Source organism: Companilactobacillus paralimentarius (assembly GCF_963227125.1).
GTDB lineage: Bacteria > Bacillota > Bacilli > Lactobacillales > Lactobacillaceae > Companilactobacillus > Companilactobacillus paralimentarius.
On the sequence record NZ_OY724131.1, the window covers coordinates 1441789 to 1557131 of the forward strand.

The 115343-nt window shown below is 35.2% G+C and carries 121 protein-coding genes and 2 riboswitches (2 of these 123 only partly in view); of the genes, 29 read left to right on the forward strand and 92 right to left on the reverse strand.

Going from position 1 to position 115343, the window contains the following annotated elements:
* The 16 genes from ACI6PB_RS06930 to ACI6PB_RS07005 form a co-directional block, all read right to left on the reverse strand.
* On the reverse strand, window positions 1-1596 hold the 5' portion of the coding sequence (locus tag ACI6PB_RS06930) for an ATP-binding cassette domain-containing protein (RefSeq protein WP_025084936.1). The gene continues 309 nt to the left of window position 1, outside the view; 1596 of the gene's 1905 nt are visible here — the first part of the coding sequence; it begins with the start codon at window positions 1594-1596; its stop codon lies off the left edge, out of view.
* Between the two features lie 105 nt (window positions 1597-1701).
* Complete coding sequence (locus ACI6PB_RS06935) at window positions 1702-1872, reverse strand: hypothetical protein (RefSeq protein WP_156407817.1); 171 nt, start codon at window positions 1870-1872, stop codon at window positions 1702-1704.
* 67 nt (window positions 1873-1939) lie between these two features.
* Entirely contained in the window at window positions 1940-2404 is a 465-nt protein-coding gene (locus ACI6PB_RS06940) for a hypothetical protein (protein ID WP_025086352.1), read from the reverse strand.
* A gap of 52 nt (window positions 2405-2456) precedes the next feature.
* On the reverse strand, window positions 2457-3656 hold the full coding sequence (locus ACI6PB_RS06945) for a CCA tRNA nucleotidyltransferase (RefSeq protein WP_404327210.1): 1200 nt from the start codon (window positions 3654-3656) through the stop codon (window positions 2457-2459).
* A gap of 146 nt (window positions 3657-3802) precedes the next feature.
* Entirely contained in the window at window positions 3803-5047 is a 1245-nt protein-coding gene (locus ACI6PB_RS06950) for a tetratricopeptide repeat protein (protein ID WP_025086350.1), read from the reverse strand.
* 66 nt (window positions 5048-5113) lie between these two features.
* Window positions 5114-5389 (reverse strand): HU family DNA-binding protein, encoded by a 276-nt coding sequence (locus ACI6PB_RS06955; RefSeq protein ID WP_010019909.1) that lies wholly within the window; start codon window positions 5387-5389, stop codon window positions 5114-5116.
* A gap of 188 nt (window positions 5390-5577) precedes the next feature.
* Window positions 5578-6891, reverse strand: coding sequence for a ribosome biogenesis GTPase Der (der, locus tag ACI6PB_RS06960; RefSeq protein WP_404277571.1), 1314 nt, complete (start codon window positions 6889-6891; stop codon window positions 5578-5580).
* 11 nt (window positions 6892-6902) lie between these two features.
* Window positions 6903-7562, reverse strand: a complete 660-nt coding sequence (gene cmk, locus ACI6PB_RS06965; protein WP_025085499.1) for a (d)CMP kinase — start codon at window positions 7560-7562, stop codon at window positions 6903-6905.
* A gap of 62 nt (window positions 7563-7624) precedes the next feature.
* The gene (locus ACI6PB_RS06970; protein ID WP_404327211.1) at window positions 7625-8791 is read right to left on the reverse strand and encodes a LysM peptidoglycan-binding domain-containing protein; all 1167 of its coding nucleotides are present in this window, start codon (window positions 8789-8791) and stop codon (window positions 7625-7627) included.
* A gap of 90 nt (window positions 8792-8881) precedes the next feature.
* Complete coding sequence (locus ACI6PB_RS06975) at window positions 8882-9433, reverse strand: ECF transporter S component (protein ID WP_404327212.1); 552 nt, start codon at window positions 9431-9433, stop codon at window positions 8882-8884.
* 72 nt (window positions 9434-9505) lie between these two features.
* A riboswitch (FMN riboswitch) is annotated at window positions 9506-9624 on the reverse strand.
* Window positions 9625-9709: 85 nt separating this feature from the next.
* Window positions 9710-10435, reverse strand: a complete 726-nt coding sequence (locus ACI6PB_RS06980) for a pseudouridine synthase (protein ID WP_056952310.1) — start codon at window positions 10433-10435, stop codon at window positions 9710-9712.
* Window positions 10422-10967: an SMC-Scp complex subunit ScpB gene (gene scpB, locus ACI6PB_RS06985; protein WP_025085496.1), complete on the reverse strand. Its 546-nt coding sequence runs from the start codon at window positions 10965-10967 to the stop codon at window positions 10422-10424. The genes ACI6PB_RS06980 and scpB overlap by 14 nt, the downstream gene beginning before the upstream one ends.
* A gap of 1 nt (window position 10968) precedes the next feature.
* Entirely contained in the window at window positions 10969-11691 is a 723-nt protein-coding gene (locus ACI6PB_RS06990; protein WP_404277575.1) for a segregation and condensation protein A, read from the reverse strand.
* Complete coding sequence (locus ACI6PB_RS06995) at window positions 11691-12083, reverse strand: hypothetical protein (protein WP_025085494.1); 393 nt, start codon at window positions 12081-12083, stop codon at window positions 11691-11693. Before ACI6PB_RS06995 ends, ACI6PB_RS06990 begins: the two co-directional genes overlap by 1 nt.
* A 14-nt stretch (window positions 12084-12097) precedes the next feature.
* A complete protein-coding gene (xerD, locus tag ACI6PB_RS07000) occupies window positions 12098-13018 on the reverse strand; it encodes a site-specific tyrosine recombinase XerD (RefSeq protein ID WP_193322477.1) in 921 nt (306 codons plus the stop codon).
* 10 nt (window positions 13019-13028) lie between these two features.
* Window positions 13029-13889 (reverse strand): S1 RNA-binding domain-containing protein, encoded by an 861-nt coding sequence (locus ACI6PB_RS07005; protein WP_404277579.1) that lies wholly within the window; start codon window positions 13887-13889, stop codon window positions 13029-13031.
* Window positions 13890-14177: 288 nt separating this feature from the next.
* On the opposite strand from ACI6PB_RS07005, the gene ACI6PB_RS07010 reads away from it, so the two are divergent.
* From ACI6PB_RS07010 to ACI6PB_RS07030, 5 genes are all read left to right on the forward strand, one after another.
* Window positions 14178-15299, forward strand: coding sequence for an NAD(P)-dependent alcohol dehydrogenase (locus ACI6PB_RS07010; RefSeq protein ID WP_404327214.1), 1122 nt, complete (start codon window positions 14178-14180; stop codon window positions 15297-15299).
* 188 nt (window positions 15300-15487) lie between these two features.
* The gene (locus tag ACI6PB_RS07015) at window positions 15488-16360 is read left to right on the forward strand and encodes an ABC transporter ATP-binding protein (RefSeq protein WP_404327215.1); all 873 of its coding nucleotides are present in this window, start codon (window positions 15488-15490) and stop codon (window positions 16358-16360) included.
* Window positions 16353-17114, forward strand: coding sequence for an ABC transporter permease (locus ACI6PB_RS07020; protein WP_025085490.1), 762 nt, complete (start codon window positions 16353-16355; stop codon window positions 17112-17114). The genes ACI6PB_RS07015 and ACI6PB_RS07020 overlap by 8 nt, the downstream gene beginning before the upstream one ends.
* Complete coding sequence (locus tag ACI6PB_RS07025; RefSeq protein WP_025085489.1) at window positions 17111-18229, forward strand: sensor histidine kinase; 1119 nt, start codon at window positions 17111-17113, stop codon at window positions 18227-18229. Before ACI6PB_RS07020 ends, ACI6PB_RS07025 begins: the two co-directional genes overlap by 4 nt.
* Window positions 18230-18231: 2 nt before the next feature.
* Complete coding sequence (locus ACI6PB_RS07030) at window positions 18232-18840, forward strand: DNA-binding response regulator (protein ID WP_025085488.1); 609 nt, start codon at window positions 18232-18234, stop codon at window positions 18838-18840.
* Window positions 18841-19237: 397 nt separating this feature from the next.
* Here the strand turns inward: ACI6PB_RS07030 and ACI6PB_RS07035 are convergent, their stop codons facing one another.
* From ACI6PB_RS07035 to dnaE, 4 genes are all read right to left on the reverse strand, one after another.
* The gene (locus tag ACI6PB_RS07035; RefSeq protein ID WP_025085487.1) at window positions 19238-20044 is read right to left on the reverse strand and encodes a DUF4931 domain-containing protein; all 807 of its coding nucleotides are present in this window, start codon (window positions 20042-20044) and stop codon (window positions 19238-19240) included.
* A gap of 119 nt (window positions 20045-20163) precedes the next feature.
* The gene (gene pyk, locus ACI6PB_RS07040) at window positions 20164-21933 is read right to left on the reverse strand and encodes a pyruvate kinase (protein ID WP_025085486.1); all 1770 of its coding nucleotides are present in this window, start codon (window positions 21931-21933) and stop codon (window positions 20164-20166) included.
* Between the two features lie 63 nt (window positions 21934-21996).
* Window positions 21997-22956, reverse strand: coding sequence for a 6-phosphofructokinase (gene pfkA, locus ACI6PB_RS07045; RefSeq protein WP_054642294.1), 960 nt, complete (start codon window positions 22954-22956; stop codon window positions 21997-21999).
* A gap of 104 nt (window positions 22957-23060) precedes the next feature.
* Window positions 23061-26384, reverse strand: a complete 3324-nt coding sequence (gene dnaE, locus ACI6PB_RS07050) for a DNA polymerase III subunit alpha (RefSeq protein ID WP_309510902.1) — start codon at window positions 26382-26384, stop codon at window positions 23061-23063.
* A 93-nt stretch (window positions 26385-26477) separates the two neighbouring features.
* Between dnaE and ACI6PB_RS07055 the strand changes: the two genes are divergently transcribed.
* A complete protein-coding gene (locus ACI6PB_RS07055; RefSeq protein WP_082397480.1) occupies window positions 26478-26684 on the forward strand; it encodes a YjzD family protein in 207 nt (68 codons plus the stop codon).
* A gap of 99 nt (window positions 26685-26783) precedes the next feature.
* Here ACI6PB_RS07055 and ACI6PB_RS07060 read toward each other — a convergent pair whose 3' ends face one another.
* The 7 genes from ACI6PB_RS07060 to obgE form a co-directional block, all read right to left on the reverse strand.
* Entirely contained in the window at window positions 26784-27527 is a 744-nt protein-coding gene (locus ACI6PB_RS07060; protein ID WP_056955710.1) for a hypothetical protein, read from the reverse strand.
* Between the two features lie 64 nt (window positions 27528-27591).
* Complete coding sequence (rpmF, locus tag ACI6PB_RS07065; protein WP_025085314.1) at window positions 27592-27774, reverse strand: 50S ribosomal protein L32; 183 nt, start codon at window positions 27772-27774, stop codon at window positions 27592-27594.
* An 87-nt stretch (window positions 27775-27861) separates the two neighbouring features.
* Window positions 27862-28182: a lipopolysaccharide assembly protein LapA domain-containing protein gene (locus tag ACI6PB_RS07070; RefSeq protein WP_025085313.1), complete on the reverse strand. Its 321-nt coding sequence runs from the start codon at window positions 28180-28182 to the stop codon at window positions 27862-27864.
* An 11-nt stretch (window positions 28183-28193) separates the two neighbouring features.
* Window positions 28194-28991 carry an SDR family NAD(P)-dependent oxidoreductase gene (locus tag ACI6PB_RS07075; RefSeq protein WP_404327217.1) on the reverse strand — a complete coding sequence of 266 codons (798 nt, stop codon included), beginning with the start codon at window positions 28989-28991 and terminating at the stop codon, window positions 28194-28196.
* A gap of 14 nt (window positions 28992-29005) precedes the next feature.
* Complete coding sequence (gene rnz, locus ACI6PB_RS07080) at window positions 29006-29932, reverse strand: ribonuclease Z (protein ID WP_025085311.1); 927 nt, start codon at window positions 29930-29932, stop codon at window positions 29006-29008.
* A gap of 20 nt (window positions 29933-29952) precedes the next feature.
* Window positions 29953-31878, reverse strand: a complete 1926-nt coding sequence (locus ACI6PB_RS07085; RefSeq protein ID WP_025085310.1) for an acyltransferase family protein — start codon at window positions 31876-31878, stop codon at window positions 29953-29955.
* A gap of 12 nt (window positions 31879-31890) precedes the next feature.
* The gene (gene obgE, locus ACI6PB_RS07090; protein WP_193322537.1) at window positions 31891-33171 is read right to left on the reverse strand and encodes a GTPase ObgE; all 1281 of its coding nucleotides are present in this window, start codon (window positions 33169-33171) and stop codon (window positions 31891-31893) included.
* A gap of 194 nt (window positions 33172-33365) precedes the next feature.
* Between obgE and ACI6PB_RS07095 the strand changes: the two genes are divergently transcribed.
* Genes ACI6PB_RS07095 through ACI6PB_RS07105 form a run of 3 tightly spaced genes read left to right on the forward strand, consistent with a single transcriptional unit; the run spans window position 33366 to window position 36999 of the window.
* A complete protein-coding gene (locus ACI6PB_RS07095; protein WP_025085308.1) occupies window positions 33366-34118 on the forward strand; it encodes a DeoR/GlpR family DNA-binding transcription regulator in 753 nt (250 codons plus the stop codon).
* On the forward strand, window positions 34119-35039 hold the full coding sequence (gene pfkB / locus ACI6PB_RS07100; protein WP_025085307.1) for a 1-phosphofructokinase: 921 nt from the start codon (window positions 34119-34121) through the stop codon (window positions 35037-35039).
* 19 nt (window positions 35040-35058) lie between these two features.
* Window positions 35059-36999 carry a fructose-specific PTS transporter subunit EIIC gene (locus tag ACI6PB_RS07105; RefSeq protein WP_025085306.1) on the forward strand — a complete coding sequence of 647 codons (1941 nt, stop codon included), beginning with the start codon at window positions 35059-35061 and terminating at the stop codon, window positions 36997-36999.
* A 291-nt stretch (window positions 37000-37290) separates the two neighbouring features.
* Here ACI6PB_RS07105 and ACI6PB_RS07110 read toward each other — a convergent pair whose 3' ends face one another.
* From ACI6PB_RS07110 to ACI6PB_RS07150, 9 genes are all read right to left on the reverse strand, one after another.
* On the reverse strand, window positions 37291-37809 hold the full coding sequence (locus ACI6PB_RS07110; protein WP_264372455.1) for an NAD(P)H-binding protein: 519 nt from the start codon (window positions 37807-37809) through the stop codon (window positions 37291-37293).
* 12 nt (window positions 37810-37821) lie between these two features.
* On the reverse strand, window positions 37822-37950 hold the full coding sequence (locus tag ACI6PB_RS07115; protein WP_264372390.1) for a hypothetical protein: 129 nt from the start codon (window positions 37948-37950) through the stop codon (window positions 37822-37824).
* A gap of 12 nt (window positions 37951-37962) precedes the next feature.
* Window positions 37963-38718 (reverse strand): SDR family NAD(P)-dependent oxidoreductase, encoded by a 756-nt coding sequence (locus ACI6PB_RS07120; RefSeq protein ID WP_025085305.1) that lies wholly within the window; start codon window positions 38716-38718, stop codon window positions 37963-37965.
* Window positions 38719-38730: 12 nt separating this feature from the next.
* Window positions 38731-39084, reverse strand: a complete 354-nt coding sequence (locus ACI6PB_RS07125) for a cyclophilin-like fold protein (protein ID WP_025085304.1) — start codon at window positions 39082-39084, stop codon at window positions 38731-38733.
* Window positions 39077-39508: a cupin domain-containing protein gene (locus ACI6PB_RS07130; RefSeq protein ID WP_025085303.1), complete on the reverse strand. Its 432-nt coding sequence runs from the start codon at window positions 39506-39508 to the stop codon at window positions 39077-39079. Before ACI6PB_RS07130 ends, ACI6PB_RS07125 begins: the two co-directional genes overlap by 8 nt.
* A gap of 31 nt (window positions 39509-39539) precedes the next feature.
* A complete protein-coding gene (locus tag ACI6PB_RS07135) occupies window positions 39540-39635 on the reverse strand; it encodes a hypothetical protein (RefSeq protein WP_234031756.1) in 96 nt (31 codons plus the stop codon).
* 89 nt (window positions 39636-39724) lie between these two features.
* Window positions 39725-39916, reverse strand: coding sequence for a hypothetical protein (locus ACI6PB_RS07140; RefSeq protein ID WP_051564185.1), 192 nt, complete (start codon window positions 39914-39916; stop codon window positions 39725-39727).
* Between the two features lie 15 nt (window positions 39917-39931).
* Entirely contained in the window at window positions 39932-40570 is a 639-nt protein-coding gene (locus ACI6PB_RS07145) for an NAD(P)H-binding protein (RefSeq protein ID WP_056955711.1), read from the reverse strand.
* 9 nt (window positions 40571-40579) lie between these two features.
* On the reverse strand, window positions 40580-41323 hold the full coding sequence (locus ACI6PB_RS07150; RefSeq protein WP_025085302.1) for an SDR family oxidoreductase: 744 nt from the start codon (window positions 41321-41323) through the stop codon (window positions 40580-40582).
* Between the two features lie 355 nt (window positions 41324-41678).
* Between ACI6PB_RS07150 and ACI6PB_RS07155 the strand changes: the two genes are divergently transcribed.
* Entirely contained in the window at window positions 41679-42572 is an 894-nt protein-coding gene (locus ACI6PB_RS07155; RefSeq protein ID WP_025085301.1) for a LysR family transcriptional regulator, read from the forward strand.
* A 20-nt stretch (window positions 42573-42592) separates the two neighbouring features.
* Here the strand turns inward: ACI6PB_RS07155 and ACI6PB_RS07160 are convergent, their stop codons facing one another.
* The gene (locus ACI6PB_RS07160; protein WP_034544156.1) at window positions 42593-43135 is read right to left on the reverse strand and encodes a GNAT family N-acetyltransferase; all 543 of its coding nucleotides are present in this window, start codon (window positions 43133-43135) and stop codon (window positions 42593-42595) included.
* A 393-nt stretch (window positions 43136-43528) separates the two neighbouring features.
* Between ACI6PB_RS07160 and ACI6PB_RS07165 the strand changes: the two genes are divergently transcribed.
* Window positions 43529-45451, forward strand: coding sequence for a hypothetical protein (locus ACI6PB_RS07165; RefSeq protein WP_309510895.1), 1923 nt, complete (start codon window positions 43529-43531; stop codon window positions 45449-45451).
* A gap of 38 nt (window positions 45452-45489) precedes the next feature.
* Here the strand turns inward: ACI6PB_RS07165 and map are convergent, their stop codons facing one another.
* Together map and uvrC are read right to left on the reverse strand one after the other, a co-directional pair.
* Complete coding sequence (map, locus tag ACI6PB_RS07170) at window positions 45490-46329, reverse strand: type I methionyl aminopeptidase (RefSeq protein WP_056955713.1); 840 nt, start codon at window positions 46327-46329, stop codon at window positions 45490-45492.
* Between the two features lie 14 nt (window positions 46330-46343).
* Window positions 46344-48161: an excinuclease ABC subunit UvrC gene (uvrC, locus tag ACI6PB_RS07175; RefSeq protein ID WP_025085297.1), complete on the reverse strand. Its 1818-nt coding sequence runs from the start codon at window positions 48159-48161 to the stop codon at window positions 46344-46346.
* Between the two features lie 202 nt (window positions 48162-48363).
* Here uvrC and ACI6PB_RS07180 point away from each other — a divergent pair, with 202 nt between their 5' ends.
* Window positions 48364-48510 carry an SPJ_0845 family protein gene (locus tag ACI6PB_RS07180; protein ID WP_167593944.1) on the forward strand — a complete coding sequence of 49 codons (147 nt, stop codon included), beginning with the start codon at window positions 48364-48366 and terminating at the stop codon, window positions 48508-48510.
* A 358-nt stretch (window positions 48511-48868) separates the two neighbouring features.
* Here ACI6PB_RS07180 and ACI6PB_RS07185 read toward each other — a convergent pair whose 3' ends face one another.
* The 6 genes from ACI6PB_RS07185 to ACI6PB_RS07210 form a co-directional block, all read right to left on the reverse strand.
* Window positions 48869-49378 carry a hypothetical protein gene (locus ACI6PB_RS07185; RefSeq protein ID WP_025085296.1) on the reverse strand — a complete coding sequence of 170 codons (510 nt, stop codon included), beginning with the start codon at window positions 49376-49378 and terminating at the stop codon, window positions 48869-48871.
* A gap of 138 nt (window positions 49379-49516) precedes the next feature.
* Entirely contained in the window at window positions 49517-50218 is a 702-nt protein-coding gene (locus ACI6PB_RS07190; RefSeq protein ID WP_025085295.1) for an MgtC/SapB family protein, read from the reverse strand.
* A 62-nt stretch (window positions 50219-50280) separates the two neighbouring features.
* A complete protein-coding gene (locus ACI6PB_RS07195) occupies window positions 50281-50856 on the reverse strand; it encodes a PTS sugar transporter subunit IIA (protein WP_309510894.1) in 576 nt (191 codons plus the stop codon).
* Between the two features lie 53 nt (window positions 50857-50909).
* On the reverse strand, window positions 50910-51362 hold the full coding sequence (locus ACI6PB_RS07200; protein ID WP_025085293.1) for a low molecular weight protein-tyrosine-phosphatase: 453 nt from the start codon (window positions 51360-51362) through the stop codon (window positions 50910-50912).
* A gap of 2 nt (window positions 51363-51364) precedes the next feature.
* Complete coding sequence (locus ACI6PB_RS07205; protein WP_025085292.1) at window positions 51365-51646, reverse strand: helix-turn-helix domain-containing protein; 282 nt, start codon at window positions 51644-51646, stop codon at window positions 51365-51367.
* A gap of 549 nt (window positions 51647-52195) precedes the next feature.
* Window positions 52196-53065, reverse strand: a complete 870-nt coding sequence (locus tag ACI6PB_RS07210; protein ID WP_404327218.1) for a LysR substrate-binding domain-containing protein — start codon at window positions 53063-53065, stop codon at window positions 52196-52198.
* Between the two features lie 232 nt (window positions 53066-53297).
* Between ACI6PB_RS07210 and ACI6PB_RS07215 the strand changes: the two genes are divergently transcribed.
* Window positions 53298-54920, forward strand: a complete 1623-nt coding sequence (locus ACI6PB_RS07215; protein ID WP_404277635.1) for a malolactic enzyme — start codon at window positions 53298-53300, stop codon at window positions 54918-54920.
* Between the two features lie 34 nt (window positions 54921-54954).
* The gene (locus ACI6PB_RS07220) at window positions 54955-55920 is read left to right on the forward strand and encodes an AEC family transporter (RefSeq protein ID WP_025086321.1); all 966 of its coding nucleotides are present in this window, start codon (window positions 54955-54957) and stop codon (window positions 55918-55920) included.
* Between the two features lie 165 nt (window positions 55921-56085).
* On the opposite strand, the gene ACI6PB_RS07225 is transcribed toward ACI6PB_RS07220, so the two are convergent.
* The 6 genes from ACI6PB_RS07225 to ACI6PB_RS07250 form a co-directional block, all read right to left on the reverse strand.
* Window positions 56086-56415: a PTS lactose/cellobiose transporter subunit IIA gene (locus ACI6PB_RS07225; RefSeq protein WP_404280682.1), complete on the reverse strand. Its 330-nt coding sequence runs from the start codon at window positions 56413-56415 to the stop codon at window positions 56086-56088.
* A gap of 1 nt (window position 56416) precedes the next feature.
* The gene (locus ACI6PB_RS07230; protein WP_034544521.1) at window positions 56417-57634 is read right to left on the reverse strand and encodes a PTS sugar transporter subunit IIC; all 1218 of its coding nucleotides are present in this window, start codon (window positions 57632-57634) and stop codon (window positions 56417-56419) included.
* 27 nt (window positions 57635-57661) lie between these two features.
* Window positions 57662-57970 (reverse strand): PTS sugar transporter subunit IIB, encoded by a 309-nt coding sequence (locus ACI6PB_RS07235; protein WP_025086336.1) that lies wholly within the window; start codon window positions 57968-57970, stop codon window positions 57662-57664.
* A gap of 180 nt (window positions 57971-58150) precedes the next feature.
* Window positions 58151-58483, reverse strand: a complete 333-nt coding sequence (locus ACI6PB_RS07240) for a hypothetical protein (RefSeq protein ID WP_025086337.1) — start codon at window positions 58481-58483, stop codon at window positions 58151-58153.
* 82 nt (window positions 58484-58565) lie between these two features.
* On the reverse strand, window positions 58566-59417 hold the full coding sequence (locus ACI6PB_RS07245; protein ID WP_056955859.1) for a fructosamine kinase family protein: 852 nt from the start codon (window positions 59415-59417) through the stop codon (window positions 58566-58568).
* Between the two features lie 183 nt (window positions 59418-59600).
* Entirely contained in the window at window positions 59601-60635 is a 1035-nt protein-coding gene (locus ACI6PB_RS07250; protein ID WP_059075255.1) for an IS30 family transposase, read from the reverse strand.
* 159 nt (window positions 60636-60794) lie between these two features.
* Between ACI6PB_RS07250 and ACI6PB_RS07255 the strand changes: the two genes are divergently transcribed.
* A complete protein-coding gene (locus ACI6PB_RS07255) occupies window positions 60795-61190 on the forward strand; it encodes a GNAT family N-acetyltransferase (RefSeq protein ID WP_404327219.1) in 396 nt (131 codons plus the stop codon).
* 51 nt (window positions 61191-61241) lie between these two features.
* Here ACI6PB_RS07255 and ACI6PB_RS07260 read toward each other — a convergent pair whose 3' ends face one another.
* Together ACI6PB_RS07260 and ACI6PB_RS07265 are read right to left on the reverse strand one after the other, a co-directional pair.
* Complete coding sequence (locus ACI6PB_RS07260) at window positions 61242-62381, reverse strand: glycerate kinase (protein WP_404327968.1); 1140 nt, start codon at window positions 62379-62381, stop codon at window positions 61242-61244.
* 12 nt (window positions 62382-62393) lie between these two features.
* Window positions 62394-63677 carry a GntP family permease gene (locus tag ACI6PB_RS07265; protein ID WP_404327220.1) on the reverse strand — a complete coding sequence of 428 codons (1284 nt, stop codon included), beginning with the start codon at window positions 63675-63677 and terminating at the stop codon, window positions 62394-62396.
* A 253-nt stretch (window positions 63678-63930) separates the two neighbouring features.
* Between ACI6PB_RS07265 and ACI6PB_RS07270 the strand changes: the two genes are divergently transcribed.
* From ACI6PB_RS07270 to ACI6PB_RS07285, 4 genes are all read left to right on the forward strand, one after another.
* Complete coding sequence (locus tag ACI6PB_RS07270; RefSeq protein ID WP_404277649.1) at window positions 63931-64971, forward strand: CdaR family transcriptional regulator; 1041 nt, start codon at window positions 63931-63933, stop codon at window positions 64969-64971.
* A 64-nt stretch (window positions 64972-65035) separates the two neighbouring features.
* Window positions 65036-65761 carry an alpha/beta hydrolase family protein gene (locus tag ACI6PB_RS07275; RefSeq protein WP_025085996.1) on the forward strand — a complete coding sequence of 242 codons (726 nt, stop codon included), beginning with the start codon at window positions 65036-65038 and terminating at the stop codon, window positions 65759-65761.
* 24 nt (window positions 65762-65785) lie between these two features.
* Entirely contained in the window at window positions 65786-66445 is a 660-nt protein-coding gene (locus tag ACI6PB_RS07280; RefSeq protein ID WP_404327221.1) for an HAD-IA family hydrolase, read from the forward strand.
* 114 nt (window positions 66446-66559) lie between these two features.
* Window positions 66560-67405: an aldo/keto reductase gene (locus tag ACI6PB_RS07285; protein ID WP_025085997.1), complete on the forward strand. Its 846-nt coding sequence runs from the start codon at window positions 66560-66562 to the stop codon at window positions 67403-67405.
* 18 nt (window positions 67406-67423) lie between these two features.
* Here the strand turns inward: ACI6PB_RS07285 and ribH are convergent, their stop codons facing one another.
* The 16 genes from ribH to ACI6PB_RS07365 all read right to left on the reverse strand — a co-directional run bounded on the left by ribH (window position 67424) and on the right by ACI6PB_RS07365 (window position 82247).
* Window positions 67424-67903 carry a 6,7-dimethyl-8-ribityllumazine synthase gene (ribH, locus tag ACI6PB_RS07290; protein ID WP_025085998.1) on the reverse strand — a complete coding sequence of 160 codons (480 nt, stop codon included), beginning with the start codon at window positions 67901-67903 and terminating at the stop codon, window positions 67424-67426.
* A 1-nt stretch (window position 67904) separates the two neighbouring features.
* Window positions 67905-69107: a GTP cyclohydrolase II gene (gene ribA, locus ACI6PB_RS07295; RefSeq protein WP_404327222.1), complete on the reverse strand. Its 1203-nt coding sequence runs from the start codon at window positions 69105-69107 to the stop codon at window positions 67905-67907.
* Entirely contained in the window at window positions 69097-69696 is a 600-nt protein-coding gene (ribE, locus tag ACI6PB_RS07300; RefSeq protein ID WP_025086000.1) for a riboflavin synthase, read from the reverse strand. Before ribE ends, ribA begins: the two co-directional genes overlap by 11 nt.
* Complete coding sequence (gene ribD / locus ACI6PB_RS07305; protein ID WP_404327223.1) at window positions 69696-70727, reverse strand: bifunctional diaminohydroxyphosphoribosylaminopyrimidine deaminase/5-amino-6-(5-phosphoribosylamino)uracil reductase RibD; 1032 nt, start codon at window positions 70725-70727, stop codon at window positions 69696-69698. Before ribD ends, ribE begins: the two co-directional genes overlap by 1 nt.
* A gap of 117 nt (window positions 70728-70844) precedes the next feature.
* Window positions 70845-70979, reverse strand: a riboswitch (FMN riboswitch).
* Window positions 70980-71135: 156 nt separating this feature from the next.
* Entirely contained in the window at window positions 71136-71882 is a 747-nt protein-coding gene (locus tag ACI6PB_RS07310; RefSeq protein WP_404277665.1) for a gamma-glutamyl-gamma-aminobutyrate hydrolase family protein, read from the reverse strand.
* 318 nt (window positions 71883-72200) lie between these two features.
* Window positions 72201-73235 (reverse strand): IS30 family transposase, encoded by a 1035-nt coding sequence (locus ACI6PB_RS07315; protein WP_059075255.1) that lies wholly within the window; start codon window positions 73233-73235, stop codon window positions 72201-72203.
* Window positions 73236-73403: 168 nt separating this feature from the next.
* The gene (gene dhaM / locus ACI6PB_RS07320; protein WP_025086021.1) at window positions 73404-73772 is read right to left on the reverse strand and encodes a dihydroxyacetone kinase phosphoryl donor subunit DhaM; all 369 of its coding nucleotides are present in this window, start codon (window positions 73770-73772) and stop codon (window positions 73404-73406) included.
* Window positions 73773-73774: 2 nt separating this feature from the next.
* On the reverse strand, window positions 73775-74359 hold the full coding sequence (gene dhaL / locus ACI6PB_RS07325; protein WP_025086022.1) for a dihydroxyacetone kinase subunit DhaL: 585 nt from the start codon (window positions 74357-74359) through the stop codon (window positions 73775-73777).
* A 15-nt stretch (window positions 74360-74374) separates the two neighbouring features.
* Window positions 74375-75367 carry a dihydroxyacetone kinase subunit DhaK gene (gene dhaK / locus ACI6PB_RS07330; protein ID WP_025086023.1) on the reverse strand — a complete coding sequence of 331 codons (993 nt, stop codon included), beginning with the start codon at window positions 75365-75367 and terminating at the stop codon, window positions 74375-74377.
* A gap of 292 nt (window positions 75368-75659) precedes the next feature.
* Window positions 75660-76472 carry a Cof-type HAD-IIB family hydrolase gene (locus ACI6PB_RS07335; RefSeq protein ID WP_025086024.1) on the reverse strand — a complete coding sequence of 271 codons (813 nt, stop codon included), beginning with the start codon at window positions 76470-76472 and terminating at the stop codon, window positions 75660-75662.
* Window positions 76473-76483: 11 nt separating this feature from the next.
* A complete protein-coding gene (locus tag ACI6PB_RS07340; protein WP_025086025.1) occupies window positions 76484-77245 on the reverse strand; it encodes a Cof-type HAD-IIB family hydrolase in 762 nt (253 codons plus the stop codon).
* 121 nt (window positions 77246-77366) lie between these two features.
* Entirely contained in the window at window positions 77367-78680 is a 1314-nt protein-coding gene (locus ACI6PB_RS07345; RefSeq protein ID WP_025086026.1) for a Sapep family Mn(2+)-dependent dipeptidase, read from the reverse strand.
* An 11-nt stretch (window positions 78681-78691) separates the two neighbouring features.
* Window positions 78692-80008 (reverse strand): PTS sugar transporter subunit IIC, encoded by a 1317-nt coding sequence (locus ACI6PB_RS07350; protein WP_025086027.1) that lies wholly within the window; start codon window positions 80006-80008, stop codon window positions 78692-78694.
* A gap of 15 nt (window positions 80009-80023) precedes the next feature.
* Window positions 80024-80548 carry a GrdB-related putative oxidoreductase gene (locus tag ACI6PB_RS07355; RefSeq protein WP_025086028.1) on the reverse strand — a complete coding sequence of 175 codons (525 nt, stop codon included), beginning with the start codon at window positions 80546-80548 and terminating at the stop codon, window positions 80024-80026.
* Between the two features lie 16 nt (window positions 80549-80564).
* Window positions 80565-81281: a GntR family transcriptional regulator, LSA1692 subfamily gene (locus tag ACI6PB_RS07360; RefSeq protein ID WP_309510886.1), complete on the reverse strand. Its 717-nt coding sequence runs from the start codon at window positions 81279-81281 to the stop codon at window positions 80565-80567.
* 12 nt (window positions 81282-81293) lie between these two features.
* Window positions 81294-82247 carry a N(4)-(beta-N-acetylglucosaminyl)-L-asparaginase gene (locus tag ACI6PB_RS07365; RefSeq protein WP_025086029.1) on the reverse strand — a complete coding sequence of 318 codons (954 nt, stop codon included), beginning with the start codon at window positions 82245-82247 and terminating at the stop codon, window positions 81294-81296.
* Window positions 82248-82626: 379 nt separating this feature from the next.
* Between ACI6PB_RS07365 and guaD the strand changes: the two genes are divergently transcribed.
* Both guaD and ACI6PB_RS07375 read left to right on the forward strand, forming a co-directional pair.
* Window positions 82627-83964, forward strand: a complete 1338-nt coding sequence (gene guaD, locus ACI6PB_RS07370; RefSeq protein WP_373887550.1) for a guanine deaminase — start codon at window positions 82627-82629, stop codon at window positions 83962-83964.
* Window positions 83954-85303 (forward strand): uracil-xanthine permease family protein, encoded by a 1350-nt coding sequence (locus ACI6PB_RS07375; RefSeq protein WP_025086311.1) that lies wholly within the window; start codon window positions 83954-83956, stop codon window positions 85301-85303. The genes guaD and ACI6PB_RS07375 overlap by 11 nt, the downstream gene beginning before the upstream one ends.
* A gap of 114 nt (window positions 85304-85417) precedes the next feature.
* Here the strand turns inward: ACI6PB_RS07375 and ACI6PB_RS07380 are convergent, their stop codons facing one another.
* The 3 genes from ACI6PB_RS07380 to ACI6PB_RS07390 all read right to left on the reverse strand — a co-directional run bounded on the left by ACI6PB_RS07380 (window position 85418) and on the right by ACI6PB_RS07390 (window position 87718).
* Window positions 85418-86668 carry an ISL3 family transposase gene (locus ACI6PB_RS07380; RefSeq protein ID WP_404351034.1) on the reverse strand — a complete coding sequence of 417 codons (1251 nt, stop codon included), beginning with the start codon at window positions 86666-86668 and terminating at the stop codon, window positions 85418-85420.
* Window positions 86669-86822: 154 nt separating this feature from the next.
* On the reverse strand, window positions 86823-87056 hold the full coding sequence (locus ACI6PB_RS07385; protein ID WP_404327225.1) for a GGDEF domain-containing protein: 234 nt from the start codon (window positions 87054-87056) through the stop codon (window positions 86823-86825).
* Window positions 87053-87718 carry a GGDEF domain-containing protein gene (locus tag ACI6PB_RS07390; RefSeq protein WP_404351037.1) on the reverse strand — a complete coding sequence of 222 codons (666 nt, stop codon included), beginning with the start codon at window positions 87716-87718 and terminating at the stop codon, window positions 87053-87055. Before ACI6PB_RS07390 ends, ACI6PB_RS07385 begins: the two co-directional genes overlap by 4 nt.
* Window positions 87719-88122: 404 nt before the next feature.
* On the opposite strand from ACI6PB_RS07390, the gene ACI6PB_RS07395 reads away from it, so the two are divergent.
* The 4 genes from ACI6PB_RS07395 (at window position 88123) to ACI6PB_RS07410 (ending at window position 90528) form a co-directional block, all read left to right on the forward strand.
* Entirely contained in the window at window positions 88123-88656 is a 534-nt protein-coding gene (locus ACI6PB_RS07395) for a helix-turn-helix domain-containing protein (RefSeq protein ID WP_025086434.1), read from the forward strand.
* A 26-nt stretch (window positions 88657-88682) separates the two neighbouring features.
* The gene (locus ACI6PB_RS07400; protein ID WP_404399110.1) at window positions 88683-89180 is read left to right on the forward strand and encodes an IS3 family transposase; all 498 of its coding nucleotides are present in this window, start codon (window positions 88683-88685) and stop codon (window positions 89178-89180) included.
* A 92-nt stretch (window positions 89181-89272) separates the two neighbouring features.
* Complete coding sequence (locus ACI6PB_RS07405) at window positions 89273-89506, forward strand: IS3 family transposase (protein ID WP_082603718.1); 234 nt, start codon at window positions 89273-89275, stop codon at window positions 89504-89506.
* A gap of 89 nt (window positions 89507-89595) precedes the next feature.
* Window positions 89596-90528, forward strand: coding sequence for an IS30 family transposase (locus ACI6PB_RS07410; RefSeq protein WP_404327227.1), 933 nt, complete (start codon window positions 89596-89598; stop codon window positions 90526-90528).
* Between the two features lie 101 nt (window positions 90529-90629).
* Here the strand turns inward: ACI6PB_RS07410 and ACI6PB_RS07415 are convergent, their stop codons facing one another.
* Window positions 90630-90764, reverse strand: coding sequence for a diguanylate cyclase domain-containing protein (locus ACI6PB_RS07415; protein WP_404327969.1), 135 nt, complete (start codon window positions 90762-90764; stop codon window positions 90630-90632).
* A 120-nt stretch (window positions 90765-90884) separates the two neighbouring features.
* Between ACI6PB_RS07415 and ACI6PB_RS07420 the strand changes: the two genes are divergently transcribed.
* The gene (locus tag ACI6PB_RS07420) at window positions 90885-91919 is read left to right on the forward strand and encodes an IS30 family transposase (protein WP_059075255.1); all 1035 of its coding nucleotides are present in this window, start codon (window positions 90885-90887) and stop codon (window positions 91917-91919) included.
* A 141-nt stretch (window positions 91920-92060) separates the two neighbouring features.
* Here ACI6PB_RS07420 and eis read toward each other — a convergent pair whose 3' ends face one another.
* The 12 genes from eis to ACI6PB_RS07480 form a co-directional block, all read right to left on the reverse strand.
* A complete protein-coding gene (gene eis, locus ACI6PB_RS07425; RefSeq protein ID WP_056955728.1) occupies window positions 92061-93221 on the reverse strand; it encodes an enhanced intracellular survival protein Eis in 1161 nt (386 codons plus the stop codon).
* 52 nt (window positions 93222-93273) lie between these two features.
* Window positions 93274-94359, reverse strand: a complete 1086-nt coding sequence (locus tag ACI6PB_RS07430) for a DUF871 domain-containing protein (protein WP_404327228.1) — start codon at window positions 94357-94359, stop codon at window positions 93274-93276.
* 23 nt (window positions 94360-94382) lie between these two features.
* The gene (celB, locus tag ACI6PB_RS07435) at window positions 94383-95684 is read right to left on the reverse strand and encodes a PTS cellobiose transporter subunit IIC (protein ID WP_404327229.1); all 1302 of its coding nucleotides are present in this window, start codon (window positions 95682-95684) and stop codon (window positions 94383-94385) included.
* 141 nt (window positions 95685-95825) lie between these two features.
* Window positions 95826-96599, reverse strand: coding sequence for a MurR/RpiR family transcriptional regulator (locus tag ACI6PB_RS07440; protein WP_309510880.1), 774 nt, complete (start codon window positions 96597-96599; stop codon window positions 95826-95828).
* Window positions 96600-96738: 139 nt separating this feature from the next.
* Complete coding sequence (locus ACI6PB_RS07445) at window positions 96739-98196, reverse strand: 6-phospho-beta-glucosidase (RefSeq protein WP_025085505.1); 1458 nt, start codon at window positions 98194-98196, stop codon at window positions 96739-96741.
* A gap of 17 nt (window positions 98197-98213) precedes the next feature.
* On the reverse strand, window positions 98214-99659 hold the full coding sequence (locus tag ACI6PB_RS07450; RefSeq protein ID WP_404327230.1) for a 6-phospho-beta-glucosidase: 1446 nt from the start codon (window positions 99657-99659) through the stop codon (window positions 98214-98216).
* A gap of 6 nt (window positions 99660-99665) precedes the next feature.
* A complete protein-coding gene (locus ACI6PB_RS07455) occupies window positions 99666-100001 on the reverse strand; it encodes a PTS lactose/cellobiose transporter subunit IIA (protein WP_025085507.1) in 336 nt (111 codons plus the stop codon).
* Between the two features lie 114 nt (window positions 100002-100115).
* Window positions 100116-100424, reverse strand: a complete 309-nt coding sequence (locus ACI6PB_RS07460; RefSeq protein WP_025085508.1) for a PTS sugar transporter subunit IIB — start codon at window positions 100422-100424, stop codon at window positions 100116-100118.
* Between the two features lie 504 nt (window positions 100425-100928).
* Window positions 100929-101750: a Cof-type HAD-IIB family hydrolase gene (locus ACI6PB_RS07465; RefSeq protein ID WP_081784523.1), complete on the reverse strand. Its 822-nt coding sequence runs from the start codon at window positions 101748-101750 to the stop codon at window positions 100929-100931.
* An 84-nt stretch (window positions 101751-101834) separates the two neighbouring features.
* Window positions 101835-103142, reverse strand: a complete 1308-nt coding sequence (gene aroA / locus ACI6PB_RS07470; protein WP_025085510.1) for a 3-phosphoshikimate 1-carboxyvinyltransferase — start codon at window positions 103140-103142, stop codon at window positions 101835-101837.
* 189 nt (window positions 103143-103331) lie between these two features.
* A complete protein-coding gene (locus ACI6PB_RS07475; protein ID WP_025085511.1) occupies window positions 103332-104669 on the reverse strand; it encodes a M20 family metallopeptidase in 1338 nt (445 codons plus the stop codon).
* A 22-nt stretch (window positions 104670-104691) separates the two neighbouring features.
* Window positions 104692-106194 (reverse strand): YfcC family protein, encoded by a 1503-nt coding sequence (locus ACI6PB_RS07480; RefSeq protein ID WP_404327231.1) that lies wholly within the window; start codon window positions 106192-106194, stop codon window positions 104692-104694.
* A 169-nt stretch (window positions 106195-106363) separates the two neighbouring features.
* On the opposite strand from ACI6PB_RS07480, the gene ACI6PB_RS07485 reads away from it, so the two are divergent.
* Entirely contained in the window at window positions 106364-106906 is a 543-nt protein-coding gene (locus ACI6PB_RS07485) for a hypothetical protein (RefSeq protein WP_056955729.1), read from the forward strand.
* Window positions 106907-107022: 116 nt separating this feature from the next.
* On the opposite strand, the gene ACI6PB_RS07490 is transcribed toward ACI6PB_RS07485, so the two are convergent.
* The 3 genes from ACI6PB_RS07490 to ACI6PB_RS07500 all read right to left on the reverse strand — a co-directional run bounded on the left by ACI6PB_RS07490 (window position 107023) and on the right by ACI6PB_RS07500 (window position 109623).
* Complete coding sequence (locus tag ACI6PB_RS07490) at window positions 107023-107793, reverse strand: DUF4097 family beta strand repeat-containing protein (RefSeq protein ID WP_025085514.1); 771 nt, start codon at window positions 107791-107793, stop codon at window positions 107023-107025.
* 110 nt (window positions 107794-107903) lie between these two features.
* Window positions 107904-109280 carry a DUF4097 family beta strand repeat-containing protein gene (locus tag ACI6PB_RS07495; RefSeq protein ID WP_309510877.1) on the reverse strand — a complete coding sequence of 459 codons (1377 nt, stop codon included), beginning with the start codon at window positions 109278-109280 and terminating at the stop codon, window positions 107904-107906.
* Entirely contained in the window at window positions 109273-109623 is a 351-nt protein-coding gene (locus ACI6PB_RS07500; RefSeq protein ID WP_056955730.1) for a PadR family transcriptional regulator, read from the reverse strand. Before ACI6PB_RS07500 ends, ACI6PB_RS07495 begins: the two co-directional genes overlap by 8 nt.
* Before the next feature lie 254 nt (window positions 109624-109877).
* Between ACI6PB_RS07500 and ACI6PB_RS07505 the strand changes: the two genes are divergently transcribed.
* Together ACI6PB_RS07505 and ACI6PB_RS07510 are read left to right on the forward strand one after the other, a co-directional pair.
* Window positions 109878-111464, forward strand: a complete 1587-nt coding sequence (locus ACI6PB_RS07505; protein WP_025085516.1) for an L-lactate permease — start codon at window positions 109878-109880, stop codon at window positions 111462-111464.
* 292 nt (window positions 111465-111756) lie between these two features.
* Window positions 111757-112128 carry a hypothetical protein gene (locus tag ACI6PB_RS07510; protein WP_056955731.1) on the forward strand — a complete coding sequence of 124 codons (372 nt, stop codon included), beginning with the start codon at window positions 111757-111759 and terminating at the stop codon, window positions 112126-112128.
* Window positions 112129-112131: 3 nt separating this feature from the next.
* Here ACI6PB_RS07510 and ACI6PB_RS07515 read toward each other — a convergent pair whose 3' ends face one another.
* The 4 genes from ACI6PB_RS07515 to pyrF all read right to left on the reverse strand — a co-directional run.
* A complete protein-coding gene (locus ACI6PB_RS07515; protein WP_309510875.1) occupies window positions 112132-112944 on the reverse strand; it encodes a Cof-type HAD-IIB family hydrolase in 813 nt (270 codons plus the stop codon).
* 136 nt (window positions 112945-113080) lie between these two features.
* Complete coding sequence (locus ACI6PB_RS07520; RefSeq protein WP_025086150.1) at window positions 113081-114229, reverse strand: quinone-dependent dihydroorotate dehydrogenase; 1149 nt, start codon at window positions 114227-114229, stop codon at window positions 113081-113083.
* On the reverse strand, window positions 114229-114864 hold the full coding sequence (gene pyrE / locus ACI6PB_RS07525; RefSeq protein WP_404327232.1) for an orotate phosphoribosyltransferase: 636 nt from the start codon (window positions 114862-114864) through the stop codon (window positions 114229-114231). The genes ACI6PB_RS07520 and pyrE overlap by 1 nt, the downstream gene beginning before the upstream one ends.
* Window positions 114864-115343: the 3' portion of an orotidine-5'-phosphate decarboxylase gene (gene pyrF / locus ACI6PB_RS07530; RefSeq protein WP_025086152.1), read on the reverse strand. 213 nt of this gene lie beyond the right edge of the window; 480 of the gene's 693 nt are visible here — the last part of the coding sequence; its start codon lies beyond the right edge, outside the window — the gene reads right to left on this strand; it ends in the stop codon at window positions 114864-114866. The genes pyrE and pyrF overlap by 1 nt, the downstream gene beginning before the upstream one ends.

Genomic DNA, 115343 nt, shown 5'->3' on the forward strand with positions numbered 1-115343 from the left:
CGCTCTTTGTAAGTAAGCCGAATAAGAATCATAACTTTCTTCAATTTGACCTTGACCTTCAAAAATCAACAGTTTGTCTGCAATTTTGTCCAAGAAATAGCGGTCATGAGATACTGCCAGAACAGTCCCTTTAAAACTACTTAAATAATCTTCCAGAATTGTTAAAGTCTCAATATCTAGATTATTAGTTGGCTCATCAAGTAAAAGTACATTTGGTTGATCCATCAAAATAGCTAGTAAGTATAAACGACGCTTTTCACCACCAGACAGTTCACGCACAAAAGCCCCCTGCATTTGATGATCAAATTTAAAAGTATCTAGCATTTGTGAAGCTGACATATGTTCTCCATCAGTATTCTTCACTCCTTGACCGATACTTTCCAAATATCTGATCACACGTTTATCAGGATCCATATCTCGAGTATGTTGCGTATAGTAACCAATCTTTACGGTTTGGCCAGTTTTAATTTCACCTGCATCAAGTGGAATTTGTTTAGCAATGGCATTTAAAAAAGTTGTTTTACCGGAACCATTCGAACCGGTTATTCCAATACGATCACCACGTGAAACTAAATAACTGAAATCGTTTAGAATAATGTGCTTAGCAAATTTTAAATTGGCATTTTTAATATCAAAAACATCATTACCTAAACGCTGTTGCGCAATATCAATCGACATTTCTTTTTGAACATCAGGTTTGTCTTGTAGATCTTCCTTCAAATTAGTAAAGCGATCTTTTCTAGCTTGTTGCTTTGTTCCACGGGCCTTAACACCAGCACGCATCCACTTCAATTCTTGTTTGTAAAGTTGTGTCTTGTGATGTTGTTCTGAAGCATAGATATCTTCATTATCGGCTTTTTGTTGAAGATATTTCTCATAGTTACCGTCGTACTCAGTTATATTACGATTTTCAATTTCAAAGATTCTTGTAGCAACCTCATTTAAGAAATAACGATCATGAGTTACAAACAAAACAGATCCTTTATACTTACTCAAATACGTCTGTAACCAGTCGATGGCTTCATAATCCAAATGGTTAGTCGGCTCATCAAGGATTAAAAGATCAGCTTCAGAAATTAAGGTCTGGGCTAAAGCTACACGTCTTTGCTGACCACCAGATAATTCTGAGATTTTCTTGTCTAATTCTGTAATACCCAGTTTATTCAAAATCGACTTAACATCTGATTCCATTTGCCAAGCCTCAGACGCGTTCATTTGCTCCTGCAACTTGAAGAACTCATTTTGAATTTTAGTATCAGTCGAATTGACATTGAATTTAGCCAAAGAATTTTCATATTGACGAATCAATTGGAACTTTTCGCCACTACCATTAAAAACAGCATCGATAACAGATGAATCATCATCCAAATCTGGTTGCTGCTTCAAGTAAGAAATTTTATAATCCTTAGGTTTATCAACCGTGATTGTATTCAAATCACTATTATTAACGATACCGTCCAAAAGTGTCGTCTTACCAGTACCATTTAGACCCAAAAGACCGATTCGGTCTCCTTCGTTAATTGTAAAAGTAACATCCTTAAAGAGTGTTCTTTCTCCAAAGGATTTTGATGCATTAGTTATATTTAAGGTTTTCAATTAATTTTCACCACTATAAATAAAAAATTCCTCTACCGATGTAGATAGAGGTATCAAACTTATCAATATTTATTATCACATGTCAGCCGCTGATTGTAAAACCTCTTAGTACTCTTTTAATTGATCCAACGCGTAGTATAGCTGCTGGACTCCACCAAATCTAACTAAAATCTTTTCACGCTTTTCATCAAAATAAACTACGGCTCCAATTTGATCTTTCATACCATCTTCTTGATCAATAATTTTTACCATTGACCCTATTTTTAAATTCCCCATATTAATTCCTCTCAATAAAATACGGAACATAAGTCAAAATAAATCAACCAATGTCCCGTACATTTAATTATAGTTCTTCTTTATATAAATCATATACCGTATTTTCTGGATCAATTGAAATAAACAGGTTGCCACTCTTGCTTGAAATTGTTGAAGTTTGATAAGCATTGTCTAAGCCTTCAGCATCCTTTTGCTTGAATGGGAAGTAAATCTCCATTGGTTCCTTACCTTCATCATCTTCAAAAACAATGTCACATTTTTCGATATCCTGATACTTAATAATACGGTTGAACATACCATCTGCCAAGGCAGCTGTAGAAACATCAGTATCCTTAATGTAGTCAGCTGCAGGTAGAATTTCAATTCTAAAACGTTTACATGGGTGAATCTCTTGCATACGTCCACCTGCGATACGTCCATAACTTGTTGTTACACGAGAAATCCAAACATCACTCATTTCCCCATGATTAACTGTCCAAGTATCATCATTTCTGAAGTAGAATTTCAATTCTTTAAAAACATGCTTAGTCATATTACCACCCTTTCAATCATAAAATACTTACTGATTTCATAATAACACAGGGTTATTGATTACTTAACAAATAATGTCTTAATTCGTCAAAATTATTGTAAACGTTTCCTTCCACGACAGCACGCTCTATTTGCGACATTGATTTTCCAATAATTGGGCCTGGTTTTACATCTAAAATTTCACAAATATCTTTTCCTGTAATAGCCAAATCATGACTATTTTTAATAGAAATTTGTCCTACTTTTTGTTTTAGACCAGTGTAGTCAAATTCAATTTGAAGCATTTGACAGAGTTGAATTACTCGTTCAAAGTTATCTAAGCCAAAATTATAAATATTCCACAAATCATAATCTTGATTCTCAAATAAATGTAGCATATCCAAACTATTCACACTGGCCTCACGAACTTTGTTAGAAACCTTCCAATCACGTAAAAAACTGTTAAATTCGGGATGATTCATGTTTAAAGCATATCCAATTGCTGTCCAAGCAGCATCTTCATCAACAAAAGTGCCTCCAGCGTTTAATAGTTCAGCCAATTCTTCACGTTGATCTTTAAAACCAGGACAATACTCACTCAAATTTAATTTAAGAAAATCAGAAAAACCAGTTTTCCATGATTGACTCAATAATAATTTAACAAACTCTTCACGAATACGTTCAATCGCAATTTTAGACAGTAATGGTGCATTGTCAGCTATTGCTTGAGCCGTTTGGACTTCAATTTGAAAATCTAATTGAGCTTGGAATCTAACCGCACGCATCATTCTTAAAGCATCCTCATGGAATCTAGCCTCAGCACGGCCAACTGCACGGATAATTTTCTTATCTAAGTCCTGTAAACCATCAAACTTGTCGATTACATTACCATTTAAATCAACCGCTAAAGCATTAATTGTAAAATCACGTCGCTTCAAATCATCAGCCAATGATCTCACAAAAGTCACTTTATCTGGACGACGATAATCCTGATAACCCGATTCTGTTCTAAAAGTGGTAATTTCATATGACGAATCGTTTAATAATACCGTAACAGTCCCGTGCTGAATCCCAGTATCAATCGTGCGTTTAAAAATTTTTTTAATTTCTTCTGGATAAGCACTTGTAGCAATATCGACATCGTGGATCGGTAATCCTAAAATATGGTCACGCACACTTCCCCCAACAAAATAAGCCTCAAATCCGGCTTGCTCGATTTCTTCTAATACTGGTAACGCCTGTTTAAAATCTTCAGGAAGTTGTTTGATTTGCATATTTTTACCTCACATAATCATAAAAGTCTTTATTTATTATATACCAATCATGAATGTTACTAAATAAAGACCTTATAATGCAGTTAAAATTCCAAAAATAACCTCACTAAGATTAATGTACATCCTAGTGAGGTTATTATTAATTTTTAAATTTGATCCAATAGATTATGCATTTCTTCATTATCAGGATCTTGTTTCAAGTACAGTTGGATAGCTGGCTTGAGAACATCATTATTACCCGTACTACGAAGGATTTCAATTAAATCGGATAAGTAATCCAAGTTATCCTTAAAATCGTCGAGAACTAGTAAAATATTCTCCTGAGCCTTCTTTACATCATCAGTTTCAAATTCTGACTTAGCTAGATTCCAAACTAATTTAGGATTGTTACTGATGTCGCGGCCATTCAATAAATCAAGGTTACTCTTAAATTGACCTTTAGTTACGTAATAATCACTCAGTTTAATTACCAAAGGCAATGGATTTTCTACTGTTTTAATTCCTTTTTCAAGTATCTTGATTGCCCCTGTTGGATCTTCTGCAGTCCCAGCGTCAAAAGCAATCTGATAAAGATTATCATCTAATTCATTCAGGTTCAGACCTAATTGTGCATACTTAAAGGCATCAGAATTTTTCTTAATATTTAAATAATCCTCAGCCAGAATTGAATATGCTGTTGGATAATCACGATTTGTCTCCAATAATTTTTCCAAAATACTGATGGATTTATTATAATTCTTAACTTGATTGTATAAAAAGCCCAATTGGAATTGAGCATCTTCATTTAATTCGATGGCATTCAAATCTTCATAAACATCAATAGCTTCCTCGTACTGACCATCCCCGGCAAGAGAACTAGCCTTACGTAGGACAATCGAAATACCAGAGTAATTCTTAATTCCCATATCCAGCAACATGTCATAATACGTCAAAGCTTTACTGAATTTGTTCTCGTCAAAGTAAACTTCGGCTAAAGCAAATTTGAAAACCTCTTCATCTGGAAACTCTCTGATACCACTTAATAGTTTTTGCTCACTAACTTCATACAAACCTTGGGATTGATATATATCGGCTGAAACCAGCAAATTTTCGGCATAAGCTGACGAATCAGGTGTGATTTGAGAAATATAGCTTAAAGCTTGATCAGTATCTCCATCAGACACAGAAATCTCAGCTAACCGAGACAAAATTTGCCCTTCAGTTGGATACATCGTTAATAAATGGTCATAGACAGTCTTGGCCTGGAAAGATAAACCACGGCTCATCAAAGTCTCCGCTAGTGAAAATTGAGTTTGGTCATCATCTTGAGCAATTGATTCTTGAATTAAAGCGTCGACTTTTGAAAAGTCACCATCATCAATTGTTTCTATAACTTCATCTGCTTTACTCAAATTGTTACCTCCATATTTTTGCGTAAAAAAAGACGGTCTAATGACCGCCCCTAATTTAAAAAAGAATTATTTAACTGAATCCTTCAAAGCCTTACCTGGTTTAAATGCAGGAACCTTGCTTGCAGGAATCTTAATTTCTTCGCCTGTTTGTGGGTTACGACCCTTACGAGCAGCACGTTGACGTACTTCGAAGTTACCAAAGCCGATCAATTGAACTTTGTTGCCTTCTGATAAGTTTTCTTGGATTGTTTCAAAGACTGCATCAACAGCTGAAGTTGCATCCTTCTTTGTCAAACCAGTTTTACTTGCTACACTATCGATAAGTTCAGCTTTATTTGCCATATGTAAAAATACCTCCGAAATTTGTAAAAAATTTAGAACACATGAACTATTTGAATGCGTTCATTATTCTATTTACAAAACTACCATAGGAATGTCGATGTGGCAAGCATTTAAGCCGTTTTTTACGATAATTTTCTTTAAATATAAATATATTTATAAAAGCGCGTAAAATAGCACCGTTTTAGGCCCTATTTACGTTTTCTAGGCAAAATCTTAATCGGTGTTCCTTCAAAGTCAAATGTGTCTCGTAATTGGTTTTTCAAGAAACGTTCGTATGAAAAATGCAACAATTCATTATCATTGACAAAGACAACGAACGTTGGTGGTTGAATAGCCACTTGTGTCATGTAGTAAATACGTAATCTCTTACCATTAACTAATGGTGTTGGTGCAATTGAAGTAGCACGCAACAATAGATCATTCAGAACAGCTGATTGAATTCGACGGTGACGGTTATCGAAGACACGTGTCACTAGTTCTGGAATTTGGTCTAAACGTTGTCCCTTAATTGCTGAGGTAAAGAGAATTGGTGCGTAAGACAAGTATTGGAACTCAGCTCTAATTTGGTTTTCAAAGTCCTGCATAGTATGGGTATCTTTCTTCAAAGCATCCCATTTATTGACAACGATGATAACACCTTTACCAGCATTATGAGCATAACCAGCTACACGTTTATCTTGTTCACGAATACCCTCTTCAGCGTTCAAAACAACACAAACAACATCAGACTTATCAATCGCACTCAATGCACGCAATACAGAGTATTTCTCTGTATTTTCATAGACCTTACCACGTTTTCTAATACCAGCAGTATCGATCATTGTAAAGTCTTTATCGAGCTTCTCATCATGATACTTAGTATCGACAGCATCACGTGTCGTTCCTTGCATATCGGAAACGATAACACGCTCATCGCCTAGAATAGCATTAACTAAAGATGACTTACCAACGTTCGGACGACCAATAAAACTAAACTTAATTGATTCATCTTCTACATCTTTATCGTCATTAGGAAATGCTTTTACGATTTCATCCAACAAATCACCTAAACCAGTCCCTTGAGAACCAGAAATAGGATTAGGGTCGCCAAAGCCTAGTGAGTAAAAGTCATAAATATTTTCACGTTGTTCTGGATTATCAGCTTTATTAACTGCTAAGACAATCGGTTTCTTAGTTCGATAAAGGATTTTGGCAACATCCTCATCTTCTTTAGTAACACCGTTTTGTCCATTAACAATAAAGACAATAACATCAGCTTCATCAATCGCAATTTCAGCTTGATTCTTGATTTGAACTGACATTTTTTCTCCACTCATTTCAATACCACCGGTATCAATTAAACGGAATTCTTTTCCAAGCCAACTAGCACGTGAATAAATACGATCTCTAGTTACACCTGGTGTATCTTCAACAATAGATAATCTTTCATTAATTATTCTATTGAAAATAGTAGATTTACCAACATTGGGGCGCCCTACTAACGCAACTACTGGAACAGACATAATCTGCCTCCCTACTTATGTTCATTAACAATTTCTGTAACTTTTTTAACAACTTCTTCAATGGTCATATCTGATGTATCAACTTCGATAGCGTCATCAGCCTTCTTCAATGGCGAAATCTCTCGATGTGAATCCTTGTAATCACGAGCAGCAATTTCATCTTGCAATTCTTTCAAAGGTGTATCGATGCCACGTTCAAGGTTTTCCTTATAACGTCTTTGCGCACGTACTTCTACACTAGCAATTAAGAAAATTTTTACTTCGGCATTAGGCAAAACAGTCGTTCCAATATCACGACCATCCATTACGATATTAATGTCGTTTGCCATGTCTCGTTGCATTTGAACTAATTCCGTTCTAACTTCCTTGATTGCTGAGACTTGAGAAACGTTATTAGTTATCTCTTCTGTTCGAATAGCATCTGAAACGTCCTCATCATCTAAGTAAACGTGTTGACCATCTTCCTTATTAAGAAAATGGATCTTATGTTCAGACATTAACTTCAAAATATTGAAAGTATCACCATACCCTACATTATTCTTTTTTGCAAGTAATGTTACTGTACGGTACATCGCACCAGTATCACAATAAACAAAATCTAAGTTTTTAGCAATTAATTTGGCAATAGTACTTTTACCAGCTGAAGCTGGTCCATCGATTGCAATTTGCATTTACTTTTCTCTCCTTAATAAAAGGGCCCAGACAAAATTGTCAGAGACCCTTAATTACTTATCTATTTTACTCTTAATGTTGTACCTGGTGTCAATGTACCAACATTACCATTCATACTCTTCAATTGAGCCGTTGTTAAATTGTTGTTGTAAGCAATTCTGAACCAGTTGTCACCGGCTTTAACTGTGTAATATGAAGTTCCACTATTGGCATTACTATTTGAAGTAGTGCTTGAAGTGTTAGAACTGTTGGAACTATCAGTACTATTTGATTGGTTAGCTTGTGATTGTGAATCCGAACTTGTTGTTGAATTAGCTGTATTGTTATCACTTGCTGTAGTATCACTACTATTTGAAGTAGTACTGTTGCCATCATTTGTAGCATTTGAGTTAGAACTATCATCATTCGTTGTAGCAGAGTTATTACTACTATTGTTGCTACTTGAAGAATTATTGCTGCTTGTTGACTTCTTAGTCGTTGTCTTCTTGGCAGCCTTTTTCTTAGGTGTAGCCTTTTTAGTAGATTTCTTCTTTTTCTTGGTTGACTTGTCTTTGTTCTCTACTGATTTAGCAGATTGGGTACTATCCAAGTCACCGCCACTGCTACCTTTAACAGCATTAATAACCACTGGTGTAAACATAATGATAATTAAAGCAATAACTAAAGTAACAACTAAAGTATGATTACCACGTTGTTTTTCTTTAGTTACAGCACGTGACACATGTCCGTCATCATCAGTATCAGTGTCAAAACTGTTTTCCCAAGGCTTACTACTCTTCTTGGAATCATCTTCCGCCTCATCATCAACTGAATCAGCTGGTTCAGATTGATCAGTTGCTTCAGATTCTACTGGTGCAGGTATTGGTGCTTCAGGAACAGACTGATCGTCTTCTGGTGCTGAGTCATAATTATTATCGTCATAATTTGGTTCCGGATTATTATCCTGTTTTGCTTCGCTTAAATGATCTTGGCTTTCTTCAGATTGAAGATGGTCTACAGATTCCTGATTCTCATTCATTGATGAGTCGTCAGTATTTTCTTCTACAGGTGCATCATTAGAAGTTTGATCGTCAGAAACCGCACTAGTAGGTGTAACCACATCACTTGTGCCATCACTAATTAGATGATATTTCTTCAAATCTTCGAGACTAACGGATCCTTCAAGTCCTTGTGTGGATTTAGGAACGCGAGAATCGCCAGACATATTGTTTTTATCCTTATCGGCCATTAAAAACCAACCTCCTAATTTCTATCTCTTAAAGCATATCATAAAAGTTTAAAATTTTTCTTTAAAGATTTATAAAATTCTGTTAGTTTCTCATTTTATTGAGAAATGCCCTTTGATACGTGGATAAACAATCATCGTAGCCGCTGAAATAATCAGTGCCTTGACAATATTAAATGGTACCACACCTGTTGCCACATATTCGGCCAAACTCATATTTAGTTTCATTCCGATCACATTCATGTAAAGGGGCATCACAACAAAGTAGTTCAATAACGACATGATAACCGTCATTACAACTGTTCCTGCTATCACTGCCATAACCTTTTTATCTTTCTTCCAGAAGTAATTGAAAGGTAATAATAAAGCAACCGAACCTACAAAAGCAGATCCGTTACCAATCAAACCAGCTACACCACTACCAGTGACAATTACGTGCACCACTGACTTTAGTAATGCAATCAAAGCTCCACCTACGGGACCAAATGCAAAAGTTCCAATCAGCGTCACCACATCACTTAGATCAATCTTCAAGAAAGGTAACCAAAACAGAATTGGAAACTCGAAAAACATCAGAATTGTTCCCAGTGCTGCAAAAACAGCTACTCCTATTATTTCATGCATCTTATCTAAACTTTTCCCCATTAAAATCAACCTCTCCAATTGATTTCCAAAGAAAAAAGACCTATTTTGGGCACACCAAAACAGACCTTAACCTTCTGTTTTCTTTCATCTAGACTTTACTATCGGTATTGGAATCTAACCAATTCAACCAGCAATGCTGGGTCGCGGACTATACCGCCGGTCGGGAATTTCACCCTGCCCTGAAAACCAATTATTTAATTTTATACACTCAATATAGCAGAACGCCTGATATAAGGCAACTGTGGAGTTTTTAATCTTTAAAACCATTTAATCAAATTAACGATTATCTTGCTTCAATTGAGCAACTTCTTGTCTTGTCAAGTCACGGTACTTACCAGAAACTAAACCGTCTAGAGTTAAGAAACCATAGTTCTCACGAGCCAATTTCTCAACCTTATGACCAACAGCGTCGAACATATTCTTAACTTGATGATTATGTCCTTCATGAATAGTTATCCTAACAATTGAAGAGTTTTTCTTCTTATCCTTAGACATAACTCTGACTTTCGCACGAGAAGTTGTGTAGTCCTTAAACTTAATTCCAGACTCCAACTTTTTGATCTCTTCAGTCTCTAAAATACCTTCGATTTTAGCAACATAAGTCTTATCTACATGGTAGCGAGGGTGCATCAAATGATTAGCAAATTCACCATCATTTGTTAATAGTAATAAACCTGAAGTATCGTAATCTAAACGACCAATTGGATAAACACGTTCCTGTACGTCTTCTTCCAATAAGTCAGTAACTACTTTTCTACCCTTATCATCCTTAACGGCTGAAATCACTCCACGAGGCTTATACATTAGAATGTAACGTTTCTTTTCTGTTTCTAGAGGCATCCCGTCAACTTCGACTTTATCGCTGTGATCAACTTTGATACCCATTTCTGTAACTACTTTGTTATTTACTTTAACATGACCCTTGGCAATCAATTCTTCTGATTTACGTCTAGAAGCTACCCCAGCATCAGCCATGAATTTTTGTAATCTAACTTTCTCCATTTATATCTCCTATATCGGAACTATCCTCAAAATTTTCTATTTTTGGTAATTCTTTTAAATTCTTGATTCCAAAATAATCGAAGAACTCATCAGTTACTACATAAAGATTAGGATGACCAGGAACATCTTTCTTCCCATTTTCTTTAATTAATTTTCTCATCAATAAAGTATTTAAGCTTCCAGAACTCTGCACTCCACGAATCTCATCGATTTCAATTCTAGTGATTGGTTGACGATAAGCTATAATCGACAAAACTTCGAGTGCTGCTTGACTCAACTTAGTAGCCAACCCAGTTTTAAAGTACTTGGTTAATAGTTCATTGAATTCATTTTTAGTAACCAATTTATAATTCGAATTAAATTCAACTAACTCGACCCCAGAATCGACGTCGGTCATTAATTTTACTTTTAACTCTTCAATATTCTGTCTTAAGGCTGCACTATCTATTTCTAAAAGTCCAGCGAGATCCTTTTCTTTAATACCTTGATCTCCGGCCACAAATAATAATGCCATTATTTTTGCTTGATACACATTAATTCCTCAATTCAATAAATAGTTCACTTTGGAAACCATCTTGACTAACTGAAACCAATTGTTTACTGGCTAATTCCAAGATGGCCATAAAGTCTGTAACTATTTCTTCGATATTATTATTTAATTTCAAAAGGGCTCTAAAAGTCATTTTTTTAGCCGATCTCAATTCGCCCATAATATTATTAGTTGCATCTTCAATCGATAGAGTCTCATTTTCGATGGTTTCAGTCTCTGGTTGATGATTCTTCTGAGCACGTAACAATTCAGAATACGTTGCTGCTAAATCATCCAGAACAACCGAACCAGGTTTTAAAAATTGATCTAATTGTTCTTTAGGTAAACTGACTTCCTTATCAAATTGTTGCTTTCTAACTTGTTCTTTTTCTTCAAAATAAGCTGCAACTCGTTTGTATGTTTGATAAGTCAAAAGTTGAGAAACTAATTCATCACGCGGATCTTCTTGAATTTCATCTTCGATTTCATCCGGTGCCTGCGGCAACAACATTTTACTTTTGATTGACATCAAAGTTGACGCCATAACCAAATAGTCTCCTGCAATGTCCAATTGTAAAACCTTCATACTTTTCAAATAATCAATATATTGCTGCGTAATTTGTGCAATCGGAATATCATAAATATCGACTTTTGATTCTTTAATCAAATGCAATAATAAATCAATTGGACCTTCAAAATCAGTTAAAACTAAATTCAATTTTTGCATTAGCTGTTTTCTTTTTCCTTCATATCTTTTTCTAACTTTTGTTTATTTTGACGCCACTGTTGAATTTGTTTACTCAAATTGAAATTCCCTAAAATTACTAAATTAGGAAATTTCTGTTGAATGTCATCAAAAATTTTAAAAACATTACTCTGTGAACGATATGAAGGATTCAATGAAACGTATTCGATAAAGACAGTATTATCCGAGAATGATAATGCCACAATACCTGAATAGTCTTCCATGTTGCTTTTCCAAAGATATAACTGACGGTTTTCATCTTCAGAATAAAGCTGTAATTCTTGCTCCAAATTGTTCAAATCCTTGAGGTCACTGATATAAGATAAAAAGCCCATAGCAATCTTCTTATTTTCATCACTATATTTACTAAGCATCCCTATCCCCCTATCTAAGCTCTTGGAAAGGCCTTATTATAGACCTGCTTCATTCTTGTTTGATTAACATGCGTATAAATCTGTGTCGTTGAAATATCAGAGTGTCCTAATAGTTCTTGGACAACTCGAAGATCAGCTCCATTTTCCAATAAGTTGGTGGCAAATGAGTGTCGTAAAGTATGCGGCGTAACGTCCTTTTTAATTCCAACTTGAGCAATATACTTTTTGATCATACGCCAAATTGATTGACGAGTTAATTTCTTACCACGAAAGTTCAAAAAGACTTCTTTTTGTTGACCGTATTTAGCCACCAAATCTTTTCTAGTTTCTGCAAAATATTTTTTCAACCACTCAATAGCCGTATCGCCAATTGGCAATAGCCGTTCCTTATTTCCCTTACCTAAGGTCTTGATCAATCCCAAGTCCAAATGCAAATCATCCATACTCAGATTGACTAATTCACTGACACGTAAACCAGTCGCGTACATCACCTCAAAAATAGTTCGATCCCTAATACCCAAGGGTGTGGAAACATCTGGCGACTCAATCAGCGAATTTACTTCATCCATCGACAATACTACTGGTAAGTGACTTCCCTTTTTGGGAGCATCTAGTTCATTCATCGGATTAGCGTGAATCTTATCAATAACTTCCATCCACTGATAGAAACGCCTCAACGAAGAAAACATCCGCATCTGTGAAGTTTTGGATTTATTTTCTTTATCTTGACTAACAAAAAATTGTGTGACAACAAAATGATCTTCTGGATAAAATGGTATTCGCTTCTTTTCCAAAAAACTACTGAATTCCAATAAATCCTGTTGATATGAAACAATTGTATTCTGTGACAGTCCTCGATCCAAACGAAGGTAATGAGCATAGTCGGCAATTGTATCAATCATCTTTTGATTCTTAATTGATAATTTCTCACTCATATTGTTACCTCTATTTGAGATAAGTGTAGCCATCTTTTTGTTCAATCTTCTTTTGTTTCATAAGATTTCCCAAAGCACGTTTAAAGCTACCCTTACTGATACCAAAGTATTCTTTAATATCATCAGGATCACTCTTATCGGTATAAGGCATTTTCTTATCACGAGAGTGTTCCAAAACAGCGACAATCATTTGAGCATCTGGAGTAATTTCCTCATAAGCACGAGGTCTCATTGATAGATTCAAACGACGGTGACTAGTACCAATGACACGAGCCTTAACATGTTGACCAATATGTAATGGTTGTGATTGTTCTTCTACATGAATGAAGCCAATGTAATAACTTTCCGTCATAACAAAGGCACCACTCTCTCTAATGGCGATAATTGTACCCTCCTCATCCTTGTTCTTAACATCAGCACCAGGACTACGAGCAATTTGCGTATAAAGTTCAATATCGGCTAATTTACCCCAAAGTCTTCCCTTGTGATCAATATCCAATTTGACCATTAAACTATCGCCCTTTTTAGGCCATTCAGAATGTTCAAAAGGTAAATCATCTAAAGAAACAACGATATCTTTATCGTCTAAACCAATATTAACGAACACACCCAAGTCGGTTCTAACTTCAGTTACTTCGGCAAAGTCCCAAACGCCTTGTACAACGAAGGGCATTACTGTCGTCATTTTATTTTTGTGAGCCTGATTCTCATAGAGAAAACCATTGATCTCATCACCCAATTCAGGGATCTCTGTTAATTCATTTAAGTCTAAAGCGAACGTCTTACCGTCGATTTGAACGAAAGCTTCATCTTTATTTAAATCAGTCACAGTACCCGTCAATACTTGACCATACATTTCTGTTATATCCATATTCACCATACTCTTTATTTTAATTTTCTTTGCTATTACATTTTACCAGTTTACGTTACATAATACTTTTAAGATTTTAATATTTTCATAAATTAATTTCTCTTTTTAAAAATCGTACTATCTTGTGATGAGATCGATTTTATTTTCACGATAAAAATTTATAAAATATAGCTCTTTAATAACAAATTTTTTAAAACCTAATTGAATTATTTTAAATATTGTGAAATAATTTCTTATGTAGTAAGCGTTTTCAAAAATGTTTTATTTTATGGAAGGGGGGTTCTTGTTATGAAAATTAAAGCTGCTGTTGTTGATAAAGTAAATGATCCATTTGTTATTAAAGATGACGTTGAATTGGCCGATCTTGAGGACGACGGTCTACAAGTTAAAGTTGTTGCATCTGGCATTTGTCACTCTGATGAAGCCTTACGTAAAGGTGATGCCGCATTTAGTTTCCCAGTAATTTTAGGACATGAAGGTTCTGGAATTGTTGAAAAAGTCGGTAAAAACGTTAAGAACTTCAAGCCTGGTGATCACATTATTATGTCCTTCTACTCCTGTGGTGAGTGTGACAATTGTTTAAAGGGCAAACCAACACAATGTCGCAATTATGCTAAATCAAATCTTTCAGGAACACGTCCTGATGGCACTGATCACTTCACTGAAGATGGTCATCACGTTAGTGATATGTTTAATCAATCTTCATTCACAACTCATACAGTAATCTCACAGAGAAATGCTGTTAAGGTTCCTAATGACCTTGACTTAAGAAAATTAGGACCTCTTGGCTGTGGCTACGTAACTGGTAGTGGTACAGTCTTCAATACCCTTCAACCAAAACCCGGTGATACAATTGCTGTCTTTGGTACAGGTGCCGTTGGACTGGCTGCAATGATGGCTGGTAAAATCTCAGGTTGTGTCAAAGTTATCGCTGTAGACATTGTTGATTCACGTTTGGAACTAGCTAAAAAGATGGGTGCTACTGATACCGTTAATAGCAAAAATGAAGATGCTGTTGAAGCCATCAAGAAAATCACTAATGGTTTAGGTGTCGACTGGGCCGTTGATACAACCGGTGTTGAAAAAGTTATGAAAGATTCAATCGCTGCTTTAACACAAGGTGGTACAACTGCAACTATTGCCGTTACTCCACATAACATCACTTTGAGTACTTGGAATAATCTCTGTGTTGACGATAAGAAGATTGTCGGTGTCAATATGGGTGATTCAATTCCTCAAATTGATATCCCTCGTCTAATTGAATTCTACAAGATGGGTGTCTTCCCATTTGATTTAACTGAAAAATTCTATGATTTTGATCAAATTAACGAAGCTGATGCTGATTCAATTAGTGGTAAGACAATCAAACCTGTTTTAGTTATTGATAAAGATTATAATCCTGAAGCATAATAGTTCTTTAAAATCTCCGGTCCACTTTTTTAGGGTTGGAGATTTTTTTGATGTTTATGTTTTCGTAAAACATTTAATAATACAAAAAACATGACATTTGTCATATAAATTAATGACATTGCTTACTATTGCTGTACAGCCAATTCTCTTAAAATAAAGTTATTCAATTAAGAGATGAGGTTAATCATATGACTATTTTAGAAATTCAACATATAAACAAATCCTTTGGCAAAAAAGTTATTTTAAAAGATATCAATCTTCAAATTGAATCATCATCCATCATTGCCTTAGTTGGTGCAAATGGTGCCGGAAATACTACTTTAATCAATATTATTTTAAATCTAATTCCTCAAACCTCTGGTCAGATTAAATTTCTAACTAATGAAAATTGGAAACAAATTACCGGTGTTATGATGCAAGATAATATCGTATTGCATCGAATTACTGTTAAAGAAATTATTAGCCTAACCCGTAGTTATTTCGACAAACCACTTTCATACAAAGAACTCCTGAACATCTCTGGTCTAAATAATCATCAAAACAATCTAATGACTGGACTTTCCGGTGGTCAAAGGCGTCGATTGGCTTTTGCATTAGCATTAGCTGGTAATCCTGAAATACTTTTCCTTGATGAACCTACGGTCGGCATGGATAGCAACGCCCGAAATGAATTTTGGCAAGAAATTGATCGATTGAAAAAATCTGGTAAAACAATTTTTGTTACTAGCCATTACTTAGAAGAATTAGAAAACATTGCAGACCGATTCTTAATTTTACAGAACTCAACTATTGCCTTCGACGGTACAATCAAACAACTTCGTAGTCGTGAAGGCCAAAGTTTGGTTGAATTCGACAGTGAATTGAATCAAATTGACTTCGAAAATTTAGCAAATGTAATCTCAATCAATCTGATTGGACATCATTTTCAAATTATTACTAACGATGTTAATCAATTAATCACTGAACTAACACCTTACTTAAAAGCAATTGACAATTTACAAGTAAAACAAAGTACTTTGAACACGCTATTACTTAACTACAAGGAGAATAATCATGAATAAATTTATCTTTCAAACTAAAATCAACTTCAAACGTATAGTCCTCAGAAATAAAGCCTTCTTTTTCTTTGATATGTTACTACCAATCGTTTTTTATATCCTGTATACTAAAATTCTCGTAAGTAATGTGCCTGTTAGCTATCTCAAAGTTTGGAATAAAGACTATTTAGTTAGTATGATGATTTATGCCTGTATGTTAGGTGGGATTATCACTACAGCAAATACACTCTTAGAAGACCAAATGTCTAATTTCAAATTATTTGTCATGCTAAGTCCCCTTTCAAATTTTCAATACTATGGGTCCATGTCAATTGTTCTTATCACTTTGAATCTAGTATCCTCTATTGCACTTACTACAGTAGCAATGATCGTTAATCATGTCAGTATCTCAATCGGACTACTATTTGAATTAATTTCAATCAATCTTCTAGGTACCATATTATTAATTCTAATTGGTGTACTAATTTCATTTGCTAGAAAACCTAATACTGTTAATTTATTAACAAACTTGGTAGTATTTCCTTTGGCAATTCTAAGTGGATTATGGTGGCCCATTAATATCATGCCTACTTGGTTACAAAACATTGGTAAAGTAATGCCCACTTATCAATTATCCGTTATTGATAAAAATATTCTACATCAGACGACTCAACATATTGGTCCTTTTATTAATCTGTTGATTTGGTCCTTCATTATTTTCTTGATTCTATTTACAGTAAACAAAATTCAAAAAGAAAAAGGACTTGTTACGCAATGAAGAACTTCATACAGAGACAAATTTTATTCCCAAAAAGACTGGGCTTTATGCCCTACTTTTGGGTTTTTTCATTATTTCTTATGATAGCCCAGCTTTTGGCTCATGAGCCACATTTTAATTGGTGGCATTTAATTTTAATGATCATCTTTCTCAAATTTTATCGTGATGGCTACTGGATTAATCCCTATCTGTGGCTAGATCTTCTCGTACAATTGTCTATTGCCGTCTATTTTGTCATTTTATTTCCTGATGGTGGCGGTACGTTCTTCATTTACACTGCATGGGAAATTGGTTCATTACCGCTAAAATCTAAAAAATTCTTTCAATATTATGCTATGTTTCTAATAATTTCGCTAAGCTGCATTACATCATTCGTACTTTTTAGTCCAGTGATGAATAGTTATGGATTCATAGGTGTAATTATTACTTTAACTTTTACAATAGGTTCACCTCTTGCAGCCAGATCATTGGCCAACACTTATCGCCGTAACTATCAAACTAAGAAAAACAACAAACGTCTGGAATCCATTATTAAACAGAACGAACGTGACAGAATTGCCAAAGACTTACACGATAACATTGGTCAATCCTTTTCCATCATTACCCTCAAGGCTGAACTTGCTTCTAAATTAATCGATAAAGATCCTACAAAGGCTCAACAGCAGTTGCAAGATATTTCTAAAACCTCTCGTGAGGATTTGAATTTAGTTCGTAAAATAGTTGCCGATCTCAACGGAAAAACTATTGCCAGTGCCATGATTGAGGAAGAAAATAATTTACATGTTGCTGACATAAGGCAACATTCGGTCAACGAAGAAATATCAGCTGATTGGCCGAAAGCGGTTCAACACGTCTTATCTGCCATCATTAAAGAAGCTACTACAAATGTCATTCGGTACAGCAAAGCTAATATGATGAACCTCATCTTTGAGGAAGATCAAAACAACTACTTACTAAGAATTCAAGATGATGGAATAGGTTTCCAAAAGTCGAATAATCGTCAAACATTTGGTTTAACTGGCATGAAAACGCGTCTTAATAAAATTGATGGTAAAATTGAAATAGAATCCAAACACGGCGTGTTGATAAAAATATCTGTTCCAAAAGAGGAGTAATTATGACATCCATTTATATCGCTGAAGATCAAGAAATGCTTAACTCAGCTCTTTCCGCGATTCTTAATTTAGAAGATGATTTTACCGTTATCGGAAATGCGACCGAGGGACAAACAGCCCTTAAAGAAATAATTTCCTTAAAACCAGACGTAGCAATTCTAGATATTGAGATGCCTCAAATGACTGGTTTAGAGGTTGCTAAGGAACTTCGTTTAACAAAGCAGGATTTAAAAATCGTTATTCTTACAACCTTTGCTCGCAAAATCTATTTTGAACTGGCCGTAGCTGCTCAAGTGAATGCATATTTATTAAAAGATGGCCCTACCGATAAGCTAGTTGATACAATTCATAAGATTTTAGATGGTCAAACTATTTACGATTCAAATTTGGTCTCAACTATTTTAACAGCAGTCAAGAATCCCTTAACCCCTCAGGAATTGAAAATTATGAAGGAATTTTCTCAGGGAAAATCAACCCAAGAAATTGCCGACAGTGTTTTTCTCTCCAATGGAACAGTCAGAAATTACATTTCTTCCATTCTCAGTAAAACTGGTACCCACTCTCGGATTGAAGCTTTAAATATTGCTAAAAAGAACAATTGGATTGAATAGATTTAATTGTTCTTTATTTAGGGTTACATAACATTTTTACTCCGAAGCTAATATAAAAAAGTGATTCCTACTCAACTCTGGTTAAAGTGTGAATGTGTTTAATACGTAATTTTGTAAAGTAAAAACGACCTCTATTAAGAAATTCAAGTAAAGGATCTATCTTGAATACTTAATGGAAGTCGTTCTTTTGATTTAAAGCTTCTATATTCGTAGATTTAAAACACCAGATAATACTAGAACTAAGGACCAAGCGGTGGTAAAAATTTGTAGGCCTCATAGCTTGAAGTCGTATCCACCACGTTCCAGTGGACCATAGTTTTTTTGTGGACAACAGCATATTTCAAATATATTAGTTGGTATTAGTTACAACCAAGTTTAAAAAACCTTATCTTTTAATTTATTCTGGATTTTCAATTTCTGAACTATGAGCATTTTTTTGCAATCTTTGCAATAAAACAGCCGCAATACCTCTCACCTGCTTATCACCATCGCGTTGCGACAGACGATAACCTACAAAATATGGTGAAACTACATATCTAGCTTCAATTTTGCAAATGATCTTTTGTCCAATTTTATAGAAAAACAAATTGTAAGAGTCAAACTTACCACCATAAAGGTCATCCAAAACATATTTAACTGTTACACGTGTGAATTCAGCTAAATCATCAATGTATTTAGGATTATTGATAACTACATTGAATTCTACAAATCCCATGATTGGTTTTTCCGAAACATTAACATTAATGTGTTTTGAATTAAATACATTCATTCCAGTAAAATTTTCAGCTTCGATATGCTTATAACCATCAACTTTATCTAAACCTATCACTTGAAAATGTGGATGACGTAATGAGCCACCCGACATGGGGCCAAAATTCTTATACAACAAAACACTCTTGTATTTCTCACTCTGAATCATTTCATTCCAACAGTGATAAACAAATTCAAAAACTTCTCGATTCTTAGCAATTGAATAATTAGAAATATCACCATAATGATCACTTGATTCAATTAATACCGTCTGATTAGTATCCTTAAGAGTCTTAAATTTGTTTTCTAACCAAATCATATCACCCTTTTGTTCAATTATATTAGTTAAGTTTTCTCTATCACAGAAAGGACAATAATCCCTCTTCTTTTTAATATCTCGAGGCTTTCCTTTCGCCTGTTCGATCTCAAATACTAAAACATCTTTATTTGACAATTTTTCACCTCAGTATCTCTATTAATATGATATTACCGCAAACACAAAAAAACTGAAAGAAACTCGTCAGTTTCTTTCAGTCAATTTATGTTTTAAAACGTGTTTACTTCATTTAAAAATTAAAGTGAACGTGAAGCACCCTTGTATACAACACCACGTCTTGAATCAACAGTAACAGTGTCACCATCTTTAACAAGTGATGTAGCATTCTTAGCACCAACAACAACTGGTAGACCCATAGCAATACCAACAACGGCTGCATGTGATGTCAAACCACCGTTTTCAACAACAACGGCACTAGCTTTTTCAAGAGCTGGTAGGTAATCCTTGTCTGTCATCTTTGTAACAAGAATGTCGCCTTCGTTAACCTTCTTGTTAGCTTCTTCAGCTGAGTTAGCAACTACAACGTTACCAACAACTGATTCTTCACCAACACCTTGGCCTTTAACCAATGTTGATCCAATTAGTTGAACCTTCATTAAGTTAGTTGTACCACTTTCACCAACAGGAACACCGGCAACAACAAGAATCAAGTCACCTTCCTTAGCAAAGCCAAGTTCTTGAGCTTTCTTAGCAGCTAAGTCAAACATTTCATCAGTGTTTTCTGGCTTGTCAACAACAACTGGATCAACACCCCAGTTAACTGTCAAACCACGTTGTGTAGTTTCATCAAATGTTAGAGCTAGGATGTCAGCACTTGGACGGTATTTAGAAATCATACGTGCAGTGTAACCTGACTTAGTAGCTGTAACGATTGTATTGATGTTTAGTTCTTCAGCAGTTCTAACAACTGATTCACCGATTGATTCTGTAACGTTTGAACCCTTGTAATCTTCGAAACGTTGGATTGCAAGTGAGTTATTCTTGTCTAATTGTTGTTCTGTACGTTCGTCGATACGAGCCATAGCAGCAACAGCTTCAACAGGGTAGTCACCATTAGCACTTTCACCTGAAAGCATTGTAGCATCTGTACCATCAAGAACAGAGTTAGCAACATCAGTAACTTCAGCACGTGTAGGACGTGGGTTTTCTTGCATTGAATCAAGCATTTGTGTAGCTGTGATAACTGGTTTGCCAAGAGCATTACACTTCTTGATCAAAGCCTTTTGAACGAATGGTACGTTTTCAAATGGAATTTCAACACCCATATCACCACGGGCAACCATCAAACCATCTGAAACTTTAAGGATAGAATCGATATTATCGATACCTTCTTGTGATTCGATCTTAGGGAAGATTTGTACGTATTCACAGTGTTTTTCTTCAAGGATTGCACGAATATCTAGGACATCTTGAGCTTTACGAACGAATGAAGCTGAGATGAAGTTAATACCTTGTTCCAAACCAAAACGAATATCATCTGAATCTTTTTCTGTGATACCTGGTAGACGAACTTCAACACCAGGAGCATTGATACTCTTTCTTGAACCGATCATACCGTCATTTTGAACAACAGTAACCAATTCACGGTTCTTGTCATCTTTTTCAGTAATCTTCAAGTCAACAAGACCATCATCGATCAATACGTGACCACCAACATGTGTATCATCATATAGACCAGGATATGTAGAAGCAATCTTTTCTGGAGTACCTGTTAATGAGTCATCCATTGAGATACGGATTGTTTGACCAATCTTAGCTTCAAACTTGTTACCTTCTTGAACAGTAGTACGGATTTCAGCACCTTTAGTATCAAGAACGATACCTACAGTTTTACCTGTAATCTTTTCAGCTTCGTGTACCATTTCCATACGAGCTTTATGTTCTGGGTGATCACCATGTGAGAAGTTGAAACGGAAGATGTTAGCTCCGGCTTCAATCAACTTAACGATTGTGTCAACATCGTTACTGGCAGGTCCAAGTGTACTTACAATTTTAGTTCTTTTCATCGAGAATCCCCTTTTCTTGTTTTCATCGTTTATTGTAACAAATTAAAACGTTATATGCTTAAATTATCTGCTTAAAGATTCATTTAAGTCATATAGTGATAAATCAGGTTTGTGCTTGCTATCGAACAAATCAAGAATGTCATGAGAAGTAATCTTGTTGTTTTCGATACCAACAGCAAGACCACCCTTGCCGTCAAGAAGCAAATCAACAGCATAAGCACCCATCTTACTTGCTAAGACACGATCCTTAACTGTTGGTGAACCACCACGTTGTACATGTCCTAAAACAGTAGCACGTGAATCAAAATCACCATATTTATCTAATTCCTTCTTGAAGTCATCAGCATGCATAACACCTTCGGCCAAAACAATAATCATGTTCTTGTTACCGTTTTGACGGCCTTCTTTAACTTCTTCAGCAATTTCCTTGATGTCAAAATCACGTTCTGGAACGATAATCTTTTGAGCACCACCGGCAACACCAGCCCAAAGAGCCACGTCACCAGCACCTCTACCCATTACTTCAACAATAAATGTTCTTTCATGGGAGCTAGCAGTATCATGCAACTTATCAATGGCATCAACAGCAGTAGATACAGCTGTATCAAAACCAATTGTAAAGTCAGTAAATGGAATATCATTATCAATTGTTCCTGGTAGACCAATTGCGTTGTAACCATGCTCTGTTAAACGCAATGCACCATGGTAAGAACCATCTCCACCAATAACAACTAATGCATCAATTCCAAATTTCTTTAATTGCTCAATACCCTTGAGTTGACCTTCTACGTTAGCAAATTCAGGATATCTTGCAGAATACAAGAATGTACCACCACGTTGAATACGGTCAGATACGTCTTCGCTTGTTAGTGGGAAAATATCACCAGCAACCAAACCAGCATATCCATAATTGATACCAAACACTTCAAGCCCTTTATCAATGGCTCTACGTGTGACTGCTCTAATAGCAGCGTTCATACCAGGGGCATCTCCACCACTGGTTAAAATACCAATACGCTTCATTTGTTCACACTCCAAAATTATTTGTTTCTAAAACAAAACCTAATCAAATATAACATTTTTATAGGTTACTTTGTAGAGCTGAAAACGTTTTTTAAGCAAATTTGTTAGTCTTTTTTTAAGAAAACACTCTTTTCGCCTAAGAAATCTTTCAATTGACTCTGCACATTATTATTAAAGCTTATCCAACGATTAGATTTCAATAGTAATGCTTGCTTCTTCTTTTCCCGATAAATAATGACTGGCATTTTTCCAGGATAATGTTCGATCAAACGATATAATTTCTCCAAATTATCAGGTGTATCAAGGCTTTTTGTAACCCGAAGATAAAGTTTTTCACTTGGTAATTGAACCGTATATTGTTTAGGATCACTTAGTCGATCAGCGATAAACTCTAAGTCACCTCGTTGACCTACATTACTGTGACCATCGAACAAGAAAATTTTACCATCTAATTCCATATTTTCAATCCTTTGAAAAACTTTAGGAAAAATTGTTACTGAGATGCTACCGGACTCGTCCTCAATTGTCATAAAGCACATTCTTTGACCTTTTTTAGTTCGAATAACTCGTAAATTTTTAATTAATCCCAAAATTTTTACAGAAATATTTTGAATCATTTTCAGTTCAGATATTTTTTTTGTGGAAATATTTAATAACTTACTACGGTATCGCTCAACTGGATGTCCTGAAACATAAACACCCAAATATTCTTTTTCCTGGTTCAATCTTTCCGTCAAGGTAAAATCATCGACTTCATGTTTTTTGGGATCCAAGACATCGAACAATGACAGATTACTACCTGCCAATTGAATGCTTTCAATTAAATCTCGAAAATCATATAGTAATTCCTTGCGATTCTTATTGAATGAATCAAAAGCCCCTGCTAAGATCAAAGGTTCCAAATAATCATTCTTGACGAATCTCGGATCTATTCGTTGTAAAAAATTTAAAGCGCTCGTAAACGGCCCATTCTTTTCTCTTTGTTCAACAATTGACTGAGCCAAATCACGACGCATTCCTTTGACGCTTAATAGACCGAACCGAATCGCTTTATTAGTCGAACTAAACTCATAGGAGCTCTGATTGATGTCAACATTTAAAATTTTAATTTGTTGATCTTTGGCATCCTGCACATAGGTCGAAACTTTATTCTCATTATTTAAATTAGAATTCAGCAAACAAGCAAAAAAAGCATCTGCAAAGTGAACCTTGATATAGGCTAACCAAAAAGCAATCATTGAATAAGCAACCGCATGTGATTTATTAAAACCGTAGTTACCAAACTTCTCAATATATTGATAAACCTTTTCAGCTGACTCTTTGCTGTGCCCTTGACCAATAGCACCGTTAATAAATTTTTGTCGGTTCTCTTCAATTAACTTCTCATTCTTTTTACTAATAGCTCGACGCAAGATATCCGCATCTGCCAGCGAGAAATTAGCCATTTGTGACGATGCTTGCATAACTTGCTCTTGATACACCAAAATACCATAAGTTGGTCGCAATAAATCTTCCAAAGATTTATCTGGATAAGTTACTGGTTCTTGACCATGCTTTCTTGCAATGAATGTAGCAATGTTTTGCATCGGACCTGGACGATACAGTGCATTAGTTGCCACAATATCATCAAAACTAGTCGGTACAAGCCTTCTTAAGACACTTCTAATACCATCTGATTCAAACTGGAAAACTCCGTCAGTAGCGCCTCTTTGGAATAATTTTAATGTTTTAGGATCATTTAACGGTATCTTCTCTGGAATAAATTCTCGACCATAATCGCGTGAAATTATTTGAATGGCTTTATCTAGAATGGTCAAATTCTTTAAGCCTAAGAAATCCATCTTCAACAATCCAACACTTTCAACGTTATTCTTAGTCTGCTGGGTTAAATTGATACCATCGTCTTCTAGTTGAACGGCCACAATATCGGTCATCTTTTTCTTACTTAAAACGATTCCTGCAGCATGCTTGGAATAATGACGTGGAATACCTTCGATTCGTTTAGCCACTTGATAGATCAACTCATTTTCACGTGAATTATTGACCAAGTTTCTCAAAGCACTGGATTCATCAAAAGATTCTTGCAAAGTTATATTTAATTTTTTAGGAATGGCATTCGACCACTGTGACATTTGAAATTGTGTTTGACTAAAAGTCCTAGCAATATCACGTAACGCCATCTTAGCAGCCAAAGTTCCAAATGTGATGATCTGTGCCATATGGTCGGAACCATACTTGTCATGCATATACATAACCATCTCATCACGTCGATTATCTGGTAAATCCAAATCGATATCCGGCATATTCACTCGTTGAGGATTCAAAAATCGTTCAAAAAGCAAATCATACTTAATTGGATCAACTTGAGTAATTCCCAAACAATACGAGACTAACGAACCTGCTGCCGAACCACGTCCAGGTCCTGTTTTAATTCCAACTTCATGGGCATGTTTAATAACATCCCAAACAATCAAGAAGTAATCGGAAAAGCCCATTTTATCAATGACACCAAGTTCATAATCTAATCTTTGAACATATTCTTTAGGAATCTGGCCTACTAGACGTTTATTCAAACCTCTTTGTGTCAATTCCGTTAGGAATTGTATTGAAGACTTTCCATCAGGCGTTTCAAATTCAGGTAATTCTGTCTCTTTAAATTCAATCTCAACATTACACTGATCAGCAATATAACCGGTATTTTCTACCGCATCTGTCATATCAACTTCCGAAAAATCAGACATAAAATCAGTTGCTGGACGTAAATAATGATCTCCAGTTTCCACAACTTGCTCCAAATTGTCGAAATGCTGCCCTGTACGCAAATAATTGACTACCTGGTAAGCTAGATGGTCGTCAGCTTTAATATAGCGTACATCGCCTAAGGCTGCCATTTTAAGGCCATTCAATTTAGATACATCTTTAATAACTCGGACATTATCAAGCTGCTCAGAATAAATTCCTACTCCCAAATAAAGTGCTTCTTTATCAATTAATTCCAATAACTTTTGGATATAATCTCTTTTATCGTCGATTGCAATAATTTCTGCACCACTTGCCGGAGTAATCACAAAAACGTCCTTCAGGTATAACTCTAAAGTTGTTAAATCCAATGACTCTTTAGCCGACATGACCATTGAAGAGATTTTAATAAGATTTTGATAGCCACTATTATTTCTTGCCAACAGAATCAGAGGATAACTATTTTGGTTATCAATCAACCCCTGCGTTTCAACTGTTAAGCCAATAATAGGTTTGATACCGGCTTTACGAGCATATTTATAAAAATCTATCGAACCATATAAATTATTAATATCTGTTAAAGCAATAGCTTTATAACCTAGTTTCTTAGCTTGATCGACTATTTCGGTCAATTTGGCCGGACTATGTAATAAACTATAACTACTAATGACTTGTAATTGGGCTTGCAATTTACCGCCCCCTTTGTTTAAAATTATATCAAAATCAAGCAGAAGTTTATTGGGTAAAAATCCATTTTGTGCTAAACTACTTGAGAAAGTGAGATGGAAGAAATGAGATATATTGCTGTAATTTTCTGGTCAATCATGTTGGGACAAGTTGCCGGTTTTATAGGTGGTGCCCTAAACCAACAAACTTACAATACAAATTATTCTATCATTGTTAGTATAGTATTCGCTGTCATCTTCAGTGTAATTCCATTGATGCTCGACAGTTCTGTTAAGGAAACAAAGACCGAAAAAAACGCTTAATTCAGTTTAAGCGTTTTTTTGTGCTTTTAAAACTTCTAAAATGTAACTAAAAAACTTCAACTCAATTTTCAGAGTTGAAGTTTTTATTTTATAAGTAAATTAATACTTAGTAATGTACATATAGAAATCTTTAGTCGTCAAATTAATATTATAATTAATTCCCTTAGAAGTGATTGGATTCATTGAAGTTTTAGTAGAATTCTTATCAGCATTTTTAGTTTGCTTAGCAAAATCCTTTAAAACTTTTTTACCATCAGCTCCCAATAACTTGGAAACAATCATCAAATCTGTAGCGAAGTTCTTTTGGCCAGTCTTAGATTTGAGATCTTTATAAGAGAACTTTGTTGCAATTCCCATTAATTGGTTATTTTGAACGTTGTAATACCACTTCGTTCCATCATTCTTCTTATGCGTAATAATTCCATTTTTAGAAATTAATTGCAATTGATCATTTTGTTGTCCTAATGATAGCAATGTATAATTATACGACTGCGCAAAAGTCAAGTAATCTTCAAGTGCCTTAGCTTTTTTCACTTTAACTAACTTAGTCTCTGTCTTATTACCATTATTACCATTAACAGCTTTGATTCTTACATTCTGATCACTTGCTGAAACAGGTACAGAGATAGCAAAATGTCCACCGTCTACAGCTACTTTCTTAGTTTCGCCATTAATTGTATAAGTCAGCTTCTTATAATTATTAGCCTGACCCTTAACCACAGCAACTAAACCATCTGCACTATATGACTTCTTAGTCGTTGATAAACTTAATTTTGAACACCCTGAGAGCATTAAAAAGAATAGCGGAATAACCAACAACAATAAATACTTTAATCTTCTCATAGTTGTTTCCCCATCTAATTAAAAATATTAAAAAAAAGCCAAGACCAATTGACTTGACTTTTAATTAAGCTTCTTTGTTATCACTGATAACTTTTTCACCTTTATACATACCTGATGGTGAAACGTGATGACTTAAACGATATTCACCAGTAGCAACGTCGAATTGCATGTTTGGTGTGTTCAATTTAATATGTGCACGTCTTTGACGTTTTCTTTGTTTTGATGATTTTCTCTTTGGAACTGCCATATTTAAAAACTCCTTTATTTATATTACTTAATCAAATCTAACGTTTAATATAATACTATCATAAAAACATTAGAGCAAGCAAAAATCCTATTTTGTTTGCTTTTTTGCATTATTTTCCTTTAAAGCGTCCGCAATTTGGTTATCATGTGACACTTTTACGTTGGAAATTTGTTTTTGTGCATGACGATTAAGTTTATTTTCTTTCTTATTTCCTGTATTAGCTAAAAGCAATGTGATCACTGCTCCCAAAAGTAATGAGACAATAATCAAAATAATTAATGGTAACTTCACTCTTGTAAAACCAAAACTGACTGTAACTGGATCTACATTCAACACAGCAAAGATTACCACAATCAAAGCTATAACTAATCCAATGACGAATCTTGATTGTTTACCATTGTTACTCATTTTTTAACCCTCTATTTGCGATTTCCAAGCGTTGAAGCAAAATAATCCCCTAAACTTGGTGCTAATTTATAAAGTACTGCTGCTAATTCCATATAACGAGGACGATTAATTTCACGTTTATTTTTATTAAACGTATTAACTATTTCCCAGGCTAACTTATTCGGATCAAGCACAAAATTCTTCACCGAATCAAGATAATTTCCGTTATGATCAGCTACAGAGAAGAAATTGGTTGCTACAGGGCCTGGATTGATAGTTGTTACAAATACACCTAGTGGTTTCAATTCAAGCCTTAAACCGTCTGAAAACGCGATTACAGCTGCTTTAGTAGCTGCATAAGCTGCCGACTTAGGAGTCGTGATCTTACCAGCCATTGATCCAACATTAAAAATATGTCCGCGACCATTATCAATCATTTTGCTAGCAACTAATCTTGTCATTAACATTAAACCTAAAACGTTCACGCGAAACATCTTTTCAATCTTATCAAAGTCTGTCTCTAAATAATGAGAAAAGTCACCAAAACCTGCAGCGTTAACTAAGACATCAATATCATCAGTGATTTCAAAAGCCTTTGTTACGCCTTCAGTAATTTGTTGTGGGTCACTCATATCAACACTCAAATACTCATGATGAGCACCCTCTGCGCCTACACGGATACATTCGTTCTTTACCTGCAACAATTTATCCTCATTACGAGCTACTAATATCAAATTAGCACCAGACTTGGCAGCATTAATAGCTACATCTTTACCAATTCCGGAAGATGCTCCTGTGACCAAAACTGTCTGATTCAATAAATTAACCATAGTCATCCTCTTTTCTATTTGAATGGAACTTCAAACAAATCAAAATCACTAGCTACTTTAGTATTCTTAAAGATTCTTTGTGCCTCTCTTTGCAAAACTAAAGCACCTCTACCAGTATATCTAGCAGAAATATGTGTCAAAATCAATCCTTTTGCATGACATCTTTTGGCTACTTCTGCCGCCTGTGTAGCAGTCGAATGGAAATAATTATAAGCTAGTTTCTTTTCATCGTTAGAAAAAGTTGATTCGTGAACGATTACGTCTGCATTTTGCGACAATTTATCAATTTCCGGAGTATAGCGGGTATCAGAAATGATCGTAACAACTTTACTTGGCTTATCAGGACCAATAAAGTCATTACCGTTTAGAACCGTACCATCATCTAAAGTAACCGTCTTACCTGCCTTCAATTGACCGAAAAGCGGACCATTGGGAATATTGTACTTTTGTAAATCATCCACTAATAACTCACCAGTTCTTGGTTTCTCAACTACACGATAGCCAAAACAAGTCACCCGATGTTTCAATTCGCCTGCATATACAGTGAAAGTTTTGTCGTTAAAGATTTCTCCGCCATTTTTCATCTCAATGTATTTGATTGGATAACTTAATCTACTACCGGTTACCTTCAAGGAGGTCTCAACAAACAACTTGATTCCAACTGGTCCATATATTTCTAAAGGTGAATTTCCACCTTGATTAGAACGACTAGATAATAAACCAGGTAAACCAAAAATGTGATCCCCATGTAAATGAGTGATAAATATCTTTGTGATCTTTCTTGGCTTAATCGCCGTTTTTAAAATTTGATGCTGTGTAGCTTCGCCGACATCAAACAGCCAGACTTCGTTTCTTTCATCCAGCATTTTTAGAGCTGTACTTGAAACGTTACGACCCTTTGATGGAACGCCAGCGCCTGTTCCTAAAAATTCTAATTCCATAAAAAATTCCTATTCTACTTCTACTTTTTATCCAATGACTTCAAAATTTCCTTAGCCACGAAGGATGTGTAATACATTGAACCGTCCGGATTTGGATGAACATTATCATCATAGAACCAATCAGTATGTCCATTAGAATATCCATTCCAATCAATCACGGTTAAATTCTTATACTTACTTTGAGCTTGGCTTAAAACGCCATTAACTGTCTTTTCCCATGGTCTAGTTGGAACATGGACATTGATCCAGTAAACATGGCGTTGTGGACCAACTAACGACATGATTTGTCCAAGTTGTTGCATATTGAATGGTCCATTAGTTCCTAAACCAATCAAAACATTAGGTGCTAAGACACCCTGATCTTTGTACTTTTGTAAGATATCTAGACTAGCAGTTAATTGACGACTAACTGCTGCATCAACAACGACTTTCTTATCATCAAACAATTTCAAGAAATTATCTGATCCATCAGCCATAACTGAATCACCGACAGCTGTTAATGGTACATCTTTTAATCTCTGCAAGTCGATCTGTGTTAAACCATACTTTTCGAATTCAGTATTAATTGGATGATCTTTAGCAGCCTTTTTATATCTAGCATAATCAGCCGCCGACATCTTACCTGTTGCATTTTGTTTCTTTTTAGCTTTTTTCAAATTCTCAATAGCTTGTTGTTTCTTTTTCTTATTAGCTTTTTCATTCTTATTAATCTTATTAGCCAATTGGCTGTGGTTAACGTTAGGATTTGGTGCACTAACGGCCTTAACCACACTGTAACAACCTGTAATACTGATCAAAGCAATTACTAAAGCCAATACACGTTGAATCCCTGTTGAAGATTTAAAGAAGTTCTTAACATCACTCCACTTAGCATGTGCCAAAGGTTGTTCGACAAACCTGAATGAAAATTCAGTTACTAAGATAATTAAAATAACTTCAATCACCGGATATAAAATCGGATGATCTGCAACATTTTTGAATTTAGATTCAAAAAAGATCATAACAGGAAATTGGTATAGGTATAATCCATAACTTCTTGAACCCACATAATGGAAAACCTTGTTCGATAACAAGCCATTCCATATAGAATCTGGATGGGCCACAACCGCAATAAAGATACATGTTGTAACAGAGAAGATAAACATACCACCACGATAAAGGAATGGATCAGAATCTTTAATTGTAAAAATCATCAACAGCATTAAGGCTAATGACAATAAACCAACAATGTTCAATTTCCATTTATCGGACTTTTTAAGACCCTCTTTTAATTTTTCGGCAGGCCAAACTAATGCCAAACCACATCCCAAAAGGATTGAGAATAATCTAGTATCAGTACCATAGTAAATTCTACTTGGGTCAACGCCCGGCTTAAATAAAATTGCCATCCAAATTGCTGATGCAATGGAAACAATCATAGAAAACCCAAAAATGCGACCCTTTTTAACATGGAATTTACTAAACAAAATCAACAGAATTGGCCAAATAATATAAAATTGACCTTCAATAGACAATGTCCATAAATGTGTAAACGGTGACTCATTGTTAGCAAATCGTTCAAAATATGATTGACCATTAAAAATTTGCCACCAATTGTAAACATTCAAAACATTTGTCACGAAAATCTGATCGAAATGGTATAGCAGGTTCTTTAAAAACAAAACAATGTACGCACCCGATGCCAACAGTACGAATAGCATTCCTGGGTACAATCTTTTTACTCTTCTTAGATAAAAATTACTTAATGAAAATGAACCACCATAATCAACAGTATTAAAAAAATGATCCGTGATTAAGTATCCAGATATCAGGAAAAAAATTGGAACTCCCAAATATCCACCGGAAAAAACATTAGGATTTAAGTGATACATAATAACACCTATAACCCCTAAAGTACGTAGTCCATCAAATCCAGTAATAAATCTTCTTTTCGGTGATTTATTCATTATTTCTAACCCCTAAATAAATTCAAAAGTAAAGTCAAGAATTGTAACTGAATCACCTGATTCGGCCCCTGCCTCAATCAAAGCATCTTCAATACCCATTGACTTCAATTGTCTAGCGAAACGCATAATTCCGTCTTGATGATCCAAATTAGTTCTTTGAAGAAGTAATTCAACTCGATCACCTTTAACCACAAAGCTATGTTCAGCATCTTTCTCAATGGTGAACTGTTTCTTCTCTGGTTCAAAGTTATATTCTTTCGAATCATCAGTTTGTACATCAAAGTGAATTGGTTCTGCTTTGGACAATACTTCACTAGTATGATTCATCAGATCTTTAACACCAGTATGTTGAATACTTGAAATAGGAAAAATATCAACATCAGTATCTAATTTCTTTTTAAATTCTGCCAGACGTTCTTCAGAACCGGGAATATCTAACTTAGTTGGCACAATAATTTCTGGACGTTTTAAAACATTTGCATCATAGTTACCTAATTCTTTACGAATAGCTAAATAATCTTCATAAGGTTCACGGCCATTGTTAGGATCCATATCAACTAAATGTAAGATGACTCTAGTTCTTTCAACGTGACGTAAGAATTGAATTCCCAAACCAACGCCATTAGAAGCTCCTTCAATCAATCCTGGTAAATCGGCAATAACAAAATCTTGTCCATTTTCCAACTTAACCATCCCTAAATTAGGAGACAAGGTAGTAAAGTGATATGCCGCAATCTTAGGTTTAGCTGAAGTTGCTACAGATAATAAGGTAGACTTCCCAACTGATGGGAATCCGACCAAACCAACATCAGCAATCAATTTCAATTCAAGCTTCAAATGTTTTTCTTGACCAGGTTCACCGTTTTCGGCTACTTCTGGTGCTTGGTTCTTAGAGGTAGCAAAGTGAATATTACCACGACCACCATCGCCACCTTTGGCAACAATTAATTCTTGGTTATTCTCAGTCAAATCTCCAACTAATCTACCACTATCTTCATCGTAAACTGATGTTCCTGTAGGAACGACAATGTAAACTGGATCAGCCTTATGACCATACATTCCCTTGATTTGGCCATTTTGACCAGGTTGAGCTTTAAAAATTCTCTTGTATCTAAAGTCCATTAAGGTATTCATACCTTCATTAGCCTTTAAAATTATGTCGCCTCCGCGACCACCGTCTCCACCTGAAGGTCCACCAAGTGGTACATACTTTTCGTGGCGGAAGGCAACAGCGCCGTCTCCACCCTTACCAGATTTTACGGTGATTTTAACGTTATCTACAAACATTAAAATCCCCCTTTCTAAACTTAATTATCATTTCTAAATTTTAGCACAAAAACATACTTCATAATACTTTGAAGTATAATTGATTGTCCAGAAATTTATTAATTGGTTAATATCTTTTGGAAGTTTTTGAAAGATTTTGAGTTTTTATGATTGATTTTGAATGAATATGGAGGTATTATATTTTTTGCGAGGTGATGAAAGTGCTTACTGAAGAAAGACAACAAATTATTTTAGAACAATTAAAAATACATAATATTGTCAAACTCCACGATTTAATTCCATTAACGGGTGCTTCCGAATCTACCTTGCGTCGTGATTTGCAAGATCTTGAGAATTGTCACAAGTTATTACGAATCCACGGCGGTGCTCAAAACGTCATTTCATTACACGAGGAACCAGCGCTTTCTCAAAAAGCAGCTGTACATATCAATGAAAAGAAACTGATCGGTCAAACAGCCGCAAGTTTAGTTAGAAATCATGAAGTAATTTTTTTAGATTCCGGAACTACCATTCAATTCATGATTCCCTACTTAATAGAACATAACGACTTGTTAGTCATTACCAATAGTGTCGATAACGCTTCGATGTTGGCCGATTACAACGTGAACACATTTCTTCCTGGGGGAAAGTTAAAATCATCTACAAAAGCATTGATTGGTGCAAACATTATTCAAACACTTGAAAGGTATCATTTTGATCGTGCTTTTCTCGGCGCTAATGGTTTTTCTATTGATGCTGGTTATACGACACCAGATCCTGAAGAGGCAGCCATTAAAAGTTTGGCAATCACGCAATCGAATCAATCCTATATACTATCCGATAGTTCCAAGTTTTCGCAAGTTAGTTTTAGTCGTTTTGCAACTTTAGATGAAGTTCCATTAATAACAAGTAGGCTATCAGAAAAAGAAGCGAATGCTTTGAAAAAATTTACTAAGATAACGGAGGCAATCTAGTTGATCTATACAATTACAGTTAATCCTTCAATTGATTACGTTCTACAATTGAAGAATTTAAATACTGGCGAAGTTAATCGTACTCAAAACGATGTTAAACTTCCTGGGGGAAAAGGAATCAATGTTTCTAGAATTATGAAGGAACTTAATATAGATTCCACAGCATTAGGATTTATTGGTGGAGCCACAGGCTCAATGTTTGAAGAATTACTTTCTCAACATAATCTCAAGACTTCATTCACTAGAGTTAAAGAAGACACTCGTATTAACGTCAAAATTAACGCTACTGAACAAAATGAAGAAACTGAAATTAATGGTGCTGGTCCTGTCATCAGCGATGATGAGCAAGAAAACTTCATGAATAATTTAAATGAAATTGGTAAAGGCGATATCGTTGTTATGGCTGGAAGCCTTTGCAGAAATCTTAATACTAATTTTTATTTAGATATTGCTGAAAAGATTCAAAAACAAGGTGCTGAATTCATCATTGACACTACTGGTCAAGCATTGTTGGATACTTTACCACTACATCCATTAGTCGTAAAACCAAATCATCATGAACTAGCTGATCTGTTCAAGGTTACTTTCAAAGATGAGCAAGAAATCATTACTTACGCTAGAAAGCTTTTGGACAAGGGTGCTAAGCACGTCTTGGTTTCTATGGCCGGAGATGGTGCCCTGCTAGTTACTAAGGATAAAGCCTACAAGGCAAATGCTCCTAAAGGCACTGTCATCAATTCAGTTGGTGCTGGTGACTCTATGATTGCCGGATTTGCTGGTACATTCATGGAAACAAACGATCCTATCGAGAGCTTCCATATGGGTGCTGCTTGCGGATCAGCTACTGCCTTCAGTCAAGACATAGCTATTAAAGAAAAGATCGACGAAGTTTATAAGGAAATTTCTATTATAGAAATCTAATTGAGGGGGACTCTTAATAATGGACTTAAAGCAACTATTGTTAAAAGACGCCATGATTATGGACTTGAAAGCTACTACTAAAGAGGAAGCCATTGAAGAAATGGTTGATAAGTACTATCAAGTCGGCGTTATTGATGACAAAGAATTATATAAAGCAGATATTTTAAAGCGTGAAGCTCAAACAAGTACTGGTATTGGTGAAGGAATTGCCATGCCACATGCTCGTGATAAAGCCGTTAAACGTGCTACAGTTTTATTTGCTAAAAGTGCTAAAGGTATCGATTATAAATCACTAGATGGCCAACCAGCTTACCTATTCTTTATGATTGCTGCCCCAGATGGTGCTGATAATCTTCACTTGCAGGCTCTTGCTGCACTATCCTCACTTCTAATTAATCCTGAATTGGTTAAGAACTTAAAAGCTGCCAAAACAGCTGACGAAGTTCAAGAATTATTTGATAAGGCCATGAAGGAAAAAGAGGCTAAGGATAAGGCTGACGAAGAGAAAGAAAAAGCTAAAGCAGCAGCTGCTGCTCAAGCTAGTGATTCCGACGAAAAGAAACCTTATGTTGTCGCTGTTACAGCTTGCCCTACTGGTATTGCTCATACATACATGGCTGAAGCTGCTCTAAAAGAACAAGCTGAAAAAATGGGTATCGACATTAAAGTCGAAACTAATGGTTCCGAAGGTGTTAAGCACAAGTTAACTGCCGACGAAATCAACCGTGCTGATGGTGTTATCATCGCTGCCGACAAAAAAGTTGATATGCCTCGTTTCGATGGCAAACACCTAGTTAACCGTCCTGTTAGTGATGGTATCAATAAAGCTGAAGAATTGATTAACTTAGCTGTTGAACAAAAAGCTCCTGTCTTCCATGCCGAAGGTGGTGCTACCGAAGAAAAGGAAGATAGTGAAGAAAAGAAGTCACTTTGGTCAAGAATCTATGCTGATCTAATGAATGGTATTTCTAATATGCTTCCATTCGTTGTTGGTGGTGGTATTCTGATGGCTATTTCCTTCTTATTAGAAAACTCCGTTGGTGCTCACTCACAATGGTTCCTCTTCTTTAATAACGTTGGTAACTACGCCTTTAGTTTCTTGATCCCTGTTTTAGCTGCTTATATTGCCGTTTCAATCGGTGATCGTCCTGCCTTGTTACCTGGTTTTGTTGGTGGTTATATGGCATCACAAGCTACAGCTTCTGTAGTTAGTTCCAAGAGTCCTGCCGGCTTTATCGGTGGTCTTCTAGCTGGTTTCATTGCTGGATGGGTTGTTGTTTTCTTAAAGAAATGGCTCAAGAATTTACCTCATTCACTAGCTGGTCTTAAAACTATTTTGATTTACCCAGTACTAGGGTTGCTCTTTACAGGAGCTATCATGTACTTCGCTGTTGATCCAATCTTCGCCGTTGTCAATGCTGCCATTACTCACTTCCTAGAATCAATGGGTACTGGTAACGCTGTTATCTTAGGTACATTGCTTGGTGGTATGATGTCTATCGATATGGGTGGTCCTTTCAACAAGGCTGCTTACACATTTGCCATTGGTACATTTACTGCAACTCAAGATGGCGCTTTGATGGCTGCCGTCATGGTTGGTGGTATGGTTCCTCCTCTAGCTATTGCGATTGCAACAACATTCTGGAAGAACAAGTTTACTGAACAAGAAAGACAAGCTGGTCTTTCAAACTATATCTTAGGTTTATCATTCATTACTGAAGGTGCTATTCCATTCGCTGCTGGAGATCCATTACACGTTATCGTATCAAGTGTTATCGGTTCTGCTATCGGTGGTGGTTTGACACAACTATGGGGCGTTAATGTTCCTGCTCCTCATGGTGGTATCTTCGTTACACCACTTGCTAACAAACCATTACTTTACTTGTTAGCCGTTGTTATCGGTGCTGTAATTTCTGGTGTTATCTATGGTATTTGGAAACCTGCTAAGAAAAATAATTAATTATATTTCTCTGTTATCTGTAATTTTTTTTACAATGTATTTTATAAATAAATGAAGAATAAAAGCTCTGTTTCTACTGGATAGTTATCGACTATACCACGGAAACAGAGCTTTTTGATTATTCTCTTTTAGAGTCTCTATAAAACGCATAGGTTTACATTATTTGTTGTTTACAGAACACAAAACTAAAATAGCAAGGTCTCCTTTACAAAGAGCTAATGCTAAAGTTTCACTAGAATCTTTTTCATCATATTTTTTGAATTTTGTTATAAATTTCAAACTAAACAACAGTTAAAAATCATGTTCAATTTTCCTAATTTCATCTAACATGTCATCAGTCCCAGGTTTACTAATACCTAGACTCTTCCGGTAATAATCGGTCGGTTGATTAATTATCTTGACTACCAAATCAGCGATACTTTTACGAGATATCATAGTACCTTTAAATGCTTCACCTTTTTGAGTTAATTCATAATCCACTTCATCATCATTTGTCATATATGCGGCACGAATAATCGTATAACTTAAATCGCTAGTTTCGATAATTTTAGCGGCCCAACGAGTATCTTCTTTTGATTCATGACCAACATAATTCTCAACCCAGCTACCAAATGGATCTGGTGTTTCATGGTAGAGACCTGATCCCGTGATCCAGATTAAATCTTTAACGTTACTTTTTTGCATTAACTCAACGATATTCTTTGCATGTCTCTCCATGTTACCGTTCAAATTAACATAAATGATATCTTGGTCTGACATCACTTCATTTAACAAATTACGATCATCAACATCACCGTCAATTAAAGTAATATTTTTAGCATTTTAGAACTTGAATAGTCTTCTAACATTTCTTAAAACTAAAGTCAGATGATATTTCGGATTATTTAACAAATCCTTTTCAACAATTCGAGCAATTTTACCATTTGCTCCTAAAATTAATATTTTTTTCATATTTTCTCCTGATTAATGAACTGTATAACCACCATCGACAGGAATTCCTTGACCAATAATGTAACTAGCGGCATCACTACATAAGAACAAAACTACTTGAGCAACTTCTTCAGGACGAGCTAATCTACCAATTGGAATTTCTTTGGTAAGATCATCCATTGCAGACTTCTCAGTTTGATCCATTCTGGCAACCATAGGCGTTTCAATGATTCCAGGACAAACGGCGTTGATGCGGATGCCATCTTTGGCATATTCCAAAGAACTGCTCTTGGTCAAACCTAGAACACCATGTTTAGATGCATGATAGGCAGTACGTCCGGCAATTCCGACTAGACCACCCATTGATGAACAATTGACGATAGCTCCTTTTGAATCTTGTTTACTCATTTGTTTTAATTCATATTTCATCGAAAGAAAAATACCTTTCAAGTTAATGTTTAAAACATTGTCATATTCTTCCAAAGATAGATCTTCTGTCTTAGTAACGGGACTTTGAATGCCGGCATTGTTATAAGCAAAGTCTAAATGACCAAACTTCTTAACTGTGAAATCAACCATAGCTTTAGTGTCTGCTTCCTTTGAAACATCAGCTTCAAAAGAAACAGCTTCATATCCTTGTTCGGCTAAATTTTTAGCTTCTTTTTTAGGTTCATGTCTTCCAACTAAGACCACTGCCGCACCGGCTTTAGCAAACAAATTTGCTGCACTCAAACCAATACCAGTTCTAGCACCTGTTACAATTACTACTTTTCCATCAAAATTATTCATTTTATTTGCCTTCTATTTTTCTAACTTGAATTCAATTATGGAGTCACCGGTGGATTTAAAGAAATTAATATTGTCCGTAATATGTCCAACAATCTGTAATTGATCGATTATTTCGCCTGTCTGTTTGTAAAAGATCACTAAACTGTGAAGTGGCTTCCAATATCCAATATCACCAACTTCATAACCATCTGTTTTCGCCTTTTTAGCAGGCAATGCATTGGGAAAACGATAGGTCATTTCACGTGAATATAGATTCATCATTTTCACTGATAAGGGCATTCTGCTCATTAATTCCTTAGCAGTATCGCTGTTATTAAAATCTGCGGTTAATTCTTGTCCGTTTAAAGTTATCTTTATTCTAGTCATCGGTTTGGTCCTCCTTGGAGAGTTGGTCATAATCTGCATCTGAAACTGGTTCTTCCCAAATTGGTGTTCCAGCAGTGATTGCAATGTGACTGAACCAACTATCCTTAGTAGCCCCGTGCCAGTGCTTAACACCATCAGGCGTTACTACTACATCACCTGGATGCAACAGACGAGCTTTTTTGCCTTCTTCTTGATACCAGCCCTCACCGCCAGTTACCAAAAGGATCTGATAACCATTGTGATGAATGTGCCAGTTATTACGTGAACCTGGCTTGAAGGTAACGTTACTGACAGTCACATTCACATTTGGATCTTTTACTAATGAATTGTGATAAGTCAAACCAGTAAAATATTTTTGAAATTTTAAATTTTCATCGCCAATAGCGAATAGTCCATTCTTTACTTCATCTTCACTTGTACTCATAATACTTTATGCCCCCATTAATTTTTGGCCGTTAAGTCAATTCCGTTTGTTCAATAATTTTGTTCTTTAATGCTTCTCGAAATTCATTATAGAAAAACTTATTTGATAATTTCATTGTTTCATTCAACGCATAAACCGTTAACGTATAGTTGTGCAGTTTGTCTGGTGGCGTTGGGCCAGGATATATTCATCAGTCACTGGAATATCCGTAACTAATCAATGAATAAATGGGAAAACAGTTCTGGGAACGGCATCATAGTCAGCCAGTGAAATAGCTAAGTATTTCGTATCTTTTGCATTCAAAGTAATTGGAAACGAGATGACCGGCTGATCACTTTGTTTTATTTCTGAATATTTAGTGTATTTATCTGGTAAAAATCCTTGATTCAAACTAACCTTAACTTGCATGTAAACAACTCCTTTTTAATAAAATGAAGGTTTATCCCACTCGGTATTTGGTTCTACGACACCGATACTTTGAGCGGCATACAATTTGGAATCATTGACTATATCAGTGACTAATTTGACAACTGCTTGACGAGTAACTTGAGTGCCTCTCATTGGCTGGCCTTGGGGAACTATTTCATATTTATAATTATTATCTTGGTTGTACAACCAACTCATCCTCAAAAAGGTATATTGCAAACCGCTTTCGTCAATTACGGCAGCGGCTTTTTTAATACTTGTATAATCACCCATCATCCGCGCATTCCATTGACCAAATTTTCCAGCAACTTCATCATAAATACCTAAACCACCGGCAACAATCAAACGTTCTACATGATTATTCTTCATCGCCGCGACTACATTTTTATTAGCATCGATAAAATGACCAGTGGCCATGTAGACAATGTCCTGACCTTTGATAGCAAAGTTTAGATCCTCTAGATTGTTCCAATCACCATCAATGATTGAAATATGCGGATTGTCAGCATATTCGGTCAATCTTCGTCCAGCACGTCTAGCGAAAAGAGTTATTTGTGAATCTGTTTCATTCAATAACATTGGAATCAAATATTTAGAAATATTACTTGTAGCACCTAATAAAATAACTTTTTTCATAACTTTCTCCTAACCTTGCTTTGTTGGGTAAACAGTGAATTCATTGACATTGACATCTTCTGGTTGATCAATAGCAAAGTTAACGACACGAGCAATAGCATCTGGAGTAATACCAACGGATTGATAAAGTTTATCCATTCCTTGTTTAGAACTCTTATCAGTAATGTGTTGTAATAACTCAGTATTGATGGCAGCTGGGTAAATCGTGGCGGTTCTAATGTTAGTTTGTTCCTTAGCACTTTCCATCCGGATTACTTCCATTAGATTTCTGACTGCAAACTTAGTTGCACCATAAACACCCGAACCGATAAAACTCTTTAAACCAGCAACTGAAGAAGTGGTAATAATTTGGCCATGTTTTTGACTTGTAAAATCTGGCATTACAGCGGCCACGCCATTTAAGACACCTTTCAAGTTGACATCGATCATGGCGTTCCATTCATTAGTCTTTAAAGCACTGATTGGTGAAGTTGGCATGATACCTGCATTATTATAAATAACATCGATAGCCCCAAATTTCTCTTTAGCTAAAGCAACTAGAGCTTTCAAATCTTCGGGATCTGTTACATCGGTTACTCGATAAGCAGCTTTGCCACCATTATCGATGATGCTTTGACTGATTTCTTGTAAACGTTCTTCACGTCTAGCTCCTAAAACAACGGCTGCTCCATTCTTAGCTAACAACTTAGCAGTTGCTTCTCCAATTCCTGATGATGCTCCTGTAATTACGACTACTTTATTTTCTACTGACATATTAATGTCCTCCTATTTTTCCTTATTAAAAACATGGTGATAACTAACAGCATTTATTTGACGGTGATTATTTTTATTGAAGACGATTTTTCGCCATCTGTGGATCTTTGATTGCCCTGAACAACGGTTGAATTATCGCTCGGTCCGTATCGAAAACTGATAAATAATAGCAGACCTACAAACACCATTGTTCTAATTAAATATTTAAACTGTTTGTTCATCCCCATTTCTTTTCGTTGTGATTTCTTCTTAATTACAAATACTAGTATAGCCGGGTTATAAAGAATTTGAAGAATCTAAAAGTTGAGGTTGTATCAACCATAGGTTTATACTTGCAACAATAGGAGAATATATCATGGATATAACACAATTACAGACTTTTATCAGAGTCAGCGAGTACGGTAGCTTTACTAAAGCTGGCGAACAAAGTTTCATTTCAGGAACAGCGGTCATGAAGCAGATCAATCGATTAGAGAATGAATTGAACTTACAACTATTTGTTCGGACTGCCACTGGCACAAAGCTCACCATTGAAGGACAGACTTTTTTACCTTATGCTAAACAGATTCTGAATATGTTAGACACCGCTATCGAAGAAACAAGAAAATCTTCCATTATTGGCCAAAATATTATTACTGTGGGAACCTCGATCTTGCATCCGGCTGATCCATTCATGGATATTTGGAAAAAAATAACCGCACAGATGTCAGATTTTCAAATCCGCATCGTGCAGTTACAAGAAGATCTCCAATCCCAAAACCGTGAGTACGCCACCTTGGGAAGAAGTTGTGATTTAATTGTTGGTACATTTGATAATGCCACTTTAAAACAGTCTTTTAAGGCTTTACAACTAGGACAATATGACTTCGGTATTGCCGTCAGAAGTGACAATCCTTTAGCTAAATTGAGTGAAATATCATTCAATGACTTAAAAGGACAATCATTATTGAGTGTTCCGATGGGAATCAGTAACACTAATGATCAGTTACGAAGAATTATTGCAAAAGACCATCCGCAAATAAAAGTAGTCGAAACGAGCGGTCGATATGATATGAATACCTTTAATCAGGCTGTTGAGGAGAATATCCCTTTGATTACCGTTACACCTTGGAAAAGAATCCATCCTAATTTAGTTTCAATACCTTTGAAAACCGACGTTCACGTACCTTATGGTATTTTAACTACCAAATTACCTGGTAGTACTGTTGATAAATTTATGTTGCAACTAAATAAAATTCTAAACAAATAAAAAAATTAAGATTGAAGTTGCTACTGCAAATCTTCCCTAAGTAAACTGTATAAATTCTCATCATGAAAGCCATCATCCAATAACTCATTTTGGCGCAATGTTCCTTCCAAAATAAAACCGGCCCGCTTGGCTACTGCATTACTAGCTTCATTGTCAACAGCCGCTTGGATTATGACACGATTTAGGCCATAATCTTCAAAGCCTAAGTTAGCAATACATTTTACTGCTCTTGTCACGATACCCCTTCCCTGAAACTTCTTGCCCAACCAATAACCAATATCAGCACTGGCTCGTAAATGGTCAAAGTGATTAAAACTGATCATTCCAGCAATTTCATTTTGATACCAAATTACAAGATTCAATGAATCTTTCGTTCCCATATGGCGGTTAGTCATCTGTAAAAATTCAACTTCATCACTTGCCACTTTAGTTAATTGTAACCATGGTAAATAATATTCAAAATATTCTCGTTGCTCGTCTAACAATTTGAATAATTTGGGACCGTCAATTTTGGGTCTTGGTATCGCTAGTTTAATATCGTCTGATACTTCGCAAGATAACATCCACTTACCGCTTCCTTTATTGCCCAACAAGATTTTTGTCATTCCTAAGTAGGCATTTTTTTGAGTTACATTTTTCTTTAATTAATATTATTTTTATTCATTATTTAAGAAAAACCAAAAATTTTAAAAATCTATCTCCTAAAACGTAAGAGATGAAATTTCAGTAATTCAACTCTATTACTGAAACTTTATCTCTTTTCTATTTTTATTAGTTTCTATAATTCTTTTCTCATAATCTAAAATAATCTTCCATAAAACGATTTTTAACTTATCATTGTTTGTTGATATAACGCATTATTTGACGCTTACCCTTAGATTTTGTCTGTTATACTGAAACCACTTACAAACCAACTGGTTTGAAAATTCCCTACCACAAAACGCAAGGAGTTTATTATGAAAAAGAAAACAATCTTACTATCAGCTATTATTTTAGGAGGTTTCGCAGCCCCTGTCGTACAACAAACAGTTGTTAACGCACAGACTGTCCAAACTGAAGTCACTCAGAACAAAAAAGACCAGGAAGGTAAAAGTAGTAATAATCAAGAACCACGTACTAACAAAATTAAATTAGGTGATAAAATTTCCTTGGATCAATTAAATGCTGAAACCAGCATCGTAGTTCCCTCTACAAATAAAGATGTTAATACCAAATTAGATGATATTTTTGTTAATCTTACTGATGAGGAACTTGCTGAATTAAAAGCTAATAAAGAAACCACCTTCCAAGTCAATGACTTAGAAATTACCACTAATTGGAAGGGTTCTCTTAGTTATGAGAGTGTTAGTCCCGACATGCAATTACAATATGACGATAACACTCAGACGCTTTCTTTACTAGATGATTCTAAAAAAGTTAATCATATCACCTATGAATTAATCAATGGTGACGCTAATGTTCATTATGTTTTCAAAGATACTGGTGAAGAAATTTATCAAAAAGTCCATAAAGAAGCCTTTGAATCCTCTGAACAAGATTTCACAGTTAAAAGATTAGAATCCCTTGAAAAGGGCTATTTATTAAAAGGACATTTTGACGCTGTCTCTATTGACTTAGATAATCTTGCTAATGTTGCGGACCCCTTAAGACCGACTGACATTAGTTTTGAAGAGGAACCTCTTGTTAAAGAATTTGATCGTGACAAGATTAACAAAGATAACGCCGAATTTACTGTCAAATTAGAAAAGGCAAAACCTACTACTTTTAATTTAAATGTTTATTTGGATGGTAAAATTTTCTCCAAACAGAGTGTTACAGCTGATATTTTCACAAAAATTCCTAAACAAACTGATGAAAAATTACCAGATCCGGCAACAGCCAAGCTAAACAACAATAAAACATATACCGACATGAGTTACTCTTACTTTCCACAAATGGGAGTATCCACAATGTCTGGTAAAGCCTTCCACCAAACTATTTTCGACGTTGTAAATAACGGAATAGATGAGCCTACAACCGAAGACTTTTTTAATCAAGCTTTAAAATATTATACACTCGATATGAGAGTACGTTTTATGCTAGCTGGTCGTAAACAAAATATCTACATTTACTATGAATCAGATGATTATTCCGAAGAAGAAGCCAATTCTACCGTAACTTCTAACGTACATATCAATTCCAATCTAGGATTACAAACAGTTCTAAATGTTACCGGTAAAAAAGGTGAAACTGTCCTTGTCAAAGTACCTCAAATTGAAGGTTACAAACCTGACAAAGAAACCGTTAAAGCCAAAATAAATGAAGACGGTACTATTACTACTGATGAAAAAGTAAAATATTATTTAATTGAAGATGATGAAGGTTCAGGTTCTACTAAACCACCAGTTACTACCCCCGAACCAAACCCTAATCCAACTTCAAATCCTAATCCTGCTCCAAATCCTAATCCTGCTCCAAATCCTAATCCAGATAAAATGAATGGATTCGTTGGTACTATGAAACAATACGTTAAATTGTATCAATTAGAAAAAGGGCAAATGAAACTTATCACCAATAAAGAATTGGGTAAGCATTCCAATTGGAAATTTGATCAAACTATTAAAGTAAATGGCAAAATTTACTACCGTGTTGCTACTAATGAATGGGTCGATGCTAAAACCGTTTATCGTTACCAAGTTGAATCCGGTATTGTTGAAACCAAAGATAAAGAATTTACCAGTTTAGTTAGTTCTGATGCCAAATTAATTTCTAACCGTGGTCTAGGAGCTCATTCATCTTGGCAATACGACCGTATTGCCTACTTAGGTGATAACGAAGAGAAATACTATCGTGTTGCCACTGATGAATTCATTGCTTTTAATGATGTTATCCAAAAATAGATTAAAAAAAAGCAGTCCTTTTACGGGCTGTTTTTTAGTTATTTCATTTGATTATGTTCTTTTAAATATTTACGTGCCCAACTGAGATACTTCTCATCCTCAGCAGCATCTTGTGATGTTAAAATTTGGGGACCATTTTCTGTAATAGCCAAAGTATGTTCATATTGTGCAGACCATGAACCATCGGCACTAGCATAATAGATCCAATCATCGTTAGGATCATCCAACGAACGATCAACAATTTCCCATGTTCCTTCGTTAATCATAGGTTCAATTGTAATTGTCATACCATTTTTAAGACGTAATCCTTTACCTGGTTCACCATAGTGTAAGACATCAGGTTGTTCATGCATTGTTGGTTGAATACCATGTCCACAGAGTTCTCTGACATCCCCATAACCATGTTCATCTTCTGTGTAATGCTGGATTGCATAACCAATATCACCTAATCGATTACCCTCAATACTCTGAGCAATTCCTAAATATAGTGATTTCTTGGTAACTTCCATCAAATCAGATGTTTCTTGAGTAACTGAACCAACGGCATAGCTCCAACAAGAATCGCTTTGGTAACCTTTATAGCTGACGGTCATATCTACCTTAACTAGGTCGCCTTCTTTTAAAATCAAATCTTTACGCGGTGTACCATGTGCAACTTCATCATTAACGTCAACACAAGTTGCATACTTGTAACCTTCGAATCCCTTTTCAGAAGGAACGGCTCCATGGCTAACAATATAATCATTAGCAAATTCCTCAATTGAATATGCTGAAATACCAGGTTTAATCATATCGCGCAAGCCCAAATGGACTCCAGCCAATATCTTTCCTGATTCACGCATACCTTCGATCTCTCGTTCTGACTTCAATGTAATCATCAAATCTCTCCCTTTTAACCTTTATGGTATTTCTTGTGAAAATCCGTACTTGCTAACGTTATTTTAATTGTTTGTGCTGTTGTCTTAGGAATTCCCAAATCAGTTAACTGTTCAACTGAGGCTTCCTTCATCTTTTTAACCGACCCAAATTTTTTCAATAGTTTCGTTCTTGTCTTCGGACCCACACCTTGAATATTATCAAGTTGTGATGATAAAGCATTTTTGCTCCGAGTCTTTCGATGGAAAGTAATCGCAAAACGGTGTACTTCATCTTGAATTCTTTGTAATAAGTAGAAACCTTGACTCTTACGGTCTAATGGTACCTCAATTCCTTCTTCACCGACAATTAAATGTGAAGTGTTATGGTGATCATCTTTGACCATTCCTGCTACGGGTATGTTAATTCCTAATTCATTAGTAAGAACATCCATTACAGCACGCAATTCAATGATACCACCATCCATCAAAATCAAATCAGGTAACGGATCATCTTCTTTAATCAACCTTGAATAACGACGATAAATGACCTCACGAGTATTAGCCGCCTCGTCGGCACCTGACTGATGTTCAACCTCACCTTTAATTTTATATTTACGATAACCACTCTTTTCAGGGCGACCATCTTTAAACATGACCATTGCTGATACTGGATTAGTTCCTTGGATATGTGAGTGGTCAAATGATTCAATAATATGACCATATGGCAAATCAAGTGCTTCAAAAATTTGTTTCTGGGCACCGTAAGTTTGACGATTGTCTAATTCCATTAACCGGAATTTCTCTTGAAGAACTAATTTAGAATTTTCAGCTGCCATATCCATCAGATCACGTTTTTGACCACGCTGCGGTGTCCTAAATGGGATATTTAAGACTTGAGACAAAGTATCTTTATCTAAATTATCAGGCACCAAAATTTCTTTAGGTAAAACTTGGTTTCGACGATTATAAAATTGCAGGATAAATGTCGACAGCTCTTCCTCTGGAGTATTGATGCAAGCAAAAACTTTTTTCTCACGCTTCATTAAACGAGCCTGACGAATAAAGAATATTTGAATTGAGATCCAACCTTTTTCAACGTAGTAGTTAAAGATATCTCTAGGTGTACTATCATTGGATATAATTTTTTGTTTCTCAACTGTAGTTTCAATATACTTAATTTGATCTCTTAATTCAGCAGCTCTTTCAAATTCCAGTTTTTCTGAAGCTGTTTCCATACAATCTTCTAATTGATGCTTGATTTCACCAACATTACCGCCTAGAAACTTTTTGATTTTTTCAATTTGTTGATCATATTTTTCTTTAGGAACTGTTTGAAAACAGGCCCCTAAACACTGACCCATATGATAGTACAAACAAGGTCGTCCTAAATTTCCTTGACATCTACGTAATGGATAAACCTTTTGTAAAAAATTTAGAGTATTAGAGGCAGCCCAAACATTTGGATAAGGACCAAAATAGTAGGCACCATCTTTTTTAACTAAACCTGTAATCTCCATCTTAGGATCACGTTCATTAGTAATTTTAATGTACGGATAGCCTGTACCACGCTTCAATTTAATATTGTAATATGGTTGATGCTTTTGAATTAAAGTAATCTCTAACAAAAAAGCTTCCTTATCATTGGAAGTAATAATTGTTTCAAAATCACGAATCTCTGATACTAGACGAGCGGTCTTACCTTCATGTGAACTCTTAAAGTAAGAACGTACTCGATTACGTAAATTTTTAGCCTTACCCACATAAATAATTTTAGAATTAATGTCCTTCATTAAATAGCATCCAGGACGTGGTGGTAAAAGGCTTAATTTATGTTCAAGATATTCAGTTGCCAATAAATATCCCTCCCTCTTATAGTCCGAACTTATTTAATCTTAAGTTAATCTGAATAATTGTCAAATGAAGTGACATATTCGACCAAAGATACCAATCAACTCAAAAAATTAACTAATTTAATTTACCTAAATAATTGTTATTCTTTTTGAAAGGCTATATAATAATGGTAGATATAAAGAAACTTGAAAGGGGCTGATACCGATGGGCTTAACAGTGAAACGCGAAAGTGATTTTGGCAGTTTGTTTGATAAGTTTGCCTCTCTTCCCGATGATGTAAAAGAAAACGAAAAACGCGTAGATTCCGCAGATAAAAAATCTGCTAAGAATAAAAAGGAATCTAAAAAGTAGTAATTAAAACTTCTCTTGTTTGATGTCACTTCTCATAAGTGAAATGCCATTTAATTTTTTACTATTTCTTTAAGAACCCTTTTGATATAAAATGTGTGCCCTCCATTTTGGATATTTGCCATCCAAATCTTGGAGGGTTTTTTGTATCTTAAAAATAATAGCCTCAACAAACTCAGCTTTGAGTTTATTGAGGCTATTATTTTCTATTTCGGCTTGCATAAATGTTTCCTGACAATTGAATTTTTAACTAGTCTGGAAGGACTTCTGATTCCATTTTTCTTAAATCGATTAATTCTTGAAACATTAAATATTCAAAATTATCATCTAAGATACTACTGTATAATTTCATAATTTCCCCTTATTCATTTATTTTTAATTGTATGAAATTAGCACCTATCACAGGACGTCTAATTTGACGACCTTTCTCATTGATATAATTGTCAACCGAAAGAACTTCACCATAAAACTTCACAGCATCATCTTCCTGTAAACTGCTAATATTTCTAGCAAAATTTGAATCAGTATATCTCACTTTGCAAACTCTTGAAGCATCGTTACCATCTAATGCCACTAACATATACTTATCTTCTGGATCCAATTTTTTAATATGTCCAAATTGAAAAATTTTCGATCCAAAATATAAAGTTGTATTCTCATATAAATTGTCAAAAGAAACATAAGAGTATTTTTTACTCTCATTACTAAATTCCGAAATACTCTGCTGCTTTTGTTTTGATTCACCTACTAAAATAATATTTTCACGGTTACTGCCAATCACTTTATTCTTTGATAGAAATAAATAACCTATCAGTATCAACAGTGTACATAAAAAAGCAATTAACAATTTGGATCGTAAAATTCTTATCATTTAATTCCCCCAACTACAAAAGATAGCAAAGGTCTAGACTAATTACAATGAATTATCCAGACTAAAATATTTAAATAAGTTCTCATTAAAAATGAGCATAAAAAAATATCTCTAAGTTAATTTAGAGATATTCTTACTTTAAACATTAATCGTTTCTACCTTAATAACATTTTCATTCATTGACAGTCCTTCAACAATATCAACATAATCAATATTTTTTCCAAAATCAATTGAATAAACATTAGTGTAGATCTTTGTATCATTAAAATTGGATACGCTGAATCTTACACCTTCAACTGTAATATCATGTCTTTGAAAATACTCATCAATAAACTTCTTAGTATCTAATTTGTGTTTATACTCAATTTTTAATTTTCGCACTGGGCTGATCTTGATAATCTTCTTCAAGAAACCTAATACTGCATAAACAACTAAGAAACCAACTATAGCAATAATATAATCACCCATACCAATGGCAATTCCTAAACAGGCAACTACCCAAAGACTAGCCGCAGTTGTTAATCCACGGATCGAATGATGTTCTACAATAATTGTTCCAGCACCTAAAAATCCAATACCACTAACCACTTGAGCTATCAGTCGAGCATCGTCAGCTCGCAAAACGCCCTTATATTGGGGATACTGGCGTGCCATTTCCAAAGCATCAAATCCAATATTCTTTTGAATCATCGCAATAATACAAGCACCCAAGCAAACCAAGATATGAGTCCGTAAACCCGCAGGACGATGTTTGTATGCTCGATCCAATCCAATGATTCCTGAAAATATCACAGCCAATAGGAGTCGAATTACAACATTTAGCACACTTAACTGGCTCAAAAATAATCCCTCCAATATTCTCATTAAATAACTCAATTATTATAACATTATTATCTGTTTTTTTAATTAGTACTATTAATAAACATATCCGCTATTTGTTCAGGACTAGCGGCCTCACTTAATGCATAACGAAAATTAGGTTTTAATAGTAAAAGTGAAATACTGGCTAAATACTTTACATGCAAAAAATCTGGCTCAACTTTAGGAATTAATAAACTAATGGCCATATCAATTTTTTCATCATTCCACATAATTGGATTACTAAGTTTTATGACTAACATAGTCAATTCTTTTACTGAATCATCAATAACATGAGGTAAAACAATGCCATCACCTAAATTGGTAGATGCCTGTTGTTCACGTAATAAAAGTTGACCATATAGCTCTTCTTCATCCATACCTGCTTGTTGCTCACAAGCAAACCTGGCCAAATAATGTAATAATTCATTCTCAGAGGAAACAGAAACATCCACCTTGATATTCTTTAACTTCAAAATTTGTGAAAAATCACTAGTTTCTTCTTCCTTGCTTCGAGCTTTATTCTGAGGATCATTAATATCATTAGTTAAAATGGTATTACTATCCTTTTCCTTCTTGGTAAAAGCGTTTTTTAACTGGCTCCATAATGATTGATGCATCATACAACCTCCATTAACCAAAAAAAGTCAAAATCTCGAATGGAGTTTGACTCTTAGGATCTCAATTTTTCTAGCCAAATAGGTAGAACCTCAGCTAACTGACGATATGTTCGATCAAACTTATGATCATACCAAGGATCTTCAATTACAGCATCACTATCCAAGGCCTCATAAGCCATGTGGATCTTATTCCTATCAGAAAAAGGCGCCATTTCTTTCAAATCAATGATATTCTGTTTATCCATACCAATAATTAAATCAGCCTCTTCAAAATCACGAAGAGTTATTTGCTTAGCAACATGTTCGACAATAGGAACATTTCTTTTCTTGAGTTCGGTAATAGCCCCAAGATGAGGTGCATTCCCAATTTCATAAGTTGAGGTAGCTCTTGATTCGACCTTGATTACTGAATTCAAGCCTTGTTCATCAACCAACTGTTTCATCATCATTTCTGCCATTGGTGAACGACAAATATTACCTAAACAAACGAAAATGACTTTTCTCATAACTATAACAGTCCTAGTCGTTTCTTAACTTCACGTAGCTGGGCTTCTAAAACAGGATCTTTACGGTTCAAAACGTCCAACATACTTGGTTGTGACTCTTTTTGAACTTCAGAAGCCATTTCAGTACTTTTTTCTGGCTTTGTCTGCGATTTTTTATACTTTCTTACCCATGCAGCTACTTGTTGATATGAAATTCCGTACTTCTCACCAGTAGCCTTGTAGTTGTTATCATGCTCTACCGCATATTGGGCAATTTCTTTTTGTTGACTAACATTGTAATTCATACTAAAAACTCCTAAATAGCTTATTACAAAAAATTATACCATAGAACGCAATACCATTATTGATATAACAAAGTTTAACAAATTGAAACCACAAAAAAATGGTAGCTCAGGGAGGAACCACCATTAATCTTATATTCTAATTATATAATCATAAAATCATCTAACAAAGATTTAGCACAAACCTTTGCTCACATTTAATATTACCATAGTTGTACGTTATAGCTAAGTAAGTTTACAAAAGTCGACAACTTTTTATAAATCAATTTTCCACTAAAAAAAGACCTCTTTGTATGGCCTTTTCTCAGTAAGTGGATTGTTTAGACATGACTATCCCATAATAATTTAATTCATTTTAATTATAAAAAGTGATAATTACACAATATATTCACAAAACCAAACGCTATGTTGATGAAGTATAGCATCCTCATTCTTAATATAATTAATCCACTTCTCTCAATAACCAATTCATTAATATCAATTGGCTATTATATTTTACTAAAGTGGGCTAGACCTGTATACCACGTTTTATTTATAAGTAAAAATTACTATCTAAGTATTTTTAAAAATTTCCATTAATCGCTTTAAAACTGGACTGCTGGTCATATTGTGACGATAAACAAACAGAATATAAAATGATGGCAAATCTAAATCATTAACATGAACTTCTTGAATTCCCGGAACATCCTGAATTGCTGTTTCAGTCACGAAACTAAATCCCTTATCCTGTTTAACCAGGCTCAACATCAAACGATAATCATTTGTTTTGAACATTGTATGAGGCTTGACATTGTAACGTTCAATAATTCTTTTTAATACTTGACTATGAACAGATTTTTCATCCAATGAAATAAAATCTTCATCAAATATTTTCTCAACCGACGTAATATCGGAAACGTCTCGATCAGCTGAGGCAATAAATTTAAAGTGATGTTCTTTAATTAACTGATAATCCAGTTGATTTTCTTGTGGCAAAATAGTCGACCCTAACAAGGATAAATCAATTTTGCCATTTTTTAATTCCGATAATAACTGACGAGAACTAGCTCCTTCAGGCACAATGGTATTCAATAAATTGTCATCACGTAACTGATCGAATACTTTTGGAATAACATAATTGCTGATAATCGGTGGCCATCCCATAACAATCTTTTTTCTTTTAATTCTATTCATATCATCACTAATTAAATCATTTTCCAACAAAATTCTATTTATATGAGATAACAACTGTTCTCCAGCATAAGTTAATGACAATGAATTAGCATAACTTTTTCGCTTAACTAAAGAAATCCCATAAGTATCTTCTAATCTTTTTAAAGAATAGGTAATAGTTGGTTGACTAACGCCAAAAAAATTGGCTGTATCTGAAAAGCTCTTCAATTCTGATAATTTTTTAAAATATTGATAATCCTTTATATTCATATCTACACCTATAAATTTTATTTATCGAAGATAACATATTTGACTATATTTTTTATTATGTTTTATAGTACCATACGAAAGTTATTTACAAACACCAATAATAAATATGCCATGTGGACTATATATAAAATTCATTATTTGTAAATTTATTTTATATAATCCGATATATAAATGTATACCAATTATTATAGTGTTTACTTGTATAAAAAAATAATTAGGAGGAATTAATTCTATGAAATATGAGGGTTTAGATTTATTAAATAATCACTTCTTAAATAAAGGTACTGCTTTTACTAAAGAAGAAAGAAAAGAAAATCATCTTGAAGGTTTACTTCCACCATTCGTTCAAACTTTGGACCAACAAGTTGAACAAGCTTACGAAAATTATTCAAATAAGAGTACATTTCTTGATAAAAGAATGTATTTGATGGATTTATTCAACGAAAATATTACTTTGTTCTATAAACTATTTAGCAAACACGTTTATGAATTCATGCCCGTTGTTTATGATCCAACAATCGCTGACACAATTGAAAACTACAGTCACTTCTTCTTAGATCCACAAAATGCTGCTTTCCTATCAATTGATGATCCTGATGATATTGAAGCATCATTAAAGAATGCTGCTAAGGGCCGTGACATCAAACTTATCGTTGTTACTGATGGTGAGGGTATTCTTGGTATTGGTGACTGGGGTGTTCAAGGTGTTGACATCTCTGTTGGTAAATTGATGGTTTATACAGCTGCTGCTGGTGTTGATCCTGAATCAGTTCTTCCTGTTGTTCTTGATGTAGGTACAAACAGAAAAGAATTACTTGACGACGATCTATACATGGGTAACCATCACGAACGTGTTACTGGTGACAAGTACTACAACTTTGTTGATCAATTTGTTGAAACTGCTGAGAACTTGTTCCCTAATATGTATCTTCACTTTGAAGACTTTGGTCGTAGCAATGCTGCCAACATCTTGAATAAGTACAAAGATCAAATTCTTACATTTAACGATGATATTCAAGGTACAGGTATTATTACACTTGCTGGTATCCTCGGTGCTTTGAACATTTCTAAACAAAAACTTACTGATCAAGTTTATCTATCATTTGGTGCTGGTACTGCTGGTGCTGGTATCACAAAGAGAATCTTTGACTCAATGGTTGAAGAAGGCCTATCTGAAGAAGAGGCTAAGAAACACTTCTACTTAGTTGATAAGCAAGGTCTATTGTTTGACGATACTGAAGGTTTAACACCAGAACAAAAACCATTTACTAGAAAACGTAGTGAATTTGCTAATGCTGACGAATTAACAAACTTGGAAGCAGTTGTTAAAGCTGTTCATCCTACAATTCTTGTTGGTACATCAACACAACCTGGTACTTTCACTGAATCAGTTATTAAAGAAATGGCTGCTCATACTGAACGTCCAATTATCTTCCCACTATCAAATCCTACAAAACTTGCTGAAGCCAAGGCTGAAGATCTTTTGAAATGGACTGATGGTAAAGCTCTTATTGCTACTGGTATTCCTGTTGATCCAATCGAATACAATGGCGTAACTTACAACATTGGACAAGCTAACAATGCCTTGGTATACCCTGGTCTTGGCCTTGGTTCAATGGCTGTTAACGCTAAATTGCTTAGTGATGGTATGATCAATAAAGCTGCTCACTCATTAGGTGGTATTGTTGATCCTACAGAACCAGGTGCTGCAGTATTGCCTCCTGTTTCAAAATTAGATAAGTTCAGTATTACTGTTGCTGAAGGTGTCGCACAAGAAGCTATTGATGAAAAATTATCATCTGCTACTGATGCCAAAAAGGCTGTTGCTGACCTTAAGTGGGAACCTAAATATTAATATATAAATTTGTCAAATAAAGGGGAATTATTTTATGGCTGCATTTATCACTTCACTAGAAAGTGTTGCTGAAATCGTTATCGTTATCGCCTTAGGATACTGGTTAAGAGGATCTGGTCGCCTAGGTGATGAATTTAAGAGTAATATTTCATTCATCATCATGAAAATTGCCTTACCTGCTTCTATCTTCGTTTCTGTTCTTAAGTACTTAAACAGAGATAAACTGGCTAGTTTATCTGGTGGTTTAATTTTTACTTTTGCTAGTTTTACTTTAGGCTACATTGTAGCTTGGATCTTAACTAAAGTATTCCGTATCAGAAAGGGTCGTCGTGGTACTTTCATTAACATGTTTGTTAATGCTAATACTATCTTCATTGGTTTACCATTGAACATGGCTCTATTTGGTACAAAAAGTTTACCTTACTTCCTTGTTTACTATGTTATGAATACAATTTCTACTTGGGCCGTTGGTATCTTCTTTATCTCAAGTGACGATCCAACAGTTGAAAAAGGTGCTAAGAAAGACTTTAACTGGAAGAAACTTCTTCCTGCTCCACTTGTTGGTTTCTTAGTTTCATTGGTCTTCTTACTACTAGCTATCCCTGTTCCAGAATGGATCAATAAGACTTTGGACATGGTCGGTGGCATCGTTACACCTATGTCACTTATCTACATTGGTATCATTTTAGCCGATGCTGGTTTGAAGTCTATCAAATTTGACCGTGATACAATTCTTGCCTTAGTTGGTAGATTTGTCATTGCTCCTGCCTTGATGATCAGTATCATCTTGCTAGGTAAATCAATGATGGGTACTAGCCTACCTGCTCTAGAAAGCAGTTCATTCATCATTCAATCTGCTGCTCCTGGACTTGCTGTTTTACCTATCTTAGTTGACCAATCACACGGTGATGTCGACTATGCAACAAACCTTGTTACAACTTCAACAGTTCTATTCGTTATCGTTGTTCCAATCTTAATGCAAGTAGCAAACTTGATCTAGTTTTAATTAAGAATCATTCACACATTCAAAACCTCCTATAAATATCTTTTCACATTCATTTAAAGATTGAGCTTTCCGTGTTCATTCTTTCAACTGATTTTTATATCTAACACATTAACGAAAAAAACTCCCTAACTTGGAATTAACCAGGTTAAGGAGTTTTTTTTAATATTCACGTTTTTTAAATACTTCAATCAAATGCTTCACCAAATTATATTCAGTATTGACTGACATCATCGTATCTTGAGCATGTGTGAACAACACTGAATATTCTAGTTGCTCACCTTCAGCCTCTTTCTGAATCTTATCTGTCTGCAATGCATGAGCTTTTACGAGTTGTTCATGGGCCTGCTTTAACAATTGCTCAGACTCATTATATTTAGCATCTCCAACTAAATCCAAAGCCTGCATGATAAATTTTCTAGCATCACCAGAAAAAATAATTATCTGCATTGTTTGACGTAAATCACTATTATTCTCTGCTTCATCTATCATTTTATTTACCTGTTTCCTTTTTTACTAATTCACGATCATATGCCTTGAAAAAGGGATACCAAATCAAAGCCGCTACTAAAAAGATAATTACTAATAATACAATTGAACCAACTGTATGTCCATTGATCCAGGTATTGATTGGAAAAGGCACGTACCACATTTGAAAAACAGCATCAGGAATCCTACCTACCCCACTCTTTAATCCTATCCAAACAATAATTGGCAGGATAACACCTTGAATCCACATTGGAATCATTAAATAAGGATTCCAAACTATTGAACCCAAAACCACAGGTTCATTGATATTGAAAATACTGGGAATAACGAAAGCTCGGCCTAAAACCTTTAGACGTTGGGATTTAGCCAAGAACAACATCATTAATACCAAGGGCATCGTACAGCCAACTCCACCGATCCATAAATATGTTGAAAACATTGTTTCTCCTGTAACAATATTTTGTGCACCATGGATCTGATTAGCTTGTATAGCGGCTAAATAAACTGGTGTTGTAATTGGTGTCAAAATCCAAGTAGAGATTCCCATTGAATAAATTAGACAATTGATTAACATGACCAAAACAAATCCGGGTAAAGTCTCTACAATATTTGCTAAAGGTGAAAACATTTGAATAATGAGTTGATAGACATTTATTTTTAAAACATTAACCAAAATAAATCCAACGGTAATCACAACACCAATTGGCAACATTGAATCAAACCAAGCTGTTACAAAATCAGGAATCACAGTATCTTCAGCAAAGAAACTAAATTTGCCGAAGAATTCCATGACTAAGGCTGTGAAAATACCACAAATAATGGCAACAAACATTCCTCCGGCTCCGAAGTGACTAAATTCAAAAGTGGCGCCGCCATCCTTAGACATTACTGGATTAGTTAATAGTAAAAACAGTCCTAGCGACGTTAAGCCAGAAATAATTCGTTGTTTAGATAATTTCTTTTTCTCCATCATATTGAATGGAATCAAAAACGCTACAAAAATTGAAATAATACCAAAAGTAAAATTACTGATACCCGACAAATCAGGCCACCAACTCCAAATATTAGCAAAGAGACCTAAAAAAGTAATTACTGAACTAACTAAAATAAATGGTAAAGTTTGAAGAATTGAATCTTTTAGGACACTGATCCAAATATTACGACTGATTCGATCCATTTTTGGTGCTACTTTTTCTTTAAAGATTGCCATAAAACTATTCATTGTTATTTCAAATCCTTTTCTCTGTTTTTAGTTGAGTACACTTTGCAAATGTTTCAAAGCCTGCTTTCCATCCAACATTGCGTAATAATCAGGATTCATTAAAATCACTTTTTTATTTGTACCAGATACTGCTTGTTTAATCTCTGTTTCCATAAAGGATAAGTGTGGACCAATCATGATAACGTCTGTTTCATCTAAATAATTGTCTAATTCAGCTTCACTCCGTGCCTGAATTTGATAATCTAATCCTTGTTTTTTAGCTGCTTTACGCATACTCACGGCCATAAAACCTGAAGACGCTCCCGTACCACATACCAACAATACTTTTAAACTCATATTTTCTCCCTCAATTGCATAATTTATTTAATTCATTTATTCAATTTAAAGAAGTCAAAAATAAAAGTCAAATTTACCTTTAATAATTTATTTTTCAAGTAATAGCTTTAAATCAACAAAAAAAGCCAATAATTGTCATAAAATTTCGACAATCATTGACCAAAATGTCGGTAAAATATTCTATTTTTGAGGCGATATTAAACTAATCAAACGATTAACCAAATCAGCGACTCGCTTGGAATCACTGGCAATCGCTGCCACATCTCTTTCTTTGACCATAGTATGTGTTACTAACAATAAGCTGACAGAATCAGTATCATCGTTAAATTGACCAATTGGTAAATTCACATTATGATCATACATTGGAATAAGCCCTTCTTCGACTTTTACTATCTTAGAACCTTCTGGCATGCTCAAGATATAGCTTTTAATTCTCTTTAAACTAAATTTATCTTGGTAAAAACCATAAATAACTGTTAATTCATCTAAGATATATTTAATTTCATTATTCATATTTAATCCACTCCCATTAAAATGAAAATATCTCCACTTATAGTATCGCGCTTACTTTAACAAATTGACAAGAATGTTCCACTTAATTTTCGACACTTTGTTTTAAAATATTATCAAAATCAGCTCCATAAGTCTCTCCAAAAAGGTTCAGATGTGCTAATAGATAATAAGTTTGATACCAAGATACCCTCTTTTGCCAATCCTTATCTAACGGATACAGTTCCTGATAGCCCTGATAAAATTCTTTACCAAATCCACCAAATAATAGAGTCATAGCAATATCCATTTCACGATTACCAAAGAAAACATCGGGATCAAATAAAATTGGTTGCCGATTCTGTTCAAACCCAACGTTACCATTCCACAAATCTCCATGCATCAAACTTGGTATAATTGGATGAACTTGGTAATATTCCATCAATTTTTCCTCAAATCGACGCATCATTTTATCTCGTTGACCGTTCCATAGGCCCTTCTTTTGCACTTCATTGATCAAAACATTCAAACGTTGTTGAATATAGAAATCACCCCAATTAGCACGCCAAGTATTAATTTTGGGATTACTAGCATTCAGAACGTCATGTCCCAAACCAAAACGTAGTGAATGGCGTTGATGCATCTTAGCCACCAATTGTCCCAAATCATACTGTGAGCCAGTTCCAAAGTGGATATAATTCAAAATAAGATAACTATTATCACGAAAAGTTCCACTTCGAATAACTTTAGGAGCATTAGCAACCGAATTGATCAAATTGAGACTCTCAACTTCATGATCAAAGAAACTCTCGTTATTATCAGGTTGGACTTTTAAGAAGTACTCACCTGTATCGGCAATTACCCTAAAAGCTAAGTTTATATCGCCACCAGAAACAGTTTGGACATCCTCAATTTTGCCCAGATCTAGTTCTTCATACCAACTTTCATCTACCAGCATTAATATCCCTCTTATCCTTTTTGCTTCTGATATAATGATAATCAATTCTATTTAACAAAAAAATTCATTTGAGGTACATTTTGAAAATAAAGATTATTCGAAAATTTCAATAACAAGTTAGCCACTTGGACAAAATAAATTGAATCCAAGTGATATCAGTATTTGAAGTTTATAAATATGTCTTTAAGCGCCACAGGAACTAGCAAAGAGTTCTTGTGGCGTTTTATAGTTCAATAACTTTCTAGGCATATTGTTGAGCTTAAATTCTATGTCTCTTATTACTTTTGGGCTGACTGTATCCAGTGACAGCCCTTTGGGCAAGTCACGACGTATCATTCGATTATGTACTTCATTTGTTCCACGTTCACAAGATGTATATGGGTGTGTGAAGTAAACATCCGCAACGCCAGCCATATCAGATGATAGATTAGAGAACTCAGGGCCATTGTCTGCAGTGATTGAATTGATAAGATCACCATAGTTCTTTATGATCTCTTTCATAGCATAATCTACAGAGTCGGCATCTCTACCGTCAATAAGTCTCATTATTTCAAAGCGTGTCTTACGCTCTATGAGCGTTAAGACGACACTCTCATGGCCATTTCTTTTGCCCACAATCGTGTCTATCTCAAAGTCCCCAAAGGATTCTCTGCTATCAACACTTTTAGGGCGTTTCTCAATACTACGACCAAGTAGACGCTTATGCTTTTTTGAAGTATGTTGCTTAGTCGGTCTAGTTGACTTTTCTACCAGATCAATATTCCGGATTTCAAGTCGTTGTTCATCAATATATTTGTAAAGTGTAGTAGTACAAACCATTTCATCTACTAAGAATAATTCTTCGTTCTTAGCTCGTCCAACGGCCGTATCAGGTGACCATCCATTATCTATGAACTGGCTTACAAAGAAGCCTAAAAAGGCTGTGACTTGGTCGAATTTAGAAGGACGATGGCAAAGCTTACGGTTCTTTACATACTTTTGATGTGCAGTGTCAGGAAAGTAGCAATTCAAGTGTTGAACTTTACCATTAACTTTCTTGATCTGCTCAACAGTACCTCTGTTAATTTCATTATTAATAGTCTGAGGTGAAACGCCGATAGCTTTAGCTATCTGGCGATTCGAGTAGCCAATTGAATGAAAGGAAGCAATCTTTCCACGTTCAATTTCAGTTAAATGATGTCCTTTAGGACGATTTATGATATTCTGTTCTAGCACCAAGACGAAAAACCTCTTTCATTGTTTGTGTGAGAACTCCAATGATACCTGATTTTTACGTCTTGGTGTTTTTATTTTGTCATTTTTCTAAAGTGGCTAACTTGATTATAAAATTCGCCAATAAAGATTATTTCTAAAAGATCCGATAACTTAATAAATCAATTGACAAAGGTCTGGGAAGCATCTGTAAGAGCTACTCATTCTTTCTTATCTGAAACATCAATTCAAAAAATTAAGATATCCTTACCAAAAATTCTACAACAAATCCCTGATTTAATCATCGTGGAGGATAAAAAAATTATAGCCTTTATGGGCATTTCTCATCAAGAACTTGAAATGCTTTTTGTTGCCCCAGAATTCCGTGGCCTTGGTCTAGGGAAACAATTAATTAATTATGCTATTAAAAATTTTGATGTAAATAAACTGACAGTTAACGAACAAAATCCGCAGGCTATCGGATTCTACGAATATCTTGGATTTGAAACTTATCGAAGAACCGAGACTGACGATGCAGGTAATCCTTACCCTATTCTGTACATGAAAAGAAAAGAAAACTAAAACAACACCTATTCAGGATAACAAATTACATCCCTGAATAGGTGTTGTTTCTTATTTAGTATTCTTAATCAAACGAGCAATATTCTCCGAAACTTGTTGCAAATTCTTATCAGTATCCTGAATTGCCTTTGATAATTCCTCTACACCAGGTACACAAGTAAAGATTGCATCAATTCCTAAAGGATAAAGTTCTGATATTTTTTCACCGACAGAACCAGCAATCGCGATGACTGTTGCTTGAGGATTAACCGCTTTGGTCGCTTTAGCAACGCCAATTGGTGTCTTGCCAAATTTGGTTTGAAAGTCAATTTGACCTTCACCAGTCACTACCACATCAGCATCTTTTACCTTATCTTTTAAATCTGTATAGTCGACTACTATGTCAACTCCTGAGCGCATTTCCGAATGTGTGAAGGCTAATAGTCCAGCTCCCAATCCACCTGCGGCACCAGCTCCAGGGACTTGTTTTAAATCTTTTCCAAGATCCCTCTTTAAAATATCAGCATAATGAGACAAAGCTTTATCTAAGAATTCGACCATCTCTTCATTAGCACCTTTTTGCGGACCGAATACATGACTGGCACCATTAGGACCAGTTAGTGGATTTGTCACATCCGAAGCGATAATAACTTTCACATCAGCTAATTCCGGCAACATAGCCGATGCATCGATCTTGTCTAATTTTTCCAACATGGCCCCACCATATTGAAGTTCTTGACCTTTTTCATCTAATAAGTGAGCTCCTAACGCTTGAGCCATACCAGCACCACCGTCATTAGTTGCTGATCCACCAATTCCGATGATAATTGTTTTAGCACCTTTTTGGATAGCCGATTTAATCAACTCACCCGTTCCAAAAGTTGTTGTAATATAAGGATTTTGCGTAAATTGATTAATATATTGGATTCCACTAGCCTCTGCCATTTCGATCACGGCTACTTTGCCGTCAGCAATCAAGCCATAATGAGCTTCCGTTTTACGGCCTAAAGGATTAATTACCTCTTCCGTAATGATTTGTCCGTTTTTATCATCTACTAAAGATTGAACGGTTCCCTCGCCACCATCGGCCATTGGCACATCAATAAAATCTGCTTCCGGATAAACTTTAGCAAATCCTTTGTGCATCGCCGTAGCGACCTCTTTAGCTGTTAATGAATTTTTATATGAATCTGGAGCCAAAACTATTTTCATCATAATCCACCTCTAGAACAAATTTCCATACATTAATGTTGCTACAATCGTCATTGAAAGTCCAACTAGCATTTCCCACAAAACAACACTCATTCTTTCCTTAAAGTGCATATCAACAGCTTTGGCCGTTACGTGGAAATAGTTACCATGTGGCAATTGGTCGATGACAGTTGCTCCAGTATGAACCATCGCTGCAGCACCTGTACCAGAAATACCGAAGGACATGATTGATTTGCTGAATGAGTTTGATGCCAAGATAACACCAGTAGAAGTTGATGCTGTTGCTGCAGCCATTAAAATACCAGCAATTGGAGCTAAGAAGGTTCCGGAGATTCCCGAAACTTTGACTATCTCAACTACTTTTTGTGGTAAATCAGATGCTGAAACTAAGCCAGCGATCGCACCAGCGCCAATTAAAATCAACACTACGTCAGTCATTCGTGCCAATCCACCTGACATATATTTCAAAAACTTTTTACGTTGTCCCATTGCTAAAGTTCCAACCAGTCCGGCAATTGGTAAAATATACATTGCATCTAAATTAAATGTGGCTAACGCCTTAATTCCCAAAATATCGCCTACAGGTGTAATCAAAAGTAAAATAACAGCCACTAATGGCGTCACAATTGCAGCCCTCAGACTTGGTAAATCCTTATCCTCTTTAGTCTCAAACTTATGATCTGCCGAAACAAAAGTTCCTTTATTCTTGATCAATGTTGCTAAAAGTACCGTTACGATCAAACCAACAATTGCTGGCACAAAGTCTGCAATCATAACTTGTGAAAGCTCAACATTAAAACTTTTGGCAGCTGCAATCGTATTAGGATTAGGTGAGATGATATTTCCAGCTTTACCCCCACCAGAAAGAGCTACTAATAATGAAAGTTTACTGTAATGCATCTTTTGACCAACTTCTAAAGCAATCGGTGCCACAATCAAAACGGCCACAGGAATAAAGATTCCTACACCAGTTAAGACCATTGTCGATAAAGCCAAAGCTAAAATAGCTAATTTATCGCTGAAATGATTGACGATATTAGATGCGATCACATTAGCTGCACCTGATTCCATCATTACTCCAGCTAAAACTCCGGCCGCAATAACACGGATAATTGTCCCCATAACGCCAGAACTACCTTTGACAATTACATCGGTTGTCTGTGAAAGATTCATTCCTCCAATTAAGCAACCAACAATTGCTCCCAAAATCAATGCATAAATAGGATTAACTCTGAACAAAATCAATCCAATTGCTAAAAGCAAACCTAACAAGGCTGCCCACCAAGCAATAACCATTTTTAATATCCTCCTCAAAAACACGGTAATTGTTAAATATTGAACAATTATTAACTTTTGTATAATACCTTGATAGATTTACTAAATCAATGTACATATGCACAAAAATAATTGGATAATATATTAAAAAATAATGTATTTTCTTGATAAATCAATGTTTTTAAAATTTAAAATAATGTAAAATATTTATATGCACAAATATCAGATTTAAGCTTCTAGGCAACTTTGCTTAATCTTTAACAAGGATAAAATTATGAAATTAGACCCCAAATTAGCACAATCCATTGTTGATCGGATGATGGAAAGTATTCCGTACAATATTAATATGATGAATGAAAAAGGTTATATTATCGCTAGTGGTAATAAGGACCGTATCAATACTCTACACATTGGTGCCATTGAAACTATTGAAAGTGGTAAAACCAAGCCTATGATTGAATCCTTTGGTAAATTCGGACAGCCTGGTGTGAACATCCCTGTCGAATTTCAAGGCAAAACAATTGGCGTTATCGGTATCACTGGTGATCCTGAGAAAGTTACCCCATTAGCTTCACTACTGAAGGTATCAACTGAATTACTAATTACTCAGATCAATAGTTCTAAGGCTGAAAATCAACGTAAAGAATCATTAAATCATTTTCTTTATCAATGGACGACAATCGACAATATCTCTGAAAACGTAGAATTGAAGTCCCGAGCTCAAGCTTTGAATATCAATCTAGAATTAAAGCGCTATGCCGTTATCCTCGAAACAGATAATCAACCCACAATTCTTGAAGGTGACTTCTATTTCAGTAAAACACCGCATCAACAATTGATTATCACCCGTAACACCGACAATTTAGAAAAATATCTAAAATTTAGTCAACTCAACCAAATCATGATTGGTATCAGTAATCAGAGTACCAATTTGAAAAAAGCTGTTCAACAAGCGATTGATACTATTAAAGTCGTTTATGAATTGCAACTAACTGATATCTACTACTATTACCAAATCAGTTTTCTCAATAAATTACTCCAAAGCCAACTCTATTCAGACAAAATCATTAATACTTTCAAGAATTTACTTAAAACAAGAGCTGGTACTGAATTAATTGACACTCTCGATTGTTACTTCAAATCAAATGGTAATGTGACCGACACTTCAACTAGATTGAATGTTCATCGGAACACGACTAATTATCGATTAAACAAAATTTCTGACTATTTCAATCTTGATTTGCACGATATTACTGACATGCTTGAACTGTATACCAACTATTTACATTTCAAGAAATATCTTTATGAACATTGAATTTTTTTAGAATTATGTTTACCATTTTCATAAATACTAATAATTGATATTGAGAGGCCTAATAATGGTATTAATGAATCTTAGTTATCGTACAAACTACTTACATACATACTTCAAAACTTCTGTTGTTATTCCTGATACTGATGAAACAGATTACACGGCAGTTTGGTTACTGCATGGCTACACAGGTGATAGTACTGCTTGGAGTAAACATGTTTACATTGAGGAAATTGCTCGTAAATACAATATGGCTATCATCATGCCCGATGGCTTGAATTCTTTTTACTCTGATTCTAAATTCATTTCCTACTATTCTTTCTTTATGGATGAACTTATGCCTAAAATGCAAAAACTACTACCTATTTCTAAAGATCCATCTAAAAATTACATTGTTGGTTCAAGTATGGGGGGTTATGGTGCCTTGAAATTTGCTTTTAAAAATCCAGATAAATTTGGTAAAGTGGCTGCTCTATCACCTATTACCGACATTGAGCACTTCCGAGATAATCCTAAATGTCCTATGACAAAAGATACTTTCAATGCCATTTTTGATAGTCCTGAAAAAATTGCTAAGAATCAATTAATTAATATTTATAATAATCGTCAACCCAAATTACCTATTTTGACTCTCTGTGGTGATACTGACTTTATGCATGAAGACAATGTCATGTTCAAAAACTTCCTATCTATTCACGCCAAAGGTCATTATACTTGGATACCAGTTGAGGGTGATCACTCTTGGAAAGTTTGGAGCAATAATATTCAAAATATTTTTGATTGGTTATCATAATTCTATAAAAAAGAGGCCTTTGTCATGTCAAAAAAATATCTCACCTTCGACTGTTATGGCACTTTACTAAATGAAAACAACACTTACGATGAAATCGAAAAATTAGCTCGTAAAATTGGAGTTGATTCAACACTTGCTCGCCAACGTTTTCAAAATTATCAGGATGATCGTAATAATATGCACCCCTATTTAGATTACGATTTACTTACTCGAAATAATCTAATTCATTTAGATTACCAATTTGGTTTAGAACATCAATTTGAAAAGTACTTCGTTGATGTTTTAATTGCTCATCAGAACTTAAAACCATTTCCAGAAGTAATTAATACGTTGCAGACACTTATTGACCGTAATTATCAACTCATCCTTATGTCAAATTCTTCATGGGATATCATCGATAAAAACGTTCAAAGTCTCAAAGTTCCATTCGATGTTTGGACTGCTGAAGATGTTCATGCCTACAAGCCTGATTTACGTTTCTTTAAAACTGTTGAAAAAGAATATGGTTTTACAGCTCAAAATCACTGGCACATTGCCGAAGGTTACGACAGCGACATTATCTCCGCTGATAAAATGAATTGGCCTTCCATCTGGATTAATCGTCCACAGATTGAAACGCCATCGCCTATTTTGCCAACACATATGGTTTCTGATTTAACAGCAACATTAAATTTCTTAAAATAATTGATAACAAAATACCAACCAATTTATCCCAATATTGGTTGGTATTTTTATATAAAACGTAAACACTGTTTTATAATTAAGATAATAATAACTATTAGAAGGCGAGGCTTATTCATGAAATACATTACATTTAATCATCAAAACACTTCTGCTATCGGTATTGGCACTTGGCATCTTGGTGAAGGTAATCAGGCTCAAACTGAAGCAGAAATGCAAGCCATCAGATACGGTTTAGATCATGGTATTAACTTAATTGATACCGCCGAAATGTATGGTGAAGGCCTATCTGAATCCTTAGTTGGCAACGTCATGAAAGATTATCATCGCGAAGATCTACAACTGATTTCTAAATTCTATCCTTTCCATGCTACACCAGAATTAATTAAAACAAGTCTCAAGGCGAGTCTTAAACGGCTACAAACTGATTACTTAGATCTCTACCTGCTTCATTGGCGTGGTGACACTCCACTTTCTGAAACAATTTTTGGCTTAGAACAAATGGTTCAGACCGGTCTCATTAAAAATTGGGGTGTTTCCAACTTTGATTTGGCTGATTTAAAAGAACTTTCTAATTTAGAAAATGGTCAAAACTGCCGTATTAATGAAGACCTCTACAACATTGGCAGTCGCGGAATTGAATATTCAATTCTACCTTGGCAAAAACAGCATGACATGTCCTTTGTCGGATATTCACCATTTGGCTCTGACGGTAGCGAATACTTAAACATTAAACCAGTTATCAAAGAAATGGCTCAAGCTAAAAATATTTCTGTTCACCAATTACTTTTGGCTTGGGTTATTCGAAATCATGACCTGCTTAGCATTCCTAAAACTGGTTCAGTCACACACATGCAAAGTAATCTAGCTGCGATAGATGTTCAATTCACAGAAGATGAACTAAGACTTTTAGACAAATATTATCCTAAACCTACTCAAGAACCATCGCTTGAAACTATTTAAATCCTTAACGTGAGAAAATCATCTTCTCACGTTATTTTTTATTTCTAGCTCTAAATTTGCTACTTCTACAACATCAACGGCACACTCAGAACCTTTATTCCCAGCTTTACCTCCAGCTCGGTTCAGTGCTTGAACCATATTTTCAGTGGTCAAAATACCGTACATTACTGGTACTGAACCATTTAGGGAAACCTGACTGACACCTGCAGCCGATTCAGCACAAACATAATCAAAGTGTGCCGTTTCGCCCTTCACAACTGCTCCTAAAGCAATGATTCCATCAAACCGACCACTTTCAGATAATAACTTAACAATTCGAGGAATTTCCATTGCTCCAGGAACTTTGACTACGGTAATATTCTGTTTAGCAACATTCAGTTGCCATAATTTTTCCTGAGCTCCTTTTAATAACTTACCTGTCACAATCTCATTGAATTTGGCAACCACGATAGCTATCTTTAGCTTCTCGCCATTTAATTGTCCTGTAATTTCTGGCATTTTATTTAACCTCACTTAACAAATGATGAAATTTTTGTTTCTTAGTTTCTAGATAATGTTGATCATGAACATTAGGTTTCATTTCCAATGGCACACGATTAACGTCAATTCCCATTTGTTGTAGTTGTTCAATTTTATCGGGATTATTAGTTAACAGTGAAACGGACTTAATTTTCAACTTTTCCAACACAGCTGCTGCAATCCGATAATTTCGTTGATCAGCTGGAAAACCTAATTTTTCATTGGCCTCAATTGTATCTAAACCTTGATCCTGAAGTTGATAAGCTCGTAATTTATTTATTAACCCGATTCCTCGGCCCTCTTGATTCAAATAAATCAGTGCTCCAGAACCGTTATCCTCAATTTTTTGCAAAACATCTGCTAACTGTTCACCACAATCACAGCGTTCTGAACCTAAGACATCGCCAGTGAAACACTCTGAATGAATTCGCATCAAAACAGACTTCTGCTGTGTAATTTGACCTTTATAAATTACTAATACTGGTTCATCTTTGAAAGTAAATGACTTCAAACGAAAATGACCATACTTAGTTGGTAAATCAACATCTGAAACTTCAGTCAAAACATTGTCATCACATGCAAAACGATAATTAACAATATCCGTAATCGTAATTAGAGACATCTCATGCTCTTGGGCAAAGGCCTTTAATTCTGGTCTACGAGCCATTTTGCCGTCTTCCTTAACAACTTCACAGATATAAGCAACTGGCGACACTTGAGCTAATTTAGCCAAATCCATTGCCGCTTCAGTATGTCCATCACGTTCTAATACACCATTGTCTTTCGCAATTAAGGGGAAAATATGCCCTGGATGATAGAAATTTTCAGGATCATTGGAAGTCGCCAACTCTTTAAGGGTCTTCGCACGATCAAAAGCTGAAATACCAGTCGTCGTTGTTTTGGCATCTGTACTGATTGTAAAAGCTGTATTAAAAGCATCATGCGAATTCGTCATCAAATGTAGACCTAACTTTTTGGCACGATCAGCACTCATTGGCGCGCACAGCAAACCTCTAGCATGTTTAATCATAAAATTAACTGTTTCAGGAGTTACAAAATCGGCTAAACCGATCATATCACCCTCGGCTTCACGTTCTGTTGAATCAGCTACAATAATCAATTTGCCTTGCTTTAACTCCTCAATAGCATGTTCTACTTTTTGAATAGTTGCTTTAATTGTCATTTTGATCCCCCCGTTGAAATGCTTGATTAATGTATTTTCCTAAAATATCCGTTTCCAAATTGACCGTTTGTCCAATGCTTAAAGCACCTAGGACAGTTTCTTTACTGGTATAAGGAATAATACCGACTTGGAAATCTTGTTCAGTTACTTTTATCAAAGTCAGACTGACACCGTTGATGGCTATTGAACCCTTCTCAATTAAATCTGGTAGGTATTCTGGTGCGATCGAAAAAGTCAGTAAAGTTGAATTTCCAGCGATTTCTTTCTGAATTAATTTACCGGTTGTATCAACATGTCCTAAAACAAAATGACCACCCATTTCGTCAGTAGGCTTCAATGCTGGCTCCAAATTGACCTTCTCATCAGGAGTGAAGTCTGCAATATTGGTTCTTTTAACCGTCTCTGGCATAACTTCAACTTGAAATTGCTGTACTTCTCGATTCGTAACCGTTAAGCAGATACCGTCTATCGAAATACTGTCTCCCAAATGAACTGAATCCAAGTGATGCCCAATTGTCAAAATAAAGTTATTCTTAGATTCCTTTATCGCTATCACTCGACCAATATCTTTTACTATGCCTGTAAACATCAACCTATCCTCCACGTTGTTATTTTTAGATTTGAATCCAATTTTTCCACGTCTAAATCACTAAATTGCATGGAGGGTATTTTTTTATCCCATATAGCTGGTAATCCACGACCAAAGACCTTATTAGCCAAATAAACTACAACTTTATCCACCAGACCTTGCTCTACAAAATCAGCCTGAAGATGACTACCACCCTCAATCAATACTGACTCCAAACCCTTCTTAGCAAACAGCTTGATAACTTTCTGTGGATTCCATTCGCCAACAAATATCTGCACGTTCTTAGGCAGTTTGTGCTGATTTTTAGTTGCACTGAAAAGCCAAATTGGTTCCTGAGATTGAAATAGGTGACTATTTAAATCAACTATATTGATATCTCGTACCATCACTGCTCGAATCGGGGGAAACATTAAGTTTTGACTACGAACGGTTAGTCTTGGATTGTCAATTTTTAACGTATTTTCACCAATTAAAATTACTTGATTCTGGCTACGTAATTGCTGAGAGTCTTCATATGCTTTTTGATTAGAAATCAAAGATCTAACTTTTTTATCTTGATTAATTTTTCCATCCAAGGTCATCGCATACTTTACTGTAATCAGTGGTCGTTTATTTTTGTAAAAAAAATTGTAAGCAGTATTCAAATTTGTCGAAGCTTCAAGATTTTCAACTATAACATCGTGATCCCGCAAGTATTTGATTCCTCTTCCACTGACAATCGGATTAGGATCAACTTGACCAATCACCACTTTTTTAATTCCCATTTCTACAATTTTTTGAACGCAAGGTGGCGTCTTACCAAAATGTGAACATGGCTCCAAAGTAACGTATAATGTTGCTCCCCTAGCCTTAGTTATATCGTTCAATTTTTTTAAAGCATTAACTTCAGCGTGAGCCTCACCAAAAGTCTCATGATGTCCTTGACTCAATACTTGGTTATTCTTGACTAAGACAGCACCAACTTGTGGATTTGTCCACGTGTTTTGTCCCTTTCTAGCTTCTAAAAAAGCCAATTTCATAAAATCTTTCAATTCTTATTCACCCCACAAAAAAAGCCCTGCAATTATGTTTGCAGGGCTTTCAAGATAAGCTAAATAAGACCTCATACGAGAGCAGTCCAAAAAAGACTTATCAATAGCATGAAATATTATTTTCTTCTACCATCCTGACTTTACAGTCGGTTCTAGACTTTCACTAGATCCACCGCTTACGCGGGTCACGGACTTCAATTTCTAAGAATTGTTACCGTCGGTCGGGAATTACACCCTGCCCCGAAGAAATCTATTCAGTTTTCAAAAATGATAATACTATAAAAAAATTATTTTGACAAATATAGTTTTATTATATTTTATTTAATAAATTAAAAAGTAGAATTATCAGGATTGATTAATTCAAAGTCGACAATTCCACCAGTTTTATTTATATTCAATTATTTTTATTTAAATCGAACCACTTTCCATCCTATTTGGATTACCAATGCGGGAAATGAAATCACTAAATAAGGCCAATTCTTGTGAATCATGACGCCACAAATTTTCCGGATGCCACTGGACTGCCTGGATACTGGCATCATCATTTTCAATAGCTTCAATTACTCCATCAGAAGCCGTCGCTACAACCTTTAAAAAATCAGGTACTTCCTTAATAGCTTGGTGATGTCGAGAATTGACAAAGACATTATCACCAATAGTTTTATACAGTTTAGAGTTATAGTCTACTCTTACAAAATGAGTGGGTTGATCTCCGGGAGCTTGTTGCTTGTGTTTAATTAATTTGCCTGAGTACTGAGTTCCTAAATCTTGATAAATCGTTCCACCTAATGCTACATCGATCATTTGCGCACCACGACAGATTCCAAAAATAGGAATTTTTTTAGCGACAGCAGTCCTAATCATCGCAATTTCGAAACGATCACGATTGCGATTAGTCACGCCTAACTTAGGAATAGGTTCTTCTCCCATGAAACTAGGGTCAATATCTGGTCCACCGGAGAAAATAATTCCATCCATTCTCTCAATTAATTGATTTACTTTATCGACTGGTAGAATCGGCAATCCTACAGGAATACCACCTGCCATTAACACCCCATCAACAATTGGTCGTGGTACGAAGTCCATCAATTTTTGGTTTATTACGTCAGTCGCCCCTAAATAAACATCTGCAGTAATACCAATTAATTTGCCCATAGAGTTGAACCCCCTTTTTATAATTTTAATTGTAAGATTAGCACTCTAAATTAATCTGTCAAATATTTTATTAATAATATTAAATAAATACTAATAAAAGTCTAATATTTTCACTTATTATTTAGTATAATAAAGCTGATTCATACAATCAACATTAAAGGGTCTCTAATTTTATAGACATTTTGGACAGGACTAATATTCTTTTCTAATGAAATTTAATAAAGAACAAAAAACGAAAATTTCAATAACAAGTTAGCCACTTGGACAAAATAAATTGAATCCAAGTGATATCAGTATTTGAAGTTTATAAATATGTCTTTAAGCGCCACAGGAACTAGCAAAGAGTTCTTGTGGCGTTTTATAGTTCAATAACTTTCTAGGCATATTGTTGAGCTTAAATTCTATGTCTCTTATTACTTTTGGGCTGACTGTATCCAGTGACAGCCCTTTGGGCAAGTCACGACGTATCATTCGATTATGTACTTCATTTGTTCCACGTTCACAAGATGTATATGGGTGTGTGAAGTAAACATCCGCAACGCCAGCCATATCAGATGATAGATTAGAGAACTCAGGGCCATTGTCTGCAGTGATTGAATTGATAAGATCACCATAGTTCTTTATGATCTCTTTCATAGCATAATCTACAGAGTCGGCATCTCTACCGTCAATAAGTCTCATTATTTCAAAGCGTGTCTTACGCTCTATGAGCGTTAAGACGACACTCTCATGGCCATTTCTTTTGCCCACAATCGTGTCTATCTCAAAGTCCCCAAAGGATTCTCTGCTATCAACACTTTTAGGGCGTTTCTCAATACTACGACCAAGTAGACGCTTATGCTTTTTTGAAGTATGTTGCTTAGTCGGTCTAGTTGACTTTTCTACCAGATCAATATTCCGGATTTCAAGTCGTTGTTCATCAATATATTTGTAAAGTGTAGTAGTACAAACCATTTCATCTACTAAGAATAATTCTTCGTTCTTAGCTCGTCCAACGGCCGTATCAGGTGACCATCCATTATCTATGAACTGGCTTACAAAGAAGCCTAAAAAGGCTGTGACTTGGTCGAATTTAGAAGGACGATGGCAAAGCTTACGGTTCTTTACATACTTTTGATGTGCAGTGTCAGGAAAGTAGCAATTCAAGTGTTGAACTTTACCATTAACTTTCTTGATCTGCTCAACAGTACCTCTGTTAATTTCATTATTAATAGTCTGAGGTGAAACGCCGATAGCTTTAGCTATCTGGCGATTCGAGTAGCCAATTGAATGAAAGGAAGCAATCTTTCCACGTTCAATTTCAGTTAAATGATGTCCTTTAGGACGATTTATGATATTCTGTTCTAGCACCAAGACGAAAAACCTCTTTCATTGTTTGTGTGAGAACTCCAATGATACCTGATTTTTACGTCTTGGTGTTTTTATTTTGTCATTTTTCTAAAGTGGCTAACTTGATTATAAAATTCGCCAAAGAACAAAAAATCCAACAATCAAATATTAAATTGTTGGACTCTTATCAATCTATTTTATTTTTAATGGTTCTAAATTGGTTTCAATTGTGGCTAATGGTGACTCAACTTCAGCCAATGTAGCAGCTGTATAAGCTCCTTCTACTAGGGCAACATCGTATTTATGAATCTTCTTATCAGTCATTTCCATCAGCATTTCGAGATTCATTTTCGAACTTCCTAAATCATAAAAAGCTAATATCTCATCGCCAGTATTATCATCTACCGCCTTTTGAATTTTCTCTAACGATGAACCAATTTCATTATCGTCAGTTCCTCCAGCTGTAGTAATTGACAGGTCTGGTGCGGCTTGAGAAATTAATTTTTTTACACCCTCAGCAATTTCAAATGAATGCGACACGATCACTATTCCGTATTTCATTTTTATTCTCCTAACACTTCGAGTAAGGCTTCAAACAGATAAGCACTTGATTGTGAACCAGGATCCAAATGACCTTTAGATTTTTCTTCCAGGTAACTAGCACGACCTTTAGTTGCAACCATATCCTTTGTAGCATTTAAGGCATCCTCTACTACGTTCTTAGAAAAATCATCAGATTTCAATGATTCTGCAACTGGTTGCCAAACATCGATCATGGTTTTCATACCAACATCAGATTGTCCACGGCGTTTCAACCCATCGCACCCTACTTGAACTAACTTAGCCAAATCAGTTGTTTCTTTAGCTTGCTTCGACATATCTAAGAAAGCCGTCCCATACAAAGGACCAGAAGCTCCACCAACTTTTTGAATCATTGCAAATGCAACTGTCTTGTATAGTTCAGCTAAATCAGCTGGTTCTTTCTTAGAAAGCGCGTCAGTAACTGCCGCCATGCCTCGAGCCATATTACTACCATGATCCCCATCACCAATAGCCGTATCGAGCTCATTTAGTTCAGACGTATTAGCCTCAACTTTTTTTACAAATAATTCTATCCATTTTTTTGTATCTGCCAAATTTAATTCCATTAGTTTGCTCCCTTTCTACCAACCAATTGTTGCTACAGGTTCCTTCAACATTTTGATCCAATCATCGTCAGCTTTCATTATCGTCAACGAAATACCTTGCATATCCAAAGATGTCACTTGATTACCAACTTTGCTGAAACCAACAGAAATATTATCAGCTGCCAGTTCGTTTAAAACATCATTAGCAAAAATATATTGTTCCATCAAAGGTGTAGCACCCATACCATTAATTAATACTGCAAAATTACCTGTTTGGTCAGGAAACTCACCCATAATCTTTTTAATCAATTCATGAGCCAGTTCCTTTGATGGTTGGATCTTCTCAACTGAATAGCCACGTTCATTATGGATACCAATACCATATTCAATTTCATCATCACCCAATTCAAAGCCTGGATGACCAACAGCAGGAACAGTAGCGGCATGTAGAGCGATTCCGACCGTTTTAGTACTATCAATTACTTTTTGACCCAAAGCAGCCAGATCATCCAGATTCATGCCCAAACGAGCAGCAGCACCAACGATTTTTTCAACTAGGACCGTTCCTGCTACTCCACGTTTACCTTGAGTGAATTCACTATTTTCTACAGAAATATCGTCATCCACAACGATTGATTTAATTTTGATATCATCAGCTTCAGCCATTTCTTTAGCCATATCAAAGTTCATAACATCACCGGAATAATTCTTTACGATCAACAAAACACCCAAACCATGATCAACGGCTTTAATAGCCTCATAGATCTGATCAGGAGTTGGTGAAGTAAAGACCTCACCAGCAACGGCGGCACTCAGCATCCCATCACCAACATATCCAGCATGTAAAGGTTCGTGACCACTACCACCACCGGATACAACACCGACTTGTTTTTCTTCAGCAAATTTGGAATCATTTCTCACAACCGCAGTTGTACCATCAATCTGTTTCACTAAATCACTATTAGCTTTTACAAGTCCTGAGATCATTTCAGGAACAATATCCTCAGTTTTATTAATGATTTTTTTCATAAATTGCCTCCCGTTAGCGTTTTCAATACTTCTTCATTATATTACTTTTCCGTAAATTCTGGCAAAAACAAAGAAGACTGGAAAGTAATCCAGATCGATTCTTACTCCAGACTAAATAATTTTTCAATTAGTTTTCTTGTGGTAAGTATCTTTAATACGCAATTTTGTAAAATAAAAACGACCTCTATTAAGAGATTCAAGTAAAGGATCTATCTTGAATACTTAATGAAAGCCGTTCTTTTGCTTTAGAGTTTCTATATTCGTAGATTAAAAATACTAAAACGCCGGATTCCTACAAAGCAAACTTTTCAATAGCTAAACCAACACCATCGTGATTATTGTCAGCAGTTACATAATCGCTAGCGGCCTTGGCACCATTAGTAGCATTTTCCATTGCAATTCCCTTACCAGCTACTTTTAGCATAGGGATATCATTATCACGATCTCCCATAGCCATAACCTGACTTAAATCAATCTTCAATTGAGCAGCCAACTGTTTAACGGCCTCACCTTTATTGACATCCTGGGGAAAGATCTCTAAGAAACCAACACCTGTTCGTACAACAAAATAGTCTTGGTCAAAATGTTGATGAACCATTTCTGAAATTTCATCCAATTGTTGCTCAGGTCCATTGATAATTGCCTTAACAATTTCAAAATCATCTGGTAATTCTTCTGGTTCACGAATATAGAGACCATTATCATTTTCAAAAGCTTGCGTAATAGTATATTTGTCAATCTTTTCCACATGACTAGTATAGGTATTACCCTTATCATCGACCACATTGTAATGCAATTGGTTCCTTTTAATGAAGTCAACAAATTCACGATAAAATTGGTTATTCATCGTTCTCGAAAAGATAACTTTTCCGGCCATATTTTCAATCATGCCACCACCATTAGTAATCATGTACTGATTTTCACCACTAATTCCTAATGTTTTAGCATAGCCTGTAATCGCATTATGCGTTCTGCCAGAACATAAGACAACTTTGATTCCTTGCTCTAAAGCTTGTTTAATTATTTTTTGATTCTTAGCAGATATTGTTTTTTCAGTAGTTAATAATGTATCATCCATATCCAAAGCAATCAGTTTATAATTCATCAAAAGCCTCCTCATTTTAAAACATATTTCTCAATTGCTTGACCAACACCACTATGATTATCATCGGCTGTAACCTCATCACTAATGATTTTTACATTTTCTGGTGAATTGCCCATAGCAACTCCTAGCCCTGCAAATTTGATCATTGGAATATCATTGTCTAGATCTCCAATGGCCACAACTTGTTCTGGCTTTATTTTTAGATGTTTAGCAAGTTTTTCCAAAGCTTTACCTTTATTGACCTCTTTAGGGAAAATTTCAATATCACGTTTACTTGTGACGACGACAAAAAATTTAGCATCGTATTTTTGATGAAGTTTTTCCGCTGTTTCTTCTAAATTGCGCTTATGAGTATGAATCATAAATTTAGCGATTGCCAAATTTGTGTTTAGCATACGTTTCTCCATCCACTCTTGATAAGAATCATAACTATTGCCTTCAATATCAATCAATACATAATTAATTTTCTCGGACTTTAAATCACGAGCAATATTTTCACAAGTATTATTTTCCATTACTTTTTTATAAATAATTTTTTTGTCTAAACTCTCAATAATGTTCCCACCAGAGTTAATCATGTATTGATCAGCTCCGGAAATGCCTAGTTCTTTATAGGCGTACGCAATGCCATCATATGCTCTTCCGGAATTAAGAACTATCTTCACTCCTTGGGCCATGGCCTTTGAAATGGCCTCTTTATTTTGTTCTGTAATTTCCTTTTTACTGTTTAATAATGTACCATCCATATCAAGTGCAATTAATTTATAGTCCATGATGTTCTCCTTGCAATAATATCTATTTATCATTGTAACCCTTTACAGGAATAAAATGATTCAAAAAAGCAGATACTTATTTAGAGAAAAGTTACTAACTCTAATAAATATCTGCTTTTTATCATTGTTCATCAACTAACTCACTAATAAAACAATCATAATAAATTTGCATCATCATCAACCAATCACTATATTTCAACCATTCGTCACCTTTATGAGCAATTCCCTTTTGACCAGGAAAAGACGGTCCAAAAGCAATAATATTAGGCATCTCTCGTGCATAAGTTGCTCCAGTAGTTGTTACCGGCTCCCCATTTAATCCAGTGTCTTCCTCATAAATTTTTGAGAACTTTTGCATATAAGATAAATCTTTATCCTTTACAGTAGATGGAAAACTACGATTAATTCTTAATTCCATCCTTTTCAAAAATTGACTTTTAAGTTGTCTCAAAATCATATCTTCAGAAATAGTCACCGGATAACGCATTGAAATACTAAAATTCAATTCATCAATGCCTTTTTCTAAATCATAAAATGATAATTGAAGTTCACCTGAATCTTCATCTTGATAATCTAATCCTAAATTTTTACCATTATATTGATTGGCTATTTTCCGATTGAGCCATTGGAATAATTTACCTGTTTGTCCAGTTAAGTCTTGATTATCCTCAACTAATTCTGGCAAAACGTTTTTAGCCATGTCTGGAGCATTGCTGGGTGCTTTCTTACCATGGTATTCAGTCTTTTTACCGTTAACAGTAATGGCTGCATAATCTGGTAAAAAACTATGATCGAATACTCCTTTGAGTGAATCAATTTGTTCCAATGACCCATCTGTAATTGGCAAAGTAACAGTTAAATCAACGATCCCTCTTTCTCCATAGACAATGGGAAATTTACAATCAGGTGTAAACCCGGCATATGGTGGTTTTTGTTCTTTTAAAAAATAGGGAATATCACGGCTTCCCATTTCTTCATCAGTTCCAAACATAATCCGAATTCGTTTATTTAAAGGAATTCGTTGTTTTTTAATTAAATATAGTGCAAATAGTGTTGATAGTAATGGTCCCTTATTATCTAGCACTCCACGACCATAGAAATATCCCTCTCTTAAGGTTAGGTCAAAAGGTGGATAATTCCAGTCATCCACAACATCAACTACATCAAGATGACCCAGAACTCCGAAATAATCCTCAGTCTCTGGCCCGTATTCAGCCCAACCTACACAATTACCAGCTTGACCAGTTCTAAAGCCTAACTTTTTGGACAAATTCAATATATATTCTAAAGCACGTTTGGGTCCTATTCCAAATGGAGCCTGATAAGTTTTATGACCATTAACACTAGGAATTCTAATCAGATCCGTGAAATAAGTTAGAAATTCATCTTTGGATTCATCAAATAATTTTTGAAAGTCTGTTCTAATCTCTTTCAATTTTATTCTCCTTAAATATTACTAAAATCAATATCCACATCCTCTGCCTCTTCAGCAACTGCTTCTTCATTCAAATACTGTTTATCTAGCATCTTAACAAATGGATAGTAAATTAGAACTCCAAGTACTAATTCAAACAGCTGTAATACAGAAGCCAACCAACTTCCCGTCGAAAGCCATCCGGAAATCAATGGTGGAGTTGTCCATGGCAACATAACCCCGTTAGTATAAGGAATCCAATGTAAACTAAAAACAATCCCCGAAATTAAAGTATTCACAACTGGCACAATAATAAATGGGATAGCAATAATAGGATTTAAAACAACTGGTAGACCAAAGATCAAAGGTTCATTAATACCAAATATTCCTGGAACAATGGCTAATTTACCCAGTTCTTTAATACGCTTTGATCTACAAACGAATAACATTACGATCAGAAGTGACAGCGTACTACCGCCACCACCGTATGTTGTAAAAATATCAATAAATTGTTGTGTATAAATGTGAGGTAAAGCATGTCCACTTTGGAAAGCTTTAAGATTATCTTGAGTCAAAACAAAGAAAATCGGCGACCAAACACTATTTGTAATAGTTGGTCCATTGATACCAAAACACCAAAGTAACGAGGCTAAGAAATTGTAAAGCAATACTGATGGTAATGAATTACCAACGTTCTTTAATGGTGCTTGTAACATTGTATAAATGAAATTATAAGCCGTACCAAAATCAGTTAAACTAAAAATAATTCTAACTAAAAAGAATGCCAAAATTACAAAACCACTTGGTAGCAAAGCATCAAAAGATTCACTTACTGCTGGTGGAACACCATCAGGCATTTTTATAGTCCAATTACGTTTAATAGCAAAGCGGAACAATTCAACACTGACTAAGGCTGTAAATAATCCTAAAAAAATACCATTAGGCCCTAAATAAATTGTTTGGACAGCGCCAACCGTCTTTTTACCAACTTCAACTGTGGTTGGAGTCATAATCAAGAATGAAACAATTGCTACCGCACTGGCATGGACCGCACGTAGACCACGGTTTTTACCATATGCATAAGAAATACCAAAACATGCTAAAAGACCAGTAAAACTGAACACAGAGTCAGAAACAGCACTAAACCATTCTGTCCATTGAGGGCCAAGAATCCCTGTCCAAAAATCTGCCCAACCGGGAATTGGAAAATTTCCAATCAATAAGAAAATAGAAGTAACAATAATTAAAGGAGTAATAATTAGAAAACCATCACGTAAGGAACGTAAAACTACGTTGTTGGCTAACTTTGTCGCCACAGGCATTAATATTTGCTCAAATTTCTTTTGCATGAAGATCATTCCCTTCTAAAAACAATATTTATTCACAAATTCAGTTGTATCTTCTTTCTTCACTTTTTTAGCACACAATTCAATTCCTTTATCAATAGAATCTGATAAACCCGTGCCACCCTTTTTAGGCATTTTAACAATATTCAATTTGTCTTTATACTCAGAAATAATATCAGTATTTTTTTCTTGAGCTACCATTGCCACAACCGGAATTTCTGAGTTACTTTCTACTGCATATCCTACTTCACAAGCCATTTTTGCAAAGTCACTATAATCATAAGTTGGCCCAACCAATAAAATATCCGGCTGCATCTTTTGACACATACGAGTGATTTTACCTTGAACAACTTCCTTATTGGCTTCATAAAATTCTGTCCCACAGAAAAAAGTAGCCATAATTGAGGAATCCTTCTTTTTTAAAGTTTTATCAATCGTATCGGCTGCACCCATCGCCAATTTCTTACCACCTAATTCGGTATCGGCTTTTTCCTTACCACCTAGACCAGCTTGAATTTGGTCTAATAATATAATCACTTTCATTTTTCCAACCTCCTAACTAATGATGACGATACAAGATATTATGAAAACTATATTTATCAGATCGATAGTACGATTCGTCATGTAAAACTGGATATCCATCAGCTGAATATGACGTCGTATGAGCCAAAAAAGTTGGTTCTCCTGGTTTACTTTTCAAAAGTTCACTTACTTTTCCTTCAAGAATAACTGCCTCCAACTCTTGGCTGGCATAGGCAATCGAAATATTTTTTTCAATCATTTTAAATAATGACGTAGCTGCATTTTCCTTTGTTAAATCAGGTACAAAGCGTTTTTGTAAATATATTTCTTCATGCGTCAAAGGCTCGCCATTACCCAATCTTAATCGTTCCAATTTCCAAAGCGATTCATCGCCTCGTAACTGAAGTTGCTTTTTTATCAACGAAGGTACTTCTCGAGCTGTCTCCAAATTCAAAACAACTGTTTCTGGTTTTATATGCTGTCTTTTAGCTACTTCACTAAAACTATATAGTCCATTTAGTCCACTGGAAATTTTCTTAGTTTCGGGTGATAAAACAAAGGTTCCTCGATTGCGATCTTTTACAACTAAATCACGCCTTTGTAACTCTTCTATAGCTTTTCTAATCGTTAAACGTGAAGTTTCAAAACGAAACGACAATTCATTTTCTACTGGTAATTTTTGATGAATTCCAAATTCACCATTCTTGATATCCTGTTCCAACTTATCGGCTATCTCACTATATAAATACTTCATAAAAACTCCCTCTTAATCTATCGGAGCCTTGATCCTTTTTTCATAAGCATCCAACCACTCTTGAGTAATTGGATTGATCTTAGTCTTATTGCCATCCTCTGGATAAGCAATATAAATCTTAGGTTCCTTAGTCTCTGTTCCTACAGCAAAAGTGAATTCAACATTTGTTGCCACACCCCATTGACCTTCTTTATTGAGAGCAACCAATGAGAATTCACCTGCTTTGCCATAGCGTTTCTTTAATTTTTCAACGAACGGATAAACAGCTTGGTCACATGCTTCTTGTGGGTTTAATCCGGTTCCCATCAAACGAACAATTTCATAGCAGAGGCACCCTTTCATAATATCTTCTCCTAATCCAGTTGCAGCTGCACCACCAATCTCACTATCAGCATAAAATCCATCTCCCACCAGAGCTGAATCCCCAGTTCTACCAGGTTTCTTCATAAATAATCCTGATGTAGAAGTACCTACCGAAACTGATCCGTTCTGATCAAGACTTACCATCCCCACAGTATCGTGACCATCGTAAGGTGAAAGATTTTTTTCGGCTATCTCTCTCTTTCTCTTTTCCCAAATTTTTTTAGCACGATCGGTCAGCATATTTTTTCGCTCAAAGCCATTCTGTGATGCATATTGAGTAGCACCTGTTCCTACCATGACGCTATTAAAATGCTCATGACTTAATCTCTTGGCTACCGAAATTGGATTCTTAATATCACTGATTCCCATCACAGCTCCAACTTCAAAAGTATCACCATTCATAAAAGCAGAATCCATTTCTACCAAGCCATTAGCATTGGGCAATCCACCATAACCAACTGATTTAAAGAAAGGATAATTCTCTACTTCTTTAATAGCTTCTTCGACAGCATCCGAACTTTTTCCATTAGTCTTTAAAAGATCCATTCCTTTACACAAACCTTCATAAGCCATTCTCCAAGTACCAATCATTGCATAAGTCATTTTATCGCTCCTTTTTTGTAATCGATTTCATTTTTAGTGTAGTCATGATTGTATATACAATCAAGAAGTTTTTTTAGTAACTTTTGTAAAGAAATAATTACAATCAGTCTATTTAATTAAAATAAAATATTTTTATAAAAGAATTTCATATATTTTTAATAAATTCATTTTTTAAAAAACAAATTTATTAAATTCTAAATATCCTAATTTAAAAGCAACTACAACCTATTTCAAAATTATTTTTATATTAAAAAATAGTACGTTTCCTTTTTTTGGAAGCGTACTATTTTCTTATTTAAGAAAAACACGAACATTTTACTATTTATTTACACAATCATTCATGTTATTCTAAGGACAACAAATTTTAAGGAAGTGTTAGATTATCACCTATCAAATAGTTTTTGAAGGACCCATCGTTTCTTCGGCAACGTTTGACAAGGCGGATTTTACACCAAAAGTACTTATATGTGTAAACCAGTCAGGCATTATTGACCGTGTAATATCCGTTGAAGATTCTGATTATCAATCTGTCAAACAACTTGCTAAGCAACAAAAGATTCTTCATATCTTACCACCTGGTAATTATTTATTACCAGGATTTACTGATTTACATATTCACGCACCACAGTGGCCTCAAGCTGGTTTAGCTTTGGATCGACCACTTCAGGAATGGCTCAATACGTATACTTTTCCATTGGAAGCTAAGTTTAAGGACCTAGCTTATGCTGAAAAGGTTTACCAAAACCTCATTTCTGAACTTTTAGCAAATGGAACAACGACTGGTCTTTTCTTTGGCTCAGTTGATACCGATGCTAATTTAATCCTTGCAAAAATATGTGCTCGTCTAGGTCAAAGAGCCTTCATTGGCAAAGTTGCAATGGATAATCCAGAACAAACACCTGATTTTTATCGTGATAACTCTTCTCAGGAGGCTCTTAACGAAACTAAGCGTTTCATTGAAAAAGTTCTTCAACTTCAAAAGCAAACAAAAGCTGAAATAACTCCGGTTATCACACCTCGTTTCGTTCCTAGTTGTACCGACGATACTCTTAGCGGTCTAGGAAAATTAGCAGCTGAATACAATCTCCCTATTCAAACTCATTGTAGCGAAAGTATCTGGGAAGATCAGTATGCTATCAATCGTTTTCACAAAAGAGATGCTGAAGTACTTGATCAATTCGGCTTACTAACTGACAAAACAGTTTTAGCTCACGGTACTCAATTAAGTGACAGTGATCTCCAGCTACTTCACAATAAACAAACTGCTTTAGCTCACTGTCCAATTTCTAACGTCTACTTTGGTAACAATGTCATGCGTGTCAAAGTAGCCCACCAACAAAAAGTAAAAGTTGGTTTAGGAACTGATATCTCTGGAGGGTTCTCTCCAAGCCTTTATCGTAATATGCAACAAGCAATCATGTCATCTCAAACTTTACAGGATGAAACTAAACAAAATAGTCGTTTAACAGCTGCAAATGTTTTTTATTTAGCAACTGTTGGCGGTGCTTTAGCTCTTCATCTCAAAACTGGTCAAATTAAGGCTGGTTTCAAAGCTGATTTACAAATTGTTCAAGATCAATACTATGAACTATCATCCAATGAACCTCAACAAATCTTTGAAAGATTGATTTATCACACTAACAAAGAGAACATCAAACAGGTTTATGTATCTGGAAAATTAGTTCACGATAATCTAGGAGAAGAAAATGGAAAATAATAAAAGTAATTTATTAGTTGGACCAGACGATAAAATTGGTCTGGGAGAAGCCGGATTCTTAGGACTTCAACACGTCTTAGCAATGGATATTTACGTACCTCCTATCGTTCTTGCGGGAATGATGGCTATGGGCTTAGGAGATCAAATGGGACTCTTGCAGTCAACTTTCTTAGCTGCTGGTATTGGCACAATCTTACAAACCTTTTTCTTTATGAAAATGCCTGTTTCACAGGGTCCATCATTTGTTCCACTAGGTGCTGCAGCCGGAGTCGTTTTGGCCTCTGGAGGTCTTAAAGGAAACGGAATGGGAACCTTGATTGGTGCCTTGTTAATAGGTTCCATCATTTTAATCATCTTAGGTGCCACAGGTGTTTTCCAAAAAATCATTAATAAATTAGTACCTGCTATGGTTGGTGGTACCATCATCACCTGTGTTGGTCTTTCATTGATTCCTACAGCTTTAAACAGTAATATCTTCAATGCTCCTGGAAATATCGATAAGAATATTATTTTAGCTTCTATCACCGCTTTAACTTTAGTTATTTCTGTCGGAATCAGCTTGAAGTTTCCTAAGGTTCGTCGTTTCTTTAGAACTAGTTCAATTATTTTAGCACTAGGTGTTGGTACCTTGGTATCAAGCATGATGGGCATGTTCGATTGGAAAACTGTTGCTGATGCTGCTTGGTTTGGACTCCCCCAAAGAACTATCTTCCACTGGGGTATCAATTTCTCACCTTCAGCCATCATTACCTTCATTATCATCTATGCCGTAATTACTACTGAAACAACTGGTACTTGGTTTGCTATGGGTGCTGTTACTAATCATAAAATCACTGATAAACAATGGAACCATGGTATTATCGGCGAAGGATTAAGCTGTTTAGTTGCTGCTCTTCTCGGTACAACTCCTGTTACAGGTTACTCAACTAATGCGGGTGTAATTTCCATTACTGGTGTTGCCAGCAAGCGAGTATTCCTTTTTGCCGGAATTTGGTTCTCTATTCTAGGATTTTTCAGTAAATTGTCAGCCTTCTTAGCTGCTATTCCTGCGCCAGTTATCGGTGGTGTCTTCGCTATTATTACCGTTACAATTATGTTAAACGGTTTGAACGTCATCCGTGGTCTTGAAACAACTGATCGTGACCTTTACATTATTGGCCTACCAATTGTATTAACTTTGGCTTTAGTTCTCTTACCAGCTAATGTAACTAAAAATGCTCCACAAATTCTTCAATACTTATTAGGATCACCAATTGCCGTAGCAGCCATTGCCGCTATTATCCTAAATCTGGTTATGCCTAAAAGTCGTAAAACTTCAAAAGTAGAAACAGTTGCATAAAAAAATGGCGTCTATATTTGGATTTATGAATAATCTAAAATATAGGGCTCTTTGTCAAATCGTATTGATGAATAGTTTTTGTATAGAAGGCAACCTCATGTAGGTTGTCTTTTTTTATGCGCAAATGAGTCTTATTCTCTTAAGAAAATGGTCAAGATTTCTGAAGCCATAACTGATATGTTTGAGTTTTTTTATCTTTCCAATGGTCCCTCCAAGAGGACCATTGGAGTACGGCATTGTGCAACTATTCTTTACATAATTTAAATTCTTACGTAACGTTGAAATAGATGTATCCATAGCGGTATTATTCTTTTTATATCCATAGATGGTTTCTTTGAGTAATGATATATCGTGTTCATGTATCGCTTTCTGAATACCTTGATAAATATCATAAGTATTTTTAAAAACTGGTAGATTGTCAGTGGCTATATCAATAACGTTTCGCGTTGTAGTATATTCGTTGATTCCAAAAATATATTTTACTTTCTTGTCGTCTACATCTGCCTCAGGCAGATGATAGAGACGCCAATTAGACTTAAGTGCTTTATACAAACGGGAATGTTTATCATTTATTTTTTTAAGACAACTGATTCTAACTTGATCCAATGCCCGGCTACATAGCTGAACTATATGAAATCTATCAACTATTATTTGAGCATTGGGAAAAATTCTATGAATGACCGACTGATAATTAGCATTCAAATCAATAGAGACAGTCTTAACGGCTTGCCGTTCTGACAAGCTATAGTTATTTATAAAGTGTTCAATAACTGTTTTAGAGAGTCGATCATGAATCAGCTCAATTAGATGATGTGTTTGTGCATCAATAGCTATAAAAGTAAATATACCGTTAACTGAACGAAATTCATCAAAACACAGGTTTTTTGGAAGGCAATCACATCTATTTGGTAATTTGGTATTGTCATATAAGACTCTGCTTACTGTATTTACTGATACTCCGATGATCTTAGCTATTGATGTTAAAGTAAAGGATTCCTTTGCCATAACGAATATTCTGTTTTGAACTTGTTTAGTCATAGTATGATTTTTGATTAATAAATCACTGTGGGCACCGCAGGTGCCACCACAGTTCTTACAAATATAACGTTGTTTATTGAGCATCAAATGATACTCAATACCGTTAAAACTGGCTAATCTAGCATTAGTTTTTCTTTTTCCATTTTTGACTAATGAATTTAAACCACATTGTGGACATCGATACAGTTTATAAGTTAAATCAGCGTTTACGATCTTTATATGCTTTATAACGCCACGATTTTTAATCGTAGCGTCCTTGACTGAAACATTACTTATATTATTGTCTTTTATATCGAGTGCACATAGTATAGAATTGTCTTGGGACATTATTGTTTTCTCCATGTTTGATTGGGTTTGGTCGCTTAAATCTTAACATGAGAACAGTGATGTTCTTTTTTTATTTTCTAGAGATTAAAAAACTGGTATTGATTATTCATCAATACCAGAAAGTATAGAACCAAATATAGACGCCATTTTTATTTTAAGCTACCGTAATTCTCATACGACCATTTCTCTTAGAACGATATAAGTTACTATCAACTCGCGTATAAAAATCATTAGGTTCTGTATCCTTTTTCGAGATCATTGAAACACCAACAGAAATCGTTATTGAAATATCCTCACCATCAATATTGACATCTAAATGATTCAAAGCTGCAAATATTTCTTTAACGATTGGTTCCGTAGAGTTCAAATCATATCCTGGAAAAATCACATTGAATTCCTGCCACCAGTACGATACAACTTAACTTTAGGATCATTAGCATTGATAACCGTATGGACCACATCAGCAACGTGTTGCAAAACCTTATCACCAGCTAAATGTCCGTATGTGTCATTTACTTGTTTAAAGTGATCAATATCAAACATCATCATCGACAAATCCAATTTATTTTTTGAACTACTGTCAAATAAGTTATTGATCTCCGCCGTATAAGCAGCATAGTTTTCGGTTTTAGTTAACGCATCGTGATTAGCAAACTGTAATAGCTTTATTTTTAATTGACTATCACGCAAAATCATTCCTACATAACTAAAGAGTAAGGCTTCAAATATAATTAAGTAACCCCATTCTTCGAAGAACGTTGCCATTGGCAATCCAAACTTAATCTTCATGCATAACCATAGCATCCCTCCAAAAACAGTTCCCATTAACATATAACACACGAATGGATGACGATACTTTTGACGACGACGTAACTTGTTTAATGAAATGTAGAAAATCATTAAAATAATTCCGTGAAGCCATGATTCCCAATAACCGATTGAACTATTGAAAACCATATACAGAATCATAATTGGAAAAAAGTAGTACATTGGAACTTTTATATTCAAGAAATAGGCACAGAAAATTAATCCTATTAATTGAAAATTCATAAACTGCCACGATATGGGAGTTCCCACTAAAGTGGCTTGCATACTAAAAATGAAAATTAACATATACAAAACTCCAAATATGGAGTTTAGTGAATCATCGTCTATTTTAATATTTTTAGAATGTAGCAACGTCTTTAATCCATCATAGAGAACTTGGTATAGCGTAAAGATTCCCAAAATGAAGAAAACACTTGTTATAAATGGTGATACATGCCACACAGACCATGTCAAGGACGCATAAACCTCCTCAGTTTCAATTTTATTTGATAATTTATTTAATTTGGTAGATTGTAAGATTAAATAGAATTCTACCCAGACGAAAAATTTGGATAGAAAAAGGGCAATGGACTGAAGTGCCCTAAAATTGTTAGACATAATCTAACAACTTTAGGAGCACTTTTTTTATGACCAAATACTCTTCAGATTTCAAAGCTAAATTAGTAAATGAATACCTTGATGGACAAATTTCTATACTTGGATTATCGAAAAAATATGGAATGCCCAGTAAATCACCGATTTATCGCTGGATCCATCAAGCGGAGGCGAATGGACTTGATTATTTGATAAGTAAGAAATCCCATAAAGAATATTCTCAAGATTTCAAATTATCCGTGATAGAATATTATAAATTACATGAGATCAGTCGCCTTGATACTGCAATTTATTTCAAGATATCACCTAGTCAAGTTGATTCATGGATCTATAAATATAATCAATATGGTGTTATTGGATTAAGGCGTCGTCCCAGAGGGAGACGACCGTTAATGGCCAAGAAAAAGAAGAAACAAACACGTTTAAATTCCACAAAAGAAGAGAAATATAAACAGGAAATTCTTGATCTAAAAGCTAAACTACATGATGCCGAAATGGACCGTGATATTTTAAAAGCACTAAAGACCTTGCGAGAAAACGATCACAACTCGAAAAAGCAAAATTAGTCAAATCATTACTTAAAAAATACAAGTTGAATGAGTTATTAACTAAGGTCGATCTACCAAGATCAACTTATTATGAACGCCTTAGTAAAACTGATAAAACAGATAAATACGCTCAACTAAAAGATTTTATTGTTAAAACATATCACGATTCAAACTCAACCTACGGTTATCGTCGAATCTGGAAAGAGTCTCTCAAGGTCGGATTCAAAAATTCTCCAGAAACAATTCGGCATTTAATGACCAAACTTAAATTAAAAGTAGTTATTTTTTCAAAACACACATCCGGTTACTGTTCCTATAGAGGTAACCTTGGAAAAATAGTTCCTAATACAATCAAACAGAAATTTACTGAGACAGAACCTTTAAAAGTATTACATACAGATGTAACTCAAATACGTTTGCGTAAAGACAAATGGGGCTATATATCCGCCGTGCTGGACCAGGCCAGCGGCGAAATATTATCTTATTCAATAAGTTTGAGCCCTAATAAATTACTAATATTAGATACTCTAGAAAAAAATTGAAGCAAAATATAGTTCCCTCTTTAAAACCAATCCTTCACTCTGATCAAGGATGGCATTATCAGCTCAAATATTATCGAGATACCCTAAAAACAATGGGTATTGAACAAAGTATGTCTCGAAAAGGCAATTGTCACGACAACGCCCCAATTGAGAGTTTTTTTAATCTGCTCAAAAGAGAATGTCTTTATAGGTATAATATCGATGACCTAACCGAATTAAAGAACATAGTCGCTAAATATATCAATTGGTACAACAATAAACGTATTTCTTTAAACAAAAATGGATTGTCCCCTGTAGAATACAGGGAACAATCCATGATTTTTTAAAACTTATAAAAATGTCTAACTTTTTTATTGCACTTCAACCCGGTATTGTTTTAAGTGACAAAACTATAAACAATAGGAGTCCATTACCCATGAGTCACATTTTAACATTATCGGATAGAACTGTCATCCAAACGCTGCTTAAGGTTGGTTACTCACAAAAACAAATTGCTGAAGAAGTTGGTGTAGTTCCTTCAACCATCAACTATGAACTAAAGCGCTGTCCTAAGGGATACTATGACGCTGATCAAGCTCAGGAAGACTGCGAAAAGAAGCTAACTCACCGGGGGCGGAAAACTCTTCTAACAGAGAATTTAAGAGAATTCGTCCGTGGGATCATTCTCGAACAGCGGTGGAGTTTTGAAGTCATCGCGCATATTCTCCAAATGCCATTCAAAACCCTCTATAACTGGCTGGACAAGGGCTGGTTGGACATCAAACGCGAGGTCCTTCCAGACCACGGTGTGCGGTACCGAAAGAGCCACGACGGTCGTGGTCAGTACACACGTGGAGCGAAGTTTATCAACCAACGCCCGGACGAGGCTAACCTGCGTCAAGAGATTGGTCATTTTGAAGTCGATACCATCCTATCAGGAAAAACCAGGGGCGAGGTCCTAGCTACCTTTACTGATCGTAAGTCCCGACTAATGATTATTCGTCGTTTACCGGGACGTGATAGTAAAGCTATGACTAAGGCAATCCTAGAGCTTAACGAGGAGTTGCGCGGCTTGATCAAGTCAATCACCAGTGATCACGGTAAGGAATTCGCAGGCTTCAATTTCCTTGAAGCCTGCGGAATTGCCCATTATTTTGCCCACCCGTATGCGCCACATGAACGCGGAACCAACGAACGGTTGAACCGCGAGATTCGGCTACACATTCCAAAGAACCAGCCCATTGAGAGCGTTACGGACGAAGAGCTGACTATGATCTCAAAGTACTTAAACTGGCGTCCCCGGAAATGTTTAGGGTGGAAAACGCCACTCCAAGTCTTCTTTGGTGACTTGTCCGAAAAATTCGATTAATTGTTGCAATCTACCATTTTAATAATTTTTTATATTCATGCTATTTAATTTTAGCATAAAAAAAAACGTTATTTCATTACAAAATAGAAATAGCGATTTTTTTAGAAAGCAGTAATTTGCATACGACCATTGTTTTTAGAATGATAAAGATTGTCATCTACTCGACTGTATAAATCATTAGGCTGAACATCTTTTGATGAAATAGTTGAAACACCCATCGAAATAGAAATATAAATCTTTGGCGAATTTTATAATCAAGTTAGCCACTTTAGAAAAATGACAAAATAAAAACACCAAGACGTAAAAATCAGGTATCATTGGAGTTCTCACACAAACAATGAAAGAGGTTTTTCGTCTTGGTGCTAGAACAGAATATCATAAATCGTCCTAAAGGACATCATTTAACTGAAATTGAACGTGGAAAGATTGCTTCCTTTCATTCAATTGGCTACTCGAATCGCCAGATAGCTAAAGCTATCGGCGTTTCACCTCAGACTATTAACAATGAAATTAACAGAGGTACTGTTGAGCAGATCAAGAAAGTTAATGGTAAAGTTCAACACTTGAATTGCTACTTTCCTGACACTGCACATCAAAAGTATGTAAAGAACCGTAAGCTTTGCCATCGTCCTTCTAAATTCGACCAAGTCACAGCCTTTTTAGGCTTCTTTGTAAGCCAGTTCATAGATAATGGATGGTCACCTGATACGGCCGTTGGACGAGCTAAGAACGAAGAATTATTCTTAGTAGATGAAATGGTTTGTACTACTACACTTTACAAATATATTGATGAACAACGACTTGAAATCCGGAATATTGATCTGGTAGAAAAGTCAACTAGACCGACTAAGCAACATACTTCAAAAAAGCATAAGCGTCTACTTGGTCGTAGTATTGAGAAACGCCCTAAAAGTGTTGATAGCAGAGAATCCTTTGGGGACTTTGAGATAGACACGATTGTGGGCAAAAGAAATGGCCATGAGAGTGTCGTCTTAACGCTCATAGAGCGTAAGACACGCTTTGAAATAATGAGACTTATTGACGGTAGAGATGCCGACTCTGTAGATTATGCTATGAAAGAGATCATAAAGAACTATGGTGATCTTATCAATTCAATCACTGCAGACAATGGCCCTGAGTTCTCTAATCTATCATCTGATATGGCTGGCGTTGCGGATGTTTACTTCACACACCCATATACATCTTGTGAACGTGGAACAAATGAAGTACATAATCGAATGATACGTCGTGACTTGCCCAAAGGGCTGTCACTGGATACAGTCAGCCCAAAAGTAATAAGAGACATAGAATTTAAGCTCAACAATATGCCTAGAAAGTTATTGAACTATAAAACGCCACAAGAACTCTTTGCTAGTTCCTGTGGCGCTTAAAGACATATTTATAAACTTCAAATACTGATATCACTTGGATTCAATTTATTTTGTCCAAGTGGCTAACTTGTTATTGAAATTTTCGCATAATTTTATGAATCTTATTATATATATTTTATTATATTTTGGTCCTTACCAATTTTAGAAATAGTCGATCAATTGAGGCTTTTCGGAAACAAAAACTTTTGATAAACCATTTATTTTACTCAAATCTCCTTTAACTAATCCATAATCAGCTAAAGAATTTAAATTGTGATAACCGAACATTGCTTTGGTTAATGTTTGAATCGTTAATTCTAGATCAGCTCCCTCACCATCGGCATTACTTAATTCCACTTTACCGTTGTTAATAGCTAAAGCCCAAGTATGGTCATTCCACTCCAAAGTGTCTTTAACCTTAAAATATATTTTTTCTAAAGAATCCACTTGAATTGGATAACGTTTTAAAAAGTCTTCTAAATTAACAATTCTTGCCATCATATAAGGGGTTACTTCTACGCGTGCTGAATATGGATCTTCCAAGAAATCAGATTTTAAATCCGGATTTGGTGACTCATAAACAAATTTAGGGAAAATTGATTGGTGCTTAATAACAAATTTGGCTAACAATTGACGACTTAATGGATTAAGGTTGATCCATTCATGAATATAAAAGGTTTGATCCTGATTGTAATAAATCAAATAACCAATCAAAACATCATTATCATAGGCTAAAGCAGCTTGGTAGTCGGAATGCTTATCCAACATATGGTCCCACCACCACTTTGCACGATTAACTCCACCTAGATCATTATGATCCAGATACATTTTCTTTAATTCATCAGGAATATCTTTAATAGAAATTCTCTGAACATAACCATGCTCGGCATTCTTGATTCGAGGCAAATTTTCACTCTTGATTTCAATTTGGGTATGGTCAAAAACCTGTTCAAATCCAAAACGACGATAGTATCCAAAAGAAAATGGGGCTAAATAAGACAGAGTAACATGGTTTTTATACATGTCGGACAGAGCCTCATTCATTAATTTACCAGCGCCACCTTGACCACCAAATTCAGGTGCACTCATTACATCCCCGATTCCATTCATTTTATAATCAATGCCATGAAAATTAACTTCAAATGGAATGCTAAACAGGCCACTGCCTAGTTTCGAATCATTCATAATTCCATATGCTAATGAATGATCATATCGTTCCTTAAAGACACGTTTGCGTTGTAACGAGTCCTGACGATTAAAGGAATACAAATATAAATCATAAAACTTATCGAATTCATTTTCTCCAAGCAAGTATTTATTCATAATTCTCTCCCTATAAAAAAATACTATTCGTCTGAGAATAGTATTCTTTGTCTTATTCAGTTAACTTAAAACTACTCCAAGGCTCAATGTATTTCAACAAAAAGGCCTCATCAGAATTCAAATGACCAATAACATTACGTCGTCCATCATTCTTAATATCACGCAGTGCTATTTGAGTTTCACCTTTATATTGTCCATATTTTTCATTAACAATAATGATGTCGCCTCGTTTAATATCATCAGTATCATGAGCAGGAAAATCACGATCCCGATAATGCACTCTAGTCATAGTACTACGTAATAAGTAATCTGACGCATCGCCACGATAAACGTGAGTAGATTTCAAGATAACTTCTTTTTCTAATTCAGTAGCATTCTGAGAAAAATCCACTTTCAAAACTGGATATGGTGCATAGAAAGCTTTTGAAGCTTCCTCTAATTCTTCATCGGATGCATAAGTATTACCAATAATCACATCATCAACTACACCACTTAATAATAAGTGTTTAACTTGAGTTGCGATTGGTAAATCACGATCATCCTCCAAAGTTGGTAAACCATCTTGCACTGGCCATGGTCCAAAAGTTGCGTGGTGTGAACTTACAAAGGCAGCAGAATGGATGTTACGTTCCTTAAAGAAGTTTGACCATTTAATGAAGAAGTCTTCTCCCAAACCAGTATATCTTTGAGGATAGAAATTGTGACAACCAAGTAAGTTGTTTGTATCTGGATGATATGAAATAATATTGTCCAAGTAATGCGTACCAGAACTCATATTTATTTCAATTTTCGATCCATAAGGATTACGAGTCATCTTAGCCTCTTCCATACCGGAAAAGCCCTCATCTAATCTGATTCCGTAAGCCCCAAGATCGTGGAAAAATGATAAATCATCATAGCTGATATTCAATTCCTTAAACAATCTAGGATTCATATCTACAATCGTAACAAAGCCAAGCTTATTTCCATAAGCAATTGTTTCCTTGAAACGATTGATAGTCTTATCCTTATCATCACCTAACTCTAGTAATGAAGCAAATATTCTTGAATAACCTAGTTTACTAGCTGTATCGAGATATTTTTTATCTTCCTCTAAAGTTGAATGTTCAGGATATAGCGACAATCCAAGTCTTCTCAAAACGAAACCTCCAAAAATTAGTATTAAGCTTTAGCATTCTTTGGATCTAATTCTTCAGCCAATTTTTCTTTATCCATTGACTTGAAGAAGTAGAAGTACATCAAAGTATCAAGAATGATATTAATAATTTGCATTACAGAACCTGAAATATGTCCAGTTGCAATGAATCCTGATAGAATTGGTAGAGTTGTCCATGGAATGTAGACACCCATTGGTCTTGCAACCAAGTTAGTAGCCATACCAATATATGTTGTTGTTACGTTGATTAAAGGTGTAACAATAAATGGAACTAACATCTTGTAGTTCATAACAATTGGTAGACCGAAGAGAATAGGCTCATTAATATTGAACAAAGCAGGTCCAGCAACCAACTTACCTAAAGTCTTAAGTTCCTTACTCTTTGCGGCAAAGGCTAACAACATAGCCAAACCGATTGTGGCACCAGAACCACCCATGTGAACGAAGTTATCAAAGAATGATGTTGTAACAATATTTGGTAGAGCTTTACCAGCAGTGAAGGCTGCATGGTTTTGGTTCAAAGATGTCAACCAGATAGGCATCATAACACCGGAAACCACGTTAGCACCATGAATACCGAAAATCCATAGGAATGAAATTAGGAATTCAGCTACTAGAGCACCAGGTAATGTGTTACTCAAGTGACTTAGTGGTGTTGCCAAGAAGAATGAAATAATATTTGGAATACTTTGCATTGGTGTTGCTTCAACACCTAGACGAATTACCCAAACAAGAGCTAAAACGATGAAACCTGGGAACAAAGCAGCAAATGAGTTACTTACTGCAGGTGGAACTGTATCAGGCATCTTAATTGTCCAGTTCTTGTGAACCATCCATACGTAAAAGTCGGTAATGAATAAACCAACAATAATTGCTGTAAATAGACCAGCTGAATCAAATTGTGTTAATGGAATCCACAATGCACCAGCCTTATCTGTCTTCAAAGGAATAGTAAGTACGAAAGCACCCATTGAAACGATTGAAGCAGAAATTGGATCGACCTTATAACTCTTTGCCAAGTTATAAGAAATACCAATAACAGCGATCAGACCCATAATATGGAATGATGCGTTAGTTGGATATTGTAAAACAGTTGCCCAATTCTTACCAAAGACACTAGCCATAAAGTCCAAATAGGCTTGAATTGGAAATTGTGCAATGATCATGAAGACTGAACCAATGATAATCATAGGAACAGCTAATGTCATACCATCACGCAATGCAATCAAATGACGAGAAGAAGCAAGTTTACCAGCGAGTGGAATAACCTTGTCGGTGATAAAACTGTTTGGTTTCTTTTCAGCCATGAGCAAAACCCCCTCAAAAATAAAATTTGTTACTAAGCAGAAACACTGTTATCCGCTTACAAATACTATTGTAAGCCTTTTCATCAAAATGTATATGTCTTTATAAGTAAAATAATATGTTTTAATCTAAAAAACATGTCACTAATCTGTGACATGTTCTGAAAATCTATTGTCTACTTGGTCTACCATCTTATGGTAAGCACAATTAGAGATCTGTTCTAGGGTATAAACGATAGGCACTTGAGTCGTTACATTGATGTGTCCTTTACGATTCTGAGGCGTATCATAGGAAATCGCAAAGTCTGTTACCTGATTTAAAACAGAATACGAGTTAGCCGTCAAAGCTATTGTTTCTGCTCCATTCTTTTTGTAATAACGCGCCTGCTCTAACACTTCATCAGTCTCACCTGATATAGATACTAAGATCAATAAGGTCTTACTGAAATCACGATTAGAGAATGGTTCCGGTTGGAATGGATCAATAATCGGCAATGAATAAATGCCGTAGCTAGATAAGATACTAGCTCCATACTGGGCGATACGACCACTGTTACCTACTCCAAAGAACAATACTAAGTCAGCAGCATTGATCATATCGGCAGCTTGCTCAATCTTGTTATCAAACGGTTCTTCGTCAGCGACTAATTGGAAGAAGTTCTTAATTGGTTCCATACTAGGATCTTGTTGAGCCTTCGAGGGTTGTTTTAAGCTTTGTTTTAAAGCAAATTTAAACTCTGAAAAACCACTGTAATCCATTTTCTTAAGAAATCTCAAAATGGTTGTCGTTGAAACATGGGCAGCATTGGCCATCTCACGAATAGTCATATCTTGCACTTCTCTAGTATGCCCAATGATGTACTTATAGACGATTAATTCTAATCGATTCAACTCATGAACTTTCTGATAAGGAAACATGTTTTTTCACCCTCCTTCTTATTGGTATATATCACTTTTACTAAACTAGTTTCAGTATACATGTAACAAGTTACATTTTCTAGCGATAAAAAAAGCCGAGACAAGTGATTTAGTCGTTGTCTCAGCTTTTTTGTTAGATTCAGTCTAAGTCTGATCCGTTTGAACGGATTACCTTTTGATACCAGTAGAATGAATCCTTCTTTGAACGTGCAAGTGTTCCGTTACCTTCATCGTCTTTGTCGACATAAATGAATCCGTAACGTTTGGACATTTGACCTGTTCCAGCAGAAACTAAATCAATGCAGCCCCATGGAGTGTAACCCATAAGATCTACGCCATCTTCATTAACTGCTGTAATCATTTGTTTGACGTGGGCACGCAAGTAGTCAACACGATAATCATCATGGATACTGCCATCTGATTCGACTTTATCATATGCACCAAAACCATTTTCAACGATCATCACTGGCTTGTGATAATGTTCCGTCAACCAGTTCATTGAATATCTCAAACCAACAGGATCAACAGGCCAACCCCAATCATTATATTTAAGATTAGGATTCTTAACTGCTTCACGATCACCAACAAACTTAAATTCAGGATTGTCATCACTATACTTAACAGTCATAGAATTGTAATAACTAAAACCAACATAATCCACTGTTCCTTCACGTAAAACAACGCGATCCTCAGCTGTAATATCTGGTCTTAAATCATGATTCTTGAAGTATGCTTCCATACCGACTGGATATTCACCCAGAGCTTGAACATCAGCCCACCAGTAACGTCTTTGCATGGCTTTTTCAGCTAGTAAGATGTCCTTAGGATCTGATGATGCTGGATAAACAGGAGTAAAGTTAACCATATTACCAATTTCAAAATTAGGATTGATCTTATGACCAATTTTTACTGCCAAAGCACTAGCAACAACTTCATAATGTGATGCCTGATACATCAAAGCCTCACGTTCTGCTTCTGATTCATTGTTTCTAAAGATCAAGCCAGAATCAGTTGCAATAGAGAAATCATTTGTAAAGGTTGTTTGATTATTGATTTCATTGAATGTCATCCAATACTTAACCTTATCTTTGTAACGTTTGAAACAAACAGTAGCAAACTTAACAAAGAAATCAATCACTTTACGATTTCTCCAACCACCATATTCTGTAACTAAGTGATATGGCATTTCAAAATGTGACAAAGTAATAACTGGTTCAATACCATACTTCAAACATTCATCAAACATATCATCATAGAACTTCAAGCCTGCTTCATTAGGCTCGGCTTCATCACCATTAGGAAAAATTCTTGTCCAAGCGATAGAAGTTCTAAAACACTTAAAGCCCATTTCAGCAAACATTTTAATATCATCTTTATAATGGTGATAAAAATCAATAGCCTCATGATTAGGATAATTTTTACCAGCAATTACGCCATCAGTAATTTCACGGGGTTTTTGGTAAGCACCAGCTGTCATAATATCCGACACACTGACGCCTTTGCCGTCAACATCCCAAGCTCCTTCAAGTTGGTTTGCAGCAACGGCTCCTCCCCATAGAAAATCTTTTCTCAATCCACTTTTTGTTGTTTCAGTCATATAAAAGCCCCTCTCAACTATATGTCTAAATCTTTACCATTTGATTCAATTACTTTCTTATACCAGTAGAAGGAATCCTTCTTAGAACGCTTTAAACTACCATGACCTTCATCATCTTCGTCAACATAAATCATTCCATAACGTTTCTTCATTTCACCGGTACTTGCCGACACGAGATCGATATGTCCCCATGGAGTGTAACCAAGTAATTGAACACCATCTTCTTTAACAGCCTTTTCCATTTGTAAAATATGATCATGGAAGTATTGAATACGATAAGGATCATGAATGCTACCATCAGCTTCAACTTTATCGTAAGCTCCAAATCCATTTTCAACAATAAACAAAGGTTTGTGCCAACGAGTCGTCATCCAGTTCATAGCATATCTCAAACCAACTGGATCAATTTGCCAACCCCAATCTGATTTTTCAACATATGGATTTGAAACCAAATCGTCATGTTCGTCATAATCAAAGTGAGTTTCACCTTCATGTGCCTTCGTAGCAAAGGACATGTAGTAACTGAAGCCAACATAATCAACTGTTCCAGCCTTGATTGTTGCTAAATCGCTGGCTGTAATATCCAGATTATAATCCTTACGAGCCCAATACTTTTGAATCCATTCAGGATAGAATCCTAGAGCTTGAACATCGCCAAAATAATAGCGATATTGCATTGCTCGTTCAGCTTTCATAATATCGGCTGGTTTAGATGTCAATGGATAAATTGGACACATAGCAATCATAGAACCAACTTGTAAACTTGGATCTATTCGATGAGCAATTTGAACTGCATCCGCACTCGCAACAAATTCGTAATGGGCAGCTTGGAACATTTCCTCTTCCCAGTTGTCATTCTTATCTAATTGCAAGCCAGAATTTTGAAGTAATGGATGTGGATCTTGCCAATCAGTCTGATTATTAATCTCATTGAATGTCATCCAATATTTAACTTTATCTTTGTAACGTTTGAAACAAACTTCAGCAAAACGATCAAAAAACTCAATCATCTTACGATTGCTCCAACCGCCATATTCTTTAACAAGATGATATGGCATTTCAAAATGTGACAAAGTAATAACTGGTTCAATACCATACTTTAAACATTCATCAAACATGTCATCATAAAATTTTAAACCGGCTTCATTAGGTTCTGTCTCATCACCATTAGGGAAAATTCTTGTCCAAGCAATAGATGTTCTGAAACATTTTAAACCTAATTCAGCAAATAACTTAATATCCTCTGGATACTTGTGATAGAAATCATTACCCCAATGATTAGGATAAATTTCTCCATCCTCGACACCATCTGTAACTCTTCTTGCAACACCTTTAGCACCAGCTGTCATAACATCGGCAATACTTACGCCTTTGCCACCCTCATTCCAGCCACCTTCTAATTGGTGTGCTGCAACAGCGCCTCCCCAAAGGAAACCTTTGGGCATTTGAATTCCCTCACTCATTTGAGATTATTCTCCTTCTTTTGCAAGTTTCTTATATAGATCAACAATTTCTCCCGCTAGATCTCTAAATGTAATAGCATTCATAATGTGATCTTGTGAATGTACCATTAGTAAAGTAACTTTAGCATGATCACCATTAGCTTCTTTAGTTAACATATCTGTTTGAGAATTATGAGCATCAACTAAGAACTTGTCAGCTTCCTTCAATTTTTGATCGGCAACTGTAAAGTGACCCTTTTTAGCAGCATTGATAGCTTCAAAAGATGAACTCTTAGCATTTCCTCCGTTAATGATTAGTCCCATAACTGTTTGTAATTGTTCATCATGTTGTTCTTCTGTCATTTTTCTTTTCTCCTCAATTATTAATTCTTTAATTTTTATTAAGCGCTTACTTTATCCATAAAAAACGAAAAGGGTGCTAACATGCGCCCTTTTTTGTTTTTTATTAATGAATGATTATTTAATTAAGCTTAAAGCTTCTCTTAGAACTTTTTCACCGTTCATCATTCCGTAGTCTTGCATGTTGATAACTTCAACAGGAATTGTCAACTTCTCTTTGAATTGACCTTCTAGATATCTAACTTGAGGTCCAAGCATCAAAACATCAGGATGTTTTTCTTCTAGTTTTGCATCAGCATCAGCAGCGGCAGTAGCGAAAATTTCAGCATCAACACCATCACTTTCAGCAGCCTTTTGCATCTTTGATACTAGTAAACTTGTTGACATACCTGCAGCACAGCAAAGCATAATTGTTTTTTCAGCCATAATAAAATACCCCTTTGAATAAAATATTTATTTGTTTTTTATTTAAAACGTTTACTTAAAACGCTTTCATAGAACAATTAGATTGTATAACTAGTTTCAACATTTATCAAGATGTTTTTATCAAAAAACATCTTGAATTTATAAAATCACTCTCAAAACATTTATAGACCGCCAAAAGTAACCCCAATTCTAAAAATTAAAATAGCATCTATTCAGAAAAAACAATTCTTACTCAAGTTTTGTTACAACCAAATGCCAACTAATCTAGTGAAAATACCTCACTGTCCGCAAAAAAAACGACCTCTATTGAGCATTCAAGATATATCTTTACTTGAATCCCTCAATAGAGGCCGGTCTTGTTTGTTTTTAATTTTTATAGTATTACTTAGCAAAATAGAATCCTTCACAACGGTTTTACACTGCTAATGTCAATTCAAAGAAAGTGGAAAACAATACAATGACTTTAAAAATGATATACTGCATCATCTCTTGAACAAATGCAGGTTAATCAAATTCTTTATTCAAAACCCGCCTAATCATAGTTGCTACACCATCTTGATTATTAGTGTCGGTAACTTTCCAAGCCACATCTTTCACTTTATCAATTGCATTAGCCATGGCCACACCATAGCCAGCTTCTTTGATCATGTCTAAATCATTTCCATAATCACCGAAGCACATAAAACTATTCATGGGAATTGTTTCATATTCTGAAATATGTTGCAAAGCTGACAGTTTTGTTACATCTTGACCATTAATTTCAAAATAATCATTACCAGAACGACTGATTGTTATCGGTAAAGCAGTAAACGACTCTAATTTTTTTTGTAATTCATGCAGCCTTTTAGGTGGACAACTGAAACAAACCTTATAAATATTCAAATCCTTCTGATCATTCAACTTCATCAATTCATTTACAGAATGAGCCTTAAAGTGATGTCGTCCCATCCCCTCAAAGTAAGTATTCCAATGATGATTGGGATCGTAGATATAAGTATCATTAAGTCCATCTAAGACAATCTTGAATTTACTAAATTCTGCACGTTTTAGAATTTCCGCAATTACGTCGTGATCCAAAGGATGATCAATAATCCTTTTCCCCTTAGCATTAACTACAACTGCTCCATTTAAAACCACGCGATAACCAGGTATTTTTAAATCTTTTTCAAAAAATTTATTAACAGAATGCAAAGTTCTCCCCGAACAGATTGCAAACACAATTCCGGAATTGACCGCATCGCGAATAGCCTGCACGTTTGAAGTGGATATTTTACTGTAACTATTCAACAGTGTTCCGTCTAGGTCAGTTCCAATAAATTTAATCATTAGTTAAGTAACCCCTTACAAAAATCTCGATTACACTAATCATACGACACTAGTTAGCAAAAAAGAAGTCTCTTTCTAACTAAACTAATCACATGCGACTAATACTTTTCTGAAATCAGCTAGAAAATTAGGATAAGAAATATCAATCGATTCAATGTTTTTTATCTTAAAGGAGGTTTCAGTAAGAATTGAGGCTACGCAAAGCATCATAGCAATCCGATGATCATTGTGACTGTCAACATCATCTTTAACTTTGATCGCTTGACCACCATTGATTACGATTGAATCATCGTTAACTTGCATAATTATTCCTAGTTTAGCTAATTCCACTCGCATATTTCGGATGCGATCGCTTAATTGTAAATGCACGTCGTGAATTCCCTCTATTACAGTCTGCCCTTCCGCCTGAGAAGCCAATAAAGCAATCAAAGGTATCTCATCAACAATAAACGGTACCTCTTTAGCAGTAACCGTGGTCCCGTGTAATTTCTGTGATTTAATCACCAAATCACCGTAGGGCTCAACAATATTTATTGAATGACTCTCTAACATAATATTGGCACCCATTTTTTGAGCAACATTCAATAAACCAATTCTTGTGGAATTTAATCCCACTTTGGGAAGTCTGACTTCACTACCTTTAGATAACAAAGCACCAGCAATATAAGGTGCCGCTGAAGAAAAGTCACCTGGTATCATCAAGCTTTGACCAGTCAAATGAGTATTTTGAGGATTGATTGTAATAATATCTGGTTTAGCATCAACGTCGGCGCCAAAATAATTTGCCAAAACCTCTGTATGATCTCTTGTAGGCAATTTCCGAATAATTGTAGTAGGCGTTTTGGCATAAATACCTGCCATTACTAAGCCACTTTTAATTTGAGCACTGGAAATATCTTGTTGATAAGTAATGCCCTGTAAATTATCACTGCCCTGCATTTTGATTGGTAAATAATCATTTGACAGTTTTTGAAAATTTGAACCCATCTGTTGCAATAAGACTACTAATCTATCGATTGAACGCTTCTTTAAGAAGTTGCCGCCATTAACGGTATATTCATTATTACTCGTCGCTAAAACACCCAATAAAAGGCTTTCCAGAGTTCCAACATTCTCAATATCTAATGGATCATCCAATGATTTGAGTCGGTGATTGACTCCTTTAATAATCATGTCATTGTTACTCATTTCCGTATGAATTTTGGCTCCAAGTTTTTTAAAAACTTTTGTCGTTACGGCCAAATCATCAGAGTAGGAAAAATTGCTAATCTGTGTAACTCCGTCTGCTAATGCACCAAAAGTAATCGCCCGATGAGCAATACTCTTATCACCAGGAACGATAACTTCACCTTGAAATTTAAATTTTGCTGCTCGTGTATTATAATCAAACATTTTTATTACACCTCAATATATCTAAAGATTATTTTCATAACCTCTTCTTAATGCTACGCTACCTAATTTTCCCACATAAAACAATTTTTTTGTCCTGAAAATAAAAAAAGACATTTACTAGAGCTCACGACCAAATGTGTGCCTCTCGTAAATGTCCATTTTTTATTATAAATTATTTGCAACAGATTCCTATTTAACACACAAGCGATAAATTGCTTCTGCAAAAATTTCCATGGCTTTCTTCATATCAGCCTTACTCCAATTTTCATTAGCTTGATGCATGAAGTCAGGAGTTGTTGGTAACATTCCACCAAAAGCTACACAATTATGCATTGTTCTAGCGAATGTGGCACCTCCAGAAATAGCTGGTTGTGATTTAGTATCGCCAGTTAGATCTTGATAGGTTGACATCAGAGTTTTAACTAATTCACTGTCAGTTGGTACGTATAATGGAGCAACATAATCGAAGTTCTCATATTTCATATCAAATTTAGCAACTGCATCTGAAATTTTTTGAATTAATTCGTCGTGTTCAATTTTAACAGGAATTCTTAAATCAATTTGCATTCTTGATTCTTCAGGTGTGATCTTCAAACTAGAAATATTAAACGTTAGTTTTCCAGAAACATCATCAGAAACATCCCCTAGAAGATTTGTTCCATTTGCATCTTCACCAAAAGCCTTTAAAAACTTCAATACAGCGATATCTGGGAAGACATCAGCTAAGGCAATACCCAATCTAACTACTGCATTAGTTCCCTCAGGAGCATTCATGGCATGAACTGACTTACCGTGAACTTCAATTGAACCATCATGATCCTCAGCCTCAAAGTTGTGTTTTTGCAAAGCCTTCAAAACTTCGGCTTGTTTAGGACCGCTATAAACTGCCTTTCCGGGAACGGCGTTAAAAGCATTTTCCAAATCTAAATTCAATTCAGTTGATCCTGGTCCAACTAAGTATGATTGCTGCAAACCTTTTTCGGCATAAATCAATGGGAATTCAGCATCAGGTGCAATTCCTAAGTCGATTGGATCTTCTTTTTTATTATATTCAGCCAAACATCTCCAGAGAATTTCTTCGTCAGTTCCGAAAATTACTCGAATTTTCTTATTGAATTTGTAGCCTTTATCAAGGATTGCCTTAATAGCATAAATTGCAGCCATTGTAGGTCCCTTATCATCTTGAGTTCCACGGCCATATAATTTATCATCTTTTTCGGTTAATTTATAAGGTTCAACATTCCAAGCTTCCAAATTTCCGGCAGGAACTTCATCCATATGACCGACGATACCAAAGGTTTCATCACCCTCACCAATATCTGCATAGCCATAGTAGCCTTCTGGATCTTCGTAAGTCTTAAAGCCTAATTTTTCAACAATAGCTAGAACTTCATCCAAAGCCTTTTTAGGACCCTTTCCAAAAGGTGCCTTTGGTTGTGCTGGTTCATTGTATGACGGCACACTAACAATTTTTGCTAAATCAGCGATTGCCTCTGATTGAATTTCATCTGTAATAAATTTTTCCATTACTAATTTCCCCCTCAATTTACTAAATTATTGCACAAATAACTAAGAACACTGCTACGACAACAAAGAGAATCGCCATCAGTTTCCACATGTACTTAAACCACTTAAGAATGTCAACGTGCCCAATAGCCAACGCACCCATAACAACCCCTGAAGTTGGTGTAACTAAGTTGACCCAACCTGAAGCAGCTTGGTAAGCGGTAATAACTAATGAACCATCAACACCAGAGAATTTACCTAATGGACCCATGATTCCCATAGTAGCGGCAGCTAATCCTGAAGTTGATGGAATCAAGAATGACATTGGTATATAGAAAATATAAGTTAAAACAATAAAGACACCTGCTGACAAACTTTGTAAACCAGTTTCTCCAGCATGTAACACTGTAGCTGTGATATAACCATTATTCATAACAACTTGAATACCACGAGCCACGGCTACAATAATTGCAACACTCAAGAAGTCATTCATTCCACCTAAAAAGGCATCAATAAATTCTGATTCTTTCATACGGAAAACAAACATTACTACAACTGACATCATAAAGAATAATGTCGTAATTTCAGTGAAATACCAAGTTCCTAATGGGGCTAAGTCTTTACCGATCAGAGCACCCAAGAAAGGAATATTTGTTAACCACTTAGTAAAACTGTCAAAGAAAGTCCAATGTTCATTCAAACTTGACCATGGGATTAAACTGACAATCATAATTAAGAATGTTAAACCAAATAACCAAAGAACTGCCTTTTGACGTGATGACAACTTATCGTCAATACTACGTTCAGGCATTGAAAATTCTTCTAAATCTTTTTGACGACGATCAAAGACATATGACTGTGATGGATCTTTTTTGATTTTATCGGCGTAACGCATTACATAAACAATACTAATAACCGTCACAATGACTAACAAAATCAGTCGTTGAATTAGTCCATCACCCGGTGAAATACCTAAAGTTTGTGATGCAACCCCTGTGGCAAAAGGATTGACAGTTGAAGCTAAACATCCAACCTGTGTTCCAATTAAAGCAATTGAAATAGCTGTGATAGAATCATAGCCAACTCCAATCATGACCGGAATCAAAATTGGATAAAAAGCAATTGTTTCTTCACCCATTCCATATGCTGATCCACCGATGGCAAATAATACCATCAGAATTGGAATCAAAGCTTTCTCTTTACCACTGTATTTTTTTACAGTAGCGCTAATTCCATCATCTAGTGCTCTCGTCTTGTTGACTACTCCCAAAAAACCACCAATAACTAAGATGAACAGTGATACTGAAATAGAACCTTCAGTTTCAGAAGTTCCAACCATACCATTGATTGGTGCTAAGAAAACATCCCAAATACCTTGCGGACTACTTGCACGAGCCTTATAAGTCCCCGCAATAATATTTCCGGCTTTGGTAGTAGCATATTCCCCAGCAGGAATAATCCAAGTCAAAACTGCCACTAAAATTATTAGGAAAAACAATATCGTATACGCGGAAGGCATTTGCCATTTTTTGGCTTTTTTCCCCATAAACATTATCCTCCTCTATCTATGTGATATACATGTAGAATATACGATAAAATTACTTATTACAATGCTTTCCTAAAAAATAGTTTTAAATAAAATTCCCATCACTCCGCTTGTGATAGCGTTTACAAGCCGTTACAATGTTCTTAGATTCTAAGAAAGGATAACGCAAATGATCGAAAAAACTGAATTTGGAAAAAAAATTAATCGTCGTCCTTTAATAGTCAGTCTATTACTTAGCTTAATTGCTGGAGGATTGGGATCTTTATTTAATTTATCGGTTGCTCTTAGTTTATTCCTAGGTATCCTCTTTTTATTAATCTTCATTTACTACCCCAGCAATCTGCCTAAAATCTTTGGACATTGGCAGTTAGAAAAACACGGAGTATCCTATTACAAATTAAATTCTTATCCTGATCGTTTAAAATTGATTTTTTTACCTGATCACATTGACTATCAATTTATCAGTTTTTCTCAAGTTAAAAAATGTTATATTATCGAAAATAACAAAGAATATGACTTACAAAATATCCTCACTATTAAACCTACTAAACAGTCTTTTTTCCCATGGCTGAGAAAGCCATTCTATCTTGTATTAGATCTTAACAAGGGAAAAATTTTATTAGATTTATCTTGGGATCAACAACATGATCCTAAAAATACTCTTTATCGAGTTAGCAATGTTTTGAAAATCATTACCGAAAAGATCAGTTAAAAAAGACCAGAGCAGTGACCATCTTTGATGGTTATTGCCCTGGTCTTTTTATTTATAAACTAGCCCTTTGTATATGAAAATATATTGTACAGAAACAATTTTATTCTGCTCTCTACTCATTTAACCTTAATTCGTCCAGACTTAGTTTGAACATTCAATTGGTACTGCGGATCATTACCTACCGTACCTTCTTTATATTCCAAACGATCATGGCGTAAATTAGTCCTAGGTGCTTTGATTTCAGCCACTTTAGACTGTAATTTAAAATCATAGGAATCCTTTTCAGGCATCGAAACCTTAACCGTTCCCTTAGTATCATTAACAACAATATTTCCAGAAATCATCTCAAAATCTAATTGAACATAACCTGAAGAACTAGATACACTGCCAGCTCCACTTAGAGAAACAGCTTTGATCATTCCACTATAAGAGTTCAAGTAGAATCGGCGACTCCAAACATTATCCAATTTTATATCACCATTACGTGATTGAATAAAGAATCCCTTTCTGATTTTTAAATCATCCAAAACTATTTTGCCTGAGTTATCAGTAATGAACAATTGTTGACAAGTCATGTCATGCAACAGAATTGAACCATTATGATTCGATATAATCACGTCACCGATAAAAGTTTTTGGGATAAACACTTGAAGTTCGAATTTCAAAGTTGGAATTCGAGGGTACTTTTCCTGACTAATGGATAAATCATCGCCGGTAACATCAACTTTGAACATATATTTCAAATTACGACGTGACATCAATTCACGTACAATGAACTTTTCACCATCAGTCGACATTACTCTCACATTAGAATTATTACAATTAATACTTAACTTATTGACATCAAACATTGGGATAAAGTGTTGATTTACTATTTTTTCAATCATAATCAATACTTCCTAATCTATTATTATCCTCAAAAATTCTCTATGAGTATAAATTAATATTGATTAAATTGTAATAAAGATGTCTTCAACTATCCAAATCGTCAATTTTATTATGAAACTTTGATAATACCTGATTTTGCCCGAACAGTCAGCTGATATTGAGGATCATCACCAACTATTCCTTCCTTTAAGTTCATAATATCGTGCAGCCAGTTAGTAGCTTGTTTCATATGAACAATTCCTTCTTTGGCTTCCAAATCAAATTTATAAGAATCATCTTCAGGCATATTTAATTTGACCATACCACTGTTGTTTTCAATATTTATGTCACCGGTGACTTTAGCAAAATTCATATGAATAGCACCAGATTTAACAATAATATTACCGGCACCATTAAAATCAATTCCTCTAATTGATCCACTTTTAGATGAAATATCAAATTTAGGCGTTGCTACAGTATCCATATTGACCAGACCACTATGATCATTGATCGTTAACTGTTTCTTAGCTAAAACATGATCCAATGTTAATTTACCAGAATTTACATCAAGCAATAAAACTTGGCTCTCAAAGTTATTCAAATAAACTGCGCCACTGTGACATTCGATAATCGTTTTATCTAAAACATGCATGTTTTGAACTTGTAAGTTACCACTATCATTAATTATTTGTAGTGCCTTGACATAGGACTTGGGAATCAAAATTTTTACTCTGATTTTTAGTGGCAAGAAATGTGGAATTTCACCTTGTTTAATACTCAAAACACCATCAACTAAATCTGTTTTTACTTGGTAATTAGGATTGGTACGTGACATATACTCACTAATTTTAATTTTATTATCATCAGTAGACAAAACTTTTAAATCAGCATTCTTATAATTAATTTTGATTTTATTCAAATCCGCATAATCAAATTCATATTCATCGGTCAAAGGTAAAGTTTCAACACGAACTTCAGTGTTAAAGTCTTCATTATTTAAATCATCGTCAAAGTCCTCAAATTCTTTACCAAAGTAATTATCGAATTCATCTTTACCTTTTTTAAATGATTTCACATTACCTTTAAAATTAATGCCACTATCATTAATTACTAAATTGCCAAATTTGATTCCATCATCGTTGATTTTGATAGTTTTTCCATTATTAACTGTAATACCATTGTCATTTATATTGAGCAGTTCGCCATTATCTATACTAATACCCGAATTATCAATATTAAACGTGTGCCCTGCAGCGTGCTTATAATGCTCACTTTGATGAGTATCATTCAAAACTTGATTGATTACTTCATCAATATCGCCAAATTCTTTGAAGGCTTTTTCAACCGCAATTACTGGGGTCACATCATCGATTAATTTATCTTCCGCAGATGACATCAAATCAGATGATAACTCTTCTTTTAAATCACTTAATTCAACGTTTTCAGGATAATCATTAAAAATTTTATTTAATCTTTGATCAACTAATGTCTTTATTTTTTCATTCATGATTATTTATCCTTCCTAAAATTAATTCATCAATTACCTTTTTAGCAAAATTCCAAGCTTCAATATTATCCGTTAAAGTTTGTTTACCCTGAGTAGTTATCTGATAATACTTACGGCGTCCACCTTGAGTTTCATCACCCCAATAACCAACAATGTCACCATTCTTTTCTAACCTTCTAAAAACGGTATAAAGGGTAGCTTCATTCAATTCATAATCATTGTGACTCAATTCTTTAACTCGTTTAGCAATTTCATAACCATAACTGTCGCCTTGACTAAGAATGTTTAAAACAATCGTTGCGGTGTGTCCACGAATAATATCTTTGGAAATTAGTGGTTTCATTATTTCATCTCACCTTTTTTCTATGGCAATAATGTATCACCAATTACTATGCGTGTCAAAGTAATTTATTCAAAACAGTATTTTGTTTACAAAAAGTCAAACTAAAATTACCCTTTTACTTTGATATGTTTTAGTATTAAGTTAGTAAGATTTATTTGAAGTTCATTTATGGGAAAATATTTTCCTGCTTTTCTACTAAATGGATAAGTAAAACATTATATAATGATTAAAATACATTTATAAGGGGAAATTTAATGATTGTCGTTGCTTTATCAGCTGTTATTCTGCCACTAATACTCTTGGGAATTATCAACATGCCTGCAACTAAGGGTATGTCGATCAGTGCTTTCATTGTTTTGTTAGAGGGTTATTTTCTTTGGAAGATGCCTGCAAAAGCCTTGTTAGCTTCTATTTTTCAATCAATTCATAAAGCTTTACCCATCCTCTGGATTCTTTTTGGCGCTTTGATGATGCTTAATATTTTGCAGCATACCGGTGCAATTGATCGTATCAATGCTGGATTTCACACCTTATCAGCTGATATGCGAATTCAACTAATTTTAGTAGCCTTCTTATTCGGAGGACTAATTGAGGGTGTCTCAGGATTTGGAACTCCAGCCATGGTTACCGCTCCATTGATGATTGCCTTAGGCTTTTCACCTATGGCTGCTGTTACATTGGCCTTAATTGCCGATTCTACGCCTGCTTCGTTTGGAGCCGTCGGGACACCATTAACAGTTGGTTTGAGTAACGTCAATGAAAAAAGTACCTTCCTCAATTCCATTGGTCAACGAATCACACAATTAGATTTCTTTGCTGGTACTTTTATGCCTTTAATGCTGGTCTTTATCTTAATCTTTGTCTTCGGCAAAAATGATGGTAATCAAAAAAAGGACTTTATAAAGTTGGTCCCTTGGTCATTATTTATTGGATTAGTCTATAGTATCTTTGCTCTCTTAGTTTCATTTGTGCTCAGTTACGAATTTGTTTCTATTTTGGCTCCATTTGCAACTATTATCATCGCTATTTTAACTATCAAATTAAAATTCTTATTGCCTAAAGATAGTTTTACGAAACCTTGGACTACCTCTACAAAAACAATTGCTTCGGAAAAGAAAATGTCTTTGTTAACAGCTTGGTCACCATACATCATTGTTATCCTAATGCTTTTAGCTACACGGACAATTGCTCCATTGAAAGAGTTCTTAGTAACTAATATCAATTTATCATGGAAAAACATTTTAGGATTTTCACAAATTAATTCTGACTGGGAATTTCTATATTCTCCAGGTACATTATTAACGATTGCTGTTATCTTGGGGTTATTAATTCAAGTTAAAACCCTGAAAAACTTCTTCCCCATTGCTAAAAAAGTTGCTCTATCAATGAAATCAACTGCTTTAGCTTTAGTTGTGACCTTGATCATGGTTCAGGTCTTCACTAATTCTGAAATCAATTTAACCAAGCTACCTAGTATGCCGATGTATATTGCTGAAATCATTTCCAAATATCTCTCTGGTATCTGGATCATCATTGCTCCGTTTCTCGGTCAACTAGGTTCATTCGTTACTGGTAGTACAACCGTTTCAACCTTGACTTTCGGACAAATTCAGGCTGATATTGCTTCTAATGCCAACGTCAGCAAGGAACTAGTTTTAGCAGCTCAACTAATTGGTGCTGCAGCTGGAAATATGATTTGCGTTCACAATATAGTTTCTGTTAGTTCTGTTGTCGGACTCAGTGGTCAAGAAGGTAACATTTTACGCAAAACCGTTTTGCCAGCCTTATTATATGGACTTCTAGTTGGTATCATTGGTTTTATCTTTACTTTATTTATCTAAACAATCAAAAGAACGGCTTCCATTAAGTATTCAAGATAGATCCTTTACTTGAATCACTTAATAGAGGCCGTTTTTATTTTACAAAATTACGTATTAAACATACTTACCACAAGAAAAATAATTGAAATATTATTTAGTCTGGGGTAAGAATTTAAGCACATTCACACTTTAAACAAGTTTGGGTAAAAATCGAAATAATCCTTTTAGTTCAGAACTTTTTTAGTGCTTTCTAATACCTCAATCTACTTATTCAATGCTATCCTTATCACAAATAATTTACGGAAGTGATCTTATGGAAATAGGTTCTTTGGCTGAATGGGTTGAAAGTTTTGCTGAAATATTAGCTGTTTCAGTTGCGCTCTTTTTACCCTATTACCAAAAACGCAAAGCTAATAAAGAAAAAAATCAGCAAGCAAAACAGATTATTATTAAAACTGCAAATAAGCTTTTACAACAAACAAATATTCAGGAATCAATTCAATTTAAAGAACTGACAAAATTCGTTTCAATCTACTTAGTCTTAGCTACAAACGACGCCACTATTACAATTATCCAATTAGGAGATGCCATTCTCAATGTTATCGGTACTTCTGATCAATTATCGATCAAACAACAATCACAGATCAATAAACTAATTGATGATTTAAATAAAATTAAAGTATAAAAATCATTCAATAACAAACTTTTCAATCGCATTTCCCACACCATCATGATTATTATCAGTTGTTATATAGTCACTGACAGCTTTCACACCAGCCTGAGCATTGCCCATAGCTATCCCTGTTCCAGCTGTTTCAAGCATTGAAATATCATTGTCACGATCCCCAATCGCTAAAACATCTTCCAATCTAATTTCTAACTGTTGCGCTAAATATTTCACTGCCTCACCTTTGTTGACATTCTTAGGAAAAATTTCTAGATAACCAACTCCAGTTCTTACAACAAAGTAGTTGCTAAATTGTCGACTGATAAAATCAGTAATTTCATCTAAACGTTGTTCATTACCATTGATAACTGCCTTGGTAATCTCGAAATCAGCTGCTAGATCTTCTGGCTCTTTGATATACAAACCACGACCATTCTCATAGGCCATAGCAATTGTATAGTTATCGATAAATTCAAAACCACTTGTGTAGGTATTACCTTGAATATCCAAAACACAATATGGGAAAACGTGCTCTTTAACAAAACTGACAAATTCACGGTAAAAATCATTACCAAGTGTTTTTTGATAAAAAATTTCTCCATTCATATTTTCAATAATTGCTCCACCATTAGTAATCATATAATTATCATTACCCTTAATTCCGAGACTGCGTGCATAATCATACATGGCCTTGTGTGGACGACCAGAACAGAGTACAACCTTTGTTCCATTTGCTATTGCCTTTTGAATCATGACTTTATTCTTTTTTGAAATTTCTTTTGCCGTTGTCAAAAGTGTATCGTCCATATCAATAGTAATTAACTTATATCCCATAAATTTTTCCTCATCACATAAATAAAAGTAATTCTAACTTTTAAATATATTTAGAGCTACAAACTTTGAGCAATAAAAATTTTTTCATCAAAAAAAGACTGTTTAGATAGAAATCCCTATCTGACAGTCTTTTTTATTATTCTTCATGGAAAGATGCACCAGAATTGGCATCTAATTCAACTTTTTTATCTTCATTAATATCGGTAACTTCAACATCCTGTGGATTATGGCTTGGTGCTTTTGCAACAGGAGCATAATCCAAATTACGTACCACATCATTAATAGATAGTTGACGATTAATTTTTTCTAAAAGGGTTGGTCCATTGTAAATGAAACCTGTGTAAACCTGTACCAAACTAGCGCCTGCTTCTAGAGCTGTCTGTGCATCCTCAGGTGTAAAGACGCCACCAGAAAACATAATTGGTAATTCCGGGAAGGCCTGATGAATTGCTCTAGTCAGGCTCAATGATTTAAGGAAGATTGGCTTACCACTTAAACCACCACCTTCATTGCGATTGGTTGACTTCAAATTGTTATAAACTTTGCTTGGATTAGAGGCTGTGTTGGTCAAAATAATGCCGTCCATCAATCCTTTAGTTTCATTAATCAATTCAATCAATTGCTCAGCAGTAATATCATTTCCAAATTTACAAAAAACTGGTTCCTTAATGTGTAAATTATGAATTTTTTGCAATAATCTTTTGGCAACAGGAATCTCCTGCAAAGTTGTCACACCTTTTTGGTTAGGGCAGCTTTGATTCAAAGCTATATAGTCCGCAAATGAATGAATCTCTTTAATATCATCCACCATTTCGTCAACCATCTCTTCACTAGTCAATCCATGGCCAGGGGCTACACTGATACCTAATGTGACGTGTTTAGGAGTATTAGCCAAATGTTTTCTAGTTTCTTCAACGCCTAAATTGTTTAACCCCATACGATTGATGATGGCTTGATCTTCTGCCAAACGAAAAATTCGTTTCTTGGGATTACCAGGTTGATTTTCCTTAGTCACACTTCCAATTTCAACAAATCCAGCACCTAGAGCACCTAAACTATTGTAAAATTCAGCCTTTTTATCAAAACCGGCAGCAATTCCAATTGGTGAATCAAAAGTCACGCCTTTAACGGTAACTTTCAAGTCGGCTCGCTTTTTAGTTTGAAACATTGATTGTAAAACATGTGGATAGCGATTAAACATCTTTAACCCATTGGCTACTAAATGATGATCGACCTCTGGATCTACTTTAAAAATTAACGGACGAACTGCTTTATATAAATCCATTATTTACACCATCCTTCTGGGTTTTTATACCATTGTTCTAACAATTCTGTATCATTTTCCTCAATATAGTCCTGTTCTTTGGCTACCTGAATCAATGTAGGGAAATCGGTCAAGGTGTACAATTTTGTTTCTGCGGCCGCAAAATTGGTTGTACTCTCTGGTAGATCATAGGAAAAAATAGCGACTGTACCGATAACTTCAGCTCCTGTTTCACGAACAGCATCAACAGCTTTTAAAATACTACCGCCAGTTGAAATCAAGTCATCAATCAATACAACCTTATCACCAGTCTGACAGCGTCCTTCGATTTGACTCTTTTTACCGTGATCTTTTTTCTTTGGACGAACATAATTCAATGGTAAGTCAAGAATATTAGAAACTCCGGTGGCATGAGGAATTCCGGCCGTAGCAACACCGCCAATGACCTCTACTTCAGGATATTTTTCCTTAATTAAAAGTGCAAGATCTTCGGCAATTGTTTGACGGAACTTTGGATAAGCAATGGTCAAACGATTATCTGTATAAATCGGTGATTTAATTCCACTAGCCCAAGTGAAAGGTTCTTTAGGACTTAAGGTTACCGCCTTAATTTTCAATAATTGACTGGCAATGTCGATTGCTATTTTTTTATCCATTACTTACTCCACTCCTTTTCAATATTCACATAAGCATTATATTCATCTTTGGCTTGTGTGATTGGTCTTCCAACTACAATGGCGTCACTACCTAATTTTCTAGCCTGACTAGGTGTCGCAACTCGTTTTTGATCGCCAACTTGGGCTGATTTTGGACGAATTCCTGGGGTAACACAGAGGAATTCCTCGCTAGTTGCCTCTTTAATCATTGGTACTTCTAAGGCAGATGAAATAACTCCATCTGCTCCATTGTTAAATGCTAATTTGGCCAATCTTGTAACATAATCTTGTGAAGGCAATGAAACCTGTAATTCATTCGACAGTTCTACTTGTCCTAACGATGTTAATTGAGTAACGGCCAATAATTTAGTATTAGAACCTGATAACCCTTCTTTAGCAGCTGCAATCATCTCTGCTCCACCACTAGCATGAATCGTTAACAACTGAACATCCCACTTAGCAATCATCTGACAAGTCCG

Coding starts and splice junctions, on each gene's coding strand:
- ACI6PB_RS06935 (WP_156407817.1), bottom strand. CDS start 1,872: ATGGGGAATTTAAAAATAGGGTCAATGGTAAAAATTATTGATCAAGAA.
- ACI6PB_RS06940 (WP_025086352.1), bottom strand. CDS start 2,404: ATGACTAAGCATGTTTTTAAAGAATTGAAATTCTACTTCAGAAATGAT.
- ACI6PB_RS06945 (WP_404327210.1), bottom strand. CDS start 3,656: ATGCAAATCAAACAACTTCCTGAAGATTTTAAACAGGCGTTACCAGTA.
- ACI6PB_RS06955 (WP_010019909.1), bottom strand. CDS start 5,389: ATGGCAAATAAAGCTGAACTTATCGATAGTGTAGCAAGTAAAACTGGT.
- der (WP_404277571.1), bottom strand. CDS start 6,891: ATGTCTGTTCCAGTAGTTGCGTTAGTAGGGCGCCCCAATGTTGGTAAA.
- cmk (WP_025085499.1), bottom strand. CDS start 7,562: ATGCAAATTGCAATCGATGGACCAGCTTCAGCTGGTAAAAGTACTATT.
- ACI6PB_RS06970 (WP_404327211.1), bottom strand. CDS start 8,791: ATGGCCGATAAGGATAAAAACAATATGTCTGGCGATTCTCGCGTTCCT.
- ACI6PB_RS06975 (WP_404327212.1), bottom strand. CDS start 9,433: ATGGGGAAAAGTTTAGATAAGATGCATGAAATAATAGGAGTAGCTGTT.
- ACI6PB_RS06980 (WP_056952310.1), bottom strand. CDS start 10,435: ATGGAGAAAGTTAGATTACAAAAATTCATGGCTGATGCTGGGGTAGCT.
- ACI6PB_RS06990 (WP_404277575.1), bottom strand. CDS start 11,691: ATGCAAAAATTGAATTTAGTTTTAACTGATTTTGAAGGTCCAATTGAT.
- ACI6PB_RS06995 (WP_025085494.1), bottom strand. CDS start 12,083: ATGCTTAGTAAATATAGTGATGAAAATAAGAAGATTGCTATGGGCTTT.
- xerD (WP_193322477.1), bottom strand. CDS start 13,018: ATGAGTGAGAAATTATCAATTAAGAATCAAAAGATGATTGATACAATT.
- ACI6PB_RS07005 (WP_404277579.1), bottom strand. CDS start 13,889: ATGGATATAACAGAAATGTATGGTCAAGTATTGACGGGTACTGTGACT.
- ACI6PB_RS07010 (WP_404327214.1), top strand. CDS start 14,178: ATGAAAATTAAAGCTGCTGTTGTTGATAAAGTAAATGATCCATTTGTT.
- ACI6PB_RS07015 (WP_404327215.1), top strand. CDS start 15,488: ATGACTATTTTAGAAATTCAACATATAAACAAATCCTTTGGCAAAAAA.
- ACI6PB_RS07020 (WP_025085490.1), top strand. CDS start 16,353: ATGAATAAATTTATCTTTCAAACTAAAATCAACTTCAAACGTATAGTC.
- ACI6PB_RS07025 (WP_025085489.1), top strand. CDS start 17,111: ATGAAGAACTTCATACAGAGACAAATTTTATTCCCAAAAAGACTGGGC.
- ACI6PB_RS07030 (WP_025085488.1), top strand. CDS start 18,232: ATGACATCCATTTATATCGCTGAAGATCAAGAAATGCTTAACTCAGCT.
- pyk (WP_025085486.1), bottom strand. CDS start 21,933: ATGAAAAGAACTAAAATTGTAAGTACACTTGGACCTGCCAGTAACGAT.
- pfkA (WP_054642294.1), bottom strand. CDS start 22,956: ATGAAGCGTATTGGTATTTTAACCAGTGGTGGAGATGCCCCTGGTATG.
- ACI6PB_RS07055 (WP_082397480.1), top strand. CDS start 26,478: ATGGAAGAAATGAGATATATTGCTGTAATTTTCTGGTCAATCATGTTG.
- ACI6PB_RS07060 (WP_056955710.1), bottom strand. CDS start 27,527: ATGAGAAGATTAAAGTATTTATTGTTGTTGGTTATTCCGCTATTCTTT.
- rpmF (WP_025085314.1), bottom strand. CDS start 27,774: ATGGCAGTTCCAAAGAGAAAATCATCAAAACAAAGAAAACGTCAAAGA.
- ACI6PB_RS07070 (WP_025085313.1), bottom strand. CDS start 28,182: ATGAGTAACAATGGTAAACAATCAAGATTCGTCATTGGATTAGTTATA.
- ACI6PB_RS07075 (WP_404327217.1), bottom strand. CDS start 28,991: ATGGTTAATTTATTGAATCAGACAGTTTTGGTCACAGGAGCATCTTCC.
- rnz (WP_025085311.1), bottom strand. CDS start 29,932: ATGGAATTAGAATTTTTAGGAACAGGCGCTGGCGTTCCATCAAAGGGT.
- ACI6PB_RS07085 (WP_025085310.1), bottom strand. CDS start 31,878: ATGAATAAATCACCGAAAAGAAGATTTATTACTGGATTTGATGGACTA.
- ACI6PB_RS07105 (WP_025085306.1), top strand. CDS start 35,059: ATGGACTTAAAGCAACTATTGTTAAAAGACGCCATGATTATGGACTTG.
- ACI6PB_RS07115 (WP_264372390.1), bottom strand. CDS start 37,950: ATGAAAAAAATATTAATTTTAGGAGCAAATGGTAAAATTGCTCGAATT.
- ACI6PB_RS07120 (WP_025085305.1), bottom strand. CDS start 38,718: ATGAATAATTTTGATGGAAAAGTAGTAATTGTAACAGGTGCTAGAACT.
- ACI6PB_RS07125 (WP_025085304.1), bottom strand. CDS start 39,084: ATGACTAGAATAAAGATAACTTTAAACGGACAAGAATTAACCGCAGAT.
- ACI6PB_RS07130 (WP_025085303.1), bottom strand. CDS start 39,508: ATGAGTACAAGTGAAGATGAAGTAAAGAATGGACTATTCGCTATTGGC.
- ACI6PB_RS07140 (WP_051564185.1), bottom strand. CDS start 39,916: ATGCAAGTTAAGGTTAGTTTGAATCAAGGATTTTTACCAGATAAATAC.
- ACI6PB_RS07145 (WP_056955711.1), bottom strand. CDS start 40,570: ATGAAAAAAGTTATTTTATTAGGTGCTACAAGTAATATTTCTAAATAT.
- ACI6PB_RS07150 (WP_025085302.1), bottom strand. CDS start 41,323: ATGTCAGTAGAAAATAAAGTAGTCGTAATTACAGGAGCATCATCAGGA.
- ACI6PB_RS07155 (WP_025085301.1), top strand. CDS start 41,679: ATGGATATAACACAATTACAGACTTTTATCAGAGTCAGCGAGTACGGT.
- ACI6PB_RS07160 (WP_034544156.1), bottom strand. CDS start 43,135: ATGTTATCTTGCGAAGTATCAGACGATATTAAACTAGCGATACCAAGA.
- ACI6PB_RS07165 (WP_309510895.1), top strand. CDS start 43,529: ATGAAAAAGAAAACAATCTTACTATCAGCTATTATTTTAGGAGGTTTC.
- map (WP_056955713.1), bottom strand. CDS start 46,329: ATGATTACATTGAAGTCAGAACGAGAGATCGAAGGTATGCGTGAATCA.
- ACI6PB_RS07180 (WP_167593944.1), top strand. CDS start 48,364: ATGGGCTTAACAGTGAAACGCGAAAGTGATTTTGGCAGTTTGTTTGAT.
- ACI6PB_RS07185 (WP_025085296.1), bottom strand. CDS start 49,378: ATGATAAGAATTTTACGATCCAAATTGTTAATTGCTTTTTTATGTACA.
- ACI6PB_RS07195 (WP_309510894.1), bottom strand. CDS start 50,856: ATGCATCAATCATTATGGAGCCAGTTAAAAAACGCTTTTACCAAGAAG.
- ACI6PB_RS07200 (WP_025085293.1), bottom strand. CDS start 51,362: ATGAGAAAAGTCATTTTCGTTTGTTTAGGTAATATTTGTCGTTCACCA.
- ACI6PB_RS07205 (WP_025085292.1), bottom strand. CDS start 51,646: ATGAATTACAATGTTAGTCAACAAAAAGAAATTGCCCAATATGCGGTA.
- ACI6PB_RS07210 (WP_404327218.1), bottom strand. CDS start 53,065: ATGAATATAAAGGATTATCAATATTTTAAAAAATTATCAGAATTGAAG.
- ACI6PB_RS07215 (WP_404277635.1), top strand. CDS start 53,298: ATGAAATATGAGGGTTTAGATTTATTAAATAATCACTTCTTAAATAAA.
- ACI6PB_RS07220 (WP_025086321.1), top strand. CDS start 54,955: ATGGCTGCATTTATCACTTCACTAGAAAGTGTTGCTGAAATCGTTATC.
- ACI6PB_RS07225 (WP_404280682.1), bottom strand. CDS start 56,415: ATGATAGATGAAGCAGAGAATAATAGTGATTTACGTCAAACAATGCAG.
- ACI6PB_RS07230 (WP_034544521.1), bottom strand. CDS start 57,634: ATGAATAGTTTTATGGCAATCTTTAAAGAAAAAGTAGCACCAAAAATG.
- ACI6PB_RS07235 (WP_025086336.1), bottom strand. CDS start 57,970: ATGAGTTTAAAAGTATTGTTGGTATGTGGTACGGGAGCGTCTTCAGGT.
- ACI6PB_RS07240 (WP_025086337.1), bottom strand. CDS start 58,483: ATGAATAATGAAATTAAATATATCTTAGATGAATTAACAGTTATTTAT.
- ACI6PB_RS07245 (WP_056955859.1), bottom strand. CDS start 59,417: ATGCTGGTAGATGAAAGTTGGTATGAAGAACTAGATCTGGGCAAAATT.
- ACI6PB_RS07260 (WP_404327968.1), bottom strand. CDS start 62,381: ATGAAAATAGTTTTGGCTCCAGATTCATATAAAAATTCATTAACAGCT.
- ACI6PB_RS07265 (WP_404327220.1), bottom strand. CDS start 63,677: ATGGTTATTGCTTGGTGGGCAGCCTTGTTAGGTTTGCTTTTAGCAATT.
- ACI6PB_RS07270 (WP_404277649.1), top strand. CDS start 63,931: ATGAAATTAGACCCCAAATTAGCACAATCCATTGTTGATCGGATGATG.
- ACI6PB_RS07275 (WP_025085996.1), top strand. CDS start 65,036: ATGGTATTAATGAATCTTAGTTATCGTACAAACTACTTACATACATAC.
- ACI6PB_RS07280 (WP_404327221.1), top strand. CDS start 65,786: ATGTCAAAAAAATATCTCACCTTCGACTGTTATGGCACTTTACTAAAT.
- ACI6PB_RS07285 (WP_025085997.1), top strand. CDS start 66,560: ATGAAATACATTACATTTAATCATCAAAACACTTCTGCTATCGGTATT.
- ribH (WP_025085998.1), bottom strand. CDS start 67,903: ATGCCAGAAATTACAGGACAATTAAATGGCGAGAAGCTAAAGATAGCT.
- ribA (WP_404327222.1), bottom strand. CDS start 69,107: ATGACAATTAAAGCAACTATTCAAAAAGTAGAACATGCTATTGAGGAG.
- ribE (WP_025086000.1), bottom strand. CDS start 69,696: ATGTTTACAGGCATAGTAAAAGATATTGGTCGAGTGATAGCGATAAAG.
- ACI6PB_RS07310 (WP_404277665.1), bottom strand. CDS start 71,882: ATGGGCAAATTAATTGGTATTACTGCAGATGTTTATTTAGGGGCGACT.
- dhaM (WP_025086021.1), bottom strand. CDS start 73,772: ATGAAATACGGAATAGTGATCGTGTCGCATTCATTTGAAATTGCTGAG.
- dhaL (WP_025086022.1), bottom strand. CDS start 74,359: ATGGAATTAAATTTGGCAGATACAAAAAAATGGATAGAATTATTTGTA.
- dhaK (WP_025086023.1), bottom strand. CDS start 75,367: ATGAAAAAAATCATTAATAAAACTGAGGATATTGTTCCTGAAATGATC.
- ACI6PB_RS07335 (WP_025086024.1), bottom strand. CDS start 76,472: ATGAATTATAAACTGATTGCTTTGGATATGGATGATACATTATTAACT.
- ACI6PB_RS07340 (WP_025086025.1), bottom strand. CDS start 77,245: ATGGACTATAAATTAATTGCACTTGATATGGATGGTACATTATTAAAC.
- ACI6PB_RS07350 (WP_025086027.1), bottom strand. CDS start 80,008: ATGCAAAAGAAATTTGAGCAAATATTAATGCCTGTGGCGACAAAGTTA.
- ACI6PB_RS07355 (WP_025086028.1), bottom strand. CDS start 80,548: ATGAAAGTGATTATATTATTAGACCAAATTCAAGCTGGTCTAGGTGGT.
- ACI6PB_RS07360 (WP_309510886.1), bottom strand. CDS start 81,281: ATGAAGTATTTATATAGTGAGATAGCCGATAAGTTGGAACAGGATATC.
- ACI6PB_RS07365 (WP_025086029.1), bottom strand. CDS start 82,247: ATGACTTATGCAATGATTGGTACTTGGAGAATGGCTTATGAAGGTTTG.
- ACI6PB_RS07375 (WP_025086311.1), top strand. CDS start 83,954: ATGGAAAATAATAAAAGTAATTTATTAGTTGGACCAGACGATAAAATT.
- ACI6PB_RS07380 (WP_404351034.1), bottom strand. CDS start 86,668: ATGTCCCAAGACAATTCTATACTATGTGCACTCGATATAAAAGACAAT.
- ACI6PB_RS07390 (WP_404351037.1), bottom strand. CDS start 87,718: ATGAATTTTCAATTAATAGGATTAATTTTCTGTGCCTATTTCTTGAAT.
- ACI6PB_RS07395 (WP_025086434.1), top strand. CDS start 88,123: ATGACCAAATACTCTTCAGATTTCAAAGCTAAATTAGTAAATGAATAC.
- ACI6PB_RS07405 (WP_082603718.1), top strand. CDS start 89,273: ATGGGTATTGAACAAAGTATGTCTCGAAAAGGCAATTGTCACGACAAC.
- ACI6PB_RS07410 (WP_404327227.1), top strand. CDS start 89,596: ATGAGTCACATTTTAACATTATCGGATAGAACTGTCATCCAAACGCTG.
- eis (WP_056955728.1), bottom strand. CDS start 93,221: ATGAATAAATACTTGCTTGGAGAAAATGAATTCGATAAGTTTTATGAT.
- celB (WP_404327229.1), bottom strand. CDS start 95,684: ATGGCTGAAAAGAAACCAAACAGTTTTATCACCGACAAGGTTATTCCA.
- ACI6PB_RS07440 (WP_309510880.1), bottom strand. CDS start 96,599: ATGTTTCCTTATCAGAAAGTTCATGAGTTGAATCGATTAGAATTAATC.
- ACI6PB_RS07445 (WP_025085505.1), bottom strand. CDS start 98,196: ATGACTGAAACAACAAAAAGTGGATTGAGAAAAGATTTTCTATGGGGA.
- ACI6PB_RS07450 (WP_404327230.1), bottom strand. CDS start 99,659: ATGAGTGAGGGAATTCAAATGCCCAAAGGTTTCCTTTGGGGAGGCGCT.
- ACI6PB_RS07455 (WP_025085507.1), bottom strand. CDS start 100,001: ATGACAGAAGAACAACATGATGAACAATTACAAACAGTTATGGGACTA.
- ACI6PB_RS07460 (WP_025085508.1), bottom strand. CDS start 100,424: ATGGCTGAAAAAACAATTATGCTTTGCTGTGCTGCAGGTATGTCAACA.
- ACI6PB_RS07465 (WP_081784523.1), bottom strand. CDS start 101,750: ATGATTAAATTTATTGGAACTGACCTAGACGGAACACTGTTGAATAGT.
- aroA (WP_025085510.1), bottom strand. CDS start 103,142: ATGTTTGATTATAATACACGAGCAGCAAAATTTAAATTTCAAGGTGAA.
- ACI6PB_RS07475 (WP_025085511.1), bottom strand. CDS start 104,669: ATGGAAAAATTTATTACAGATGAAATTCAATCAGAGGCAATCGCTGAT.
- ACI6PB_RS07480 (WP_404327231.1), bottom strand. CDS start 106,194: ATGGGGAAAAAAGCCAAAAAATGGCAAATGCCTTCCGCGTATACGATA.
- ACI6PB_RS07485 (WP_056955729.1), top strand. CDS start 106,364: ATGATCGAAAAAACTGAATTTGGAAAAAAAATTAATCGTCGTCCTTTA.
- ACI6PB_RS07490 (WP_025085514.1), bottom strand. CDS start 107,793: ATGATTGAAAAAATAGTAAATCAACACTTTATCCCAATGTTTGATGTC.
- ACI6PB_RS07495 (WP_309510877.1), bottom strand. CDS start 109,280: ATGAATGAAAAAATAAAGACATTAGTTGATCAAAGATTAAATAAAATT.
- ACI6PB_RS07500 (WP_056955730.1), bottom strand. CDS start 109,623: ATGAAACCACTAATTTCCAAAGATATTATTCGTGGACACACCGCAACG.
- ACI6PB_RS07505 (WP_025085516.1), top strand. CDS start 109,878: ATGATTGTCGTTGCTTTATCAGCTGTTATTCTGCCACTAATACTCTTG.
- ACI6PB_RS07510 (WP_056955731.1), top strand. CDS start 111,757: ATGGAAATAGGTTCTTTGGCTGAATGGGTTGAAAGTTTTGCTGAAATA.
- ACI6PB_RS07515 (WP_309510875.1), bottom strand. CDS start 112,944: ATGGGATATAAGTTAATTACTATTGATATGGACGATACACTTTTGACA.
- ACI6PB_RS07520 (WP_025086150.1), bottom strand. CDS start 114,229: ATGGATTTATATAAAGCAGTTCGTCCGTTAATTTTTAAAGTAGATCCA.
- pyrE (WP_404327232.1), bottom strand. CDS start 114,864: ATGGATAAAAAAATAGCAATCGACATTGCCAGTCAATTATTGAAAATT.